The organism is Paraburkholderia caballeronis (assembly GCF_900104845.1).
Lineage (GTDB): Bacteria > Pseudomonadota > Gammaproteobacteria > Burkholderiales > Burkholderiaceae > Paraburkholderia > Paraburkholderia caballeronis.
The window spans coordinates 2,454,536-2,569,878 of the sequence record NZ_FNSR01000001.1; the positions used below are offsets into that span (position 1 = coordinate 2,454,536).

General features: G+C 67.5%; 96 protein-coding genes and 3 pseudogenes (2 of these 99 running past the window's edge). 36 read left to right on the plus strand and 63 right to left on the minus strand.

The annotated features are described in order from the left end of the window. Positions 1–101 carry the end of a hypothetical protein gene (locus BLV92_RS10930; protein ID WP_090544770.1) on the plus strand. The gene continues 121 nt to the left of window position 1, outside the view, so only the last 101 of its 222 coding nucleotides appear in the window; its start codon lies off the left edge, out of view; the stop codon is at positions 99–101. A 147-nt stretch (positions 102–248) separates the two neighbouring features. Here the strand turns inward: BLV92_RS10930 and BLV92_RS10935 are convergent, their stop codons facing one another. From BLV92_RS10935 to BLV92_RS10975, 9 genes are all read right to left on the minus strand, one after another. Further along, positions 249–587 carry a type II toxin-antitoxin system PemK/MazF family toxin gene (locus BLV92_RS10935; protein ID WP_090544772.1) on the minus strand — a complete coding sequence of 113 codons (339 nt, stop codon included), beginning with the start codon at positions 585–587 and terminating at the stop codon, positions 249–251. After that, positions 588–881, minus strand: coding sequence for an AbrB/MazE/SpoVT family DNA-binding domain-containing protein (locus BLV92_RS10940; protein WP_090544774.1), 294 nt, complete (start codon positions 879–881; stop codon positions 588–590). It lies immediately after the preceding gene. A 553-nt stretch (positions 882–1,434) separates the two neighbouring features. Beyond that, positions 1,435–2,826, minus strand: a complete 1,392-nt coding sequence (gene pntB, locus BLV92_RS10945) for a Re/Si-specific NAD(P)(+) transhydrogenase subunit beta (protein ID WP_090544776.1) — start codon at positions 2,824–2,826, stop codon at positions 1,435–1,437. 16 nt (positions 2,827–2,842) lie between these two features. Then, positions 2,843–4,414 carry a Re/Si-specific NAD(P)(+) transhydrogenase subunit alpha gene (locus BLV92_RS10950; RefSeq protein WP_090544777.1) on the minus strand — a complete coding sequence of 524 codons (1,572 nt, stop codon included), beginning with the start codon at positions 4,412–4,414 and terminating at the stop codon, positions 2,843–2,845. Positions 4,415–4,916: 502 nt separating this feature from the next. Then, positions 4,917–5,165 (minus strand): hypothetical protein, encoded by a 249-nt coding sequence (locus BLV92_RS10955; protein WP_090544779.1) that lies wholly within the window; start codon positions 5,163–5,165, stop codon positions 4,917–4,919. 19 nt (positions 5,166–5,184) lie between these two features. Then, entirely contained in the window at positions 5,185–5,610 is a 426-nt protein-coding gene (locus tag BLV92_RS10960) for a PAS domain-containing protein (protein WP_090544780.1), read from the minus strand. An 82-nt stretch (positions 5,611–5,692) separates the two neighbouring features. Beyond that, positions 5,693–6,961, minus strand: coding sequence for a formyl-CoA transferase (gene frc, locus BLV92_RS10965; RefSeq protein ID WP_090544782.1), 1,269 nt, complete (start codon positions 6,959–6,961; stop codon positions 5,693–5,695). Between the two features lie 138 nt (positions 6,962–7,099). Further along, on the minus strand, positions 7,100–8,851 hold the full coding sequence (gene oxc / locus BLV92_RS10970; protein ID WP_090544784.1) for an oxalyl-CoA decarboxylase: 1,752 nt from the start codon (positions 8,849–8,851) through the stop codon (positions 7,100–7,102). A gap of 384 nt (positions 8,852–9,235) precedes the next feature. Further along, positions 9,236–9,955, minus strand: coding sequence for a GntR family transcriptional regulator (locus BLV92_RS10975; protein WP_090544786.1), 720 nt, complete (start codon positions 9,953–9,955; stop codon positions 9,236–9,238). Between the two features lie 254 nt (positions 9,956–10,209). On the opposite strand from BLV92_RS10975, the gene BLV92_RS32330 reads away from it, so the two are divergent. Next, positions 10,210–10,593: a hypothetical protein gene (locus BLV92_RS32330; RefSeq protein ID WP_177197925.1), complete on the plus strand. Its 384-nt coding sequence runs from the start codon at positions 10,210–10,212 to the stop codon at positions 10,591–10,593. 121 nt (positions 10,594–10,714) lie between these two features. Here BLV92_RS32330 and BLV92_RS10985 read toward each other — a convergent pair whose 3' ends face one another. The 3 genes from BLV92_RS10985 to BLV92_RS10995 form a co-directional block, all read right to left on the minus strand. Beyond that, entirely contained in the window at positions 10,715–10,930 is a 216-nt protein-coding gene (locus tag BLV92_RS10985; protein ID WP_090544788.1) for a hypothetical protein, read from the minus strand. Between the two features lie 74 nt (positions 10,931–11,004). Then, positions 11,005–12,717 (minus strand): long-chain fatty acid--CoA ligase, encoded by a 1,713-nt coding sequence (locus BLV92_RS10990; protein WP_090544790.1) that lies wholly within the window; start codon positions 12,715–12,717, stop codon positions 11,005–11,007. 83 nt (positions 12,718–12,800) lie between these two features. Further along, the gene (locus BLV92_RS10995) at positions 12,801–13,574 is read right to left on the minus strand and encodes an SDR family oxidoreductase (RefSeq protein WP_090544792.1); all 774 of its coding nucleotides are present in this window, start codon (positions 13,572–13,574) and stop codon (positions 12,801–12,803) included. Positions 13,575–13,813: 239 nt separating this feature from the next. Here BLV92_RS10995 and BLV92_RS11000 point away from each other — a divergent pair, with 239 nt between their 5' ends. Further along, positions 13,814–14,266, plus strand: a complete 453-nt coding sequence (locus BLV92_RS11000; protein ID WP_090544794.1) for a PaaI family thioesterase — start codon at positions 13,814–13,816, stop codon at positions 14,264–14,266. A 147-nt stretch (positions 14,267–14,413) separates the two neighbouring features. Here BLV92_RS11000 and BLV92_RS11005 read toward each other — a convergent pair whose 3' ends face one another. Beyond that, on the minus strand, positions 14,414–15,817 hold the full coding sequence (locus tag BLV92_RS11005) for an MFS transporter (RefSeq protein ID WP_256216095.1): 1,404 nt from the start codon (positions 15,815–15,817) through the stop codon (positions 14,414–14,416). A 179-nt stretch (positions 15,818–15,996) separates the two neighbouring features. Here BLV92_RS11005 and BLV92_RS11010 point away from each other — a divergent pair, with 179 nt between their 5' ends. The 3 genes from BLV92_RS11010 (at position 15,997) to BLV92_RS11020 (ending at position 19,977) form a co-directional block, all read left to right on the plus strand. Next, positions 15,997–17,184: a porin gene (locus tag BLV92_RS11010; RefSeq protein WP_090544796.1), complete on the plus strand. Its 1,188-nt coding sequence runs from the start codon at positions 15,997–15,999 to the stop codon at positions 17,182–17,184. Between the two features lie 342 nt (positions 17,185–17,526). Beyond that, complete coding sequence (locus BLV92_RS11015) at positions 17,527–18,747, plus strand: MFS transporter (protein WP_090544798.1); 1,221 nt, start codon at positions 17,527–17,529, stop codon at positions 18,745–18,747. Positions 18,748–18,981: 234 nt separating this feature from the next. Continuing rightward, entirely contained in the window at positions 18,982–19,977 is a 996-nt protein-coding gene (locus tag BLV92_RS11020) for a DUF1571 domain-containing protein (protein WP_090544800.1), read from the plus strand. Positions 19,978–19,998: 21 nt separating this feature from the next. On the opposite strand, the gene BLV92_RS11025 is transcribed toward BLV92_RS11020, so the two are convergent. The 5 genes from BLV92_RS11025 to BLV92_RS32895 all read right to left on the minus strand — a co-directional run bounded on the left by BLV92_RS11025 (position 19,999) and on the right by BLV92_RS32895 (position 23,869). Beyond that, a complete protein-coding gene (locus BLV92_RS11025; RefSeq protein ID WP_090544802.1) occupies positions 19,999–20,370 on the minus strand; it encodes a hypothetical protein in 372 nt (123 codons plus the stop codon). 25 nt (positions 20,371–20,395) lie between these two features. Continuing rightward, positions 20,396–21,973 (minus strand): FAD-binding oxidoreductase, encoded by a 1,578-nt coding sequence (locus tag BLV92_RS11030; RefSeq protein ID WP_090546996.1) that lies wholly within the window; start codon positions 21,971–21,973, stop codon positions 20,396–20,398. 104 nt (positions 21,974–22,077) lie between these two features. Continuing rightward, positions 22,078–22,989, minus strand: coding sequence for an anti-sigma factor family protein (locus tag BLV92_RS11035; protein WP_244283777.1), 912 nt, complete (start codon positions 22,987–22,989; stop codon positions 22,078–22,080). A gap of 197 nt (positions 22,990–23,186) precedes the next feature. Further along, positions 23,187–23,726, minus strand: coding sequence for a sigma-70 family RNA polymerase sigma factor (locus tag BLV92_RS11040; RefSeq protein WP_090544804.1), 540 nt, complete (start codon positions 23,724–23,726; stop codon positions 23,187–23,189). A gap of 11 nt (positions 23,727–23,737) precedes the next feature. Then, positions 23,738–23,869: a hypothetical protein gene (locus BLV92_RS32895; protein ID WP_256216096.1), complete on the minus strand. Its 132-nt coding sequence runs from the start codon at positions 23,867–23,869 to the stop codon at positions 23,738–23,740. Between the two features lie 647 nt (positions 23,870–24,516). Between BLV92_RS32895 and hfq the strand changes: the two genes are divergently transcribed. Beyond that, positions 24,517–24,987: an RNA chaperone Hfq gene (gene hfq / locus BLV92_RS11045; RefSeq protein ID WP_090544806.1), complete on the plus strand. Its 471-nt coding sequence runs from the start codon at positions 24,517–24,519 to the stop codon at positions 24,985–24,987. A gap of 198 nt (positions 24,988–25,185) precedes the next feature. Beyond that, complete coding sequence (locus BLV92_RS11050) at positions 25,186–25,374, plus strand: hypothetical protein (protein WP_110332472.1); 189 nt, start codon at positions 25,186–25,188, stop codon at positions 25,372–25,374. A 334-nt stretch (positions 25,375–25,708) separates the two neighbouring features. Here the strand turns inward: BLV92_RS11050 and BLV92_RS11055 are convergent, their stop codons facing one another. After that, a complete protein-coding gene (locus BLV92_RS11055; protein ID WP_090544810.1) occupies positions 25,709–26,449 on the minus strand; it encodes a DUF2968 domain-containing protein in 741 nt (246 codons plus the stop codon). A gap of 327 nt (positions 26,450–26,776) precedes the next feature. Between BLV92_RS11055 and BLV92_RS11060 the strand changes: the two genes are divergently transcribed. Next, positions 26,777–27,262 (plus strand): DUF2147 domain-containing protein, encoded by a 486-nt coding sequence (locus BLV92_RS11060; RefSeq protein ID WP_090544812.1) that lies wholly within the window; start codon positions 26,777–26,779, stop codon positions 27,260–27,262. Between the two features lie 118 nt (positions 27,263–27,380). On the opposite strand, the gene BLV92_RS11065 is transcribed toward BLV92_RS11060, so the two are convergent. The 6 genes from BLV92_RS11065 to typA form a co-directional block, all read right to left on the minus strand. Further along, positions 27,381–27,824, minus strand: a complete 444-nt coding sequence (locus BLV92_RS11065; protein WP_166676586.1) for a transposase — start codon at positions 27,822–27,824, stop codon at positions 27,381–27,383. A 138-nt stretch (positions 27,825–27,962) separates the two neighbouring features. Then, complete coding sequence (zapE, locus tag BLV92_RS11070) at positions 27,963–29,060, minus strand: cell division protein ZapE (protein WP_090546999.1); 1,098 nt, start codon at positions 29,058–29,060, stop codon at positions 27,963–27,965. 129 nt (positions 29,061–29,189) lie between these two features. Beyond that, entirely contained in the window at positions 29,190–30,620 is a 1,431-nt protein-coding gene (lpdA, locus tag BLV92_RS11075; RefSeq protein ID WP_090544816.1) for a dihydrolipoyl dehydrogenase, read from the minus strand. 92 nt (positions 30,621–30,712) lie between these two features. Beyond that, positions 30,713–31,987, minus strand: coding sequence for a 2-oxoglutarate dehydrogenase complex dihydrolipoyllysine-residue succinyltransferase (gene odhB / locus BLV92_RS11080; protein WP_090544818.1), 1,275 nt, complete (start codon positions 31,985–31,987; stop codon positions 30,713–30,715). A gap of 96 nt (positions 31,988–32,083) precedes the next feature. Then, positions 32,084–34,948 carry a 2-oxoglutarate dehydrogenase E1 component gene (locus tag BLV92_RS11085; protein WP_090544820.1) on the minus strand — a complete coding sequence of 955 codons (2,865 nt, stop codon included), beginning with the start codon at positions 34,946–34,948 and terminating at the stop codon, positions 32,084–32,086. Between the two features lie 359 nt (positions 34,949–35,307). Next, a complete protein-coding gene (gene typA / locus BLV92_RS11090) occupies positions 35,308–37,134 on the minus strand; it encodes a translational GTPase TypA (RefSeq protein ID WP_090544822.1) in 1,827 nt (608 codons plus the stop codon). A 348-nt stretch (positions 37,135–37,482) separates the two neighbouring features. Between typA and BLV92_RS11095 the strand changes: the two genes are divergently transcribed. The 4 genes from BLV92_RS11095 (at position 37,483) to BLV92_RS11110 (ending at position 42,481) form a co-directional block, all read left to right on the plus strand. Continuing rightward, the gene (locus tag BLV92_RS11095) at positions 37,483–37,992 is read left to right on the plus strand and encodes a MarR family winged helix-turn-helix transcriptional regulator (protein WP_090544824.1); all 510 of its coding nucleotides are present in this window, start codon (positions 37,483–37,485) and stop codon (positions 37,990–37,992) included. An 88-nt stretch (positions 37,993–38,080) separates the two neighbouring features. Beyond that, positions 38,081–39,601 (plus strand): efflux transporter outer membrane subunit, encoded by a 1,521-nt coding sequence (locus tag BLV92_RS11100; RefSeq protein WP_090544825.1) that lies wholly within the window; start codon positions 38,081–38,083, stop codon positions 39,599–39,601. A 65-nt stretch (positions 39,602–39,666) separates the two neighbouring features. After that, positions 39,667–40,890: an EmrA/EmrK family multidrug efflux transporter periplasmic adaptor subunit gene (locus BLV92_RS11105; RefSeq protein ID WP_090544827.1), complete on the plus strand. Its 1,224-nt coding sequence runs from the start codon at positions 39,667–39,669 to the stop codon at positions 40,888–40,890. 28 nt (positions 40,891–40,918) lie between these two features. Continuing rightward, the gene (locus tag BLV92_RS11110; protein WP_090544831.1) at positions 40,919–42,481 is read left to right on the plus strand and encodes a DHA2 family efflux MFS transporter permease subunit; all 1,563 of its coding nucleotides are present in this window, start codon (positions 40,919–40,921) and stop codon (positions 42,479–42,481) included. A gap of 66 nt (positions 42,482–42,547) precedes the next feature. Here the strand turns inward: BLV92_RS11110 and BLV92_RS11115 are convergent, their stop codons facing one another. After that, positions 42,548–43,195: a cation efflux transmembrane domain-containing protein gene (locus BLV92_RS11115; protein ID WP_090544832.1), complete on the minus strand. Its 648-nt coding sequence runs from the start codon at positions 43,193–43,195 to the stop codon at positions 42,548–42,550. 64 nt (positions 43,196–43,259) lie between these two features. Between BLV92_RS11115 and BLV92_RS11120 the strand changes: the two genes are divergently transcribed. Further along, positions 43,260–43,667 carry a MerR family transcriptional regulator gene (locus tag BLV92_RS11120; RefSeq protein ID WP_090544834.1) on the plus strand — a complete coding sequence of 136 codons (408 nt, stop codon included), beginning with the start codon at positions 43,260–43,262 and terminating at the stop codon, positions 43,665–43,667. Between the two features lie 29 nt (positions 43,668–43,696). On the opposite strand, the gene truB is transcribed toward BLV92_RS11120, so the two are convergent. The 9 genes from truB to BLV92_RS11165 all read right to left on the minus strand — a co-directional run bounded on the left by truB (position 43,697) and on the right by BLV92_RS11165 (position 56,235). Further along, positions 43,697–44,644: a tRNA pseudouridine(55) synthase TruB gene (truB, locus tag BLV92_RS11125; RefSeq protein ID WP_090544836.1), complete on the minus strand. Its 948-nt coding sequence runs from the start codon at positions 44,642–44,644 to the stop codon at positions 43,697–43,699. 118 nt (positions 44,645–44,762) lie between these two features. Then, complete coding sequence (gene rbfA / locus BLV92_RS11130; RefSeq protein WP_090544838.1) at positions 44,763–45,131, minus strand: 30S ribosome-binding factor RbfA; 369 nt, start codon at positions 45,129–45,131, stop codon at positions 44,763–44,765. Between the two features lie 120 nt (positions 45,132–45,251). Next, on the minus strand, positions 45,252–48,176 hold the full coding sequence (gene infB / locus BLV92_RS11135) for a translation initiation factor IF-2 (RefSeq protein ID WP_090544840.1): 2,925 nt from the start codon (positions 48,174–48,176) through the stop codon (positions 45,252–45,254). A 134-nt stretch (positions 48,177–48,310) separates the two neighbouring features. Further along, positions 48,311–49,786: a transcription termination factor NusA gene (gene nusA / locus BLV92_RS11140; RefSeq protein WP_090544842.1), complete on the minus strand. Its 1,476-nt coding sequence runs from the start codon at positions 49,784–49,786 to the stop codon at positions 48,311–48,313. Beyond that, complete coding sequence (rimP, locus tag BLV92_RS11145; protein ID WP_090544844.1) at positions 49,783–50,241, minus strand: ribosome maturation factor RimP; 459 nt, start codon at positions 50,239–50,241, stop codon at positions 49,783–49,785. Before rimP ends, nusA begins: the two co-directional genes overlap by 4 nt. Positions 50,242–50,706: 465 nt before the next feature. Continuing rightward, entirely contained in the window at positions 50,707–52,431 is a 1,725-nt protein-coding gene (gene rluB / locus BLV92_RS11150) for a 23S rRNA pseudouridine(2605) synthase RluB (RefSeq protein ID WP_090544846.1), read from the minus strand. A gap of 61 nt (positions 52,432–52,492) precedes the next feature. Next, complete coding sequence (scpB, locus tag BLV92_RS32550; protein WP_244283778.1) at positions 52,493–53,575, minus strand: SMC-Scp complex subunit ScpB; 1,083 nt, start codon at positions 53,573–53,575, stop codon at positions 52,493–52,495. A gap of 376 nt (positions 53,576–53,951) precedes the next feature. After that, on the minus strand, positions 53,952–55,160 hold the full coding sequence (locus BLV92_RS11160; RefSeq protein WP_090544849.1) for a pyridoxal phosphate-dependent aminotransferase: 1,209 nt from the start codon (positions 55,158–55,160) through the stop codon (positions 53,952–53,954). Between the two features lie 172 nt (positions 55,161–55,332). Continuing rightward, complete coding sequence (locus BLV92_RS11165; RefSeq protein ID WP_090544851.1) at positions 55,333–56,235, minus strand: LysR family transcriptional regulator; 903 nt, start codon at positions 56,233–56,235, stop codon at positions 55,333–55,335. 418 nt (positions 56,236–56,653) lie between these two features. Here BLV92_RS11165 and BLV92_RS11170 point away from each other — a divergent pair. Continuing rightward, a pseudogene (locus BLV92_RS11170) lies at positions 56,654–57,049 on the plus strand (transposase); the annotation flags it as partial. A gap of 277 nt (positions 57,050–57,326) precedes the next feature. Next, a complete protein-coding gene (locus BLV92_RS11175) occupies positions 57,327–57,581 on the plus strand; it encodes a hypothetical protein (RefSeq protein ID WP_243842685.1) in 255 nt (84 codons plus the stop codon). Positions 57,582–57,788: 207 nt separating this feature from the next. Here BLV92_RS11175 and BLV92_RS11180 read toward each other — a convergent pair whose 3' ends face one another. Beyond that, positions 57,789–58,106 carry a hypothetical protein gene (locus BLV92_RS11180; RefSeq protein WP_090544856.1) on the minus strand — a complete coding sequence of 106 codons (318 nt, stop codon included), beginning with the start codon at positions 58,104–58,106 and terminating at the stop codon, positions 57,789–57,791. Between the two features lie 259 nt (positions 58,107–58,365). Between BLV92_RS11180 and BLV92_RS11185 the strand changes: the two genes are divergently transcribed. The 3 genes from BLV92_RS11185 (at position 58,366) to BLV92_RS11195 (ending at position 59,951) form a co-directional block, all read left to right on the plus strand. Further along, positions 58,366–59,106 carry a YdcF family protein gene (locus tag BLV92_RS11185; RefSeq protein WP_090544858.1) on the plus strand — a complete coding sequence of 247 codons (741 nt, stop codon included), beginning with the start codon at positions 58,366–58,368 and terminating at the stop codon, positions 59,104–59,106. Positions 59,107–59,268: 162 nt separating this feature from the next. Then, the gene (locus BLV92_RS11190; protein ID WP_090547001.1) at positions 59,269–59,487 is read left to right on the plus strand and encodes a hypothetical protein; all 219 of its coding nucleotides are present in this window, start codon (positions 59,269–59,271) and stop codon (positions 59,485–59,487) included. Between the two features lie 206 nt (positions 59,488–59,693). Further along, the gene (locus tag BLV92_RS11195) at positions 59,694–59,951 is read left to right on the plus strand and encodes a DNA-binding protein (RefSeq protein WP_090544860.1); all 258 of its coding nucleotides are present in this window, start codon (positions 59,694–59,696) and stop codon (positions 59,949–59,951) included. A gap of 132 nt (positions 59,952–60,083) precedes the next feature. On the opposite strand, the gene BLV92_RS11200 is transcribed toward BLV92_RS11195, so the two are convergent. After that, a complete protein-coding gene (locus BLV92_RS11200) occupies positions 60,084–60,374 on the minus strand; it encodes a putative quinol monooxygenase (RefSeq protein WP_090544862.1) in 291 nt (96 codons plus the stop codon). A gap of 234 nt (positions 60,375–60,608) precedes the next feature. On the opposite strand from BLV92_RS11200, the gene BLV92_RS11205 reads away from it, so the two are divergent. Next, a complete protein-coding gene (locus BLV92_RS11205; protein ID WP_090544864.1) occupies positions 60,609–61,886 on the plus strand; it encodes a sensor domain-containing phosphodiesterase in 1,278 nt (425 codons plus the stop codon). Positions 61,887–61,899: 13 nt separating this feature from the next. Here the strand turns inward: BLV92_RS11205 and arfB are convergent, their stop codons facing one another. Continuing rightward, positions 61,900–62,304 carry an alternative ribosome rescue aminoacyl-tRNA hydrolase ArfB gene (gene arfB / locus BLV92_RS11210; protein ID WP_090544866.1) on the minus strand — a complete coding sequence of 135 codons (405 nt, stop codon included), beginning with the start codon at positions 62,302–62,304 and terminating at the stop codon, positions 61,900–61,902. Between the two features lie 247 nt (positions 62,305–62,551). Here arfB and BLV92_RS11215 point away from each other — a divergent pair, with 247 nt between their 5' ends. Further along, complete coding sequence (locus BLV92_RS11215) at positions 62,552–63,193, plus strand: VC0807 family protein (protein ID WP_090544868.1); 642 nt, start codon at positions 62,552–62,554, stop codon at positions 63,191–63,193. A 274-nt stretch (positions 63,194–63,467) separates the two neighbouring features. After that, positions 63,468–66,017: an FUSC family protein gene (locus tag BLV92_RS11220; RefSeq protein ID WP_090544870.1), complete on the plus strand. Its 2,550-nt coding sequence runs from the start codon at positions 63,468–63,470 to the stop codon at positions 66,015–66,017. 70 nt (positions 66,018–66,087) lie between these two features. On the opposite strand, the gene BLV92_RS11225 is transcribed toward BLV92_RS11220, so the two are convergent. The 5 genes from BLV92_RS11225 to BLV92_RS11250 form a co-directional block, all read right to left on the minus strand. Next, positions 66,088–66,282, minus strand: a complete 195-nt coding sequence (locus tag BLV92_RS11225; protein ID WP_090544872.1) for a hypothetical protein — start codon at positions 66,280–66,282, stop codon at positions 66,088–66,090. A gap of 182 nt (positions 66,283–66,464) precedes the next feature. Further along, complete coding sequence (locus BLV92_RS11230; RefSeq protein ID WP_090544874.1) at positions 66,465–66,740, minus strand: hypothetical protein; 276 nt, start codon at positions 66,738–66,740, stop codon at positions 66,465–66,467. Positions 66,741–67,197: 457 nt separating this feature from the next. Then, positions 67,198–67,842, minus strand: a complete 645-nt coding sequence (locus tag BLV92_RS11240; RefSeq protein WP_090544878.1) for an NAD(P)-dependent oxidoreductase — start codon at positions 67,840–67,842, stop codon at positions 67,198–67,200. A 114-nt stretch (positions 67,843–67,956) separates the two neighbouring features. Then, positions 67,957–68,424 carry an Rrf2 family transcriptional regulator gene (locus tag BLV92_RS11245; RefSeq protein ID WP_090544884.1) on the minus strand — a complete coding sequence of 156 codons (468 nt, stop codon included), beginning with the start codon at positions 68,422–68,424 and terminating at the stop codon, positions 67,957–67,959. Positions 68,425–68,491: 67 nt separating this feature from the next. After that, complete coding sequence (locus BLV92_RS11250; protein ID WP_243842686.1) at positions 68,492–68,959, minus strand: BCAL1086 family glycoprotein; 468 nt, start codon at positions 68,957–68,959, stop codon at positions 68,492–68,494. A gap of 201 nt (positions 68,960–69,160) precedes the next feature. Here BLV92_RS11250 and BLV92_RS11255 point away from each other — a divergent pair, with 201 nt between their 5' ends. Continuing rightward, positions 69,161–69,742: a DJ-1/PfpI family protein gene (locus tag BLV92_RS11255; RefSeq protein ID WP_090544888.1), complete on the plus strand. Its 582-nt coding sequence runs from the start codon at positions 69,161–69,163 to the stop codon at positions 69,740–69,742. 132 nt (positions 69,743–69,874) lie between these two features. After that, positions 69,875–70,204: a hypothetical protein gene (locus tag BLV92_RS11260; protein WP_090544890.1), complete on the plus strand. Its 330-nt coding sequence runs from the start codon at positions 69,875–69,877 to the stop codon at positions 70,202–70,204. 51 nt (positions 70,205–70,255) lie between these two features. On the opposite strand, the gene BLV92_RS11265 is transcribed toward BLV92_RS11260, so the two are convergent. Further along, the gene (locus BLV92_RS11265; protein WP_090544892.1) at positions 70,256–71,938 is read right to left on the minus strand and encodes a sensor histidine kinase; all 1,683 of its coding nucleotides are present in this window, start codon (positions 71,936–71,938) and stop codon (positions 70,256–70,258) included. Positions 71,939–72,336: 398 nt separating this feature from the next. On the opposite strand from BLV92_RS11265, the gene BLV92_RS11270 reads away from it, so the two are divergent. Next, complete coding sequence (locus tag BLV92_RS11270) at positions 72,337–73,539, plus strand: ammonium transporter (RefSeq protein WP_090544894.1); 1,203 nt, start codon at positions 72,337–72,339, stop codon at positions 73,537–73,539. A 15-nt stretch (positions 73,540–73,554) separates the two neighbouring features. On the opposite strand, the gene BLV92_RS11275 is transcribed toward BLV92_RS11270, so the two are convergent. Next, on the minus strand, positions 73,555–74,304 hold the full coding sequence (locus BLV92_RS11275) for an SDR family oxidoreductase (protein ID WP_090544896.1): 750 nt from the start codon (positions 74,302–74,304) through the stop codon (positions 73,555–73,557). A gap of 115 nt (positions 74,305–74,419) precedes the next feature. Then, the gene (locus BLV92_RS11280) at positions 74,420–75,349 is read right to left on the minus strand and encodes a LysR family transcriptional regulator (protein ID WP_090544898.1); all 930 of its coding nucleotides are present in this window, start codon (positions 75,347–75,349) and stop codon (positions 74,420–74,422) included. A 764-nt stretch (positions 75,350–76,113) separates the two neighbouring features. Between BLV92_RS11280 and BLV92_RS11285 the strand changes: the two genes are divergently transcribed. The 3 genes from BLV92_RS11285 to BLV92_RS11295 are packed head-to-tail and all read left to right on the plus strand — an operon-like array spanning position 76,114 to position 83,944. Next, the gene (locus tag BLV92_RS11285; RefSeq protein WP_090544899.1) at positions 76,114–77,493 is read left to right on the plus strand and encodes an MdtA/MuxA family multidrug efflux RND transporter periplasmic adaptor subunit; all 1,380 of its coding nucleotides are present in this window, start codon (positions 76,114–76,116) and stop codon (positions 77,491–77,493) included. A gap of 6 nt (positions 77,494–77,499) precedes the next feature. Then, positions 77,500–80,634 (plus strand): MdtB/MuxB family multidrug efflux RND transporter permease subunit, encoded by a 3,135-nt coding sequence (locus BLV92_RS11290; RefSeq protein ID WP_090544901.1) that lies wholly within the window; start codon positions 77,500–77,502, stop codon positions 80,632–80,634. A gap of 4 nt (positions 80,635–80,638) precedes the next feature. Beyond that, positions 80,639–83,944 carry an efflux RND transporter permease subunit gene (locus tag BLV92_RS11295; protein ID WP_090544903.1) on the plus strand — a complete coding sequence of 1,102 codons (3,306 nt, stop codon included), beginning with the start codon at positions 80,639–80,641 and terminating at the stop codon, positions 83,942–83,944. Between the two features lie 84 nt (positions 83,945–84,028). Here the strand turns inward: BLV92_RS11295 and BLV92_RS11300 are convergent, their stop codons facing one another. From BLV92_RS11300 to BLV92_RS11310, 3 genes are all read right to left on the minus strand, one after another. Beyond that, a complete protein-coding gene (locus BLV92_RS11300) occupies positions 84,029–84,493 on the minus strand; it encodes a hypothetical protein (RefSeq protein WP_090544905.1) in 465 nt (154 codons plus the stop codon). Positions 84,494–84,662: 169 nt separating this feature from the next. Then, the gene (locus BLV92_RS11305; RefSeq protein ID WP_090547002.1) at positions 84,663–85,217 is read right to left on the minus strand and encodes a peroxiredoxin; all 555 of its coding nucleotides are present in this window, start codon (positions 85,215–85,217) and stop codon (positions 84,663–84,665) included. Positions 85,218–85,392: 175 nt separating this feature from the next. Next, complete coding sequence (locus tag BLV92_RS11310) at positions 85,393–86,727, minus strand: EAL and HDOD domain-containing protein (protein WP_090544907.1); 1,335 nt, start codon at positions 86,725–86,727, stop codon at positions 85,393–85,395. A 324-nt stretch (positions 86,728–87,051) separates the two neighbouring features. Here BLV92_RS11310 and BLV92_RS11315 point away from each other — a divergent pair, with 324 nt between their 5' ends. Beyond that, positions 87,052–88,941, plus strand: coding sequence for a putative bifunctional diguanylate cyclase/phosphodiesterase (locus BLV92_RS11315; RefSeq protein WP_090547004.1), 1,890 nt, complete (start codon positions 87,052–87,054; stop codon positions 88,939–88,941). A 70-nt stretch (positions 88,942–89,011) separates the two neighbouring features. Continuing rightward, complete coding sequence (locus BLV92_RS11320; protein ID WP_090544909.1) at positions 89,012–90,460, plus strand: HDOD domain-containing protein; 1,449 nt, start codon at positions 89,012–89,014, stop codon at positions 90,458–90,460. A gap of 50 nt (positions 90,461–90,510) precedes the next feature. Here the strand turns inward: BLV92_RS11320 and BLV92_RS11325 are convergent. Beyond that, a pseudogene (locus BLV92_RS11325) lies at positions 90,511–90,750 on the minus strand (ABC transporter substrate-binding protein); the annotation flags it as partial. 72 nt (positions 90,751–90,822) lie between these two features. Then, positions 90,823–91,314: a VOC family protein gene (locus BLV92_RS11330; RefSeq protein ID WP_090544913.1), complete on the minus strand. Its 492-nt coding sequence runs from the start codon at positions 91,312–91,314 to the stop codon at positions 90,823–90,825. Positions 91,315–91,627: 313 nt separating this feature from the next. Here BLV92_RS11330 and BLV92_RS11335 point away from each other — a divergent pair, with 313 nt between their 5' ends. The 4 genes from BLV92_RS11335 to BLV92_RS11350 all read left to right on the plus strand — a co-directional run bounded on the left by BLV92_RS11335 (position 91,628) and on the right by BLV92_RS11350 (position 93,191). After that, positions 91,628–91,882, plus strand: a complete 255-nt coding sequence (locus BLV92_RS11335) for a hypothetical protein (protein ID WP_090544915.1) — start codon at positions 91,628–91,630, stop codon at positions 91,880–91,882. Between the two features lie 263 nt (positions 91,883–92,145). Next, a complete protein-coding gene (locus BLV92_RS33075; protein WP_373681816.1) occupies positions 92,146–92,595 on the plus strand; it encodes a hypothetical protein in 450 nt (149 codons plus the stop codon). Positions 92,596–92,674: 79 nt separating this feature from the next. Next, entirely contained in the window at positions 92,675–92,914 is a 240-nt protein-coding gene (locus BLV92_RS11345) for a hypothetical protein (protein ID WP_090544919.1), read from the plus strand. Between the two features lie 61 nt (positions 92,915–92,975). Beyond that, positions 92,976–93,191, plus strand: a complete 216-nt coding sequence (locus tag BLV92_RS11350) for a hypothetical protein (RefSeq protein ID WP_090544921.1) — start codon at positions 92,976–92,978, stop codon at positions 93,189–93,191. A gap of 88 nt (positions 93,192–93,279) precedes the next feature. Here the strand turns inward: BLV92_RS11350 and BLV92_RS11355 are convergent, their stop codons facing one another. Beyond that, complete coding sequence (locus tag BLV92_RS11355) at positions 93,280–93,504, minus strand: hypothetical protein (protein ID WP_090544923.1); 225 nt, start codon at positions 93,502–93,504, stop codon at positions 93,280–93,282. A 652-nt stretch (positions 93,505–94,156) separates the two neighbouring features. On the opposite strand from BLV92_RS11355, the gene rpsU reads away from it, so the two are divergent. Continuing rightward, on the plus strand, positions 94,157–94,369 hold the full coding sequence (gene rpsU / locus BLV92_RS11360; protein WP_090544925.1) for a 30S ribosomal protein S21: 213 nt from the start codon (positions 94,157–94,159) through the stop codon (positions 94,367–94,369). Between the two features lie 326 nt (positions 94,370–94,695). Here the strand turns inward: rpsU and BLV92_RS11365 are convergent, their stop codons facing one another. Continuing rightward, complete coding sequence (locus BLV92_RS11365; protein WP_090544927.1) at positions 94,696–95,625, minus strand: LysR family transcriptional regulator; 930 nt, start codon at positions 95,623–95,625, stop codon at positions 94,696–94,698. Between the two features lie 144 nt (positions 95,626–95,769). Here BLV92_RS11365 and BLV92_RS11370 point away from each other — a divergent pair, with 144 nt between their 5' ends. Beyond that, entirely contained in the window at positions 95,770–96,474 is a 705-nt protein-coding gene (locus BLV92_RS11370) for an SDR family NAD(P)-dependent oxidoreductase (RefSeq protein WP_090544929.1), read from the plus strand. A gap of 37 nt (positions 96,475–96,511) precedes the next feature. Here the strand turns inward: BLV92_RS11370 and astE are convergent, their stop codons facing one another. From astE to BLV92_RS11420, 10 genes and pseudogenes are all read right to left on the minus strand, one after another. Then, positions 96,512–97,561, minus strand: a complete 1,050-nt coding sequence (gene astE / locus BLV92_RS11375) for a succinylglutamate desuccinylase (RefSeq protein ID WP_090544931.1) — start codon at positions 97,559–97,561, stop codon at positions 96,512–96,514. Then, on the minus strand, positions 97,545–98,888 hold the full coding sequence (astB, locus tag BLV92_RS11380; RefSeq protein WP_090544933.1) for an N-succinylarginine dihydrolase: 1,344 nt from the start codon (positions 98,886–98,888) through the stop codon (positions 97,545–97,547). The genes astE and astB overlap by 17 nt, the downstream gene beginning before the upstream one ends. 9 nt (positions 98,889–98,897) lie before the next feature. After that, the gene (astD, locus tag BLV92_RS11385; RefSeq protein WP_090544935.1) at positions 98,898–100,361 is read right to left on the minus strand and encodes a succinylglutamate-semialdehyde dehydrogenase; all 1,464 of its coding nucleotides are present in this window, start codon (positions 100,359–100,361) and stop codon (positions 98,898–98,900) included. Next, positions 100,358–101,407: an arginine N-succinyltransferase gene (gene astA / locus BLV92_RS11390; RefSeq protein ID WP_090544938.1), complete on the minus strand. Its 1,050-nt coding sequence runs from the start codon at positions 101,405–101,407 to the stop codon at positions 100,358–100,360. Before astA ends, astD begins: the two co-directional genes overlap by 4 nt. Further along, positions 101,404–102,534: an arginine/ornithine succinyltransferase subunit alpha gene (gene aruF / locus BLV92_RS11395; RefSeq protein WP_090544940.1), complete on the minus strand. Its 1,131-nt coding sequence runs from the start codon at positions 102,532–102,534 to the stop codon at positions 101,404–101,406. The genes astA and aruF overlap by 4 nt, the downstream gene beginning before the upstream one ends. Positions 102,535–102,573: 39 nt before the next feature. Next, on the minus strand, positions 102,574–103,794 hold the full coding sequence (locus BLV92_RS11400; protein ID WP_090544942.1) for an aspartate aminotransferase family protein: 1,221 nt from the start codon (positions 103,792–103,794) through the stop codon (positions 102,574–102,576). A 202-nt stretch (positions 103,795–103,996) separates the two neighbouring features. Further along, entirely contained in the window at positions 103,997–105,037 is a 1,041-nt protein-coding gene (locus BLV92_RS11405; protein ID WP_090544944.1) for a GlxA family transcriptional regulator, read from the minus strand. A gap of 70 nt (positions 105,038–105,107) precedes the next feature. Further along, positions 105,108–105,899 carry an ABC transporter ATP-binding protein gene (locus BLV92_RS11410; protein WP_090544946.1) on the minus strand — a complete coding sequence of 264 codons (792 nt, stop codon included), beginning with the start codon at positions 105,897–105,899 and terminating at the stop codon, positions 105,108–105,110. A 61-nt stretch (positions 105,900–105,960) separates the two neighbouring features. Continuing rightward, positions 105,961–106,146, minus strand: a pseudogene (locus BLV92_RS32555) (amino acid ABC transporter permease); the annotation flags it as partial. A gap of 375 nt (positions 106,147–106,521) precedes the next feature. Continuing rightward, a protein-coding gene (locus BLV92_RS11420; protein ID WP_167627023.1) for an Ig-like domain-containing protein crosses the window boundary here: on the minus strand, positions 106,522–115,343 show its 3' portion. It continues 799 nt past the right edge of the window; the window shows 8,822 of its 9,621 coding nt (coding positions 800–9,621); the start codon falls outside the window, past its right edge — the gene reads right to left on this strand; it ends in the stop codon at positions 106,522–106,524.

Consider the following 115,343-nt stretch of genomic DNA (forward strand, 5'->3'; position numbering starts at 1 on the left):
GCTACCTGATCGACGCGCCGGACGGCCACAAGCTGGAACCGCTGTGCGCCTCGCTTGCCGTGCAACGTGAAATGGGCACCGACGTGAAGTTGAGAGGGTAACGACGTGCTGATAAGCGCTTCCGGTAGCGGTGCCCTGTTTCAAACCGGTTCGTACTGCATTGAACTCAATGACTTGAATAGCGGCACCAGCACGCTTGTCTCGAAGCGGTACCCGATAGCAAAGAAGATCCTTTCGAGCCGCCTTGTTTATAGCTGGAGGAAGCCTCTGATCGCGAACTTCGCCAGTTCAAGCTCTTCGGGCGTCACCCGCTCGCCGCAGTAGCTTATTTCCCTCTCCGTGAAGCTCCAGCTACGAATCTGATCGACGAGGGCCACTCCCGGCCGCGCCAGACTGGCAAGCGGAACTTCCGTCTCCCATCCTCGCACGGTACCGGTGACGGGCACGCCGGTGAAACGGCTGGTAATTTCGTTCATCACGTCATCGGAGATAACGAGGACAGCCCGGAAGCCGTCCTGCTCATTGCCTTTAGACGGCCCGACGTAGAGCCGCACGATGTCGCCGGCTTCCGGTATCCCTTCACGCATTTACCTGTTCCACTCGTCGTTTCGGGTCGGGTCGGCGGGGCCACCCAGTTCGCTGCCGACCGGATCGCCAAAGTCGATCGCCTCGTGCCGCGCGAGTTTGCCTTCCCGGAACTGCTGGACCAGGCGCTCACGCGAAAACCGGCGGACCGTGGTATGCGGCCGCACCGAAATGCGGCCATCAATGACCTCCACGTCCACTTCTTGCCCCTCAACCAGCGCCGCTTCGGCAGCAAGGTTCGACGGGATACGCACGGCCAGGCTGTTACCCCACCGCTTTACGGTTTGAATCGCCATATCGCACTCCATTGCTTGGCGTATAAACATGTTGCTACGCTCTTAGCATAGATGCGGCACCACGACGTGTCAACGTGTTGATACATCCCTGTCCGGGAAATCGTCAAATCCCGGCCGTTCGTCAGCGAGCAATACGCGCTGGCCGCCCACCTTCTCTTTCCACGCGAGGTCAATAGCTATCGGAGATCCTCTACCCGAACTCGCTCACCGGCGGTACTCGCCGCAACAATGAACGTCCTGATGGGCGCCAGCATTCACCGCCAGACCACCCAGGACATGGCCATGAACGGTGTAGCGGGATTGTTTTTGGGGAGAGACGCTGGAGAACTGTTTCGGAGAGCGTTATGACAGGCATGTCGAGGCGAAACTGGCACAAACACAAAATGCTTCGGCTTTGTCAGCGTCGCCTTTTCCTGTTTAACCTGATGCTTTCGCGGAACCAGCGCCGATCGTGCCGATGGCGATCGAGCCGATGGCGGTACGCACGAACGTCGAATGAATCCCACGCGGCGCGCGGACCACAACCACCGCGCGCCGCATGTCTACCGCAGTGTCAAGCCGCTTCGAGATGCTTCAGCAACGCATCGACGCTGCCCTTCGCATCGCCAAACAGCATCCGCGTGTTCTCCTTGTAGAACAGCGGATTCTCGACGCCCGCGTAACCGGTCGCCATGCTGCGCTTCGACACGACGACCGTGCGCGCCTTCCACACCTCCAGCACCGGCATCCCGGCGATCGGGCTCGACGCGTCTTCGAGCGCGCCCGGATTCACGATGTCGTTCGCGCCAATCACGAGCACGACGTCGGTGTTCGAGAAGTCGTCGTTGATCTCGTCCATCTCCAGCACGATGTCGTAGGGCACTTTCGCTTCCGCGAGCAGCACGTTCATATGGCCCGGCAAGCGGCCCGCGACCGGATGGATGCCGAAGCGCACCCGCACGCCCAATGCGCCGAGCCGGCGCGTGATCTCGCTGATCGTGCTCTGCGCCTGCGCGACCGCCATCCCGTAACCCGGCACGATCACGACTTCGGCCGCGTCGCGCAGCAGCGCGCCCACCTCGTCGACGCTCGTCGGCACCACCTCGCCCTCGACCGCCGCGCCGCTGCTCGCGGCCGCCGTGCCGAAACCGCCGAAGATCACCGACAGGAAACTGCGGTTCATCGCGCGGCACATGATGTAGCTGAGGATCGCGCCGCTCGACCCGACCAGCGCGCCGGTCGTGATGAGCAGGTCGTTGTCGAGCATGAAGCCGGTCGCGGCCGCTGCCCAGCCCGAGTAGCTGTTCAGCATCGACACGACGACCGGCATGTCCGCGCCGCCGATCGCCATCACCAGATGCACGCCGAGCGCCGCCGCGATCGCGCACATCGCAAGCAGCGCGACGACCCCGTCGGGGCCGGCCGGCACGCTGACGAAACGCACGCCGAGCGCGATGCAGACGAGCAGCGCCGCGAGGTTCAGCAGATGCCGCGCGGGCAGCACGAGCGGCTTGCCGCTGACGGTGCCCTGCAGCTTCAGGAACGCGACGATCGAACCGGTGAACGTGACGGTGCCGATGAACGCGCCGATATAGATCTCGGTCTGGTGGATCGTCCGCTGCACGCCTTCGTGCGCGGCCGGCGACAGATAGTTCGTGAAGCCGATCAAGACCGCCGCGAGGCCGACGAAGCTATGCAGCACCGCGACGAGTTGCGGCATCTGCGTCATCTCCACGCGCCGCGCGAGCACCGCGCCGACGCCGCCACCGATCAGCGCGGCCGCGAGCGCGATCTGCATCCCCTCGCCCCCGGTGATCAGCAGCGTCGCGAGCACCGCGATCACCATGCCGGTCACGCCGTACAGGTTGCCGCGCCGCGCGCTCGACGGATGACTGAGGCCGCGCAGGCTCAGGATGAACAGCGTCGCCGCGCCGAGGTATGAAATATTGCCGATTCCGTTCAGCATGTCGTGGTCTCCCCGGTCAAGTGCGCTGGAACATCTTCAGCATCCGCTGGGTCACGAGGAACCCGCCGGCGATGTTGATCGTCGCGACCAGCAGCGCGACGCCCGCGAGCACGCTGACGAGCGTCTCGGTGCTGCCCGGCCGCAGCAGCGCGCCGATCACGATGATCCCGCTGATCGCATTGGTCACGCTCATCAGCGGCGTGTGCAGCGCGGGCGTCACGTTCCACACGACCTGGTAGCCGACGAATACCGCTAGCACGAACACCGTCAGGTGCGCGACGAACGACGGCGGCGCGACCGCGCCGAGCGCGAGCAGCCCGACCGCCGCGACCGCGAGCGCGACGAGCGAGAACGCGCCGCGCCGCCGCGCGCGCGCGGCGGCGTCCAGCGGCGACCCGGCGGCGGCGATCGCCGGGGGCTGCGCTTCGGCAGCCGGCTTCGCGGGCGTCGGCTGCGGCGCGGGCTGCGCGGGCGGCCAGCACAGCGCGCCGCGCTGCACGACGGTCGTGCCGCGCTGCACGACGTCGTCCATGTCGAGCTTCAGTTCGCCGTCCTTCGCGGGCGTCAGGTCGGTCAGCAGATGGCGCACGTTCGTCGCGTAGAGCTGACTCGACTGCGTCGCCATCCGGCTCGGCAGATCCGTGTAGCCGACCACCGTCACGCCGCCCACGTTGACCACCTCGTTCGCGCGCGTCAGTTCGCAGTTGCCGCCCTGCTCGGCGGCCATGTCGACGATCACGCTGCCCGCGCGCATCAACGCGGCGGTCTGCGCGGTGATCAGGCGCGGCGCGGGTTTGCCCGGAATCAGCGCGGTCGTGATGATGATGTCCACGTCCCTTGCCTGCGCCTCGAACAGCGCCATCTCGGCCTCGATGAACTTCGCGCTCATCTGCTTCGCGTAACCGCCCGCGCCGCCGCCCTCCTCGTCGGCGTCGACCTGCAGGAATTCCGCGCCCATGCTCTCGACCTGCTGCGCCACTTCGGGCCGCGTGTCGAACGCGCGCACGATCGCGCCGAGCCCGCGCGCCGCGCCGATCGCCGCGAGCCCGGCAACGCCCGCGCCGATCACCAGCACCTTCGCGGGCGGCATCTTGCCGGCCGCGGTGATCTGACCGGTGAACAGGCGGCCGAAGTGCTGCGCGGCCTCGATCACCGCGCGATAACCGGCCATGTTCGCCATCGAACTCAACGCATCGAGCTTCTGCGCCCGCGAGATGCGCGGCACGCAGTCCATCGCGAGCGCCGTCGCGTTGCGCGCGGCGAACGCTTCGAGCAGCGCGGGATTCTGCGCGGGCCACACGAAGCCGATCAGCGTCGCGCCGGGTTTCAGCCGTTGTGCTTCTTCGAGCGACGGCGGACGCACCTTGATTACGACGTCGGCGTTCGACCACAGCGCGTGCGTGTCGCTGACGACCGTCGCGCCGGCCGCGCGATACGCGTTGTCGTCGAATGACGCGAGCGCGCCCGCGCCGGTTTCGATCTCGACCGCGTAGCCGAGCTTGAGCAACTGCGCGACGGTGTCCGGCGTCGCGGCGACCCGCCGCTCGCCGGGATGGGTCTCGCGCGGAACGGCAATCGTCATCGCCATCCCGCACCTCCGCGCACATGGGCGGCGCGTGCATTCACGCACGCGCCGGACGGCCTGCCGGTCCCGCCGGCGTGCCTCTGGCATATCCACGACTTCATCGTTTGTCTCCTGTCGATCGGAGTTAGCGCTTTAGCGCTTGCTCTGGTCCCATGCAAAGCTGTCGACCAGAGTTAGCGCTTTAGCGCTTACTCTGGTCCCATGCAAAGCTGTCGATCGGAGTTAGCGCTTTAGCGCTTATTCCGATCCCATGCAAAGCTGTCGACCAGAGTTAGCGCTTTAGCGCTTACTCCGGTCCCATGCAGAGCTGTCGATCGGAGTCAGCGCTTCAGCGCTTATTCCGATCCCATGCAAAGCTGTCGATCGGAGTTAGCGCTTCAACGCTTACTCCGATCCCATGCAAGATGGTTGCCGCCGATGTTGAAATGGTGCGAGCCGCCGCTGGCGTCAGCGCGCGAGCACCGCGTTTTCGCGGCGGTCCGCGCGACGCGCTCGACGAGAACCGCTAGGCGTGCAGGTTGCCCGAGCGCAGGAACGCGAGCGCGACGCGACGCGCGCCGGCGATCGCCGCCTCCTCGCTTTCGAAGACCGTCTCGTCGACGACCTGCTGGGTCGGAAAAATGGCGCGGTGCGCATCGCATGCGTCTTCGTCCGGCACTTCATGGATCGTGGCGAACGCCGCCCAGCCGCCGTGATCGATGATCTGCCGCGCGGACAGTTCGACCTGGTAGTGTCCGAGCACTTCGGTATACATCGCGATCTCCTTGCAGGAATCAGGACTGCGCTTCGAGTTCGGCGACGCGCTTGCGCAGCGCGCGCTCCTCCTGGAAGCGGGCGGTTTCGTCGCGGATCACCGCGACGATGCCGGTCACGCGACCGTCCGGCGCGGTGAGCAGCGCGACCGTGAATGCGATCGACAGCGAACGGCCGTCCTTGTGCACGGCGGGCACCCGCAGCACGTCGTTGCCGTAGCGGGTCTGGCCGGTGTCCATCGTCTTGTGATAACCGTCCCAGTGACGGCCGCGCAGGCGCTCCGGGATGATCAGGTCCAGCGTGTCGCCGAGCGCCTCGTCGCGCGTGAAGCCGAACATCCGCTCGGCCGCCGGGTTCCACAGCGTGATGTGGCCGGTCGCGTCCGAGATCACGATCGCGTCGCCGATCGCGTTCACGAGTTGCTCGTGATCGATGGCTGTCTGCATGGCGTCTGTCTCCGGGGGTTTATGTCGTTTTCAGGTATCGGCGCGGCGCGCGCCATGCAGCGCGCCGCGCCCTTTGCGACGATCAGACCGCGCGGATTTCGCGCAGCTCCGCGATCTGCTGCGGCGTGTAGCCGAGGCCGGCCAGCACCTCGTCGGTGTGCTCGCCGAGCAGCGGCGACGCGCTCACTTCCGGCTTCAGGTCCGAGAACTTGATCGGGCTGCCGATGGTGTAGTAGCTGCCGCGCACCTTGTGCGGCACTTCGACGATGGAACCGCTCTTGCGCAGCGACTCGTCATGCAGCAGTTCCTTCATCGACAGCACCGGCGCGCACGGAATGTCGTACTTGCGGAAGATGTCGACCGCTTCGAACTTGGTCTTGTCCTTGATGAAGTCCTCGATCGTGGCGAAGATCTCGTCGATGTGCGGCTGACGCGCCTTCGCGGTCGTGTAGGCCGGATCGGTCTTCCACTCCGGCCTGCCGAGCGCGTCGCAGATCGGGTCCCACGCGTGCCCCTGGACCGTGAAGTAGATGTACGCGTTCGGATCGGTTTCCCAGCCCTTGCACTTCAGGATCCAGCCCGGCTGGCCGCCGCCGCCGGCGTTGCCGCCGCGCGGCACCACCTTGTCTTCGAAGTACTGCATCTCGTGCGGGTACTGCGGGTACTCTTCGAGATACCCGACGCGATCGAGGCGCAGCTGGTCGCGCATCTTCACGCGGCACAGGTTGAGCACGGCGTCCTGCATCGACACGGCGACCTTCTGCCCCTTGCCGGTTTTCAGGCGGCCGACGTACGCGGTGAGGATGCCGATCGCGAGGTGCATGCCGGTATTCGAGTCGCCGAGCGCGGCGGCCGAAATCGTCGGGCCGGAATTCTCGCCTTTCCACCAGCCGGTGGTCGACGCCGCGCCGCCCGCGCATTGCGCGACGTTCTCGTAGACCTTGAGGTCCTCGAAATGGTGGCCTTCGGAGAAACCCTTCACCGATGCGAGGATCATGCCCGGGTTGAGTTCCTGGATGCGCGCCCACGTGAAGCCCATGCGGTCGAGCGCGCCGGGACCGAAGTTCTCGACCATCACGTCCGATTCGCGGATCAGCTTCTCCAGCACTTCCTTGCCTTGCTGCGTCTTCGTGTCGAGCGTCAGCGAACGCTTGTTGCTGTTGAGCATGGTGAAGTACAGCGCGTCGGCGTCGGGGATGTCGCGCAACTGGCTGCGCGTCACGTCGCCTGCGCCGGGACGCTCGACCTTGATCACGTCCGCGCCGAACCAGGCGAGCAGTTGCGTGCAGGCGGGACCGGCTTGCACATGCGTGAAGTCGATGATCTTGATGCCTTCGAGGGGTTTGCTCATTGCCTATCTCCTGTGTGTCGATCGGAGTTAGCGCTTCAGCGCTTACTCCGATCCCATAATTGGTTTCCGGGTTAGCGCTTCAGCGCTTACTCCGATCCCATTCAAGACGGTTGATGTTCTCGATCGGGTCGGTCGGGTTTATTTCTTCATCGCCGCGCTTTGCGGATTCAGGTTCGTCAGACGGCCGCTTTCGGTGCCGGCTGCTTCGTCGATCGCGGCGTTGATCAGCGTGGGCTTGCCCGATGCGATCGCCTCCTTCAGCGCCTTCGTCAGTTCCTCCGGCGTCGTCGCGTGATAACCGACGCCGCCGAACGCCTCGATCATCCTGTCGTAGCGCGCGTTCTTCACGAACACGGTCGGCGCGACGTCCGCGCCGCCGGTCGGGTTCACATCGGTGCCGCGATAGACGCCGTTGTTGTTGAACACGATCGTGCAGACCGGCAGGTTGTAGCGGCAGATCGTTTCCAGCTCCATGCCGCTGAAGCCGAACGCGCTGTCACCTTCGATCGCGACGACCTGCTTGCCGCTCGTCACCGCCGCGCCGACCGAGAAACCCATGCCGATGCCCATGATTCCCCACGTGCCGGAGTCGAAACGCTTGCGCGGCAGGTACATGTCGATCACCGCGCGCGCATAGTCGAGCGTGTTCGCGCCTTCGTTCACGACGTTGATGTCCGGATGCTCTTTCAGCACGTCGCGGATCGCGCGCAGCGCGCTATGGAAGTTCATCGGCGACGGGTTCTTCGCGAGCGTCGCGGCCATCTTTTCGAGGTTCCTGTTCTTGCGCTCCGCGATCGCGCCGAGCCATTCCGACGACGGCTTCGGGAAACTCGCGTCGATGCCGTCGAGCAGCGAGCCGACGCACGAGCCGATGTCGCCGATCACCGGCGCGGCGATCGCGACGTTGCTGTCGATCTCGGTCGGCGCGATGTCGATCTGCACGAACTGCTTCGGCCCGTTCGCCGCGCCCCACGTCTTGCCCTTGCCGTGCGACAGCAGCCAGTTCAGGCGCGCGCCGATCAGCACGACGACGTCCGCCTCCGCGAGCACGAACGAGCGCGCGGCCGACGCGGACTGCTCGTGCGTGTCGGGCAGCAGGCCCTTCGCCATCGACATCGGCAGATACGGAATGCCGGTGCGCTCGACCAGCTCGCGGATCTCGCGGTCGGCCTGCGCATAGGCAGCGCCCTTGCCGAGCAGGATCAGCGGACGCTTCGCGCCCTTCAGCACGTCGAGCGCGCGCTTCACCGCGTCGGGCGCGGGAATCTGGCGCGGCGCGGCGTCGATCACCTTCACGAGCGACTGCTGGCCTTTCACCGCGTCGATCGTCTGCGCGAGCAGCTTCGCGGGCAGGTCCAGATACACGCCGCCCGGACGGCCGGACACCGCCGCACGGATCGCACGCGCGATGCCGATGCCGATGTCCTCCGCGTGCAGCACGCGATACGCGGCCTTCGCATACGGCCTGGCGGCGTTCAGCTGATCCATCTCTTCGTAGTCGCCCTGCTGCAGGTCGACGATCTCGCGCTCGCTGGAGCCGCTGATGAGGATCATCGGGAAACAGTTGGTCGTCGCGTTCGCGAGCGCGGTCAAGCCGTTCAGGAAACCCGGCGCGGATACAGTGAGACAGATGCCGGGTTTCTTCGTCATGTACCCGGCAATGGCCGCGGCGTTGCCGGCGTTCTGCTCGTGCCGGAAGCCGATGAAGCGCAGGCCTTCCGCCTGCGCGAGGCGGGCGAGATCGGTGATGGGGATACCGACCAGACCGTAGATCGTGTCGATATCGTTCAGTTTCAGCGCGTCGATGACCAGGTGAAAGCCGTCGGTCGTCGGCTGTGCTTCGGGCGCAGGGCTGAGCTGCGGTTCGATGATCCCAACTACTTCTGCCATGACGTCTCCTCTTTGGCGGGGCGTTTGTGAGTCGTGATATACAATATTCCACACACAATATTAGTCAAGACGTTTTTTTACGGAGGACTCAGTTGTTGCGCTGCGATGTGGCCGGGGCCTTTACCGCGCAACACGGGTCGCTCGCGCTTGCTGCGATACACCCGTCACGACGGGCTTCGAACCACTGAAACACGTCGCGAAACGCAGCACCTTCTTCGCCTTGAGGCAGTCTCCGAAACGACGCGTCGTGCCGATGAAAAGCGCGACGTCGCCCCTGGCGGCCGCGCGGGCGGCGCCATTCGTTCCGGTGGCTGCTTCGTTACCTTTATCGGCTTGCCGCTCGTGCGCCGCGTCGAAAGTCCGCTGACGCGTCGCGCCGTCCAGTCAATCCAGAAAATCGCAATTCGCTTCGACGAACAGCGCGAGGTCGATCGAGTGCTGCCGCACGAGACGCTCGACGAGTTCGGTGTCGCGCTGCTCCAGCGCGTCGATGATCCGCATGTGATCGACGATCGAGCGCGCCGCGCGATCGCTCTGCGCGATCGTCATCCGGCGGATCGCGCGCACGTGCATGAAGATGTTCTTGATCGTGTCGATGATGATCGGCGACTTCGACAGTTCGACCAGCGCCTGATGAAACGTGATGTTCGCGGCGGAATACTCTTCGATGTGGTCGGCGGGCGTCGCGTCGCCGAAGTGCGCGAACATGCGCCGGAGTCTCGCGATGTCGTCGTCGGACGCGCGCTGCGTCGCGAGCCGCGCGGCGATGCTTTCGAGCGCGGCCCACATGTAGATCATCTCGACGATCTCCTTCCTCGTCTTACGCAGGATGTAGACGCCGCGCCGCGGCACCGTGCGCAGGAAACCTTCCTGTTCGAGCAGCGTCATCGCCTCGCGGATCGGCGTGCGGCTCACGCCGAGCGCCTCGGTCAGTTCCTTCTCGTCGAGGCGGATCTCGTCGCGCGACCGGTAGATGTCGGTCTGCGCGATCGCCTGCTTCAGCTTCGCATACGCCTGGTCGCGCAGCGACACCGACGCGTTGATCGGTTCGAGCGCCAGCGTCAGCGGCGCGCTCACCGCACTGTCTTGTATATCGGCGGACATCGGTCGTTCGTCTCCCAACGTTCTGATTGGCCCGGCTCTTCAACAAGAATTAAATATTTTCAATACAATATATCAGTGACGCGCAAATACCTATGCGGGGTTTACACCGAGCGCCCCGCTTCCGCCGCATCGAAGAAAAGCCGGGCGGGCAATCCATTCACGATTGCCTATGCTGATTCGAAAAAACTTTAACTATCGCTTATCCGAGCGGACTCCTACTCTTGGTTCCATTCAACCGAACCGAGGAGCCGATCATGAGCCACGCCCACGCCGACCGTCTCGCCAACGAAACGGACCGCCATCTGCATACGCAACTGTGCGCATACAACAGCGCGTTCGCCGAACTCGGCCTGCGCTTTCGCTGGGACGCGCAGACGGTCCACGCGCTCGCGCCGATCGACGGCGACGAAGCGCGCCTCGCGACGTACATCGAGACGCATCATCCGCATCTGCTGAAGGCGTATAGCTGCGACTTCCTGTGCAAGGCGATTCTGGAACGCAAGAACGCGCAGGCGCCGGGCGCGCTGATCGTCGATCGCGGTTTCGCGCCGGCCGATCGGCGCGCGCAGCCGGACACGCCGGCCGGCATGCTGCGCGAATGGAACGAAGCGGGATTGCCCGCGCTTGCGGGCGCGTGAACGCGCGAGACGTTAGCGCGGCGCGTGGGCGATGCGGCGGCCGGCGAAGCCGGCGCCGCATCGTTAGCGTCATGCGCGCATCAGCGTCAGGAAGGAAGCCGCGGTGCGCGGCGAAGACGCGTTACGTCTTCAATAGCGGACACGTCGATCCGGCGACGCTGTTGAGCGCCTCGTCGTCTGGAGCCGTCGCGGCGACCTTGCAGTAATCCCAGGGTTTCTTCGACTCGGCTGGCGTCTTCTTCTGCATCAGATACCTGTCGTGCACCATCAGGCCGTCTTCGCGCACGTCACCCTTCGCGTACAGGTCGTCGATCTTCGTGGACTTCCGCGTCGCCATCAAACTCGGGCTGCAACACGGCCGCGACCCGGCGGATCGCGTCGGTCACGCAGAAGAATTCGCTTGCGGCCTCGTCAGCCGCGCGTGCCGGCTCCGCCGTCATGCGCGTGCGCCTCTTCTTCCTGAAGTTTGCGCCACAGGATCTTGCCGCTGCCCGACTTCGGCAGCGTATCGACGAACTCGACGATCCGCGGCGCCTTGTAGGCGGCCATGTTGTCGTGTGCCCACGCGACGACGTCCTCCTCGCGAACCTCGGCCGTGCGGTTCGGATCGAGCACGACGACCGCCTTCACCGTCTCGCCGCGCCGCGCGTCATGCGCGCCGATCACGCACACTTCCTTGATCGCCGGATGGCGGTACATCAGCGCCTCGACCTCCGCCGGCCACACCTTGTAGCCCGACGCGTTGATCATCCGCTTCAGCCGGTCGGTCATGAAGTAATACCCTTCGTCGTCGCAGCGCACGAGGTCGCCGGTGCGCAGGAAGCGCCTGCCGTCGCGCTCGACGAACGCGTCGCGCGTCGCCTTGGGATCGCGCCAGTAACCCTGCATCACCTGCGGCGCGTGCATGACGAGTTCGCCGGTTTCGCCGGGCGCCACCTCTTCGAGCGTGACCGGATCGATCACGCGCGCATCGACGTCGAACACCGGAATGCCGAGGCACTGCGGCTTCGGACGCTGCGGCGGATTGATGTGCGTGCCGGCCATCGTCTCCGACATCCCGTAGCCTTCGACGAACTCCAGCCCGGTCAGATCGCGCAGCTTCTTCACGACCGCGTCCGGCATCGTCGCGCCGCCGCCGCGCACCCATGCGAGGCTCGACAGGTCGTAGTCGCCGAGCCGCGGATTCGACACGAAGTCCACGACCATCGTCGAGATCGCCTGCCAGCCGTTGATCCGGTAATGCCCGATCGCGCGCGCGGCCGCGTCGCGGTCCCAGCGCGGCAGCAGCACGATCGTCGAGCCGCTGAAAAGCGGCCCGTTCATGCCGCCCTGCATGCCGGTCACGTGAAAGAGCGGCAGCACCGACAACTGGATCGAGTCCTGGCAGCCGGAGAACCAGTTCACGCCGCCGACCGCCGTGCTCATCACGCTGCGATGCGTGTGCATGCAGCCCTTCGGCTTGCCGGTCGTGCCGGACGTGTACGGCATCACGCACAGGTCGTCCGGGCCGGCCGTCAGCGGCCCCGGCGCGTGCCGCGCGGCGAGCGCGTCGGCCCAGTGCAGCACGCCCGGCCCGTCGACGTGGCGCGGCGCGCTGACGAACTCCGGCGGCGCGAGGTGCGGCGTGGTCTTCAGATAATCGCTATAGGTCGCGACGATCAGATGGCGCAGACCGGCCCCTTCTTCGCTGCCGCCGACGAGCGGCGCGATGCGCGGATACAGGTCCTGCGCGACGAACGCGGTCGTCGCGCCGCTGTCCTCGACGTAATGCGCGAGTTCGTCGGTCAGGTTCATCGGGTTCACCGGCACGACGACCGCGTTCGCGCGCAGGATCCCGTAATAGGCGATCACCCATTGCGGGCTGTTCTGCATGTACAGCAGCACGCGGTCGCCGGCCTGCACGCCGCACTCGTGTTGCAGAAAACCCGCGATGCGCTCGGCCTCGTCCTTGAACTCCGCGAACGACACCGGCGTGTCGTAGAACACGATGAACGGCTTGTCGGGATAACGGACCGCCGACACCTCGGCGTTGTAGAACAGGTTGGTTTCGGGCAGCGTCAGATGCGACGCGAGATGGCGGGGCCAGTGAGGCGACTGCGGACGGCGTTCGGCGGTCGTGGGCATGGAGCGTTCGATCCGGTTGAGAGGGAGTGCGCGGCGCGGACCGCGCGGCGGCGACGTGCACGCCGCGCGCGTTCCGGCCGGAATCAGACGATGCTGGCGCCGCCGTCCACCGCGAGATACTGGCCGGTCACGTGGCGCGACGCTTCGCTCGCGAGATAGACGATCGCGCCCTTCAGGTCCTCGTCGCCGCCGAGCCGATGCAGCGGCGCCTGCTCGACGATCGTCTGCTCCAGTTTTTCGAGCAGGCCCGCGGACATCTTCGACGGGAAAAAACCCGGACAGATCGCGTTCACGTTGATCCCGTAACGGCCCCACTCGGATGCGAGCGCGCGCGTGAAGTTGATCGCGGCGGCCTTCGACGTGTTGTACGCGATCGTCTGCATACCGGCGGGCGAGCCCTTCAGCCCCGCGATCGACGCGATGTTCACGATCTTGCCGGTGCGGCGCGCAATCATGCTGCGCTTGCCGACCTCGCGCGCGAGCCGGAACGGCGCGGTGACGTTCAGGTTCATCACCTTGTGCCACGCTTCGTCCGGATAGTCCTCGGCCGGCGCGCCCCACGTCGCGCCCGCGTTGTTCACGAGGATGTCGATCTGGCCATACGCGGCGAGCGCGGCGTCGACGATGTTCGGCACCGCGTCCGCATGCTGAAGGTCGCCGACGATGGTCGTGGCCTCGATGCCGAGCCCGCGCAGATGGCTCGCCGCTTCCGCGAGTTCGTCGGCCTTGCGCGCGGTGATCGCGACGCGCGCGCCCATCTGCCCGAGCGCCTCCGCCATCTGCAGGCCGAGCCCGCGCGAGCCGCCGGTCACGAGCGCGACGCGCCCGCCCAGTTCGAATAATTCCCTTACATGCATGCTTTCGTCTCCTCGATGTCGTCGAGCGTTTCGTGCGCAACAGTCGTGCTGTGCTTCACTGTGCGGCGATTCTAGCGACGGCCGTCCGCTGCTGTAAATAAGGAATAGCACGATCGTTCAATATTTACCCATTTCGCGTATAGTGGCGTGCGGCACCGCAAAAAACGGCTCGAAACGCACAGGCCGCAGATCGCCATGCGGTGCGCATCGCGACGAAGCCCCTCCTCTACGGACCCCGCATGGATCGACCCATCACGTTGTCTGCCGCCGAGGCGGATCGCCCAATCCCGGAAGGGTTCGCGCCGTTGCGGCGCGGCGGCCCGTACTTTCTCGCGCTCGGCGCGCTGTATCACCGCATCGGGACGGACGGCGGTCTCGTGATCGCGCTGCGCGTCACCGACGCGCACGCGAACATGATCGGCATCGCGCACGGCGGCATGCTCGCGACGCTCGCGGACAGCGCGATGGGCGCATGCGTGAGCCTCATGCGGCAGACGGCCGGCGAGTCGCCTGCGATGGTCACCGTGTCGCTGACGAGCGAGTTCCTGTCCGCCGCGCGCGTCGGCGACTGGCTGGAAGCGCATGCGCGGGTGCGCAAGCCGGGAAGGCGCGTCGTGTTTGCGGAATGCACGCTGCGCGCGGGCGGGCGCGACGTGCTGCATGCGAGCGGGGTGTTCGTGCCGGCTTCGTGAAGCCGTGAAGAACGGATGCTTGACGAGCGCCTGACGTTGGGTGCGGCAATGCGCGATCGCTTCGCGCCGCGTGCAACCCGTCCGACGATGTGAGGTGCTATCTGCGTCGATGCGATGCGCCGATGCGGGCGCAACGCGCCGGCCTGATTACGCCGCGCTGCGTTTCGCGCCCGAGATCCCCTCGCCCGCATCGGCGGACAGCCGCGCGAACATCGGCCACGACACGAGCACGACCACGGCCGTCACGAGAAACGCGCACGAAAAATCGACGTGGGTCGCCTGCACGCGGCCGCCGGCCAGCATCGTCAGTTGCATCGACCCGGCCGCGATCGCGACGCCGACCGCCTTCATCATCTGCTGCGCGGTCCCCTGGAACGACGTCGCCGCCGACAGCCGCTCCTGCGGCACATCCGCGAACGCGAGCGCGCCCATCGACGCGAACGACAGCGACCGGCTCAAGCCGCCCGCGAGCAGCAGCGCGAAGATCGCCATGTCGGGCCATGCGGGCGACAGCAGCGTGCACGCGGACAGCATCGCCGCGAACGAGATGCTGCCGCCGATCAGCACCGCGCGCACCGAGAACCGGCGCAGCGCGAAACGCGTCATCGGCCGCATGCAGAACGAGCCGAGCGCGCTCGCGAGCGAGATCAGCCCGCTCGTCGACGCGCTGAGGCCGAAACCGACCTGCAACGTCAGCGGCACCAGAAACGGCAGCGCGCCCGCGCCGGCGCGAAACAGGCTGCCGGCGATCGTCGCCGCATGGAAGGTCGGAATGCGCAGCAGCGAGAAGTCGATCGCCGGATGACGCGCGCGGCGGCAATGGCGGACCGTCAGCCAGAACAGCGCGAGCCCCGCTGCGATGCACGCGATCGGCGCCGCGGCGGGCAGCACGCCGCGCCCGAGCGTCTCGACGCCGACCATCAGCGCGGTCAGCGAAGCGCCGATCAGCGCCATGCCCGGCAGGTCCGGCGCGGGCGGCCGCTCGCCGTCGGACGGCGGGATCAGCCACGCGCACAGCAGCATGCCGACCGCGCCGACCGGCACGTTGACCCAGAACACGCTGCGCCACGACAGCGCGTCGGTCAGGAAGCCGCCGAGCGGCGGCCCGAGCACCGGCCCGACGAGCGCCGGCATCGTGAGCCACGTGGTCGCCGCGAGCAGTTCCTCGCGCTGCACGCGGCGAAACAGGATCAGCCGCCCGACCGGCACCATCATCGCGCCGCCGACGCCCTGCAACACCCGCGCGGCGATCAGTTCGGGCAGGCCGCGCGACAGCGCGCAGGCGACCGACGCGAGCGTGAACGTCGCGATCGCCGCGAGGAACACGCGCTTCGCGCCGAAGCGGTCCGCGATCCAGCCGCTCACCGGAATGAACACGGTCAGCGCGATCAGATACGACGTGATCGCGCTGCTCAGATGCACGGGGTTGACGTTCAGATCGCGCGCCATGCTGGGCAGCGCGGTGGCCACGACGGTCGCGTCGATGTTCTGCATGAACAGCGCGCTCGCGACCACGGCCGCGATCACGCGGAAATTGTTGTGGCTATTCACGGGACGGGGCGAAAACGGCGGAGCGGTCGATTATACGGCGGCCGTCGCTGCGCACCCGGATGCGCCCCGAGGCCCGCGCTGCCCGCATCGACCGTTGCAATCGCGCGACAGCCGGCCTTTTTGCCGGCGAACCCGCGGGTCTATCATCGCGGCACCGCGGGCCACCCGCTTGCGGACCCATGCCGCGCCGCACACAAGACGGCGTCACGACAACACGCCAATACCAACAGGGACTCCACGTGAGACACATCAAGATCGCATCCGCCATCGGCGGCATCGCACTCGCGCTGGCGGGCCAGCACGCGTTCGCACAAAGCTCGGTCACGCTGTACGGCGTCGCGGACGTCGGCATCCGCTACCTGACCAACTCGAACGCGCAGAACGACGGCAAGCTGTTCATGACGAACGGCGCCATCACGAACAGCCGCTTCGGCGTGCGCGGCACCGAGGACCTCGGCGGCGGCCTGAAGGCGATCTTCGATCTCGAAAGCGGGATCAACCTGCAGGACGGCTCGTTCGCGGACAGCCACCGGCTCTTCAACCGCAACGCGTACGTCGGCCTCGACAGCCGCTACGGCACGCTGACCCTCGGCCGCCAGAAGACGCCGCTGTTCGATCAGCTCGCCAACACGTACGACCCGCTGACGGTCGGCAACTACCTCGAAAACGCCTGGCTGCCGGTCGCGCTCGGCGCGGGCCTGTATGCGGACAACGCGGTCAAGTACAACGGCACGTTCGCCGGCCTGAACGTCGAGGCGATGTACTCGTTCGGCACGGACTCCACGGTGACGGGCGACAACGGCTTCTCGGGCCAGCTTCCGGGCCACCTCGGCGCGGGCAACATGTACGGCTTCACCGCGTCGTACACGACCGGCCCGATCAGCATCATGGCCGGCGTGCAGCAGAACAGCGACAACTCGAACAACAAGCAGACCATCTACAACGCCAACCTCGTGTACGCGTTCAGCACCGCGAAGATCTACGTCGGTTATCTGCGCTCGCAGGACGACACCGGTTTCGTCGACAGCCTGCTCGCGCAACGTCCGTACCCGACCGGCACGTCGCTGAAGAACACGAACCGCATCGACGACGGCCCGTTCGCCGGCGTGAGCTGGCAGATCACGCCGCCGCTGACGCTGACCGGCGCGTTCTATTACGACCACATGCGCAACGCGACGACCGGGGACGGCACGCTCGGCAGCGGCAACCGCTACGCGATCGTCGCGATCGCCGAGTACGCGCTGTCGAAGCGCACCGAGGTCTACGGCACCGTCGATTTCAACAAGGTGAGCGGCGCGGCGACCGTGCAGCTGCCGGGCCGCAGCAACCAGACCGGCATCTCGATCGGCCTGCGCAACATCTTCTGACGGGTCGTCCGACGATCGGCTTCCAGCAGGCGCCGCATGGCGCCTGCTGCCCCCCTTTCTCCGTGCCTTTCCGCTTCATTCCCGCAACATCGATTCACATCCGCCGCACTCCCCATCCGCATTAATCTTTCTTTATTGATTCAATTAATTTACGTTTAACTTACCAATAAGCGGATTTCTTTCGCCGGTGATTAATTCCAGGGATTAGCACGGGTTGCGCTGGATATTCATGCAAATGTTTAATCCGGGGCGTACACTCGCACGAAGCCCGCAGCGGGGCGTACCAGGCACACCGACTGCACGCCGTTCGCGGCGAAGCAGGAATGACAGGAGAACAATTCAATGAGCTGGACGCGAGACCAGAAAAACGTCACCATCGCCGCCTATCTCGGGTGGACACTCGACGCGTTCGATTTCTTTCTGACCGTTTTCGTGCTGAAAGACATCGCCGCCGAATTCAACGTGAAAATCCCCGCGGTCGCATTCGCGATCACGCTGACGCTCGCCATGCGCCCGCTCGGCGCGCTGATCTTCGGCCGTCTCGCGGACAAGTACGGCCGCCGTCCGACGCTGATGCTCAACATCGCGTGTTACTCGCTGCTCGAACTGCTGTCCGGCTTCTCGCCGAACCTCGCGACGTTCATCACGCTGCGCGCGCTGTTCGGCATCGCGATGGGCGGCGAATGGGGCGTCGGCGGCGCGCTGACGATGGAGACGATTCCGCCGAAGTCGCGCGGCATCGTGTCGGGCCTGCTGCAAGCCGGTTATCCGAGCGGCTACCTGCTCGCATCGATCGTGTTCGGCGTGCTGTTCCAGTACATCGGCTGGCGCGGGATGTTCTTCGTCGGCGTGCTGCCGGCGCTGCTCGTGCTGTACGTGCGCTCGCACGTGCCGGAATCGCCGGCATGGAAGGCGATGGAAAAGCGCACGCGCCCGTCGCTGCTGACGACGCTCAAGCACAACCTGAACCTGTCGATCTACGCGATCGTGCTGATGACCGCGTTCAACTTCTTCTCGCACGGCACGCAGGATCTGTATCCGACGTTCCTGCGCGAACAGCATCACTTCGATCCGCATACGGTGTCGCTGATCACGATCGTGCTGAACATCGGCGCGATGGCCGGCGGCCTGTTCTTCGGCGCGATGTCCGAGCGGATCGGCCGCCGCCGCGCGATCTTCATCGCGGCGCTGATCGCATTGCCGGTGCTGCCGCTGTGGGCGTTTTCGACCGGCCCGGTGCTGCTCGCGCTCGGCGCGTTCCTGATGCAGATCTCGGTGCAGGGCGCATGGGGCGTGATCCCGGTGCACCTGAACGAAATCTCGCCGGACGAAATCCGCGCGACGTTCCCGGGCCTCGTGTACCAGCTCGGCAACCTGTTCGCGTCGGTGAACGCGACGTTGCAGGCATCGCTCGCGGAATCGCGCGGCGGCGACTACGCGAGCGCGATGGCGATCGTCGCCGGGACCGTCGCGGTCGTGATCGCGGTGCTGATCCTGTTCAGCCGCGAACGCCGCGGCATCGACATGACGCAGTCCGCGAAGCAGGTCGCGTCGAACGCCTGACGGTTCCCGGGAACGGCGCTTCGTCAATGACGCCCGGTTGAGAATCGCAGTTGCAGGCAAGGCCGCGCCGGAGCGATCCGGCGCGGCTTTTTCTTTACACGCTTCGATGCGCATTGCGCACGCTGAATCGAGCGACGCGGAACTACGGAACAAAACGCCGGCCTGACTCGTTTATGCAGTATCGGCGCGATGTCCCGCGCCGGGTCACTGCCGACGAACCGTGGGAGAGCGTCGATGGCATCCCGCACACCGACCGTATCGACCGTATCGCTTCGCACTGCGCTGCATCTGTGCGCGTGCGCGGCGCTGTTCGCCGCCGCGCCGCCGCCGGCCCGCGCGCAGCACGACGCCCGCGCCGGCACCGAGCTCGCGGCCGCGCGCTTCGACTATTCGACCATCCCCCTCCCCCGTTTCGACGCGCACGTCCGGCCGATGACCGCGGCCGCGCCGGCGAACACGTCGCCGGTCGGCGCATTGCCGCTCGACGCGCAGGTCGCGTGGCTGCAACGCGCGGCGCAGCACGGCGACCTGGAACGGCTCGACGACGCGCAACTGATCGCGCTCTTTTCTTCGCTCGATCCGCTCGCGGTGCCGCGCTACATCGCGGCCGGACCGAACGGCTACGACTCGTACGAGTTCACGATGCGCCGGCGCGAGCGCATCCACGGGCAATGGCCGGCGCGGCCCGATCACATGCTGGTGCGGGTCTCGCACGATCCGCTGCGGATCTACGCGAAGTGGCTGCCGGACGGCGCGCATGCGGGGCAGGAAGTGATGTACGACGCGACCACTCGCGGCGACGCCGTGTACGGCCACCTCGGCGGCCTGCTGCGGGCGGTGTCGATCTGGACGAGCGTCGACGGTTTTCTCGCGCGCACGCAGTCGCGCCACCGCGTGACGGATCTTGGCACCGAATACATCGCGCGGCGCTTTCTCGCCGAAGGGGAACGCTTCGCGCAGGCGGGCGTCGCCGAGCCGCCGCGAATTGGCGTCGAGACGGTCGACGGCGTGCGCGTCGTCACGTTCACGTACACCGCGCCGACCGGATCGACCGGCTTTTATGCGGACAAGGAAACGCTCGGCCTCGATCTGCGGCATCCGTGGTTTCGCGTCGCGCGCTCGTATGACGGCGACGGCCGGCTGTTCGAGGACGTCGTGTTCGAGCAGGTCGAGCCGAAGACGTTCGACGCGCTGACGTTCGATCCGAAGAACCCCGCTTACCGGTTCTAGGCGGCTTATTGCGGCACGGCGTTATGCGTCGATCAGCGTGCAGTCGAGCGTCGCCGCGAGACGCGCGAGCACGAACGCATCGGCGGGACGCAGCGCGACGCGCAGCGATGCGCCGCGTTCGACGCACGGCGCGAGTTGCGTGTGCCATAACAAGCCGATGTCCGCGTGTTCGTCGAGCGCGAACGCGTGTTGGGCGAAACGCGCGGCGTCGTGCGCGAGCCGGCGTCCCGCTTCGAGCGACGGATCGAATACCGCGATGCCCGTCAACGGCTCCGGGTCCGCCCCCGCCGCCGCCGTGCCACGCGCCTCCGCGCACGACGCAAGGGTCATCGGCCAGCCCACCGCCAGCAGCACTACGCCGCCGGCATCCCGAATGAACCCGCGCCTGTCCATCGCCTGCCTCCTGCGTCGCCGCCGGTCATGTATAACCACGCTGGTCGCGCCACGCGGCCGGCCAGATGCCCTGCTTGCCCGGCGACAGCACGCCATGCGGGTCGAGCGCGTCCTTCAGCGTCTCGGCCAGCCGCAGCAACGCGCCGTCGTTGAAACCGTACTGCGCGGCCGCGTAGTCCATGTAGAGCAGATGCGACCGGTACACGCCATAACCCGCCGCGCGCGCATCGCTCATCAGCGCGCGCAGCAGGTCGCCGGCGCGCGCGGCGTCGGCGCGGTTCTCGCGCGCAAAGATCGCCGCGAACACGTGATGCAGATGACGCCCCGCCGCCGTGAAGCCGCCGTAATAGTCGAACCCGTACTCCGCCGCGCGCGTTTTGACGAGATGGTACTGACGCAGCGCGTCGGCGCCGGTCGCCGGACATAGCGGCGAAAAATCGACGTGCGCGCCGGGGCCGCTCAGCCAGTCGAGCATCCGGAACGCGGTCATCGCCGGAATGCCGGCCAGGTTGCGGTCGCCGCCGCCCTGCGGCTGCGCGTCCCCCGCGTACTGCTTGGCCGCGAAGCGCACGCCGCGCACCGGCGCGAACGCGCGCTCGACGATCCGGCGCTGGGCGTCGATCACCGACGGCTCGCCGTACAGCGCGTAATGCAGGTTCCAGCGGCCGACGCCGAGGTCGCGCTGGATCGCGGCGACGACGTCCTCGGGCAGCGGCCCCGCGCCGTCGTACCAGCGCGCACGCGGCGCGATGCTCGCCGCGCGACGGATCGCGCCTTCGATCACCGCGTGATGGCGGATCGTCCCGTCGAGTTGCAGCGCGCGCAGCGTATCGACCAGCACGCCAAGATCGTCGTCGCGCTCGAACTGGATCTCGCCGAGCAGATACGCGGGCGGCGCGGGCATCAGCCATACACCCATCTTCGTGACGATCCCGTAGTTCGACTGCATGAACATCGGGTCGAACGACGGGCCGTAACCCGGACGGAACAGTTGCCACGCGGTGCCGGTCTCGATCGCGCCCATGCCGGTGCGGACCACGTCGCCGTTCGCGAGCACGACTTCCATCCCGCACTGCGTCGCCGCGTGATCGCCGTACGGCGTATAACCGAAGCCGCGTTCGAGCGCGTTGCCGACGACGCTGCCCCAGCCGGCCGCGGGCGGATCGACCCACAGCTTCGAGCCGCTGCTGCGCAGATGCGCGTACAGGTCGTAATAGCTGACGCCCGGCTCGACGAGCGCATACGCGAGCGACTCGTTCACTTCGAGCACGCGGTTCATCCGTTGCAGGTCGAGCACGACCGAGCCGGCGAGTCGCGGCGCGGCGCCGCCGTACGCGAAGTTGCGGCCGGTCGAGACGGTCCACAGCGGCAGGCGCGCGTCGTTCGCGACGCGCAGGATCGCGCGGATTTCGTCGACATTTGCCGGCAACAGCGCCGCCGACGCCGCGAAGAGGCGCGGGTCGGCGGCCGGCATGAACGGGTCGTCGTAGCTGTCCGCCGCCGCGCCGGACCGCACGTTGTCCGCGCCGACGATCGCCGCGAATTGGGCCATCGCCTGTTCGAAGCGGGCCGGCGAAAAACCCGGCGGCAGCGGGCGCGGCAGGACGGACGGATCGGCGTCGCTCGACCCAGCGGACTTGCTTTCGCCGCTGGCCGAACCATCCGGCGGCGAAGGCGATCCGGCCGCGCCCGGACGCCCGGCGGGCTTCACCATCGCGCGGGATCGCCGCCGAGCGCGCTGCATACGTCGGCCGCGATCGTGCGCAGTTTGCCCTCGGAGATCGTGCCGGACAACGCGTAACCGGTGCGGCCCGTCACCCAGTAGAAGGTGCGGCGTTCGCCGTCGCGCAGCGAGCCGTACGACGCGCTGTCGCGCTTCGCCGCGCTCACGTACAGCGTGAGCCGCTCGCCCGCATCGTTTTCGTACATCAGCTGCGCGGCCGGCCCCGACGCGCCGGGCAGCAGACGGCCGCCGACCAGCCCGTAGCCGTACTCCTGAAGCGACGGCACCGACAGCGTGCGGCCGAGCCGCTTCGAGAGCCACGCGACCAGATGCGCTTCGTCGGCCGCGCCGACTTCGACCGGATGCCGCCGCTCGGGCGAATACACCGCATACGCGACGTCCGCGCGGCGCGCGAACGCAGCGCCGTCGTCCGCGAAGAACAGGCCGCCGCCGTCTCCGCGCGGGATCAACGTGCTCGCCGCGAATGCGATGCCGATGCCGGCCGACACCCAGCCCGCCGCGATGCCCGCGCGCCACCACCACGGCTCGCGCGGACGCAGCACGATACAGGTCGGCCCGGCCGACGACAGGCCGTCGCCGGCGGTCAGGTCGGCCAGCGCCCGCAACGCCGCTTTCTGCGAGCGATACGCGGAGGCGCGGCCCGCGGCGAGCGGATCGCCGGCGATGCGCTCGCGAACCGCCGCGGCGTCGGCCAACGGCAGTTCGCCGTCGATGAACGCGGACAGGGCTTCTAGCACGTCGTCCGCGAGCGGTTCGCCGCTCGCCCCGCTGTTGCGCGCATCGGTGCTGGTTGTCCCGGCGGCTCGATGCGCGCCGCCCGGCACGCTGTCGGCGCCCGGCGCGGCGGCGTCGGGATGCGAAGCGGACTGGCCCATTCCATGTGAAGCCTCCCCGGACCGCAAAGCGGATTCGTTGACGGCATCCGGAACCGCTTCGGAACGCGAAGCAGTGTCGCTGCCGTTATCCGCGGACGCGCGCGCGGACTGCGCGTCGCCCGCTGCCGGCGGCACGTTCTCGCCCGCGCGGCCATCGCCGCGCGCAGCGTCATCATGACGATCGATGTCGTCGTGGCTCATCGTGCCGTCCCCACTACCTTGAGCGTCGCGGTTCTCCGCGCCGGATCCTGACCGAGCAACACCCGCAGATGCTCGCGCGCACGCGACAGCCGCGACATCACGGTGCCGCACGGTACGCCGAGCACCGCCGAAGCCTCCTCATAGCTCAATTCCTCGACGCACACCAGCAGCAGCACTTCGCGCTGTCCCGCCGGCAACTGGTAAAGCGCGCGCTGCAGATCGCGCAGCACGAGTCCGTCGACCTCGCCGCGCGGCGCTTCGAGGGTGCGCCACGGCGCGCTTTCGTCGTCGACGGCGATCTCGCGGCGGCCGCGCAGCTGATCGATATACAGATGCCGCAGGATCGTCAGCAGCCATGCGCGCAGATTGCTCTGCGGACGGAACGACGCCGAGCGCGACAACGCGCGCTCGGCCGCGTCCTGCACGAGATCGTCCGCCCACGCGGCGTCGCCGGTGAGCGTGCGGGCATAACGGCGCAACTGCGGCAACTGCGCGACGACCTGGGCCTCGAACTCCGGCGACGGATTGCGGAACACGCCCCCGCCCGTCAGTAGCCGCCGCCGCTCGAACTGCCGCTGCTCGACGATCCACCCGAATTCATGTCACCGCACGCGGACACCGACGTTGCCGTCACGGCCGTGAGCACCAGCCACGCAAGAAACATGCAAAACCGTTTCATGATCTGCTCCTGCAAGAAAAGAACGACCGACTGCCGTTTACCTGGGACACCTCGCGACACACGAAACGCAGCGCAAGGCGGCCGGCGCGCGGCAGCGTCGCCGCGTCGTCGTACCGGGAATAAACGGACGGTGCGAACGCTTTATTCCGTACGGGGCAAAATCGGTGAATGGTGCTATTGGCCGGAGCGGATGCCGCATGGGTGGTGCAGCGGATGCACCCAGCGTGGGCCGTCGAACGGAACGCCTGTACACAACGCGCGAAGATGAACGGGAATCAGCGGCCCGATGTCCGATTGCCCGATTGCCCGATGCGTCGCGATGCGCGCAAAATCGGCCCGCATGCATCGTCGGTTTGGTCTACGCTGTGAAATCAGCGGCGCGCGATTGTGCGCCGCGGCCAGGGCCGATCCGGCACGTCACGGGTATCGCTGCGAAACAGCAACCGAACAGCAGCTGAACCCGATCCCCATCAACATCGGGACGCAACAATGCGTTACAACCACCGCGCTGCCGACCTGGCCGCGAGCCGTTATAGTGTTAGGGTTTATGCCCATTCACGCGCGCTTCTCCCACACAGGGTAGAATCCGGGCGAGCAAACGTTACCAACTGAACGCGGCTCCGTGCCGCCAGGCCAAAATTTCGTCCATGCCTTCCGCAGAATCGCATCCGCAAAACGACTTCATGAACGCCGCGCGAAAAGAAAGAAAGCGCGTCGAGATTTATCTGGTCAACGGCATTCGCCTGACCGGATGCATCGAGTCGTTCGATCAGTACCTGGTGATGCTGCGCACGCCTGTCGGCCTGCAAGGCATCTACAAGCGCGCCATTTCCACGATCCAGCTCGACACCGGCACGCGTCCGGGTCCGCGCACCAGCCGCCCGTCGCACGGCGAACACACGAGCCGCGGTCCGCATGGCGGACATGGTCCGCGCGAACAGCGTGAACCCCGCGAGCCGAGAGAACCGCGGGAGCCGCGCGAATCGTATCCGTCGTCGGGAACGGGCTCCGACCGGCCGTCGTCGTCGGACGGTCCGGTCGTCGTGACGCGCCGGCGCCGCCTGTATGGTTCGGTGAACGGCGGCAACAACGGCGGCGGCGAAGGATCGAACAACTGACGACGCCGGTTGCGTCATCGTCGCGTCATCCAGGGCGGACTTCGTGTCCGCCTTTGCACATCATCGCGTCGGACTTTGGAAATGTTGCGGCGGCGTCGCTGCGATTCAGGTCGCGAGAAGGTTCGACTGACGAGCGCCCTTCGCGGGCCGCATCTTTGCGTTATGCTGACGGGGATGTCCCATCCCACGGAGAAAGACATGAGCGCCAGCACGCCGAAGCCCCCCGCCGAACCGCTTGACGAGCAACTCGACGAGGCGCTTGAAGAAACCTTCCCGGCAAGCGACCCGATCGCGGTCGATCCGCCCGAGTCGAAACCCCAGCCCCCGCACGACGAAAAGAAAACCGGCGACACGCACGGTCACGGTCACAGTCGCGACAAACATTGAGCCCGGACCGCGTCGGTCGCAGTGGATGGGCGGCGATGCGGCACCACGCGCGCGGCGCCTGTCGGCAGATGACAACGAGTCGGGAATCGACTGGGGACCACGCCTGATTTCCCGCCCGCTTTATTGATGAACTCCGCTCATCGGTATTGACGGCCCATGCGTCGACCGATTGCACGAGCCGGCGTCGCGCACTCGCTCCGCCGTTTGTTCGACTGCGAAGACGACCATCGACACGAACGGGCGGACAATCCGCCCGTTCGCTACGTGCATACCGAACACGAACAGCAGAAGCCGCGGAAGCTCGCGGCAGGCCGTCAGCGGCCTGCCCGCGCGCTCAGCGAACCGCCAGCCCGCTCTCGACCTGGCGTTGCAGTTCGCGAACCTGGCGCTGCATCGAGCGCAACTGGTTCTGCGCCGCGGCCTTCTGGGTCTGCAGCGAGTTAGCCTCGTCGCGCGTCTGCTTCTGCTGATCCGCGACCACCGCCTGCTGCTGCCGCGCGATCGTCAGGTCGGCCTGCAGCCGGTTCGCGTGATCCTGCGACAGCGCGATCATCCGCTCGGTGAACGCCTTCTGCGCTTCGAGACGGGTACGGCGAATCTCGATGTCCGATAGATGGAAGGTCTGCCGCACGAAGTCGCGATAGATCGCCTCGGCACGCACTTCGTCGGTACTCTTGATCACGCGCCAGAACGTCCCCTGCTGGGACAGCGTGACGTAGTAGACCATTTCCTTGCCGTAGAACAGCAGGCTCGCACTGTAGCTGCCGTTGGACGTCTTGCGCAGCTCGGCGAGGTCCGGACTATTGATCATCTGCTGGAGTTCCGCGACGTTGCCGGTCGCGCTCTGCTTCGCCTCGTCGGGCGTGAGCGCGGCGGTCTGATCGGCCGCTGCCGCCGCCGACGCCTGAAGCGTCGGCACCTGCGCGAGCGCGGTCACGGTCGGCTGACTGTCGGCCGCCGGTGCAGCGGTATTCCCCGAATTGTCTGTCAAAGCCTGTGCGCAACCGGCTTCTGCGCCCCCGATCAATATCAGCGCTGCGAGCGCGATCTGTCGAACTTTCGACTTGTGGTCCATGTAGTTCCTGCTTGAACAGTTTTACTTTTTTGACAAACCGGCCTAATTATTACTCACTTTTTTTGGTTTTCGGACTCTTCCTGGAAATTTTGGCGTATGCGCAACTTTTCGGTTGCGCCAGACGCCGACAGCCTGATAGCCCGAAGCTTCGCGCCAAGGCTAGAGGCGCCCCTCTCAAACGGCGCACACGCTTTCGCGTATGCTGCCCGTCAGCGTCCAGATGGGCCGCCAGGCGGCGCGCGGCGGCCCCACCGACACGCTACGCCCCACGCGGGTCAACCCTGTGGCGGCCACCGACAACAATGACGGACATCAAGGAGGAAGACAATGCATCACCTGACCGGACGCCGCGTCGCGTCCGCCTTCCGCACGGCCCGCCGGGCCGTTTTCGCCGGGCTGCTGCTCGGCAGCGCCCTCACCGCGTTCGCGCAGACGGCCACGCCGGTCGGCGTCTGGCAGACCGTGGACGACCATACGGGCCAGCCGAAGGCGCTGGTGCAGATCACCGAGGGCAGCGACGGCACGCTGAGCGGCAAGGTCATCAAGGGGCTCGGCCCGACCGACCAGCCCGGCCGCCGCTGCACCGCGTGCACGGACGAGCGCAAGGATCAGCCGATCCTCGGCATGACGATCATCGACGGAATGAAGAAAACGGACGACGGCTGGGACGGCGGACACATCCTCGATCCGGAGAACGGCAAGACGTACCGCTGCAAGATGCACGTCGAGGACGGCGGGCAGAAGCTGGTGGTGCGGGGGTACATCGGTGTATCGCTGCTCGGGCGTTCGCAGACCTGGAGCCGGCAGCAGTAAATCAGCGGTGTTCGGTCGCACATCGCGCCGCGCGATGAACCGGCAGTCGCCAACCGGGGACGAGCCGGCGTCCTGGATCGGCCGCGCGCACGTTGCGCGGGCCGACCCGCGAATTCACCTACGCCGGCTGGCGCAGCAACACGCGATAGCCGAGCGACGGCGGCGCATTCGGCGCCGTCGGAGCGAAAGGCGCAGCCGGCGCGAGCGCCGCTTCCTTCAGCCGCGCCGCCTTTTCTTCCGCGCTGGCGTGCTTGCGCATCCGCGCCTCGATCGTGTTGCACAGCGCGACGCCTTCGTCGCCGAACAGTTCGGCCATCACGCGCTTCAGCACCCCTTCGTCGTACCATGCCTTGAAGCGGCGATGACACGTCTGATACGACGGGTAGCGGCGCGGCATCGCGGACCACGTCGCGCCGCTATACATCACCCACAGCACGCCGTTCAGCACCGCCCGCGTATTCGCAAGCGGCCGCCCGCGCAGTTCCGAGCGCGGGCGCAGCTCGGGCAGCAGGGGCATCACGCGTTGCCACTCTTCCTCGGTAATGTCGCGCCACGGTTTCACGGTCTTCTCCTTCGTCAGCATCTGTGTACTGACAAACGATATCGACCCACCCCGCATGCGAATATCGGATGAATCCGAATCTGACAGACCACCGCGCTGCGACACCCCCTCACGAAGCCGCGACGGTTCGCGCCCTGTTCAGGTCAGCGACGCCTGCACGTCGCGGCGCGGCGCTTCCAGATACTCCTTCGACTGCATTTCGACGATCCGCGACACGGTCCGCGTGAACTCGTTCGCCATCGGCCCGTCCGGATACAACTGGTCGGGCGGCACCGCCGCCGACATCAGCAGCTTCACCTTGTGGTCGTAGAACACGTCGATCAGCCACGTGAAGCGGCGCGCCTCGGATGCCATCCGCGGCGTCATCTGCGGCACGTCCGACAGGATCACCGCATGGAAGCGGCTCGCAAGCTCCAGATAGTCGTTCTGCGAGCGCGGCCCGCCGCACAGCGTCGCGAAGTCGAACCAGACGACGCCGTCCGCGCGGCGCAGCGCCTTGATCTCGCGCTTCTCGATGTGCAGGATCGGGCTTTCGTCCGGCACCGCCGCCAGCTGCGCGAACGAGTGGCGCAACGCGCGGTCCGCCTGCGCGCCGAGCGGCGTGTGATACACCTCGACCTGCGCGAGCGTGCGCTGCCGGTAATCGACGCCCGCATCCACGTTGATCACGTCGAGCTTGTCCTTCAGCAGCGCGATCGCGGGCAGCATCCGGTCGCGATGCAGCCCATCCGGGTACAGCAGGTCCGGATCGTAGTTGGACGTCATCACGAACTGCACGCCGTTCGTGAACAGCCGGTCGAGCAGCCGATACAGAATCATCGCGTCCGCGATGTCGGACACGTGGAACTCGTCGAAGCAGATGAGCCGGTAGCGCTTCGCGATCAGCCGCGCGAGTTCGTCGAGCGGATCCGCGCGCCCCTTCAGTTCCTCCAGCTCGCGATGCACCTCGCGCATGAATTCGTGGAAATGCAGGCGCGTCTTGCGCTGCACCGGCACGACCGCATAGAAGCTGTCCATCAGAAAACTCTTGCCGCGCCCGACGCCGCCCCACATGTACACGCCGCGCGGCAGGTCCGGATGGATGATCCACTTGCGCAGCGCGTTCGAGCGCCGCGCCTTGTACGCAACCCATTCGTCGTAGCACCGCTGCAGACGGTCGACCGCCGCGCGCTGCGCCGGGTCCGACTGATAGCCCCGCGTCTGCAGTTCTTTTTCGTAGTATTCGGTGACGTTCATCTGTTCTTCGGCCTGCATGCGTGGCGGCCGCCAATGAGAAAGGCGGGCGGGATCGACCCCGCCCGCCTCTCGTGATGATGCCGGTCGCTGCAACACCGGACGGCGCGCCACCGTCCGGCCTGCGGCGCGTTACATGTTGAGCGCGCGCTTGTCGACGGCGAGCGCCGCTTCGCGCATCACTTCGGACAGCGACGGGTGCGGATGGCAGATCCGGCCGATGTCTTCCGACGCGGCCTTGAATTCCATCGCGACCACCGCTTCCGCGATCAGGTCCGAAGCGTTCGCCGAGATGATGTGCACGCCGAGCAGTTCGTCGGTCTTGGCGTCCGCGATCATCTTCACGAAGCCGTCGGCCTTGCCGATGCCGAGCGCACGGCCGTTCGCGAGGAACGGGAACTGGCCGGTCTTGATCTCGCGGCCTTCGGCCTTCAGCGCCTGCTCCGTCTTGCCGACCCATGCGATTTCCGGTTCGGTGTAAATCACCCACGGAATGCAGTTGTAGTCGATATGCGGCTTCTGGCCGTCGATCACTTCCGCGACCAGCACGCCTTCGTCTTCCGCCTTGTGCGCGAGCATCGGGCCGCGCACCACGTCGCCGATCGCGTACACGTTCGGCAGCGACGTGCGGCAGTGGTCGTCGACGTCGATGAAGCCGCGCTCGTTCGCCTTCAGACCGATTGCTTCGAGACCGAGGTTGTCGGTGTTCGGCACGCGGCCGACCGACACGATCAGGCGATCCGCTTCGAGCGTCTGCGCGTTGCCGTCCTTGTCGGTGTAAGCGATCGTCACGTTCTTCGCGGTCGCCTTCACTTCGCCGACCTTCACGCCGACGTGGATGTCGAGGCCCTGCTTCTTGAACAGCTTCGCGGCTTCCTTCGACAGCGCCTGGTCGGCGGCGCCGAGGAATTCCGGCAACGCTTCGAGCACGGTGACTTCCGCGCCGAGACGACGCCACACCGAGCCGAGTTCGAGGCCGATCACGCCCGCGCCGATCACGGCGAGCTTCTTCGGCACGGCGTCGAACGACAGCGCGCCTTCGTTGTCCGCGACGATCTTGTTGTCGACCGGGATGCCCGGCAGATGGCGCGCCTTCGAGCCCGTCGCGATGATCACGTTCTTCGCGGTGACGACTTCGGTTTCGCCTTCGCCGCTCACTTCGATCTGCACGCCGGCGTCGTTCTTGCCGGTGAACTTGCCGTGACCCTTCAGCCACGTGATCTTGTTCTTGCGGAACAGGAACTCGATGCCCTTCGTCATCTTTTCGACGACGCCTTCCTTGCGGGCCATCATCTTCGTGACGTCGATCTTCACGTCGCCGACGGTGATGCCGTGGTCGGCCAGATGATGCTGGGCGTTCTCGAATTCTTCCGACGACGCGAGCAGCGCCTTCGACGGGATGCAGCCGACATTCAGGCAGGTGCCGCCGAGCTTCAGCGCGCCGGCCGGGTTCTTCCACTTTTCGATCACGGCAACGGTCTTGCCGAGCTGCGCAGCGCGGATCGCCGCGATGTAGCCGCCGGGACCGGCGCCGATCACGACGACGTCAAATTCCTTGGACATGGTAATCCTTTCGATGCGGAACGCGGCGCGCGCGAGGCGCTATGGCCTCGCGACGCGCGGCGCTCCCGGTGAACCAGATGCGGGAGTACGGCTTACAGGTCGAGCAGCAGGCGCGCCGGATCTTCCAGCGCATCCTTCATCGCGACGAGCGACAGCACCGCTTCGCGGCCGTCGATGATCCGGTGATCGTACGACAGCGCGAGGTAGTTCATCGGACGGATCACGATCTGGCCGTTCTCGACGACCGGACGGTCCTTCGTCGCGTGCACGCCGAGGATCGCCGACTGCGGCGGGTTGATGATCGGCGTCGACAGCATCGAGCCGAACACGCCGCCGTTCGAGATCGAGAACGTGCCGCCCGTCATCTCGTCGATCGACAGCTTGCCGTCACGCGCCTTCGCGCCGAATTCCGCGATCTTCTTCTCGATCTCGGCGAGGCTCAGCTGATCCGCGTTGCGCAGGATCGGCACCACCAGACCGCGCGGCGAACCGACGGCGATACCGATGTCGAAGTAGCCGTGATAGACGATGTCGTTGCCGTCGATCGACGCGTTGACGAGCGGGAACTTCTTCAGCGCGTGAACCGCCGCCTTCACGAAGAACGACATGAAGCCGAGCTTCACGCCGTGTTCCTTCTCGAACTTGTCCTTGTACTTGTTGCGCAGATCCATGACCGGCGCCATGTTCACTTCGTTGAACGTCGTGAGGATGGCGTTGGTCTGTTGCGATTCGAGCAGACGTTCGGCGATCCGCGCACGCAGGCGCGACATCGGCACGCGCTGTTCCGGACGGTCGTTGAGCCACGTCGCGGCGGACGCCGGCGCCTTCACGTCCGGCAGCGCCGGACGCGCGGCAGCGGGCTTCGCGGCCGGCGCGGCAGCCGGTGCGGCCTTCGGCGCGCCGGCGGCGAGCGCGTCGCCCTTCGTGACGCGGCCGTCGCGGCCCGAGCCTGCGACGTCCGACGCCGACAGGCCCTTCTCGGCCAGCAGCTTCGCGGCGGCCGGCGATGCGGTCGTGCTCGCGCCGGCGGCAGCGGCCGGTTGCGCGGCGGGTGCGGCGACAGCCGCGGCCGGAGCGGCGGCGGGCGCAGCGGCGGCGGCCGGGGCGGCAGCGGCGCCGGCCTTCGCTTCGGTGTCGATCTTCGCGATCAGTTCTTCGGCGACGACGGTGTCACCGTCGTTCCGGACGATTTCCGACAGCACGCCAGCAGCGGGCGCCGGCACTTCGAGCACGACCTTGTCGGTTTCCAGCTCGATGAGGATTTCGTCCTGGGCGACAGCCTCGCCCGGCTTTTTCTTCCATTGCAGCATCGTGGCTTCCGAGACCGACTCCGAAAGCTGCGGGACCTTGACTTCAACAATAGCCATGTGATTTTCCTGAATACGTATCTGGGACGAACCGTTGCGCGCATAAAGGCGCGGGAAAGCGCGGCGCTGCGCGCCTTCCCGGTTCGAATATGCTCGTTACTTCGTGACGGTTGCGCCCTTCAGGCGGCCGAACGCGCCTTCGATCAGCGCCTTCTGCTGCTCGTAATGCTTCGCGTAGTAGCCGACCGCCGGAGAAGCCGAAGCCGGACGGCCGCTGTACGCCAGCTTCTGCCCTTCCTTCATGCCTTCCTTCAGGTGGTGCTCGATGTAGAACCACGGACCCTGGTTTTGCGGCTCGTCCTGCACCCACACCACTTCGGTCGCGTTGTCGTACTTCTTCAGCTCCGTCTCGAACTGCTTGTGGCCGAACGGATACAGCTGCTCGATACGGACGATCGCGACGTCGTTCGCCTTCGCTTCGCGGCGATGCGCGACGAGGTCGTAGTACACGCGGCCCGAGCACGCGACCACGCGCTTCACCTTCTTCGCGTCGATCGACTCGTCGACTTCGCCGATCACGGTCTGGAACGAGCCCTTCGCGAGCTCGGACAGGTCCGACACGGCTTCCTTGTGACGCAGCAGCGACTTCGGCGTGAAGACGATCAGCGGCTTGCGGAACAGGCGGATCATCTGGCGACGCAGCAGGTGGAAGATCTGCGCCGGCGTCGTCGGCTGGACGACCTGCATGTTGTGGTCTGCGCAAAGCTGCAGGTAGCGTTCGATGCGCGCGGACGAGTGCTCCGGACCCTGGCCTTCATAACCGTGCGGCAGCAGCATCGTCAGGCCCGACACGCGGCCCCACTTCACTTCGCCCGACGAGATGAACTGGTCGATCACGACCTGCGCGCCGTTCGCGAAGTCGCCGAACTGGCCTTCCCACAGCACGAGCGTGTTCGGTTCGGCGGTCGAGTAGCCGTACTCGAAACCGAGCACCGCTTCCTCGGACAGCACCGAGTCGATCACCGTGAACTTCGCCTGGCTTTCAGCGACGTTCTGCAGCGGGATGTACGTGCCGTCGTTCCAGCGCTCGCGGTTCTGGTCGTGCAGCACCGCGTGACGGTGCGTGAACGTGCCGCGACCCGAGTCCTGGCCCGTGAGGCGCACCGTGTAGCCGGACGCGACCAGCGACGCGAACGCGAGGTGCTCGCCCATGCCCCAGTCGAGCTTCGCTTCGCCCTTGCCCATCGCGCGGCGGTCGTTGATCACGCGCTCGACGAGCGGGTGAACCTTGAAGTTCTCCGGGATCGTCGTGATGCGTTCGGCGAGGCGCTTCAGTTCCGCGAGCGGCACGGCCGTATCGGCGGCGTCGGTCCACTTGCGGTTCAGGAACGGCACCCAGTCCACCGCGTACTTGCTCTTGAAGTTCGACAGCACCGGATCGATCGTGTGATTGCCTTCGTCCATCGCGGCGCGGTACGCCTTCACGAAGCCATCGCCTTCTTCGGCGGTGATCACACCCTGCTGCACGAGCTTTTCCGCGTACAGCGCACGGGTGCCCGGGTGCTGCGCGATTTTCTTGTACATCAGCGGCTGCGTGAGCGCCGGCGTGTCCTGCTCGTTGTGGCCGAGCTTGCGGAAGCAGACGATGTCGACGACGACGTCCTTGTGGAACTGCATCCGGAAGTCGACGGCCAGCTGCGTCGCGAGCACGACGGCTTCGGGATCGTCGCCGTTCACGTGCAGCACCGGCGCTTCGATCATCTTGACCACGTCGGTGCAGTACAGCGTCGAGCGCGCATCGCGCGGGTCCGACGTCGTGAAGCCGATCTGGTTGTTGATGACGATGTGCAGCGTGCCGTGCGTGCCGTAACCGCGCGTCTGCGCGAGGTTCAGCGTTTCCATCACGACGCCCTGGCCTGCGAAGGCCGCGTCGCCGTGGATCTGCACCGGCAGCACCTGCAGGCCGTTTTCGTCGCCGCGGCGGTCCATCCGGGCCTTCGCGGAACCTTCGACCACCGGATTCACGATTTCGAGGTGCGACGGGTTGAACGCGAGCGACAGGTGGACCGGGCCGCCTTCGGTCGGGACGTCCGACGAGAAGCCCTTGTGGTACTTCACGTCGCCGGCCGGCAGGTCGTCGACGTGCTTGCCTTCGAATTCGGCGAACAGGTCGGCCGGCATCTTGCCGAGCGTGTTGACGAGCACGTTCAGACGGCCTCGGTGGGCCATGCCGATCACGATTTCCTGCACGCCCTTCGCGCCCGCGTGGCGGACGACTTCGTCCATCGACGCGATGAAGCTCTCGCCGCCTTCGAGCGAGAAACGCTTCTGGCCGACGTACTTGGTGTGCAGGAAGCGCTCCAGGCCTTCGGCGGCCGTCAGGCGCTGCAGGATGTGCTTCTTCTTGTCAGCGGTGAAGTTCGGCGTCGAGCGGATCGATTCGAGCTTCTCCTTCCACCAGCGCTTCTGCTCCGGATCGCTGATGTACATGTATTCCGCGCCGATCGTGCCGCAGTACGTGTCGCGCAGCGCCTTCACGATGTCGCGCAGCGACGCGCGCTCAAACCCGAAGTACAGGTTGTTCGCGCTGAACGTCTGGTCCATGTCGGCTTCGGTGAAGTCGTAGAACGCAGGTTCGAGTTCGGGGATGTTCGGGCGCTCGCGGCGCTTCAGCGGATCGAGGTTGGCCCATTGCGAGCCGAGGAAGCGGTATGCGCCGATCAGGGACTGGACGTAAACCTGCTTGCGGGACGCGGCGAGATCCTCGCCGCCGCCGCGGGGAACGAATGCGTTGGCTTTCGCGCGTTGAGCAAACGATTCGACGATCGGGCCGTGAGCGACGTCACTGGCAGCCGACCCATCCGACGACGGCACATTTTGCAGTGCGTCAAAGTATTCGCGCCAGTTGTCGGGGACGGACGCCGGGTTGTCAAGGTATGCTTCGTATAGCTCTTCGACATACGGAGCGTTACCGCCGAACAGATACGAGTTCAGCTGGAACTGCTTCATTGTTTCTGACATTTACGCTCACCTTTCTTCGAGTTTCTCGAGAAATAGCGGGTTACTCAACCTTCCGCGACACGGCCTGACCGTTTAGCGGATTGCGCGAATCAAGTCTGCTTGGAAGGACCTAAAACTGGCATCGCGCAGCATAGCACAGAAGCGGTAACCCCCCTACATCCTATATGCGCATCGAAGCCCGCCGCAGCGGCATTTGCGCGGATTGTGGCGCCCGTTTGCAACGTTCATTTCCGGAATGAGTGCCTAATCGACTCGAAGCCGCCGTAAATGCAAATAAAAAGCCGCCCATGGAGGCGGCTTTTTATTTGAAGGCGATCTGTAAAACACAGCGACCGCCATTGCGATTTTTATCGCGGCACTTAATCCACCGCGACTTCGCGGCTCGCGCGACGGCGCTCATGCTCCTTCAGATGGCGCTTGCGCAGACGGATCGACTGCGGCGTCACCTCGACCAGTTCGTCGTCGTCGATGAATTCGACCGCGTATTCGAGCGACATCTGGATCGGCGGCACGAGACGCACCGCTTCGTCGGTGCCCGACGCACGGACGTTCGTCAACTGCTTGCCCTTGATCGGGTTCACGACGAGGTCGTTGTCGCGGCTGTGAATGCCGATGATCATCCCCTCGTACAGCGCGTCGCCCGGCTTCACGAACATGCGGCCGCGGTCCTGCAGCTTCCACAGCGCATACGCGACCGCCGCGCCGTCGTCCTGCGAGATCAGCACGCCGTTGCGGCGCTCGCCGACCGAACCTTCCCTCACCGGCGCGTATTCGTCGAACACGTGGCTCATCAGGCCGGTGCCGCGCGTCAGCGTCATGAATTCGCTCTGGAAGCCGATCAGCCCGCGCGCCGGAATCCGGTATTCGAGGCGGGTGCGGCCGCGGCCGTCCGACGCCATGTCGAGCATTTCACCCTTGCGGCGCCCCAGTTCTTCCATCACGCCGCCCTGGTGGCCGTCCTCGACGTCCACCGTCAGCAGCTCGTACGGCTCGTGGCGCACGCCGTCCACCTCGTGCATCACGACGCGCGGACGCGACACCGCCAGCTCATAACCCTCGCGGCGCATGTTCTCGATCAGGATCGTCAGGTGCAGTTCGCCGCGGCCCGACACTTCGAACACGGTTTCGTCGCCGGTGTCCTTCACGCGCAGCGCGACGTTGTGGTTCAGCTCCTTCGTCAGACGGTCGCGGATCTGGCGGCTCGTGACGAATTTGCCTTCCTTGCCCGCGAGCGGCGACGAATTGACGAGGAAGTTCATCGTCAGCGTCGGCTCGTCGACGGTAATCATCGGCAGCGCTTCCGGCGCGTCGATCGCGCAGATCGTCGCGCCGATGCCGATGTCCTCGATGCCGTTGATCAGCACGATGTCGCCGGCTTCGGCCGACTCGACCTGCACGCGCTCCAGCCCGTGGAACGACAGCACCTGGTTGATCTTGCGGTTCATCACGTCGCCTTCCGGGCCGAAGCGCAGCGCGACCTGCTGGCCGGGCTTGATGCGGCCGCGGCTGATGCGGCCGACGCCGATCCGGCCGACGTAGGTCGAATAGTCGAGCGACGTGATCTGCAGTTGCAGCGGCGCATCCGGGTCGGCCGGGCGCACCGGCACGTGCTGGAGAATCGCCTCGAACAGCGGGCGCATGTCGCCTTCGCGCGCATCCGGGCTGAGCGACGCGTAGCCGTTCAGGCCCGACGCGTAGACGATCGGGAAGTCCAGTTGCTCTTCGGTCGCGCCGAGCTTGTCGAACAGGTCGAACGTCTGGTTGATCACCCAGTCGATGCGCGCGCCCGGCCGGTCGATCTTGTTGACGACGACGATCGGCTTCAGGCCGAGCGCGAGCGCCTTCTTCGTGACGAAGCGGGTCTGCGGCATCGGGCCCTCGACCGCGTCGACGAGCAGCAGCACCGAGTCGACCATCGACAGCACGCGCTCCACCTCGCCGCCGAAGTCCGCGTGTCCCGGCGTATCGACGATGTTGATGTGGGTGCCTTCGTACTCGACCGCGCAGTTCTTCGCGAGAATCGTGATGCCCCGCTCCTTTTCGATGTCGTTCGAGTCCATGACTCGCTCGGCGATCTGCTGGTTCTCGCGGAACGTGCCGGACTGACGCAGCAGTTGGTCGACGAGCGTGGTCTTGCCGTGGTCGACGTGGGCAATGATGGCAATGTTGCGAAGGGCGCGGGACATAGGAACCTGGAACAGTTGGGTGCGCGAGGATGCCCGACAGGCGCGGCGCCGCCAGGCCGTGTCGGCCGGGCCGTCCGCCGCATATCCGATGCGCGGACTGTCGCAACCCTCGATGACGCACTTTTGGGAACCAAACATTATAGCACGTGAGGATGAACCCATCGTTCGCGTTTCGTGGGCCGAACGGCAACGACGCCGGCGGACGCGCATTCTGCCACGCCGCCCACCCCGGGATTACCCCGTCGGCCCGGAAGAGATCGTTGGAAATTACGAGATAAAACACTTGCTGCGGCAAGTAAGCCTACCTATAATCCGTGCCTGGTCAACCATTGCAGTCGCATCCGAATCATGACCGATCCGACATCCACGCCGCCCCCGGACCTGCGCGACTACGCGTTCGGCGAGAGCGTCGGCTACCTGATCTCGCGCGCGAAATCGACCATCTCGAACATGGTCACGCAGCGCACGCTCGCGGAACTGGGCGTCACGAGCCAGCAGGCGAGCGTGCTGTTCATGGTCGCAAGCGGCAAGTGCCTGCTCGCCGCCGAACTCGCGCGCGAGTATGGGATCGACGCGAGCGCGGTCACGCGGCTCGTCGACCGGCTCGAAAAACGCGGCCTGCTCCAGCGCGTGCGCAGCTCGGAAGACCGCCGCGCGGTACGTCTCGCGCTCACGCCCGAAGGCGAGGCGATCGCCGCCCGGATGCCGCCCATCTTCACCGGCGTCATCGACAGCCTGACGAACGGCTTCACGCCGGAAGAGATCGGCTTCCTGAAAAGCATGCTGCGGCGGATCCTCGCGAACAGCGGCAGCTGCTGCGACACGGGCGACAGCGGCACCCCGCCCGCCAATCCGTGACCGGGCATCAGTCCCGAAAATCATTGTGACCGACAAAAAAACGGCATCGTCCAGCATCACCTCTTACTCTCACGCAACGAGACGAGCAATGAACTCCCAGACCCTGTCCACGCCGGCGCTGTCGTGCCGGGCCGCCGTCGCCGCCGCGCTGACGGCGCTCGCCCTGTCCGGGTGCGTGAACTACCTCGGCATCAGGAGCGATAAGGCCATCGCGCCGCCGGCGCAGTTCGAGACCGCGCAGAGCATCCCCGCGCAGGGCGGCCAGTGGCCGACGCTCGACTGGGCGAACCAGTTCGGCGACCCGCAACTGCCGAAGCTGATCGACGAGGCGCTCGAAGGCAGCCCCACGATCGCGCAGGCGCAGGCGCGGCTCGCGAAGGCATCGGCATACATCGAAACGTCGCGCTCGGCGCTGTTCCCGAAGGTCGGCGCGCAGTATTCGTGGAGCCGCGAACTGTATTCGGGCAACGGCCTGTTCCCGCCGCCGTACGGCGGCTCGTGGTTCAGCGAGAACAACGCGCTCGCGAGCGCGTCGTGGGAACTGGACCTGTGGGGCAAGAACCGCCAGCGGCTCGCCGAGGCGGTGTCGCAGCAGCGCGCGGCCGACGCGGACGTGCAGCAGGCGCGCGTGACGCTCGCGTCGTCGGTCGCCCGCACCTACAACCAGCTTGCTCAGCTCTACGCGCTGCGCGACATCGCCGCGCACGAAATCGACAACCGCCGCACGATCGGCTCCATCACGAACGGCCGCGTGACCGCCGGCCTCGACACGAACGTCGAGAAGCAGACCGCGAGCGGCAACCTCGCGACGAGCCAGGCGAACCTGTCGCAGATCGACGGCCAGATCCAGACCGTCCGCTATCAGCTGGGCGCGCTGCTCGGCAAGGGGCCGGACCGCGGCCTGCAGATCGCGCAGCCGGTGCTGAACCCGGTCGCCGACGTCACGCTGCCGGACAATCTGCCGGCCGACCTCGTCGCGCGCCGCCCGGACATCGTCGCCGCGCGCTGGCAGGTCGAAGCCGCGATGCACGGCGTGAAGGAGGCGAAGGCCGAGTTCTATCCGGACGTGAACCTCGCGGCCGGCTTCGGCTTCGACGCGTTCGGCTGGGGCCGCTTCCTGAACTACGCGAGCCGCCAGGCGAACATCGGCCCGGCGATCCATCTGCCGATCTTCGACGCGGGCGAACTGCGCGCGCAGTTGAAGGGCCGTTATGCCGACTTCGACCTCGACGTCGCGAACTACAACCAGACGCTGATCAACGCGTTCAACGACGTCGCGACACAGGTGTCGTCGATCCGCTCGGCCGACCGCCAGCTGGTCGACGCCGACCGCGCGCTCGAAGCGTCGACGAACGCGTGGCATCTGGCGGTGATCCGCTACCGCGCGGGTCTGTCCGAGCAGTTGCAGGTGCTGACGGCCGACCAGAACCGCCTCGCGGCCGAACAGACCGTGACGAACCTGCGGATGCAGCGCCGCGACATGCAGCTGGCGCTGATCAAGTCGCTCGGCGGCGGCTTCGACGCGACGCAGGCGGGCCTCGTGCCGCCGGCCGAGGTCGGCTCCGACGCCGCGAGCCGCACGGTCGCGACCCGCGACGCGTCGAACTGACCAGCACGGCCGCACTAAAAACGAACGAAACGAACACGCCAGAAAGAACCCGGAGATCCTTTCCCATGAGCACCCCCCAGCAGCCTGCCGGCACCCCGCAGCCGAACGCGAGCAACGGCAAGCGCCGCCGCATGATGACGCTGCTCGTCCTTGTGATCGTGATTGCCGCGATCGCGTACGGGCTCTACTACTTCCTCGTCGCGCGCTTCACCGAGAGCACCGACGACGCGTACGTGAACGGCAACGTCGTGCAGATCACGCCGCAGGTCAGCGGCACCGTGATCTCGGTGAAGGCCGACGACACGCAGACCGTCAAGACCGGCGACCCGCTCGTGCTGCTCGACCCGGCCGACGCGCGCGTTGCGCTCGAACAGACCGAGGCGACGCTCGCGCAGACCGTGCGCCAGGTGCGCGGCCTGTTCGCCGACGACAGCCAGTACCAGGCGCAGGTCGCGATTCGCCAGTCCGACCTGTCGCGCGCCCAGGACGACCTGCGCCGCCGCATGCTGGTCGCGCAGACCGGCGCCGTGTCGCAGGAAGAAATCTCGCACGCGCGCGACGCCGTGCGCAGCGCGGAAGCCGCGCTCGACGCTGCGCAGCAGCAGCTCGCCGCGAACCGTGCCCTGATCGCGAACACGACGATCGCGAACCACCCGAACGTCGAAGCCATCGCCGCGAAGGTCCGCGACGCGTATCTCGCGAATGCGCGCAACACGCTGCCCGCGCCGGTCACCGGCTACGTCGCGAAACGCTCGGTGCAGGTCGGCCAGCGCGTGTCGCCGGGCACGCCGCTGATGTCGGTCGTGCCGCTGAACTCGCTGTGGGTCGACGCGAACTTCAAGGAAGTGCAGCTGAAGCACATGCGCATCGGCCAGCCGGTCGAGATGACCGCCGACGTGTACGGCTCGTCGGTCGTCTATCACGGCAAGGTGGTCGGCTTCTCCGCCGGCACCGGCTCCGCGTTCTCGCTGTTGCCCGCGCAGAACGCGACCGGCAACTGGATCAAGGTGGTCCAGCGCCTGCCGGTGCGGATCTCGCTCGATCCGGCCGACCTCGAAAAGCACCCGCTGCGCATCGGCCTGTCGATCCAGGCGGACGTGAACATCCGCGACGACGCGGGCAGCCAGCTCGGCAACGCACAGAACACCGTGCTCGAAACCGACGTGTTCGCGAAATACGGCGCCGAAGCCGACGCGGAAATCGCGCGGATCATCGCGGAAAACGCCGGCCCGAACGGCGGCAAGGCGACCGTGTCTTCGCCGGCCCCGCGCACGTCGAAGCCGATGTAAGCGGCCCCGACCGTACCGACCTGTTTCCATGGCACAACAACAAGCTGTCGTCCATCCGCCGCTGCAAGGCGCGCAACTCGTGATCGGCACCATCGCGGTGTCGCTCGCGGTGTTCATGAACGTACTCGACACGTCGATCGCGAACGTGTCGATCCCGTCGATCTCCGGCGACCTCGGCGTGTCGTCCGACCAGGGCACATGGGTCATCACGTCGTTCGCGGTCGCGAACGCGATCTCGGTGCCGCTGACCGGCTGGCTCACCGACCGCATCGGCCAGGTGCGCCTCTTCATGGCGTCGATCATCCTGTTCGTGATCTCGTCGTGGATGTGCGGCCTCGCGCCGACGCTGCCGTTCCTGCTCGCGTCGCGCGTGCTGCAGGGCGCGGTCGCCGGCCCGATGATCCCGCTGTCGCAGACGCTGCTGCTCGCGAGTTATCCGCGCGCGAAAGCGCCGGTCGCGCTGTCGATGTGGTCGATGACGACGCTGATCGCGCCGGTCGCCGGTCCGATCCTCGGCGGCTGGATCTCCGACAACATCTCGTGGCCGTGGATCTTCTACGTGAACATCCCGGTCGGCATCGTCGCGGCGCTCGCGACGTGGGCGATCTTCCGCAACCGCGACTCGGTCGTGAAGAAGGCGCCGATCGACGGCGTCGGCCTCGGGCTGCTGATCGTCTGGGTCGGCTCGCTGCAGGTCATGCTCGACAAGGGCAAGGACCTCGACTGGTTCTCGTCGACGACGATCGTCGCGCTCGCGCTGATCGCGGTGATCGCGTTCGCGTTCTTCGTCGTGTGGGAGCTGACCGAGGCGCACCCGGTCGTCGATCTGTCGCTGTTCGCGCGGCGCAACTTCACCGGCGGCACGATCGCGCTGTCGATCGGCTACGGGCTCTACTTCGGCAACCTCGTGCTGCTGCCGCTGTGGCTGCAGACCGACATCGGCTACACGGCGACCGACGCCGGCCTCGTGATGGCGCCGGTCGGCGTGTTCGCGGTGCTGCTGTCGCCGCTGACCGGCCGCATCCTGCCGCGCACCGATCCGCGCTACATCGCGACGGTCGCGTTCCTCGTGTTCGCGCTGTGCTTCTGGATGCGTTCGCGCTACACGACCGACGTCGACACGTGGTCGCTCGCGCTGCCGACGCTCGTGCAAGGCGTCGGGATGGCGGGGTTCTTCATCCCGCTCGTGTCGATCACGCTGTCGGGGCTGCCGGGCCACCGGATTCCGGCCGCGTCGGGCCTGTCGAACTTCGTGCGGATCATGTGCGGCGGGATCGGCACGTCGATCTTCCAGACCGCGTGGGACCACCGGACGATCATGCACCACGCGCAGCTGACCGAGCAGGCGAACTCGGGCAACCCGACGTTCGCGCAGTCGATCCAGCAGATGCAGAACGTGGCGGGCCTGAACGAATCGCAGGCGCATGGGCTGTTCAATTCGATGGTCACGCAGCAGGCTGCACAGCTCGGCGTGAACGATCTGTTCTACATCTCGGCCGGTATCTTCGTGCTGCTGATCGGGCTGATCTGGATCACGCGGCCCGAGCGGGCGAATGCCGATGCGGGGGCGGCGGCTTCGGCCGCGCACTGAGTCGCGGCTTCTTCGCTGACTGTCCGATGCAACACCGGCCGCTCGTCATGAGCGGCCGGTGTGCGTTTACGACCTTGCCGCGATCTGCTGCCCGCCCGTCCCTTCGCGCAGTTCGGCACCGGACTGGCGAAGAATGTGCGCGGCGGACGTCAACGCGAGCGACGCCATGATCGCCGCGACGACGAGGTCCGGCCACGCGGAACGCGTGCCGAACACGCCGAGCGCGGCGAGCAGCACCGCGACGTTGCCGAGCACGTCGTTGCGCGTGCAGAGCCACACGCTGCGCATGTTGCTGTCGCCGTCGCGGTAGCTCAACAGCAGCGCCGCGACGACGCCGTTCGCGAGCAGCGCGGCGGTGCCGACCGCGCCCATGGTCGGCGCGCCCGGCACGCGCCCCGTGTGCAGATGCCATCCGGCGACGCCGAGCACCCACGCGCCGAACACGATCATCGACACGGCCTTGAGCCGCGACGCGCGCGCCCGGGCGGTCAGGCTCAATCCCAGCACGAGAAGGCTGATGCCGTAATTCGCGGCATCGCCGAGAAAATCGACGGAATCGGCGAGCAGCGACACCGATCCGCTGCGCAGCCCCGACACGATCTCGACCGCGAACATCGCGACGTTGATCGCGAGCGCGGCCCACAACAACCGGCGATAACGCGACTGACGCAGACTCGCTGCATCGTCGCAGTGGTGACAACAGGCTCCCGACATCGCTTCGCTCCAGATGGATCCAAAGCGGGTATCGTGGACCCTGTAGCCACTACAGGGTCAAGCGATGACCAACCCCTATTCGATCGGCGACCTGAGCCGGCTCTCCGGCGTCAACGTCGAAACCATCCGGTATTACGAAAAAGTCGGTCTGCTGCCGGCGGCGAAACGCGCCGGCAACGGCTACCGGCAATACGACGACGCGTCGCTCGACCGCCTCGCGTTCGTGCGGCGCGGCCGCGAACTCGGCTTCACGATCGACGAGATACGCGAGTTGCTCGGCCTCGCGGATCATCCCGACCGCCCGTGCGCGGACGCGGACCGGATGACGCGGGCGCATCTCGACGACATCGAGGGAAAGATTCGCGACCTCCAGCGGATGCGGCACGCGCTGATCGAAGTAGCGAATTGCGACAGCCGCACGGCCGCGCATTGCCAGTTGCTGCAGGCGCTCGCGCGGCCCGGTCTGAACTGAAGAGCGCCAGGCAGGCGCTGGTCCGGCTCTTACTGCTCGCCGCTCACGACGAGACGCTCCGGCGCGAGCACGCCGTCCGCCGCCTTCGCGACGCCGAGCAGCCGGCCGTCGTCGCCGTACACGCGCACGCGCGGCACAGCGCCGTTCGATCCGTCGAACGACGCGATCTCGTCCAGCCGCAGCCGCTGCCCGTGCATGAAGCGGCGCGTCGCGTCCGCGCCCAGCTCGACGCGCGGAAACGTCGATAGCAGCGCATCGACCGGTTGCAGCCACGCGTCGCGCACGGCGTCATCCGCCTCGGACAGCGCGTCGAGCGTCACCGCGTGATCGAGCGTCAGCGCGCCGACGCCGATGCGCCGCAGCGCGACCAGATGCGCGCCGCAGCCCAGCGCCTCGCCGATGTCCTCGGCGAGCGTGCGCACATAAGTCCCCTTGCTGCACGTCACGCGGAACGTCACGTCCGGCAGCGCGCACGCGAGCAGTTCGAGCGCATGGATCGTCACCGCGCGCCCTTCCCGCTCGACGGTCTGCCCGGCGCGCGCGTATTCGTACAACGGCTTGCCGTCGCGCTTCAGCGCCGAATACATCGGCGGCACCTGCACGATGTCGCCGCGAAACGCGTCGAGCGACGCGCGCACCGCGGCTTCGTCGCACGACACCGGGCGCGTGTCGATCACGTCGCCTTCGGCGTCGCCGCTCGCGGTGCGGATGCCGAGCCGCATCGTCGCGTCGTAGGTCTTGTCCGCTTCGAGCAGATCCTGCGAGAACTTCGTCGCCTCCCCGAAACACAGCGGCAGCAGACCCGACGCGAGCGGATCGAGCGTGCCGGTATGCCCGGCCTTCTTCGCGCGATAGAGACGCTTCGCGCGGATCAGCGCATCGTTGCTGGAGAGGCCGACCGGCTTGTCGAGCAGCAGCACGCCGTCGAGCAGTCGGCGCGGCACCTTCGGCCGCGCGGGTTGGGAGGATGCAGTCATGTCAGGCGGGGTAGGCGGCGAGGCAACGCACGGGGAAACAGCGCAAAACGCGGCGCAGCGCGACGACACGCAACGCTCGCGCGTTACGCCGCCGCACGTTTTACGCCGCCGGTGAGGCTCAGTCGTCCTTCGCGCGGGTCGCGTTCGCTTCGTCGATCAGGCGCGACATCTCGACCGCTTTTTCGATCGTCTTGTCGTAGTGGAAATGCAGCGTCGGCACCGTATGGATGTGCAGCCGCTTGAACAGCAGGTTGTGCAGATGGCCGGCCGCGTGGTTCAGCGCCTCCTGGGTCTGCAGCGGATCGCCGGTCAACGTCGTGAAATAGACCTTCGCGTGCGCATAATCCGGCGTCAGCTCGACGCTCTGGATCGTGACGAGGCCGATCCGCGGGTCCTTGACCTCGCGCGCCACCAGTTCCGACAGATCGCGCTGGATCTGGTCGGCAATCTGCACGTTGCGATTCGGAGAGGAACGTCTCTTGTTCATGATGGGTCCAGCGCCGGGTGACCGGCGAAACGGCGGGCGTCCGCGAACGCGGCCCCGCCCAAAAAACAACGGGCGGAGCCGGCCAGCGCCCGCCCCGCCCGCATGCGTCGCGCCGACTGCTTACAGCGTACGCGCGACTTCGGTGATCTCGAACACCTCGAACTGATCGCCTTCGACGATGTCGTTGAAGTTCTTGATCGACATACCGCACTCGAAGCCCTGCTTCACTTCCTTCACATCGTCCTTGAAGCGCTTCAGCGAATCCAGCTCGCCGGTGTGGATCACCACGTTGTTGCGCAGCACGCGCACCGACGACGAACGCTTGACGATGCCGTCCGTGACCATACAGCCGGCCACCGCGCCGACCTTCGGCACCTTGAACACCTGGCGTACCTCGACCATGCCGGTCACGACCTCGCGCTTCTCCGGCGCGAGCATGCCCGACATCGCCGCCTTCACTTCATCCACTGCGTCGTAGATGATGTTGTAGTAGCGGATGTCGACGCCGTTCGCCTCGGCCAGCTTGCGCGCCTGCGCATCCGCACGCGTGTTGAAGCCGATGATGACCGCCTTCGACGCCGTCGCGAGGTTGACGTCGTTCTCGCTGATGCCGCCGACCGCGCCGTGCACGATCTGCACGCGCACTTCGTCGGTGGACAGCTTGAGCAGCGCGTGAACCAGCGCTTCCTGCGAGCCCTGCACGTCCGCCTTGACGATGAGCGGCAGGTACTGCACTTCGCCTTCGCCCATCTGCTCCAGCATGTTCTCCAGCTTCGCGGCCTGCTGCTTCGCCAGCTTCACGTCGCGGAACTTGCCCTGGCGGAACAGCGCGATTTCGCGCGCCTTGCGCTCGTCCGGCAGCACGATCACTTCCTCGCCGGCCGCCGGCACTTCGGACAGACCCTGGATCTCGACCGGAATCGACGGGCCGGCTTCCTTCGTCGGCTTGCCGGTTTCGTCGAGCATTGCGCGCACGCGGCCGTAAGCGGAACCCGCGAGCACCATGTCGCCGCGGTTGAGCGTGCCGGACTGCACGAGCACCGTCGCGACCGGACCCTTGCCCTTGTCGAGCTTCGCTTCGATCACGAGGCCCTTCGCCGGCGCTTCGACCGGCGCCGTCAGTTCGAGCACTTCGGCTTGCAGCAGCACGTTTTCGAGCAGTTCGTCGATGCCCGCGCCGGTCTTCGCCGACACCGACACGAACGGCGAGTCGCCGCCGTACTCTTCCGGCACGACGCCTTCCGCGACGAGTTCCTGCTTCACGCGATCCGGATTCGCATCCGGCTTGTCGATCTTGTTGATCGCGACGACGAGCGGCACGCCGCCCGCCTTCGCGTGCGCGATCGCTTCCTTCGTCTGCGGCATCACGCCGTCGTCGGCCGCGACCACCAGAATCACGATGTCGGTCGCCTTCGCGCCGCGCGCCCGCATCGCGGTGAACGCCTCGTGGCCCGGCGTGTCGAGGAACGTGATCACGCCGCGCGGCGTTTCCACGTGGTACGCGCCGATGTGCTGCGTAATCCCGCCCGCTTCGCCTGCCGCCACCTTCGCGCGGCGGATGTAGTCGAGCAGCGAGGTCTTGCCGTGGTCGACGTGACCCATCACGGTGACGACCGGCGGACGCGGCAGTTGCTCCGCATCCGTCGTGGTTTCCTGACCTTCGATCAGCAGCGCTTCCGGATCGTCGAGCTTCGCGGCGACCGCACGGTGACCGAGTTCCTCGACGATGATCATCGCCGTTTCCTGGTCGAGCATCTGGTTGATCGTGACCATCTGGCCGAGCTTCATCATCACCTTGATGACTTCCGAAGCCTTCACCGACATCTTGTGCGCGAGATCGGCGACGGTGATCGTCTCCGGCACGTGCACTTCGCGCACGATCGGCTCGGTCGGCGCCTGGAACGACGAACCCGCGTCCTGATGCTTGCCGCGTCCCTTCGGACCGCCGCGCCAGCCGCGATCGACGCCGCCGCTCGAATCGCCGCGGGTCTTGATGCCGCGACGCTTCGCGGCGTCGTCCTGCCAGCCGCTCTTGCCGGTGCCCGGCTTCTTGTTGCGGTCGCCGGCGGTCGTCGATGCCGGCGCCGACGACGGCGCGGCGGCAGCCGGCTTCTTCGCGGCGGCGGCCGGACGCGCGCCCGCTTCGCCAGCCGGACGGGCCGGCTTGTGCAGCGTGCCCTTCGCTTCCGCGGGCTTCGGCGGCTCGACCGGTTTCGGCGGTTCGGGCGCCTTCACCTGCGCCTTGCGCGGCGTGTTCATCATTTCGCGGATCGCGCGCGCTTCGGCTTCCGCCGCCGCGCGACGACGGGCGATTTCTTCCTGTTCGAGACGCGCCTTTTCGACGGCCTCGCGCGCGGCGTCCTCGGCCTTCTTCGCGGCTTCGCGCTGCGCGGCGCGCTCGGCGGCCGCGCGCTGCTCGTCCTGCTCCGCGTTCGCGGCCGGCGCGGCGCGCTGCGCCTCGACGGCCTGCGCGGCGAGTTCGCGGGCGGCGGCTTCGGCAGCGGCCTTCTTCTTGCCCGCTTCCTCTTCCGCGCGACGCCGCTCGGCTTCGGCGGCTTCTTCGCGTGCACGACGCTCCGCCTCTTCGAGCGCGAGGCGCTCCTGGCGTTCCTTCAGTTCCTGAGCCTGACGTTCGAGCAACTCGGCTTCGCGGCGCGCTTCTTCCTCGCGGCGCTGAAGCTCGACATCCTCGGCGGCAACGGCCTCGGCTGCGTGATCCGATGTCTCCGCCTGATCGGCGGACTCGTCGCGGCGGACGAACGTGCGCTTCTTGCGCACCTCGACCTGAATGGTGCGAGCCTTGCCCGTCGCGTCGGACTGCTTGATCTCCGACGTATGCCGGCGCGTCAGCGTGATCTTGCGCTTGTCCGCGTCGTTCGAACCGTGCGACTTGCGCAAGTGATCGAGCAGGCGCGCCTTGTCGGTCTCAGACAGCGCGTCGTCCTCGCTCGCCTTCTGGACGCCCGCCGCCTGCAACTGCTCAAGCAGCACGCCTGCAGGCATTTTCAGTTCCGCGGCAAATTGGGCTACGTTGTTACTCGCCATTCATTCCTCTTAGTGCAAGGACACGTTCCTTGCGGTTGACATCGGATCGTGCGGCCCTGGTGGCTTTAACGCATCGAAGCGTCGAAACCGGCCGCGTTCAGTTCAGTGGGTCATGGTCGTTTCCTGCTCGTCGCTCACTGGAACCAGTGTTCACGTGCTTTCATGATCAACGCCTTCGCGGCGTCCTCTTCCATTCCCGTCATTTCAACCAGCTCGTCCACGGCCAGCTCCGCGAGTTCGTCGCGCGTATGGATCTCGTGCTGCGCGAGCTTGCCGAGCAGTTCCTGATCCATGCCGTCGAGGCTCTTCAGATCCAGAGCGGCGCTTTCGACTTTCTCCTCGTTCGCGATCGCCATCGTCAGCAACGCATCGCGCGCGCGGTTGCGCAGTTCGTGCACGGTGTCCTCGTCGAACGCCTCGATTTCCAGCATTTCGTTGAGCGGCACGTACGCGATCTCTTCGAGGCTCGTGAAACCCTCGTCGATCAGGATGTCGGCGACTTCCTCGTCGACGTCGAGACGCGCCATGAACAGGTCGCGCAGCACCGTGCGCTCCTGGTTCTGCTTCTGCGCGGATTCGTCCGGCGTCATGATGTTGATCTGCCAGCCGGTCAGCTCGCTGGCGAGACGCACGTTCTGGCCGCTGCGGCCGATCGCGACCGCCAGCTCGCTTTCGTCCACGACGACGTCCATCGAATGCTTTTCTTCATCGACGACGATCGACTGGACGGCTGCCGGCGCGAGTGCGCCGATCACGAACTGGGCGGGATCTTCCGACCATAGCACGATGTCGACGTTCTCGCCACCGAGCTCGTTTCGCACCGCCTGCACGCGCGAACCGCGGATGCCGACGCAGGTGCCGATCGGGTCGATCCGCTTGTCGTACGCGACGACGCCGATCTTCGCGCGCACGCCCGGATCGCGCGCGGCCGCCTTGATTTCGAGGAGGCCCTGCTCGATTTCCGGCACTTCCATCTCGAACAACTTCATCAGGAATTCCGGCGCGGTGCGCGACAGCTCGATCTGCGGGCCGCGCGCGGTGCGATCGACCTTGCCGATCCACGCGCGCACACGGTCGCCGACCCGCAGGTTTTCCTTCGGGATCAACTGGTCGCGGCGCAGCAACGCCTCGACGCGGCCCGATTCGACGATGAAGTTGCCCTTGTCGAGCCGCTTCACCGTGCCGGTCATGATGCTTTCGCCGCGTTCGAGGAAATCATTCAGGATCTGCTCGCGCTCCGCGTCGCGGACCTTCTGCAGGATCACCTGCTTCGCGGCCTGTGCGCCGATGCGGCCGAACTCGATCGACGGCACCGGCTCTTCGATGTAGTCGTCGAGCTGCGCGTCGGGCTTCTGCTCGCGCGCTTCGAACAGCAGGATTTCCTGATCCGGCTCCTGCAGGCCCGCCTCGTCCGGCACGACGCGCCAGCGGCGATACGTTTCGTGCTCGCCGCTCTCGCGGTCGATATGGACGCGAATGTCCGCATCCTCGTCGAAGAGTTTCTTGGAGGCCGATGCAAGCGCCGCTTCAAGGGCGGCAAAAACCACGTCCTTGTCGACATTCTTCTCGCGTGCCAGCGCATCCACCAGCATCAACACTTCGCGACTCATTGTTTGCGGCTCCTAAAGTCAACTTTCGGGACAAGGCGTGCGCGATCGATGTCCGCGAGCGTGAAATCCAGCATCGCGGCCCCTGCCTTCCCTTCGAATTCCAGACCGATGGTGTCGCCTTGCGGAGCATGCAGGATGCCCCGGTACGATTTCCGTCCGTCCAATGGCTTTTTCAATGTGATGACCGCCTCGCTGCCTGCGAAGCGCTCGAAGTCCGCGAGTTTCTTCAGCGGGCGGTCGAGACCGGGCGACGAGACTTCCAGCCGCTCGTAGTCGATGTTCTCGACCGTCAGAACGTGCTGCAGCTGACGCGTGACCTTCTCGCAATCCTCGATCGCGATGCCCGCGGGCTGATCGATGTACACGGCCAGCATCCCGCGCCCGGTGCGTTCGAGGTCGACAAGCTCGTAACCGAGCCCGGTCACGGTGGTTTCAATCAGTTCCGTCAGTTGCACAGTGCCCACTCCAGATGTTTGCGCGTCGAGCCTGCGCCACATCCCGCGGGCCGCGCGCTGGTTGAGCGCGCGCTCCTTGCACAGATTGCGATGCCCACGGGTGACGACCACGAACCGGTCAACCAAAAAAAAATGGGCGAAACGCCCATCTTCTTCTAACTCTTGCAACCGGTGGTCGTACCTGAGCAGCAAATGAAAAAAGCCGCACGCCCAGCGACTTTGTGATTCTAGCCTTTTTTTGACACCAACGCAAACCGGAGAGGCCGGCTGGAGCGTTGTCGGGGCGGATCGAACCCGTGTCGGATCGCGGTTTTTCCGGGCTTTTGCACAGCATTCACGACCCATGCAGGTTGCATCGGAATGTGCCGCGGATCGCTTGTTGCGCGCACCCCGGACAGCGCCGGCCACGCGCATCGAAACCGGGCGATGACATCAAGTTTCGCCCGCCTCCTTGCAGCCTCCGGCTCAGTGACCGCGCGTGCGGTTGCGCGGCGCGCCGCGCTGCCTGGTGCCGGCAGGGCTGTTGCCCGCAGGACGGCCGCCGTTCGCGCTGTTGCCCGCGGGCCGGCGATTGCCGTTCGCGTTGCCCGGCGCCGACGCGCGCTTGCCCGACGTCGCTCCACGGTTGCCGGCCGCCGGCGCACGATTGCCGTCGACCTCGCGGCCGCGGTTGCCCGCATTGCCGCCGCGATTGCCGTAGCCGGTACCAAGGCCGCCGCCCGCGCCGCCGCCGAACCCGGACGCCGCGCCGCGCCGACCCTGGCGCTGCTGGTTCAGATTGCTGTGCGCGGTCAGCACCGGCTCGCGGTTGATGAAGCCCATCGACGTCTGCATCGGGTCCGGCTGGCGACGCTCCTGCGTGCCGTTGCGCCCCCCCTTCTCCTCGGCCGGCGCCTTCAGCCCGACCGACGACAGCAGGCTGCGCACCTGGTTGTCCTCCAGCTCTTCCCAGCGGCCGCGCTTGAGGCCGCGCGGCAGCGAGATCGGGCCGTGCCGCGTGCGGATCAGGCGGCTCACCATCAGGCCGACCGCTTCGAACATCCGCCGCACTTCGCGGTTGCGCCCTTCGGCGAGCGCGACGTGGTACCAGTGATTCGTGCCTTCGCCGCCGCCGTCGCGAATGCGCAGAAAATTCGCCGGGCCGTCGTCGAGTTCGACGCCGTGCAGCAGTTTCTGCCGGTTGCCCTCGGACAGTTCGCCGACGACGCGCACCGCGTATTCACGCTCGACGCTGTAGCGCGGATGCATGAACCGGTTCGCGAGGTCGCCCGACGTCGTCAGCATCAGCAGACCTTCGGTGTTGAAGTCGAGCCGGCCGACCGCGAGCCACTTCGCGGTCTTCATCGGCGGCAGCTTGTCGAACACCGACGGACGGCCTTCCGGATCCGCATGACTGACGATCTCGCCGGTCGGCTTGTGATACAGCAGCACGCGCGGCGGCTTGTTCTGCAGCTTGCGCTTGACCGGCTTGCCGTTGATCCGCACCTGGTCGGTCGGCATGATCCGCTGGCCGATGTGCGCCGGCTCGCCGTTCACCGACACGCGGCCGGCGACGATCAGCTCTTCCATCTCGCGACGGGAGCCCATGCCCGCTTCGGCGAGCACCTTGTGCAGCTTCGGCGCGTCGTCGTCCGGGCTCAGCACGCGCTTCGGCTGCTGCGGGCGGCCGCCGCGGCGCAGCATCGGCGCGCGCACGCCGGCACCGGCGCCCGCGCCGTTGTCGGCGTCGAACGCCGGCGACGTCACGTACAGGAACAGATCGTCCTGGGCGGTCTCGCCGGTCGCGGCCGGCGCGTCGCCGCCGCGGCTCTTCTGGCGCTTGCCGGCCTGCTGCGGCTTGTCCGCGCCGCCCGCGTTGTTGCGGCGGCCCGGCTGTTTCTTCGCACCGGCGTCCTTGCGCGGCATCCGCACCTGCGCGACGACGACGCCGTCCGGCGGCGTCTCGGTGACGGCGGCGGGCGCCGGAGCGGCATCGGCCGGCGCGGCGTCCTTCGCCTTCGCGCCCGCACGGCGGCGCGCGATCAGGCTGCGGGGACCCCGGCGCAGGCCGCGGCGCGGACGTTCGTCGCCGTCCGGGCGCGAGTTCTCGCCATCGGCCTGGCCGGCACGCGGTTCATCGGCACGCGCGGCGGACGCAACACGCGCGGAGTCCGGCGCGTCGCTCGAATCGGTGTCGTGGATATCTGTCAAAACAACCTCGAATGTCAGGTCGCGCGCCCCGTTGCGGGGCGCGTCAAAAGTGCTTGTTGCGTCAGACGCCGCGCGTGGCGGCTTCGTCGCCGGTCAGGACGCGGTCGTCGGAGACCGTGCCGCGGCTCGTTTCTGCTTCGTGATCCGCCGGTCCGGCGGCCTGCTCGCCGGGCGCGTTCCCGCGCGCCGGCCCGTTTTCCTGTGCGGACCCGTCGTCCGCGTGCGCCGGAGCGCCTGCGCTCCCGGCGTCCGCTGCCGCGTCGTCCTCTGCGGGCGATGCGGCGCTGCCAACGTTTGCGTCGCCGGTCGAATCCTCGTCGGACCAAACCGCGGACGTGGCGTCGTGTTCGTCGCCAGCCGTCTGCGCCAGCGCGTCTTCCGGTTGCGCAGATACCGCGCCTGCTCCCGGCGTTTGCTGCACGTCAACATCCGGCGGTGCGTCCACTGGCGCCTGTTCTTCGCCGGTTTCCGTCTGCGCGGCGGTTGCGCTGGCTTCCACGAACTGCGCTTCCCCAGCGTCGTTCGCCTGCGCCGTGTCGCCGCCTGCGGACTCCGTCGCGACCGGTTGCGCCGCGTCGCTGTCCGCAAACTCGATCGCGTGTTGCGCAAGCAACTGCTCACGCAGTTGCCCGGACGGATCGTCGAGCGGCGGCAGTTCGTCCAGCGCCTTCAGCCCGAGGTCGTCGAGGAACTGGCGCGTCGTCGCGTACAGCGCGGGACGGCCCGGCACGTCGCGATGACCGATCACCTCGATCCAGCCGCGATCCTCCAGCTGCTTGACGACCTGCGTGTTGACCGTCACGCCGCGAATCTCCTCGATATCGCCGCGCGTGACCGGCTGCCGGTACGCGATGATCGCCAGCGTCTCCAGCACCGCGCGCGAATAACGCGGCGGCTTTTCCGGATGCAGCCGTTCGAGATACGGCCTCATCGACGGCTTGCTCTGGAACCGCCAGCCCGATGCGAGCCCCACCAGCTCCACGCCGCGCCCGGACCATTCGCGTCTCAAATCGTCGAGCAGCGTGCGCACGGTGTCGGCCGACACGTCATCCGCGAACAGCTTGCGCAGGTCGCCGAGCTTGAGCGGCTCCTGAGCGCAGATCAATGCAGTCTCGAGGACGATCTTCGCCTCTTGGGTATTCATGCAGCCAGGTCAGACCTTAAGTCAGGTTCAAGGAACCGGATCAGACGGAACGGATTGGAACTGGAGACGCGCTCGCCCGATTCTGATCGGTCATATTGATGGGAGCACGCGCCGGGGGGTCGCAATGCAGGCACTAGAGCCTGACCCAGCCAGACGGAGCAGCGAAATTCCCGTGAGGAATCGCGTGACTGAGCGCCATCTTACGCAAAAACGCCGGGGGCGTAAAGAAGCCTTGCGCAAGCCGTGCGGCATGCATCGGGCCGTGGCGGCGACGTCCCATCGCGGCGTGCCGCCGGCCGTACGCATCGCGCGCGGCGTCCGACAGTTTCATCCGACGAACGCGCTGCGCGATTTCGCCCACCCTGTCGCCCATCCGTCAGCGCGCCGCGTGCTGCCGCAGATAGGACGCGAGCCGCTCGACGCCCTGGTCGAGCCGCGCCGGATCGCACGCGTAACACCAGCGCACGAAACCCTCGCCTTCGGGGCCGAACGCGCTGCCCGGCGCGAGTCCGAGGCCCGCTTCGCGCACCAGCGCCTTGCACAGGTCGAGGCTCTTCTGCGCACCCGGCAGCGAGAAAAACAGGTACATCGCGCCGTGCGGCGCCTTCACGTCGACGCCCGGCAGCGCGGACAACGCCGCCGCGAGGTGGTCGCGCGACGCGCGCAGGTCGGCGACCAGCCGGCGCGTGTACGGCTCGCCCTGCTCGACCGCCGCGATGCCCGCCTGCTGCACGAATGCCGGCGCGCACGACGTGTTGTATTCGACCAGCTTGCCGAGATCGTCCATCAGGTCGCGCGGCGCGACCATCCAGCCGAGCCGCCAACCGGTCATCAGCCACGCCTTCGAGAACGAGTTCACGCAGATCAGCCGCTCGTCGCGCGACGCGAGGTCGAGGAACGACGGCGCGGTGCGGGCGTCGGTGTCGCCGTAGTACAGCCGCTCGTACACCTCGTCGGCGACGATCCAGATGCCGTGCCGCCGGCAATGGTCGAGCACCGCCTGCTGCTCCGCGCGCGTCATCACCCAGCCGGTCGGATTGTTCGGCGAGTTGATCATCAGCAGCTTTGTGCCCGGCGTCAGCGCGGCCAGCAACCGGTCGAGATCGAGCGCCCAGCCGTTCGCGCCATAGCCGAGCGCGACCGTCTCGACCGACGCGCCCAGAATCTTCGGGATCTCGACGAGGTTCGGCCACAGCGGCGTCACCGCGACCACCCGGTCGCCCGCGCCGACGACGAGCTGCGCTGCCAGCATCAGCGCGTTCACGCCGGCGCTCGTCACCGCGATGTTGGCGGCCGGCGTGTCGCCGTGCAGCGCGCTCACATAGCGCGACAGCGCGTCGCGCAGCGGCGCGATCCCGAGATTGTGCGTATAGAAGGTATCGCCGCGCGCGAGCGCCGCCGCGGCGGCGTCGCGGATGAACTGCGGCGTCACGCGGTCGGACTCGCCGAACCAGAACGGCAGCACGTCGGCGACGCCGAAACCGGCGTTCGCGACTTCGCGGATCTGCGACGCTCGCAGCGCGCGCACCGCGTCGCGCGCATTCGGGATGACAGGGGCGGAAAGGGGCAGATCGAGGTCGCTCATCGGGACGTCCGGCAAATCGGGGAATCGGGGGAAAGCGGAAAAACCCGCAGTTTAGCGTGCAGCCGGCGCGATCTGCCCGCTCGCCGGTAGATTGCCGCGGCGTTCGCGCCGCACGCGATGCGATTCGCATCGCCGCCCGGTCACCGGCACCCGATCGGTCGGCCGTGCGACGTCAGCGCAGATCCTCCGTGCGTCTCGGCAACTGCCGGATCAACGCCCACACCGCCTCCGCGGCCGGCGACAGCGACCGGTCGCGCCGCCGCACCAGTTCGACCGTGCGTTCCGCGCGCGGCACGAGCGGCCGCGCGACCAGCGACGAGCCGGCCGGCAGCGGCAGCGCGAGCCACGGCAGCACGCTGATCCCGACGCCCGCCTCGACGAGCCCGTAAACGGTCGCCGGGTGCCCAAGCTCCTGAACCACGCGCGCGTGCACGCCCTGCTCGGTCATCACCGCGTCGATCAGCGGACGGCTGCCGGACGCGTGATCGAGCATCACCAGTTGCTCGCCGTCGAGATCCGTCCACGCGGCGTGTTCGCGCCCGGCAAGCGGATGGTCCGCGCGCACCACGACGCAAAACGAGTCCGACATCAGCGTCTCGGCCGCCAGGTCGTCGTCCACGAACGGGCCGATGATCACGCCGAAATCGACCTCGCCCGACCGGATCTTGCGGACGACGTCGCTCTGCACGTCGTCGCGCAGCCCGAGCGTCACATACGGAAACTGCCGCCCGCATTCGGCGACCACCTCCGGCATCAGCCGGCACGCGACGGTCGGGCTCGCCGCGACGACCACCCGGCCGCGCCGCTGCTCGCCGATCTCGCGCACTTCGCGCAGCGCATCGTCGAGGTCGGTCAGCAGACGCGTGAGCGTCGCGACCAGATTCGACCCCACATCGGTCAACTGAACCTCGCGCGTCGTCCGGTCGATCAGCTTGACCCCGATTTCCGTTTCCAGCTCGCGCACACACCGGCTGACCGCCGACTGCGTGAGCCCGATCTCGTCGCCCGCGCGGCTGAAGCTCTGCCGCCGCGCGACTTCGATGAACACCCGCAGTTGCCGCAACGTCACATTCATCCGCCGCCCTCATCAATAGCCCGTTTTGATGCAATTTTAAGACAACGTTTCAAGTCGACGGGGCCGTCCGGCGATTGTTCTCCGCCGTGCAGCAATCCTGCGCGAACGCACGGTCGGCGGGCCTGATTGCACAAGATTGGTGATTCACCCGATTTCCGCGAAACGCTTTTTCGAGTCTCATACGCCCCTGGCAAGAACCCGTGCGAGCTTGGTGCCAAGCGGCTTCGAGGGGATTGTGTGCGGGATGGCACACTTTCTGCATAGAGGTGAGCACAGGATCGACGCGACCGGTTCCGGACGGCATTCCGACCGGCAGTCCGATCCCGCCTGGCACCCACGACCATCCCGGCCGTGAGTGCGTGAAGAGTGCGCGGCGCGGGGCAGCGCACCGGAGTTAGCTTCGCTGAGGTGAAACATGATGCTGTTCGACGATTTGAGAGACAACGAGTGGGCGCTGGTCGAAGCGTTGTTCTGCGCGGAACCCGCGCGGAGCGAACGGCGCGGACGGCCTCGCGTCGAAGCGCGCGCGGTGGTCAACGCGGTACTCTGGGTGCTGTCGACCGGTGAAGGCTGGTCGAAGCTGCCCGGCCGGTATCCGTCGCCGCCGACCTGCCGGCGTCGGTTCGACGAATGGCAGGCGGATGGCACGCTTGCCGAAATAGTCAAACGCCTCAGTTCCAGCGGCCGCGAGATTTCGCTGCGCGGGCGCATCGGCGCGACCGCCACGAAGCCGCCGGCGCCGCCGAGCCGCGATCGTCTGCGCGGCGCGTTCTGGACCAATCCGGAGTCGTGGCGCGCGCCGGTCAAGATGGCCTGAGCGCACCGCGTCCGAACCGCATCGAGCCGGGCGCGCGCGCCGCGCCCGGTCTTTTCCTTCCGGATCGCTCTTCAGTCGATCCCGTTCTTCCGCCCCTCCGGTCCGGCTTGCCGCTGGTTCGGCGCAGCAGATTCCCTTCCGCCCCTCGCCCGCCTGCGGCGAAACATCTCTTTACCAATACTTACAGCGAAGCGTTCGCGTGCCGCGTTAACGTCGAACCATGTTCATTACAGTCAACGACCCGGCTTGACGGGAGGCCGCCGCCATGAAATCCATGAAACTGCTCGTGTGCGGCGTCATGGTTTCATTGACCGCTGTCGCCGCCTTCGGTCAGTCACCCTCGCCTCAGACGCCCAGCTGGCACACGAACGGTCCCGGCCGGCCGCTGTGGCCGCCCGCCGCCGGCCCGCATCCGCAGCCCGGCGCGAACGAAGCCGCGCCGAGAGGCGACCTGCGCGGCGACATCGCGAGCAATGCACGCACGCGCAATGCGCCGCCGCGCCAGGACAACGCGCCGAGACGGCGCTGAAACGATCCATTGAAATCGGCGGGAACCCGCGCCCTTCGAACCGGTCTACCCGAGTGCCATAGCACAGCGTGGCAAGAGTAATTCCGGTATGCCCGTATCCACCCGATACGGGCTTTTTTTGTGCCGCCCGAAACGACGCCGCCGCGCGACGCCGCCGCGAATCACGATGGGCGATCGGCGATGGGCGGCGCCGGACGTGCAATCAGGTCAGGGGCGAGCTTCGAGATCGGGCTGGCGGCTGACGCCGTCGGCCACATAATCGGCCACGCGGTGAGCGGACCATTGAAGCGAGCGTTCGTCGCGCTCCAGACGCGCGAGTTCGGCGCGGCCGCGCTCGGTCAGCACGGCGATATCGACCGGCGCATGAAAACCGGGCGCCGGCGCGACCGTGCGTTGCCGCACGGTGTCCATCAAACCGAGGCCACGCAGATATTCGAACACTCCGGGACGTCGCGCCCACGGGACCTGCCGATAGTGAACGCGTCGCAACGCTTCGAGTACCGCTTCGTTGGAATACGTGGTCATCTCACTTCTTTCTTAAAGCGCAGCCCTGCGACAATCCTGCCTGCGGCGGCACGTTGCCGGGGCGGCGGGAAGCCCGACCGATGGCCGGGGATCGCGCACCGTGCGACGCCCGCCGACGCGCGGCAGGGACTGCAGGTTGTTCCGGGCCCCGTGAAAACAGGCGGTGCCGTTTTCTCCACAGACGACGCGGCACCACGATTGCAGCGCAATGGGCGACGGCTGCTTTCACCGGAAAAACTGATACGTTACCCCATCTAAATTGATTCTATTCACTTTATTTGTGCTTTTTTTGGCGGTGTTCGCGTTATGGCGCCGCGGCCGCGCATTTGTCGCAGCATTGGCATTAGGGCTTTTCTGGCTGCTTTCTTCAGGATGGCTGACAGGCTTACTGCTCGATCTCGCCCAGCCCGATATCTATCGCAGTCCGTATGATCCGGCGAAACCTGCGCCGACGAACTTCGCTCCCCACACGACGATCGTGCTGCTCGGCGGCGGCACCACGTACGACGATGCAGGCCGGCTCGTGCCGAAGCGCGACGTGTACCCGCGCCTGTCCGCCACCGCTGCGCTGTACGCGCAATGCAGGCGGCAGAACGCGGAGTGCCGCGTGATCGTCAGCGGCGGCAATCCGCAACGGCACGAGGCGACCGAGGCCGATACGTACTTGCCTTATCTGCTGCGCAACCACCTCGCGCAGCGGGACCTCGTGCTCGAAAACAAAAGCCTGACCACCTACGAGAACGCGCGCAACGTTGCGCACATTATCGGCGGCTCATATGACGGCACGATGCTGCTCGTGACTTCCTCGTATCACCTGCGGCGCGCCATGCTCGACTTCCACCGCTTCGGCCTCGACCCGACGCCGGTCGTCGCCGCGGTACGCCACCCGGAGCGCGGATTGCTGCCACGCATGCAGAACCTCGCCTCCGCCGAACTCGCGCTGCACGAGTTGATCGGAATCGCACAATTTTATGTCTATCGCATGATCGGCTGGTTCTGAACGCGATACACCAGGCAATCAGATGTAACTAAAGGTAACTTGTCGCATTCTCCGTTATCCGATGTCATCTGGCGCGTATATTTGATCGTTAAAATGACTCGTGTCCTTACCGGTCGGAAAGGCACCGGCTGGGTCCATAAACCACTCCCGATGGAGGTCGTGATGAAAAAAATATCCCTGGCAGTCCTGGTTATGCTTTCCGCGCTGACGGGCGCCGCCTATGCGCAGACGGATGATTCGTCCGGCATCCGGATGAGCACCGATCCGCAGGTCGCCGCGAGCATCGAGCAGCATGCTCAGGACCTGCAGTCGCAACAACAGGAAGCTCCCACGCAGCAGCCGATGCATCGCGGCATGCATCACAGGAAGCACGCGAAGTAAGCCGGCGCGTCTCGCGCCTGCGCGTGAAAGAGCCGCCGCCGGGCGCACCGGCGGCGGCTCTTTTGTTTTGACGCGCCGCTTTCGCATCACACACCGCCGCCCGAAATGCGCCGGCCGGCAGCCATCGGCCGGCACACGCGGTATGCTAAAGTCGCGCACCTCGAAACGACCACCTACAGTGCGCCCTCGCGCGGAGAACAAACAGCATGAGCAACATCCAGCTCGACATCGAATGGACCGAAGCGGCATCCCGCAAGATCGAAAAGCTGATGCCGCGCGGCGGCCAGGACGCGTTCCTCGCGCTGCCGCCGGTCGAATGCCTGCCGATGGAAGGCGACGTGCTGTTCCTCGGGCCGGCCGGCAAGCAGCAGCCGTTCATCGTCGCGGAGCGCCAGTACCATCACGACGGCGACGCGGACTGGACGATCATCCTGATCCTCGACGTGCCCGACACGACTCATTAAGCCGGTTCATCGGGTCACCCCTTTAGGCCGACCCAGCAGCTCGACCCGGCAGGTCGAGCCGCCGATGCTGCCGCAACCAACCCGCACGCGTTCTCCCCGGCAGCGCAAAACCGCCGGAGAACACCAACGCGGTCAGGCGATCTTCCGCAGCACGCGGATCTCCGAATGCTCGACCAGTTCGATCGAGTACGCGCGCCACGTCGCGATATGCTCGGAGCGTGCATGCGCGGCAAGCGCCTCCTCGCTCTCCCACCGCTCGACGAACACGAACCGGCGCGGCTCGGCCAGATCGTGATGCAGCTCGTACTGCAGCACGCCCGACTCGCGCCGCGTCGGCTCGATCAGCGCCTGAAGCGCCTGCTGCAACTGCGCCTCGCAACCCGGCTTCGCCACCGAAATCGCCACCACCGCCACTTCCGCCATGCCGTCACTCCGTTCGTCTGATCTAAACGGACGAGCATAGCCGTGCCGCGCCGATCGTGCACGCGCTCATTCGAGCCGGACGAGCAGCGCCCCGCGATTGCCCTTACACTCTGACGGAAGGCGACGTGCGAACGCGCTCGACAGCCGCCTGACGCCGCCCGTCCGTTTCGTCTGTTCCGACCGTTCGTTCCTGCATGTCCGCGCCGCGTGTCGCGCGGGCGTCCGACCGCCGCCATGTCCACTGCCCACGCAGGCCCGCCTGCCGACCTGTTGCAGCATCTCGAACAGCACCCCGGCGGCTGGCGGGCGCGCTGGCGCGGCCATACGCTGTACAGCGCGTTCCAGCCGGTGCTGTCGATCACGCATCAACGCATCGTCGGTTACGAGGCGCTGCTGCGCGCGACCGATTCGAACGGCGCGAACGTCGGCCCCTCGACGCTGTTCGACCTCGTGCCGCACACCGACACCGCGCCGCTCGACCTGCTCGCACGCTGCCTGCACATGGCAAACTTCGTCGAACAGCGGATCGACACCGGCTGGCTATTCCTCAACACGCTGCCGCGGATGGTCGACGGCAGCTACGTGAACCGGGACGCGACCGAGGCGCTGTGCGCGCATTTCGGCTTTCCACCCGGCCGCGTCGTGATCGAGGTACTGGAGCAGCGCGCGGGCGGCGAGCAGCCGTCGTTCATGGAAGCGCGCCCGGCACAGGGCTCGCGTCCGTTCCTCGTTGCGCTCGACGACTTCGGCGCCGGCTTCTCGAACTTCGACCGCGTGTGGCGCTACCGGCCGGACATCGTGAAGCTCGACCGCTCGCTCGTGCAGCGCGCAGCCGGTCCGCATACCGCGGCGTCGTTCATCACGAACCTCGTGTCGATCCTTCATCACGCGGGGACGATGGTGCTCGCGGAAGGCGTCGAGACCGAGCACGAACTGATGGTGCTGATGCAGGCCGACGTCGATCTGGTGCAGGGTTTCTGGTTCGGGCTGCCGGACCCGTCGGTGCAGGACGCGAGCGCCGGCGTGCCCGCGCTCGTGCGTACGATGTGGCGGCGCTTCGCGTCGTACGTGAGCGAGACGCAACAGCGCGAGCAACTGGACATCGGCGACCTGACGCGGGCGATGCTCGACGGCGCGCACGTGCTCGCGTCGACCGGCAGCGTCGGACAGGCCGCGCAGGCGCTGTTCCGGACGACCCGCTCGCTGCGCGTGTTCGCCACCGACGAGCACGGCGAGCAATACGAGCCGTCGGTCGCCGCGCCGCATACGCACACCCCGCCGCGCCTCGCGCCGCTGTTCCCGGACGTCCACTGCAACTGGTCGCGCCGCGAATATTTCCTGCGCGCGATTTCAGCGCCGGGCCGCGTGTCGGTGACAGGCCCGCACTACTCGATGACCGACGGCAAGCTGTGCTACACGGCCGCGATCGCGATCGACACCGCGGACGGCATGAAGGTGCTGTGCGCGGACTTCCCGTTCGGCGCCGGACCCGCGACGACGCCGTCCGCGTGAGCGCCGCGCGCGCTCATTCGACGACCCGGCCGCGCCCCGCCTTCACGTCGGCGCGCCGCGTTTTCGTGTCGAGCCGCCGCAGGTTCGACGCGCGTGTCGGCCGCGTCGGCACCCGCGCCTTGCGCGTGACGCTCACGCTGTCGATCAGTTCGTCGAGCCGTGCAAGCGCCGCCGCGCGGTTCTGCTCCTGGGTCCGGTATTCCTGCGACTTGATGACGACGACGCCCTCGCGCGTCACGCGCCGGTCGTGCAGCGCGAGCAACCGCTTCTTCAGCACGTCGGGCAGCGACGACGCGTGAATGTCGAAGCGCAGATGGATCGCGCTCGACACCTTGTTCACGTTCTGCCCGCCCGCGCCCTGCGCGCGGACGGCGGAGAGTTCGATTTCGTGCGGAGGAATCGGATAACGGTCGGTCATGGCGCAAATGGCGCAAGGTCAGGCTCGGAAGCCGAGAGTGTCGCACGGACCGCGCGGCCGGTCACGATGGCCGTCCGGCCGACGTTCCGCGCGCCGCGCAGCCGCCCGTTACGATGCGTCGGGCATGCGCCGTGCTGATGCCCGAAGGCGGCGCGCCGCGGGCAAATGCGTTGGCCATCCGGCCAGTTTGCCGATCCGCGGGGCATCGACGATACTTCGAACAAACCTCTGTGGAGCGCACCAGAACATGAAACTGCGTCCGGCGTTCATAGCGGAACTCGCGGTCAACCTGCTGCTGCCGTGGGTCGCGTACCGTCTCGCGCTGCCGCGCTGGGGCGACGGCGGCGGGCTGATCGCATCGGCCGTGCCGCCGGCCGTCTGGAGCATCGTGGGGCTGGTGCGCTTTCGCCGCGTCGACGCGCTCAGCGCGACCGTGCTGCTCGGCATCGCGCTGTCGCTCGGCGCGATGGCGTTCGGCGGCGGCCCGCGCGTGCTGCTGATGCGCGAATCGCTCGCGTCGGGCGTGATCGGCGTCGTGTTCCTGCTGTCGCTCGTCACGAAGCGGCCGCTGGTGTTCTACCTCGCGCGGGCGACCGTCGCGCGCGAAACCCCCGAAGGCGTCGCGCGCTTCGAACTGCTGTGGCAGGAGCGGCGCGAGTTCGCATCCGCGATGCGGGTGCTGACCGCCGTCTGGGGCATCGGGCTCGTCGGCGAAACCGCGGTACGCGGCTGGCTCGCGACGACGTGGCCGGTCGAGCGTTTCCTCGTCGTGTCGCCGCTGCTCGGCTACGGCCTGTTCGGCGCGCTGATGGCATGGACGCTGTGGTATCGCACGCGGATACGGCGCATCGGCGGCACGCACGGATTGCTCGGCGACGCGACGATCTGACCGGTTCATACACGGCCTCGCGCGGCGGGCATGACAGGCCGCGCGAGGCCGCCCACGTCGCTCGACGCGGCATCTGTTCAGGACAGCGATCGTCACCGCGCATCGCCTTTCGATGCGCACTCGCACCCGCGCCGCACGGCGACAGGCGCGCTGTTCCGCGATCCCATCGCTTACCCTGATCCGCCGGCGCCGACGCCCGGAGCGCGCGCAAAATCAGTTAGACTCACCGGCAATCTGCGGCGCCCCGCCCGTTTCCGAACCACTCCGGCAGTCGATGCGCTATTCGGTCGAAATCAGGAAATTCCTCTATAGCCAGTACTTCTACGGCGGCCTGCGCATAGCAGTCGGCATCTCGCTACCCGCCGTGTTGTGCCTGTTCGTGTTCGATCGCACCGAACTCGCGTTCACGATCTCGACCGGCGCGCTCGGCGCATGCGCGGTGGACATGCCCGGCCCGCTGAAGTACAAGCGCAACGAAATGCTCGCGTGCGCGGTGATCGGCTTCCTGTCCGCGTTCGCGACCGGACTCGCGACGGTCAACGCGTTCACGCTGTGGTGCGCGGTCGTGCCGCTGACGTTCGTGCTGTCGCTGATCGTCGTGTACGGCAACCGCTGGCCGCAGATCAGCTTCGCGACGCTGTTCATGATGGTGATGACGCTCGAAGAGCACTTCACGCCAATGGAGGCGCTCGTCAACGCGGCGTGGATCCTCGTCGGCGGGCTGTGGTACGCGGGCTGGTCCACGTTCGTGAGCCGCCTGATGGTGAACCGCATCGAGCAGCAGGCGCTCGCCGAGAGCGTGTTCGCGTGCGCCGACTATCTGCTCGCGCGCGCGCAGTTCTTCGACCTCGACAACGACCTCGACGACTGTTATCGCAATCTGGTCGCGAAGCAGATCGCGGCAGTCGAGCGCCAGGACGCCGCGCGCGACATCGTGCTGCGCAACCTGCCGAGGCTGCGCCGCGACCATCCCGACTCGCGCCGCGCGATGCACTTCAACCTGTTCATCAACACGGTCGATCTGCACGAGCTGTTCGTCGGCGCGCACACCGACTATCCGCTGGTGCGCAACACGTTCGGCGGCTCGGACCTGCTGGTGTTCTATCGCGACCTGATCCGCAAGGCGGCCGCCGACCTGGAGGACATCGGCCTCGCGGTGCTGCAGAACCGCGCGCCGCGCGCGAGCGTGAACGTGAAGGCCGAGCTGCGCGCGATCGAATACGAACTGGAACTGCTGCGCGCGAACGGGCTGCCGCAGAAGGACCCCGAAGCGTATGCGGCGATCTCGGCGTCGTTCCGGCGCATCTGGAGCGCGACGCGGCTGATCGAGAAGATGCGCCGCAGCCTCGCGACCGAAACGCCGACGACCGAAACCGAACTGCGCATCGACGAGGCGCTGCAGCGTTTCGTGTCGAGCCGGCGCGTGCCGTTCATGCAGATCTTCTCGAACCTGACGATGGCGTCGCCGAGCTTCCGCCACGCGCTGCGCGTGACGATCGCGGTCGCGGTCGGCTTCTGGCTCGGGCGGCTGCTGCCGCTGACGAACGCATACTGGATCGTGATGACCAGCGTCATCATCCTGAAGCCCGGTTATTCGCTGACGCGCCAGCGCAACGCGCAGCGGATCGTCGGCACGATGATCGGCTGCGCGGCGAGCATCGCGCTGATCCTGTTCGTGAAGCACCCGCTGATCCTGATCGTGTCGATGTTCGCCGCGATGGTGATGAGCTACAGCCTGCTGCTGTTCAACTACACCGCGAGCGTCGTGTTCACGTCTGCCTACGTGCTGATCATGTTCCACCTGCTCGCGCCGGGCAGCATGCGGATCATCGGCGAACGGGCGATCGACACGGTGATCGGCTGCATGATCGCGATCGGCGCGAGCCATCTGTTCCCGTACTGGGAATACCGGCTGATGGGCAAGCTGGTGCAGAACATGATCGCGGCGACCCGGCAGTATCTGGAAGCGAGCTGGAACTGGGGCGCGCGCACGGCCGCAAGCAGCGCCGCCGTCGCGAGCCGGCTCGTCACCGAGGCCGGCGCGCGCGTGCCGGCGGTCGCGATGGCGACGTCCGCGCCTTCGGGCGGCGGTGCTGCGGCCGCGCGCGGCGACGCATCGGCGGCGGCCGGCCCGCGCGGCGCGGCGGTGCCGCCGCCGCGCACCGCCGCCACCGCTGCCGTTACCAATGCCGATGCAAGCGGCACGGAAGCCTCGGTCGCCGAAGCGCCGGCCCCGTCGCCTGCCCCGCCCGGCCCCGCCGCGACGCCGGTGGCGACGGGCCAGCCGGTCGCGGCGGTCGGCGCGAAAACGACCGCGCAGTCGAACCCGGCACTCGATCGCGACTTCCGCTACCGGCTCGCGCGCAAGAACGTGCACGTCGCATTCGCGAATCTCGGCCAGGCGTTCCAGCGGATGATGCTGGAGCCGAAGTCCGCGCAGAAGTTCGTACCGGAGCTGAACGACCTGCTGATCCGCAGCCACGTGCTCGCGTCGCAGATCACCGCCGCCGCGCCGCTGCTGCGCGGCCCGGTGCGCCAGGAAAACGGGCTGTCGCTCGACGCGCTGGAGCGCGCACTGTCATGCGTGCGCGAGAACCTGACGGCCGCCGAAGCCGGCACGCCCGCGCCCGCGGACCACGCGGAGATCACGAAGAAGCTGACGCGTGATCTCGACACGATGGTCGTCGAGGCGGAGCGTACGCTCGGACCGGCCGCCGAAGCCGCGCAGGACCTGAAGCTGCTCGCGCATCAATGCAAGCAGATGCTGACCGCGTCGTGGTTGATCCGCAAGGACGCGGGCATCATCCGGCTGCCCGACGAATAAGCGTGGAGTCAGCGCGCTCACGCGTGCATCGCATGTAATACGCGAGGCCGCCGTCGAATAACCGTTGAATCTATTGCGCGGCGCTCGCGCCCGACGGACTCGTCGCGCTCGCGGCCGCTGCGCTCGCGGCGGCCGCATTCGTCTGGTCGTATTCGCGTTTGTCGCGAATCGCATTGAACAGCACCGTGCCGATCACGAGCAGCACGGCTACCACGATGAACACGCCGACGCCGAACGTGGGGTCCTTCCTGCGAGGTTCGTTCATGGATCAGGCCTGGTGTCGAAGAAGGACGGGCGAAGCGGGCATTCTACGCCCGGGTGGCTTGCATACGGCTAACACGGCTGCGGGTTGCAGTGCGATTCGCGATGGACGATTTACGCGAGCCGCCCACGCAGCGGCAGCGCATTCGTGCTGCGTCGCCATACACCAACCCCGCTCCGATGCCCTCACGCAACCGGCGCGCCGCCCGCCGTCTGATACAGTTCGTTGCCGGCCGCGCGCAGGCGGCCGGCCCAGTAATGCAGCGGACTGCCGCCGCGCCTCGCGCTGACCTCGATCGACGCGAGGCCCGACGCGATCGCGCCCAGCAGCCCCGATGCACCCGCCGCGCCAGCCGTGGCCGACGCCGGAAGCGGCGCGGCCCGCTGCGACGTCGAGCGCAGCCTCTTCAACGGCGACACGAGCGCATTGCGTTGACGGGTGTTGTCGAGCGTCGCGATCACGCTGTCGAGCGCGCGAATTCGGCGTCGCTCGCGGGCGACGGCGCGGACGCTGGTTCGGAAGCCGAAGCATTCGACTCGGGAGCCGGCACACCGGTAGTCAGGCTCTGCGACGCCAGCAGCACCGGCGCGCTGTTGTCCGACGCGGCACGCGGCCAGCAGGCCGCGCAGAACACGAACAGAAAACAGACGCACGACGCGAGCGGGACACACCACGACTGCAACGACTACCGCAACCGCAGCGATCCGCGCGGGGACCGGCTGCGTGTCGCGCTTGCTGGCCGCATGCCCGCGTCGTCCCATTACGAATGGGCCAGTTCAGCTTGCGCTCCAGTGTAGCCGCTGTCCGCTGCCCGAGCACGCGCCGTTGCGCAACAGAATGTCAACGGATCGGATCATGTCGCGCGGCATCCCGCGCCGCGCCTCGCGACGATCGTCGTGTGCCGCATCGCGTCGCGCATCAGTACGCGACGGTCGCAAGCTGGCGAACGAAGCGGCCCTGCTCCAGTTCGTCGACGAACGCGATCGCGTAGTCTTCGGCCGAGATGCGGCTGTCGCCGTTCGCATCGGCGAGCAACGCGTTCGCGCCGGTGCGGAACTGGCCGGTGCGCTCGCCCGGCGCGATGATCGCGGCCGGCGCGAAAACGGTCCAGTCGAGATCGTCGACCGTGCGGATGGAGCGGAACGCCTCGCGATGCGCAAGCGCAGTCGGCTTGTACGCGTCCGGGAATCCGTCGGTATCCACCAGTTGTTTGCCCGGCGCGACTTCGAGCGACCCCGCGCCGCCGACCGTGACGACGCGCTTCAACCCCGCCGCGCGCACACCGTCGAGGAGCGCACGGGTTGCGACGTCGAGATCCGCGAGCCGATCCTGCGGCGGCGCATACGCGCTCGCCACCACGTCGTGCCCGCGCACCGCGTCCGCGACGCCCTTCGCGTCGAGCAGGTCGGCCTTCGCCGCGCGAACCTTCGCCGCAGCGGCGACGCGCTCCGGATGGCGGACGAGCGCCGTGACCTCGTGGCCGCGCCGCGCGGCTTCCGCGGCGATCCGCGAACCGATCATGCCGGTCGCGCCAAACAGGGCGATTTTCAGTGCGTTGCTCATAACGTGACTCCTGTTTCGTTTTATGTAACCAATTCAGTTACATATTAGGGGAAAGAAAACGGGGCAATCGATACCCCGTCGCTATAGGTGCGCCGCTCTGGGTGCGCCGTAACGTCAGCCGCGCTTCGCTTCGCGCGCGTGACGACCGCGTTCGCGCCTGCGTTCGGTGCGCACGACGTCGTCGGTCACGCCGGCCAGCGTGCGCGCGGCCAGCGACGCTTCCATCGCCTGCTGCGCGTCGTCGATCACGCCGCGCAACACGCTCTGGATGTTGCGTCCGACCATGCACGCCGGGTTCGGTTCCTCGCGATGCAGCGCGAAAAGCCGCGCGTCATCCACGGCCCGATAGACGTCGAGCAGCGTGATCGCGGCCGGCTCGCGCGCCAGCAGCGCACCGCCGCCCGCGCCGAGCTGCGACGTCGTGAGGCCCGCATCCGCGAGCATCGACAGCAGGCGGCGAATCAATGCGGGATTCGTGTTCACGCTGCCCGCGATGACGTCCGACGACAGCGGCACGCCGTCCTGCTGCGACAGCAGCGCCAGCACGTGAACCGCAAACGCAAACCGGCTACTCGTATTCACTGCCGCACCCGTGCACCCGAAAGTGTAATCATCTTAGTTACATTAATCGCGACCGTCAACATGGGGGTCACTCGCCATTGCCGGAAGCCGCCGGCGCGGACGCCGCCGCGGTGCCGCTCGCCCATTGCTGCAACGCGCGGCCGGCGGCCTGCAAGCCGGTGCCGGTCGTCGCGGCCGCGTGGCCGAGCAGCGCGTTCGCCGAGCTTGCCGCGTCGCGCCACTGCCCTTTCGCGGCCGACGCGAGTTCGGCCGCCGACGCGCCCGCCGGCTGCGACGCCGCGTTGTCGAGATGGCGTTGCGCGCCCGCGCGCGCCGCATCGACCTGCTGGTTCACGAAGCTCGCCGCCTGGTCGAGCTTCTGCGTTGCCTGCTGCGTGGCGCGCTGCGCTGCGTCCTGCGCGGCCTGACGGAGCGCGTCGGCGGACTGCCGCGCCGCATCGGCGGGCGGCGTGTCGTGCTTCTCGCAGCCGGCGACGAGCGCCGCGCACACGAGCAACGGCAGCACGCCGCGCGAGAGTCGGACATTCTGAAACATGGTCATTCTCCAGGAGGGACCGCGATGCGCACGGCCCGCACGAACGAAAACGCCGCCATGATACGCGGCGGCGTGCGGCCGGCGCAGCTACCTGTCCGTGTCGTCCGTCGTTTCGGCGCGCCGTTGCAGAACCGTCAACGGGACGGAGTAGACTGCGTGAGCATCCGACGTGTGTTCCCTTTCCCCTCCTGGAGACTCGCAATGGCTGTCAAGAAGATCCTGTTTCTGACCGGCGACTTCGCCGAAGACTACGAAACGATGGTGCCGTTCCAGGCGCTGCAGGCGGTCGGCCATCGGGTCGACGCGGTCTGTCCGGGCAAGAAGGCCGGCGAGCGCATAAAGACCGCGATCCACGACTTCGAGGGCGACCAGACCTATAGCGAAAAACCCGGCCACCAGTTCACGCTGAACGCGACGTTCGACGACATCGACCCGGCCAGCTACGACGCGCTCGCGATCGCGGGCGGCCGCGCGCCCGAATATCTGCGGCTCGATCCGAAGGTGATCGAACTGGTCCGCTACTTCGCGAACGCGCGGAAGCCGATCGCCGCGATCTGCCATGCGGCGCAACTGCTCGCGGCGGCCGAGGTGATCCGCGGCAAGCGCATCTCCGCATATCCGGCGTGCGCGCCCGAAGTGCGGCTCGCGGGCGGCGAATACGCGGACATCGCGATCGACGACGCGGTGACCGACGCGCCGTTCGTGACCGCGCCCGCATGGCCCGCGCATCCGGCGTGGCTGAAGCAGTTCCTCGCCTTGCTCGGCACGCGCATCGAGCCGTGATCCATCGCGCCACGCGCGCCCACGTACTTTCCGGAAGCCGGTGCAAGACCCGCACCGGTTTCGGAATCCTCTGATTCAGTCTCCGTCGCCGCATTCCTAAAGTTGCGCATTCGCCTTATGGAGTGCGTGTCGATGGAGTTGACTGACTGGATCATCGTTCTCGCGATCGCGTTGATATTGGTCGCGTTCTTCTGTACCCGCCATACGGCCAGCCGCTCGCTGACGGACCGCGCGCGCCATGCGCGCGGCACGCGTCTGCTCGTGCAGGCGACCATCGCGTTATGGGCCGCGCTGATGACCGTCGAGCGCAGCCTCACGTCGCCGGGCGGCGTGCCGTTCGGGCTGAACCTGCGGCCGCACGTGGCGCTCGCGGCCGCCGCGCTGTTCGCGTGCGCGGGTTGCCTGTGGTCGATCCGCGGCCGTCAGTTGCTCAAGCAACGGCGCATGTTCGGCACGTGGTAGCCGCGCTTCTTTCACACACTTCTTCCACGCGCTTCTTTCATGCCGTCTGCTTCATTCGCGCCCGACACGCATGTCGTCGTCCGACGGTCCCGGCCGTTGCGCAGTGCCGGACACATTGTTGACCGTATCGCCGTCCGCGCCGGTTAACACCACTGCCGCCATCTCCGGCAGCGTCAGATAAAACGTCGATCCGACGCCTTCGGCCGACTCTACCCACACGCGGCCGCCGTGCCGCTCGACCACGCGCCGCACCAGCGCGAGCCCGATGCCCTCGCCCGGCGCGATGTCGCCGTGCATCCGCTGGAACGCATGAAAGAGCCGCGGCAACGCCACGTGCGGAATGCCGAGGCCATTGTCGGCGACGAAGAACGTCCGCAGCGGCTCGCCGGGCGACGCGGGCCGCACGCCGACTTCCACGTGGCCGTTGCGCGCCGGGTCCAGATAGTTGAGCGCGTTGCCGATCAGATTCGCGAACACCTGTTCGAGCGCGGTCGGATCGCCCCACACCGCTGGCAGCGTGCCGACGACCAGATGCGCGCGCCGCGCGCGAACCGTCGCGTGCATCGCGTCGATCACCCGCTGCACGAGTTCCTGCACGTCCACGCGCTGATGCCGGTATTCGACGCGGCCGACGCGCGCGAGCCGCAGCAGCGCGTCGATGATGTGCGACGCGCGCAGCACCGCGCTTTGCAGATAACGCAGCGCCTCGGCAATGTCGTCGTTGATCAGCCGCTCGATGCGCGAGCGCGCATCCGGCGCGAGCGACGAATGCGCGACGAGCGAACGCAGGTCCGCGCAAGCGTGCGTCAGTTCCTTCGAAAAACCCTGTAGCGTGACGAGCGGCGAGCGCAGATCGTGCGACACGCTATGCACGAACATCTCGTTCTCCTGCGTCTGCTGGCGCAGCGTCTCGTTGGTGCGCGCGAGTTGTTCCGCGCGCCGCGCGAGATCGGTTTCGTAGCCGACCCGCATCCGGTCCGCCTCGATCAGCCGCCGGCTGGTCTCGTGCAGCGTGCGGTCCAGTTCCGCGATTTCGTCCGCGCCGCCGACGAGCGGCGTCAGCGGTTCGTTGCCCGCGAGCCGCGCCGCGTTGTCCGACAGCAGCGCGAGCCGCCCGCGCACGCCGCGAATGAACAGCGACACGAGCAGCACGACCAGCACGATCGAGCCGACCACGGCGATCACGATCAGCGCGCGCTGCCGCGTGCGCGCGGCCTCGGCGGCGGCGGTGCGCAGCACGTCGAGCCGCCGCTCCTCGACCTGAAACGCCGTGACTTGCGCGCGCACGCGGTCGAGCACGTCGTAGTCGGATAGTTCGCGGAAGCGGTCGAGCACGTCGTCGCGCCGGCCCGCATGCAGCAGCGTCTCGATCTGCCCGGCCCATGCGCGGTAGCCCTGCACCGCCGTGCGGATCTGGCCGGCGCGCTCGACCTGGCCGGGATTGTCGGCCACCAGTTCGACCAGGTGGTCGATCCGCCGGTCGGCGTCGGTCCATGTGGACGGCGGCGTCGAGAAACGCGTGTCGTTCGACGCGACCGCGCCGCGCAGCCGCACTGCGTTGACCAGCACCGGGTCGAGCACCAGCGCGACCTGCGCGAGCACGTTCTGGCTATGCTGCGCCCAGCGCTGCGCATCCTCCGCGTCGGCCTGCGCCTTCACGATGCCCGACAGCAGCGTCAGTTCGAACACCGCGGGAATCGCGATCAGCAACAGCCCTTTGGTCGTGAGTCGCATGCGTGGGGATCGTCGCGGCAGGGGGTCGGAAGGTCCGGACATTATGTCGGCGTTTGCGGCGCGCGTGTTCGCAGACGTTCGCGTGGCGCGGGGGCGGTCCGGAGGCCGACGCTGACTTGGGATTTACGCCGTCAGGCTGGATCGAAAGCAAATCACAGGATTACGCCCTTAATTGGCGCAACAAATCACCGATAAAGAGCGTTCGCACCTCGGATGTGCTTTTACCTCCCCACTCAGCTACGCCACACCGGTTCACAAATTGGGTGTCAAAACCCATCCAAGTGCATTCACGCACCGTCCGGACGCCTGTCCGACCGACATTTTCACCGGGTTGGCGCATCGCTGGCCCGCATTTTGCTCCTCATGCGCCTTTTTTGAGCAAACGGCAGGACGCAAGGATGGACACTCTCAAGACCGGCACCGACACGTTTTTTCTGCTGCTCGGCGCGGCGATGGTGCTCGCGATGCACGCGGGTTTCGCGTTCCTCGAACTCGGGACCGTGCGCAAGAAGAATCAGGTCAACGCGCTCGTGAAGATCCTCGTGGACTTCTCCGTGTCGACGATCGCGTATTTCTTCATCGGCTACACGATCGCGTACGGCGTGCAGTTCTTCTCGACCGCCGACGTGCTGGCCGAGCACAACGGCTACGCGCTGGTCCGCTTCTTCTTCCTGCTGACGTTCGCGGCGGCGATCCCGGCGATCGTGTCGGGCGGCATCGCCGAGCGCTCGAAGTTCAACCCGCAACTGTTCGCGACGTTCGTGATCGTCGGCTTCATCTATCCGTTCTTCGAGGGCATCGTGTGGAACGGCCGGTTCGGCGTGCAGGCGACGCTCACGCAATGGTTCGGCGTGCCGTTCCACGACTTCGCGGGTTCGGTCGTCGTGCACGCGTTCGGCGGCTGGATCGCGCTGCCGGCGGTGCTGCTGCTCGGCGCGCGCCACGGCCGCTACACGCGCGACGGCCGGGTCGCCGCGCACCCGCCGTCGAACATCCCGTTCCTCGCGCTCGGCGCATGGGTGCTCGCGGTCGGCTGGTTCGGCTTCAACGTGATGAGCGCGCAGACCATCGACAAGGTCAGCGGCCTCGTCGCGGTGAACTCGCTGATGGCGATGGTCGGCGGCACGCTCGCCGCGTGGCTCGCGGGCCGCAACGACCCGGGCTTCACGTACAACGGGCCGCTCGCGGGCCTGGTGGCCGTATGCGCGGGCTCCGACGTGATGCACCCGCTCGGCGCGCTCGTGACCGGCGCGGTCGCCGGCGTGCTGTTCGTCTACATGTTCACCTGCGTGCAGAACCGCTGGCGCATCGACGACGTGCTCGGCGTATGGCCGCTGCACGGCCTGTGCGGCGCGTGGGGCGGCCTCGCGGCCGGCATCTTCGGCATCCGCGCGCTCGGCGGGCTCGGCGGCGTGTCGTTCGGCGCGCAGGTGATCGGCACGGTCGGCGGCATCGCGATCGCGACGCTCGGCGGCACGATCGTCTACGGCGCGCTGCGCGCGACGGTCGGGCTGCGAATCGACCAGGAGCGCGAGTACAACGGCGCGGACCTGTCGATCCACAAGATCACCGCGACGCCGGAGCGCGAAACCGCGGTGTGACGGAAGCCGGGCCGCTCAGAGCTGGCTCATCCCGCCGTCGACGATCACCTCCGAGCCGACGATGAACGCCGACTCGGCCGCGCTCAGGTGCAGCACCGTCGATGCGATCTCGTCCGGCGTGCCGAAACGGCCAAGCGGCACCTGGCTGCGGATCTGCGCGGCGGTTGCGTCGAGCGTGGCGGCATCGAGGCCGAGTTTGCCGTACAACGGCGTCTCGACCGGCCCGGGGCTGATGACGTTGACGCGCACGCCGCGCGGCAGCAGTTCGGCCGACAGCGTTTTCGCGAGCGAGATCAGCGCGGCCTTGCTCGCCGCGTACACCGACGACGCCGGCATCCCGATATGCGCGTTGATCGACCCATTGATCACGATCGACGCGCCGCGGTTCAGCAACGGCAGCAGCGCCTGAATCTGGAAGCACGCGCCCTTCACGTTCGTATTGAAGCTCAGGTCCCACAGCGCCTCGTCCACCGCTTCGAACGGCGCGAGTTTCGCGACGCCCGCGTTGATGAACACGGCGTCGAGCCGCAGGCCGGCCGCGCCGATTTCAGCGGCGAGTTCGCGGGCCGCCGCGACCGTGCCCGTGTCGTTGCGCAGCGCGAGCGCGTGCGCGCCGAACTGGGCGCGCACGGCGTCGAGCGCGCCGGGATCGCGGCCGGTGACGACGACCCGCGCGCCCTCGGCGGCGAACGCGCGAGCGGCCGCGAGCCCGATGCCGCTCGTGCCGCCGGTGACCAGAACAGTTTTGCCTTCGAAGCGATTCATGACGTTCTCCAGATGGACCCGGTGAAATGACCGTGACGTCATGGTGCCGCGCGACCACGCGCTTGCCGTACGAGGAACGCGATGCAAACGTTCGAATCGGTCGAACATGTTTCCGTCACCGGCCGCCGCGGCGCTCGACCGGCAGTCCCCGCACCAGCCGTTTCGCGAGTCGTGGCTCGCGCAGCCGGTCGATCCACCACTGCAACGCGCGCCCCGCACGATCGCCGCGCCATGCGACATACAGCACGTTCGGCTCGCGCGGATCGGCGGTCGGCCGCTCGACCAGTTCGCCGCGCGCAAGCAGCCCACGCGCCCGCTCGCGCGGCACCCAGCCGACGCCGAGCCCGTCCGCCTGCGCGAGCATTTTCGCGCGCATCGTCGGGACCGCGAGCACCGGCTGGCCGCCGAGCAGGCCATACGCGCGGCCGGCGCCGACCCGCGCCGAATCCGCGACCGCGACGCCGCGCTGCGCGATGATCTGTTCGCGGCGCAACGGCGCGTTTTCGCGCGCGAGCGGATGGCGCGGCGACATCGCGAACACCCAGTCCATCACGCCGAGTTCGAACCACTGGAGCCCCGGAATCGCCGGCGGCTCGTTGGTCGCGCCGACGATCAGGTCCGCGCGGCCGTCGCGCAGCGCCTCCCACGTGCCGCCGAGCACCTCGTGCGTGAAACGCAGCCGCACGCCCGATTCGAGCGCGTCGAACGCGCGGATCACCGGGCTCAGCAGCTCGAACTCCAGCACCTCGTCGGTGACGATCCACAGGCGCTCTTCCCAGCCGTTCGCGACCTGCCGCACGCGCTGCGTCATCCGCGCGACGTCCTGCATCAGCCTGCCGGCCTCGTTTGCGAGCAGCTGGCCAGCCGGCGTCAGTTGCAACCGGTAGCGGCGGCGGTCGAACAGCAGCGCGTCGAAACGCGCTTCGAGCTGCCGCGCCGCATGCGAGAGAGTCGACGGCGCCTTGCCGAGCCGCGCGGCCGCGCGCGACAGGCTGCCGGTCTCGCGAATCGCGTCGAGCAGCGCCAGTTCCTCTTCGGACAGCATGTTCGTCCCCTTCGAACGATGAATGTCCCGATGGTACGGCGCAACGCGCAGCCAGGAGGGAACGATGGCGGAAAGGAAGGCAAAAAAAAGCGTCACGCGGAAAGCGTGACGCCTTAAAAGTTCTAGCGATTCCGAGGGCCGTGCTAGAACCTGAGAGTCGGCATCCGGCCGGACGGCGGGCCGCCGCAGTATGCGAATCGCATAACGGCAGCCGTATAAAAACCCCGCTTCAAACGACTGTTGCAGGGCTCCGGCTCGAAAGTGCGGCCATTCTTCATGGCATCCCTGACCAAGTCAAGAAAATTTTCGCCAGCGGACGATCAGGCTCACGGCCGGGTGTAGACCGCTCCTGCCGCCCCGTCCGCCCGAAGCTGAGTGTGCCGGCAACGTTCCGCTACAATCGTCTGCGTTTTTGGCGGGCAGCGCCGCCGTACGCCGTCTGTAACCGTCGTAACAGGCTGAAAGAAAGCTGGGTGGACTGTAACGAAGGCTGCAACGTAGCATCGTGGTTTCCTGCGGCGCAGCACGGCCGGCGGCGGCGCGGGCCGGCCGTTTGCCAGGCCGGACCGCTACGCCGTCGTTGCACCGTGTTCGCGGGCGCGGTTCGCCGGCGACATCACTTTTGCCCCTACGTCGCGTAGCATCGACGGACTGCGGCGGCGGCGCACCCGGCGCAGCCGGCCGGATGCCTTCGCCGGGCGTCCCGAACCGCGCGCCGCACCCCGAATCCGACAAGCTCGACCACCCCGATATCGACCTGACCGATGGATCAACAAGAAAAGCACCCGGACTCCTCCCAACCGCCCACGCCGCCCGGCGGTCCGGCGCCGCGCCGCCGCCGCGGCAGGCTGATCGCGCTGGCGATCCTGATCGCGGTCGTCGCGATCGTGCTGCTGCGCTGGCATCCGTGGAACAGGACGCCGGCCGGCGCGCCGGGCGCGCAGTCGGCCAGCGGCGCGAGCGGCGCCGGCGGCGGCCGGATGCGGCGCGGCGGAGCGGCGGCGATGGCGAACCTCGCGCAGCCGGTCAGCGTCGCGACCGTATCGACCGGCGACATGCCGATCGTGATTACCGCGCTCGGCACCGTCACGCCGCTCGCGGCGGTGACGGTCCGCACGCAGTTGTCGGGCACGCTGCAGGACGTGTACTTCAAGGAAGGCCAGATGGTGAAGAAGGGCGACGTGCTCGCGCAGATCGACCCGCGCCCGTACGAGATCTCGCTGCGCAACGCGCAAGGTCAGCTCGCGCGCGACGAGGCGCTGCTCGCGACCGCCCGCCTCGACCTGAAACGCTACCAGACGCTGCTCGCGCAGGACTCGATCGCGAGCCAGCAGGTGGACACCCAGGCGTCGCTCGTGCAGCAGTACGAAGGCGCGGTGAAGTCCGATCAGGCGAACGTCGACACCTTCAAGCTCGATCTGATCTACGCGCGGATCACCGCGCCGGTGTCGGGCCGCGTCGGCCTGCGCCAGGTCGATCCGGGCAACTACGTGACGCCCGGCGACACCAATGGCCTCGTCGTGCTCACGCAGCTTGAGCCGATCAGCGTGATCTTCACGACGTCCGAGGACAACCTGCCGTCGATCATGAAGCAGATGCGCGCCGGCACGAAAATGTCGGTCGCCGCGTACGACCGCAGCAACACGACGCTGCTCGAAAACGGTTACCTGCAGACGCTCGACAACCAGATCGACACGACGACCGGCACCGTGCGGCTGCGCGCGAGCTTCGACAACCCGGACCAGGGCCTGTTTCCGAACCAGTTCGTGAACGCGCGCCTGCTCGTCGACACGATCCACGGCGCGGTGATCGTGCCGACGTCCGCGGTGCTGAACGGCTCGCAGGGGCAGTTCGTCTACGTGGTGAAACCGGACAACACCGTGACCGTGCGGCTCATCAAGGTCGGCCCGGTCGACGGCGAGCGCACCAGCATCGCGTCCGGCCTCGCGGCGGGCGAGCGCGTCGTCACCGACGGCTCGGACCGGCTGCGCGAAGGCGCGAAGATCACGATTCCGGCCGAACGGCCGCGGCACGCATCCGGCGCGGCCGGCGCATCGAACGCTTCGGACGCGTCAGGCGCCGCCGCGGCGTCCGGCGCGCATCGCGGGCATCGCCGTCACGCCTCGCAGGCCGCGGCCCAGTAAGCCAGCATGAATCCATCCCGCGCCTTTATCCTGCGCCCGGTCGGCACCGCCCTGCTGATGGCGGCGATCATGCTGGTCGGCCTCGTCGCGCTGCGTTTCCTGCCACTGTCCGCGCTGCCCGAGGTCGATTACCCGACCATCCAGGTGCAGACCTTCTACCCGGGCGCGAGCCCGGACGTGATGACGTCGTCGGTCACCGCGCCGCTGGAGCGGCAGTTCGGCCAGATGCCGTCGCTGAACCAGATGTCGTCGCAAAGCTCGGCCGGCTCGTCGGTCATCACGCTGCAGTTCAGCCTCGACCTGCCGCTCGACGTCGCCGAGCAGGAAGTGCAGGCCGCGATCAACGCGGCCGGCAACCTGCTGCCGTCCGACCTGCCCGCGCCGCCGATCTACGCGAAGGTGAATCCGGCCGACGCGCCGATCCTCACGCTCGCGATCACGTCGAAAACGCTGCCGCTCACGCAGTTGCAGGACCTGTCGGACACGCGCCTCGCGCAAAAGATCTCGCAGGTGGCCGGCGTCGGCCTCGTGAGCCTCGCGGGCGGCAACCGGCCCGCGATCCGCATCCAGGCCGACCCGCGCAAGCTCGCCGCATACGGGCTGAATCTCGACGACCTGCGCACGAACGTCGCGAACCTGAACGTGAACACGCCGAAGGGCAACTTCGACGGCCCGACGCGCGCGTACACGATCAACTCGAACGACCAGCTGACCGACGCGGACGAATACCAGAAGGCGGTGATCGCGTATCGCAACGGCCGCCCGGTGATGCTGACCGACGTCGCGAGCATCGTGCCGGGGCCGGAAAACACGAAGCTCGGCGCATGGGTGGACGGCACGCCGGCGATCATCGTGAACGTGCAGCGCCAGCCGGGCGCGAACGTGATCCAGGTGGTGGACAGCATCAAGCAGTTGCTGCCGCAGTTGCAGGAGTCGCTGCCGGCCGCGCTCGACGTGCAGATCGTCACCGACCGCACGACGACGATCCGCGCGTCGGTGCGCGACGTGCAGTTCGAGCTGCTGATGTCGGTCGTGCTGGTCGTGCTGGTGATGTACCTGTTCCTCGCGAACGTCTACGCGACGATCATCCCGAGCCTGTCGGTGCCGCTGTCGCTGATCGGCACGCTCGCGGTGATGTACCTGATGGGCTTCTCGCTCGACAACCTGTCGCTGATGGCGCTGACGATCGCGACCGGCTTCGTCGTCGACGACGCGATCGTGATGATCGAGAACATCGCGCGCTACGTCGAGGAAGGCGACCCGCCGCTCGAAGCTGCGCTGAAGGGATCGAAGCAGATCGGCTTCACGATCATCTCGCTGACGGTGTCGCTGATCGCGGTGCTGATCCCGCTGCTGTTCATGGGCGACGTGGTCGGCCGCCTGTTCCACGAATTCGCGATCACGCTCGCGGTGACGATCGTGATTTCCGCGATCGTGTCGCTGACGCTCGTGCCGATGATGTGCGCGAAGATGCTGCGCCACACGCCGCCGAAGGGGAGCCACCGCTTCGAGGCGCGCGTGCACCAGTTCATCGACTACGTGATCGCGCGTTACGCGGTCGCGCTCGAATGGGTGCTGAATCACCAGCGCTCGACGCTCGTCGTCGCGGTGCTGACGCTCGCGCTGACCGCGCTCCTCTACATCGTCGTGCCGAAGGGCTTCTTCCCGGTGCAGGACACCGGCGTGATCCAGGCGATCACGCAGGCGCCGCAGTCGGTGTCCTACGCGTCGATGGCCGAGCGCCAGCAGGAACTCGCGGCCGAGGTGCTGAAAAATCCGGACGTCGACAGCCTCACGTCGTTCATCGGCGTGGACGGCACCAACATCACGCTGAACAGCGGCCGCATGCTGATCAACCTGAAGCCGCGCGACGACCGCAGCCACACCGCGAGCGAGGTGATCCGCGAGATCCAGAAGAGCGTCGCGCACATTCCAGGCGCGGCGCTCTTCATGCAGCCGGTGCAGGACCTGACGATCGACTCGACGGTCAGCCCGACGCAGTACCAGTTCATGCTGACGACGCCGAACATCGACGACTTCACGACGTGGGTGCCGAAGCTCGTGCGGCGGCTGCGCGACGCGCCGGAACTCGCGGACGTCGCGACCGACCTGCAGAACAATGGCCAGTCGGTGTTCATCGAGATCGACCGCGCGAGCGCCGCGCGCTACGGCATCACGCCGGCGACCGTCGACAACGCGCTGTACGACGCGTTCGGCCAGCGGATCATCTCGACGATCTTCACGCAGTCGAACCAGTACCGCGTGATCCTCGAAGCGGAGCCGCGCATCCAGCACTACACCGACTCGCTGAACTCGATCTACCTGCCGTCGTCCACGTCGACGTTCGGCCAGGTGCCGCTGTCCGCGATCGCGAAGTTCCATGAGCGCCCTTCCCCGCTCCTCGTCACGCATCTGAGCCAGTTCCCGGCGACGACCGTGTCGTTCAACCTCGCGCCGGGCTCGTCGCTCGGCGCGGCAGTGCGCGCAATCGAGCAGGCCGAAAAGGACGTCGGGCTGCCCGGCTCGTTCCAGACGCGCTTCCAGGGCGCGGCGCTCGCGTTCCAGGCGTCGCTCGCGAACGAACTGTTCCTGATCCTCGCGGCGATCGTCACGATGTACATCGTGCTCGGGGTGCTGTACGAGAGCTTCGTGCATCCGATCACGATCCTGTCCACGCTGCCGTCGGCCGGCATCGGCGCGCTGCTCGCGCTGATCGTGACCGGCCACGACCTCGACATCATCGGGATCATCGGCATCGTGCTGCTGATCGGCATCGTGAAGAAAAACGCGATCATGATGATCGACTTCGCGCTCGACGCGGAGCGCCACCAGGGCAAGCCGCCGCGCGAGGCGATCTATCAGGCGTGCCTGCTGCGCTTCCGGCCGATCATGATGACGACGATGGCCGCGCTGCTCGGCGCGCTGCCGCTGATGCTCGGCACCGGCGCGGGCTCCGAGCTGCGCCGGCCGCTCGGCATCGCGATCGCGGGCGGCCTGATCGTGAGCCAGGCGCTGACGCTGTTCACGACGCCGGTGATCTACCTCGCGTTCGATTCGATCGCGCAGCGGCTGCGCCGCCGCTTCGGCCGCGGCGACCATGCCGCGCCGCCCGCGCCGCCCGCGACAACGCCGGAGAACTGATGCGATGAACCTGTCGCGCCCGTTCATTTCCCGCCCCGTCGCGACGACGCTGCTCGCGATCGGCATCGCGCTCGCCGGCGCGTTCGCCTTCGTGAAGCTGCCGGTCGCGCCGCTGCCGCAGGTCGATTTCCCGACCATCTCGGTGCAGGCGTCGCTGCCGGGCGCGAGCCCGGAGACCGTCGCCACCAGCGTCGCGAGTCCGCTCGAACGCCATCTCGGCTCGATCGCGGACGTCAGCGAGATGACGTCCACGAGTGCGGTCGGCAGCGCGCGGATCACGCTGCAATTCGGGCTGAACCGCGACATCGACGGCGCGGCCCGCGACGTGCAGGCGGCGATCAACGCCGCGCGCGCGGACCTGCCCGCGAGCCTGCGGCAGAACCCGACGTACCACAAGGTCAATCCGGCCGACGCGCCGATCCTGATCCTCGCGCTCACGTCGCCGACGCTGACCGCCGGCCAGTTGTACGACTCGGCCGCGACCGTGCTGCAACAGTCGCTGTCGCAGGTGGACGGGATCGGCGAGGTCGACGTCAGCGGCTCCGCGAACCCGGCCGTGCGCGTCGAGTTGCAGCCGCACGCGCTGTTCCACTACGGGATCGGCCTCGAAGACGTGCGCGCGGCGCTCGCGTCCGCCAACGCGAACAGCCCGAAGGGCGACATCGAGTTCGGCCCGAACCGCTTCCAGCTCTACACGAACGACCAGGCGAAACAGGCGAGCCAGTACAAGGACCTCGTGATCGCGTACCGCAACGGCGCGGGCGTGCACCTGTCGGACGTCGGCGAGGTGGTCGATTCGGTCGAGGACCTGCGCAACCTCGGCCTCGCGAACGGCAAGCGTTCGGTGCTCGTGATCCTGTACCGGCAGCCGGGCGCGAACATCATCGAGACCGTCGACCGCGTGATCGCGATGCTGCCGCAGTTGCAGGCGTCGCTGCCGGCGGACGTGGCCATCACGCCGGCCGTGGACCGCTCGACGACGATCCGCGCGTCGCTGAAGGACACCGAGCGCACGCTGATGATCGCGGTCGCGCTCGTCGTGATGGTCGTGTTCCTGTTCCTGCGCAACTGGCGCGCGACGCTGATCCCGAGCGTCGCGGTGCCGATCTCGATCATCGGCACGTTCGCGGCGATGTACCTGATGGGCTTCTCGATCGACAACCTGTCGCTGATGGCGCTGACGATCGCGACCGGCTTCGTCGTGGACGACGCGATCGTCGTGCTCGAAAACATCTCGCGGCACATCGAGAACGGCGTGCCGCGCATGCAGGCCGCCCTCCTCGGCGCGCGCGAGGTCGGCTTCACGGTGCTGTCGATCAGCGTGTCGCTCGTCGCGGTGTTCCTGCCGATCCTGCTGATGGGCGGCATCGTCGGGCGGCTGTTCCGCGAGTTCGCGCTGACGCTGTCGCTCGCCATCGCCGTGTCGCTGCTGGTGTCGCTGACGCTCACGCCGATGATGTGCTCGCGCCTGCTCGAAGAGCCGCGCGAACTGCGCCGCGAAGGCCGCGTCGGCCAGTGGCTCGAACGCCAGTTCACGCGGCTGCAGAACGGCTACGAGCACACGCTCGGCTGGGCGCTCGGACGGCCGCTGCTGATCCTCGCGATCCTGATCGCGACGGTCGCGCTGAACGTCGTGCTGTACGTAATCGTGCCGAAGGGCTTTTTCCCGCAGCAGGACACCGGGCGGCTCGTCGGCGGCATCCAGGCGGACCAGTCCACGTCGTTCCAGGCGATGAAGGTCAAGTTCTCCGAGATGATGCGGATCGTCCAGCAGAACCCGGCCGTCGATCAGGTGGTGGGCTTCACCGGCGGGCGGCAGACCAACTCGGGTTTCATGTTCGTGTCGCTGAAGCCGAAGAGCGAGCGCAAGCTGTCGGCCGACCAGGTGATCGCGCAGTTGCGCGGGCCGCTGTCGTCGGTCGCGGGCGCGCGCACCTTTTTGCAGTCGGTGCAGGACATCCGCGTGGGCGGCCGGCAGTCGAACGCGCAGTACCAGTTCACGCTGCTGTCGGACAACACGGCCGACCTGTACACGTGGGGGCCGAAGCTGACCGAGGCGTTGCAGGCGCGCCCCGAACTGACCGACGTGAACTCGGACCAGCAGCAAGGCGGCCTCGAAGCGATGGTCACGATCAACCGGCAGACCGCCGCGCGGCTGAACATCACGCCGTCGCAGGTGGACAACACGCTGTACGACGCGTTCGGCCAGCGCCAGGTGTCGACGATCTACAACCCGCTGAACCAGTACCACGTCGTGATGGAAGTCGCGCCGCAATACTGGCAGAACCCGTCGACGCTGAACGAACTGTGGATCAGCACGTCCGGCGGCAGCGCGACCGGCGCGCAGACGACGAATGCGAGCGCCGGCACCGTCAGCGGGCCGACCGCGGCCGCGAGCGGCGGCGGGGGCGACGGCACGACCGCGCAGAGCGCGGCGTCGATCGCGCTCGATTCCGCGCGCAACCTCGCGATCAACTCGATCGCGGCGAGCGGCAAGTCGAGCGCGTCGGCCGGCGCGGCGGTGTCGACCTCGAAGGAAACGATGGTGCCGCTGTCCGCGCTCGCGTCGTTCGGGCCGGGCAGCACGCCGCTGTCGGTGAACCACCAGAGCCAGTTCGTCGCGTCGACGATCTCGTTCAACCTGCCGCCCGGCCGCTCGCTGTCCGACGCGACCGCGGCGATCTACGAGACGATGGCGCAGATCGGCATGCCGGCGACGATCCACGGCAGCTTCCAGGGCACCGCGCAGGCGTTCCAGCAGTCGCTGAACGACCAGCCGCTCCTGATCCTCGCGGCGCTCGCGGCGGTCTACATCGTGCTCGGGATGCTGTACGAGAGCTACATCCACCCGCTGACGATCCTGTCCACGCTGCCGTCGGCCGGCGTCGGCGCGCTGCTCGCGCTGCTGCTGTTCAACACCGAGTTCAGCATCATCGCGCTGATCGGCGTGATCCTGCTGATCGGCATCGTGAAGAAAAACGCGATCATGATGGTGGACTTCGCGATCGAGGCGTCGCGCCAGGGCCTGAATTCGCGCGACGCGATCTTCCAGGCGTGCCTGCTGCGCTTCCGGCCGATCATGATGACGACGTTCGCGGCGCTGCTCGGCGCGCTGCCGCTCGCGTTCGGGCGCGGCGAGGGCTCGGAGCTGCGCGCGCCGCTCGGCATCGCAATCGTCGGCGGGCTGATCGTCAGCCAGATGCTGACGCTGTACACGACGCCGGTCGTTTATCTGTACATGGACCGGATGCGCGTGTGGTGGGACAAGCGGCGCGGACGGCCCGCGCAACCGGCGCCAGCGGCGGATTGAGCGGCGCATGAAACGAAAAAAAAGGCAGCCTTCGCGGGCTGCCTTTTTCGTCATGGCCTCGTTGCAGGCTCGTTGCGGGTTTCGTTACAGCCGCTGCGCGATCGCGAGCGTCAGGATGCGCGCCCAGCGTTTCGCCTCGCGCTCGCCGCGCACCGGCAGCAGCCACAGCGGATGCGCGCCGTCGGACACGTGCAGCGCGACGCGCCAGCCGTCCGGCTCGCGATGCGGCTGCGCGCGTTGCAGGTCCGCGAAGATGTACGAGCCGCTCGCCGCGCCGACGCGCACGTCGCACAGCCGCTTGCCGGCCGCGAGCCGCACTTCGCCCCAGTCGCCGGACAGGCCGTGGGTCCAGTCGCCGTCGCGCAGGTTCGCGGCGATGTCGCGCCGCCGTTGCAGCAGGTAGCCGATCGCGACCGCGATGAGCGCGATCACGAGCGCCGCGACGCCGATTGCGACGTCGCTGCCGTAGCGGAGCGTGATCGCGTCGAACGCGCGGACCGCGCCGTACACGAGCGCGATCAACGCGAACAGCAGGACGAAGATGGGCATGCGGGAAAAGTCGAAACGGAGGTCGCGGGTATGCGGTCAATCGCGGTCAAGCGGCGGGCAGGCGGCGGTCAGTCCGGCGCATCCGGCGCGCCGCCGCAAGCCCAGCCGTTCATCGGCACGCAAGCAATGCGAAGGCGCGACGTCAAACCGTCCGCGCGATCGCCACGCGTTACTGCTGCTTATGCTGCGCGGCCCATTCCTTCAGCGCGTTCAGCGTGTTCTCGACGTGCTTGTCAGGCGACAGGCTCGTGTACTCATAGAGGATCGTGCCGTCCGGCGCGATCACGTACGACACGCGGTTCGCCATCGCCTCGTGCATCGGCATCGACGCGTCGTATGCCTTGATGATCCGGCTGTCCTCGTCGGCCGCGACCGGGAACTTGCTGCGGCACTCGCTGACCGAGAACTTCGTCAGCGTCGCGATGTTGTCGTGCGACACGCCGATCACGGTCGCGCCGTATTTGCGGTATTCGTCGACCGCCTCCGCGAATTCGTGCGCCTCGATCGTGCAGCCCTTCGTGAACGCGGCCGGATAGAAGTAGACGACGACCGGCCCCTTCTTCAGTTCGTTCGCGAGCGCATACGTGTAGGTCTTGCCGCCGAGCGACGCCTTGGTCGTGAAGTCCGGCGCGTGGTCGCCGGGCTTCAGCGTGGCCTGCGCGGTCAGCGCGAAGAGCGAAAGGCCGGCGCAGGCAAGCGCCGCCGCGAACAAGCTGCGTTTCATGTCGGTATCCTCCATGTCGGTATCGTCGCCGCGCACGCGCGATCGCATCACGACCACGCGGCTGCCGCGGCAACGTCGGCCGCCCGGCTCCCGCGTATTGGAGCACATAATCCGGACGCTCGCAGCACCGCTACGCGAGCCGCCGGCCGTGTCTCGGCGCCGCGCCAGCCGCGAATCAACCGTGCGAATGCGCGCTGAACCACGACGCCGCCCACAGGTTCAGCTCGCCGATCAGCGACGGCGTCAGCGCCGTGAAGCGGCCGCCCTGCTCTTCGACGATCGCCTGCATCGCGTCGTAGTCGCCGAGTTCGGCCGCCTTCGCGATCCGCAGCAGCGCGCCCAGCTCGCCATGCTGACGGTCGATCGCGTCGCTGATCGGGCGTGCGAGCCCGAGCCGCTCCATCCGCCGCGCGGGCGTCACGCCGATCATCACGTGCAGCAGCGAAAAGATGCCGGTCATGAACGCGGCGTCGGCGAACGGCTGGTCGTGCGGATGCACGCTGCGCGCGGCCAGCTCCATGAAGTGCGAGCGCGTGCCGGCCAGTTGCACGAGCGGATCGGAACTCCACGGCAGGTCGCGCCCGGTCGCGTACAGCAGCAGTTGCGCCCAGCGCGCGATCTGCCGCGTGCCGACCGCAAGCACCGCCTCGCGCAGCGACGCGATCGGCCGCGCGAAGCCATACGCGGTCGAGTTCACGAGCCGCAGCAACTGCGCGATCACGCCCGGATGGCGGCGCAGTTCCGCTTCGAGTTCCGGCACGCCGACGTCGCGCGCGACGAGCGCGATCAGCCGCAGCAGCGCCGCGCGCGAGGACCGTGCGCGCCGCGTGCGCAGCATCTGCGGCCTGGCGAAGAAGTACCCCTGGAACAGATCGAAGCCGAGCCCGCGCGCGAGGCGGAAGTCCTCCTGGGTCTCGACCTTCTCCGCGACGAGCGTCTTGCCGGCCGCGCGGATCGCCGCCGCGAGCGCCGGCAGTTCCGCGCGGTCGGTCAGCATCATGTCGACCTTCACGATGTCCACGTAAGGCAGCGCCGCGAGCAGGTTCTCCGAGCGTTCGGCCACGTCGTCGAGCGCGATCCGGAAACCCGCGCGCCGCAGCGTCGCGATCCGCTCCAGCGCGGGTGCGTCGAGCCGCACGTGCTCCAGCACTTCGAGCACGAAACGCTCGGGCGACAGCAGATGAACGACGTCGTCGAACAACAGTTCGCGGCCGATGTTCACGTAACCGCGATGCGCGCCGAGCACCGCCTGCACGCCGATCTGGCCGATCGTCCGGGCGACGACCTGCGCGGTCGCGGACGCCTCGTCGGTGATCTCCGCGCGGTTGCGGGTGCCGCCGCGGAACAGCAGTTCGTACGCGTCGAGCGCCCCGCTGCGATCGAGAATCGGCTGGCGGCCAAGATACGCAAACGGCGACGCGACCGGCGCGCGAACGACCGCACGCTGGCCCGCGTCGCCCGGCTCGGCCGCCGTGTTCGGCTGGACGGATGCTGACGACGATTCGGACATGACGGATGAACTCAGGGAGCACGCGGCTCCCGACGCCGAAACCGGTTTCGGCCGGTCCGGCGCGCCGCGCGCGGGCTCGCCGGCCGACGTAAAATGGCGTCCGGCCGGCGAGAACCGGCCCCACTTTAACCGAAATCCGCGCCCGCCCGCATCCTTTCGCTCTTTTCGAGACGCAGATTAAAAATCTTCTAAAGATTTTGTCCGGCGAGTCGATATCTTCCTCTGATGGGCGGCTTCAGCCGTCCGCAGAGGCGGCCGGAAGGCCGCGGCGGGCCGGCGTACCGGGACTGGCCGCACCAGAGCAAACGTTCGTCAGCGACATACATGGAAGCAAACAGGATCACCGCGCCCCGCCAGCGCCCGCTGCGCGCCGCCGCCGACTGGCTGCGCGCGCTGTGGCCCCGTCGCGGCGACGATGCCCCGGTGCTGTCACCGCCGCTGACGGTCCCGCCCGCCGACGCGGGCGGGGGCGCCGGCGTCAACGCGCCGGCCAGCGTGCAGCCGGCCGAATCCACCGCCGGCGCCGTCGATCTCCTCGTGCACGTGGACCTGAATCTGCGGTTCCTGTACGTGTCCGACGCGAGCCTGCGTTTCGCCGGCTACCACCGCGAATTCCTGTTCGGCGCGACGCTGCACGACCTCGTCGCGCCGTCCGACGTCGCCCGCGTCGACGCGCTGTTCGCGCGCGCGGCCGACAGCGGCGAAGTCGAGAAGGACACCGTCGAGCTGCTGAAGTCGCTGACCTACCCGGTCGCGGTCGAGCTGCGCGTGCAGCGCGCGCCGTATGCGGGCAGCGACGGCTTCGCGGTCGCCGGCTTCGACGTGTCCGCGTGGCAGGACGGCGAGGCGCGGCTCACGCACGCGCTGCACCACGACAAGCTGACCGGGCTGCCGAACCAGCTCGCGCTCGCGGACGAACTCGCGCGCGCGCAGGCGAGCGCGGACACCCACGGCACCCCGATCGCACTGCTGCTGCTCGACCTCGACGACTATCAGCGCGTGAACCGCGCGCTCGGCTACGACGCCGGCGACGAACTGCTGCGCGAGACCGCGCGCCGGCTGTCGCATCTGGCGTTGCAGGACGAGCGGATCGCGCGCACCGGCAGCGACGAGTTCGCGGTGCTGATTACGCCGCAGCCGCACGCGACGCCCGCCGACGTGCGCGCCGACACCGAGGCGCTCGCGCGCCGGCTGCTGACCGCGATCCTGCAGCCGTACAGCTTCGACAACCATCCGGTGCACCTGTCCGCGAGCATCGGCATCGCGTTCTATCCGGACCAGCGCCACTCGGCCGACGAGTCGCGCGGCCACGGCGACGCAAGCCCGGTGCTGCGCTGGGCCGACCAGGCGTTGCAGCAGGCGAAGGAAGCCGGCGGCAACCGGCTGATGCTGCATGTGCCGGACGACGGCACGAACGATGCGCAACGGCTGAAACTCGAATCGGACCTGTACGACGGCGTGCGCAACGGTGAGTTCTCGCTGCACTTCCAGCCGATCACGAGCAGCGCGACCGGCGGCGTGGTCGGCGTCGAGGCGCTGATCCGCTGGCAACATCCATTGCACGGACTCGTGCCGCCATCAACATTTATTCCTCTTGCGGAATCCGTCGGGTTAATCAATTATCTCGGCAACTGGGTTTTGAAGGCCGCCTGCATGCAACTGACGCAATGGGACGCACAGGGCATACCGCTGCAATACGTGGCGGTGAACGTGTCTCCGCAGCAGTTCCGCAATCCGCGTTTCAAGGAAAGCGTGCAGGAGGCGCTGGAGCTGGCCGGCGTCGATCCGCGCCGGCTCGTGTTCGAGATCACCGAAAGCCTGCTGATGCACGATCCGGCGCATGCGAAGGTGCTGCTCGAAGACCTCGCCGCGCTCGGCATCAGCTTCGCGGTCGACGACTTCGGCACCGGCTATTCGAGCCTCGCGTACCTGCAACGCTTCCCGCTGTCGAAGCTGAAGATCGACCGCAGTTTCGTCGAGAACCTGCTCACGTCGCACAACGACCAGGCGATCGTCAGCGCGGTCGTCGGGCTGGCGCGCACGCTCGGCCTCGAACTCGTCGCGGAGGGCGTCGAAACCCAGGCGCAGCGCGAGCTGCTGAAGAAGATGGGCTGTCACCACATCCAGGGCTGGCTCGTGTGCAAGGCGCTGCCTTCCGAGGAACTCGCGCAGCGCTTCGAGTCGCGCTCGCTGCATCTGCACGAGGCGCACTGATGACGGCCCTCGGCACCCCGGGCTGGGCGGCATCTCATGACGCAGGGTTTTCGGATTTAACAGGGTTCAGATGGTAAAGGCAGTCCTGCTCGAACGGCTGTGGACGCGGATGAACGAGCGCGGCGACTTTCCGCTGCTGTCGCAGTCGCTGCGCGCGACGGTCGCCGCGATGGGCAACGACGACCTCGATTTCGGCGCGCTCGTGCAGGTCGTGCTGTCGGACTTCGCGCTCACGCAGAAGGTGTTGCGGCTCGCGAACTCCGCGATGTACATGGCGTTCGGCGGCAACATCACGACCGTCACGCGCGCGCTGATGGTGCTCGGGATGGACGCCGTCGGCCACCTGGTCGTCGGCCTGAAGATCGTCGATCACTTTCATCAAAGCGCGCCGCGCCGCATCGACGCCAAGCTCGAACTGAACCGGACGATGCTGTCCGGCTTCGTCGCGCGCAAGCTGACCGAGGGCGGCGACGTACGCGCCGGCGAGGAAGCCGTGGTCTGCACGCTGATGCGCCAGGTCGGCAAGCTGCTCGTCGTGTTCTACCTCGATTCGGAATGGGACGAGATCCGCGTGCATCTCGAACTGGGCGCGACCGAGGACGAGGCGTGCAACCAGGTGCTCGGCGTCACCTACGACGAACTGGGCCGCGAGGCCGCGACGCGCTGGCGCCTGCCGGACACGATCCGGACCGGCATGAGCCGCTACGATCCGGCCGACGACGACGGCCAGCCGCAGCAATGGCTGCGCGCGATCACGAACTATTCGACCGAGGTCGCGAAGGTATTGACGTCGCCGGAACTGACCGACGACGCGCGCGCTGCGCAGGTCGCCGACCTTGCGCGCGGCTACAGCCGCGTGCTCGCCACCGATGCGGACGCGCTCGTGCAGATGAGCCTCGCGATCGCGCGCGAGGAAGCCGACGACGGCGTGATGCGCGAGATCGTCGAACTGCACGCGGACGCCGACGCGATCGCGCGCAGCGAGAGACTCGACCCCGAGGCGAGGATCGCGGCCGGCATCGCCGACCTGCGCGCGCTGCCGTCGGACAGCCCGTTTTCGACCGCGCTGACGCTCGTGTCCGAGACCGTGCTCGCGAGCCTCGGTTTCGCGCGGACCATCGTGTTCGTGCGGCGCGGCTCGAACGTGTTCGAAGCGCGGCTCGGCTTCGGGCCGGGCGTCGACGACGCGATGCCGAACCTCACGTTCAACGCCGCGTTCCAGCCCGACGTGTTCCACCTCGCGATCGCGAACTCGGTCGGCATCTTCATCGAGAACGCACGCGATCCGAAGATGATCGCGCGCCAGCCCGCATGGTTCCGCGCGAGCTTCAGCGACGTGCGCGCGTTCGTGCTGCTGCCGTCCGTGCCGCAGCGCGGCGCGCCGATCGCGCTCGTGTACGGCGACTGGCTGACCTCGCAGGAGCCGCGCCGGATCTCGCAGCGCGAGATGAGCGCGCTCAACGAACTCGCGCGCGAACTGGCGCGGTTCTTCTCGCCGGCGTCGATCGAGGCCGCCTGATACGAAAAAGCCGCGTAAAACGCGGTTTTTTGTTGGCGGACGCGCGGCGCTCAGTCCTGCACGACCTTCACGTCGAAATACTTCGCGGCGAGCTTGTCGAGCGTGCCGTCCGCTTTCGGTTGCTTCAGCGCGTCGCTCAGCGCCGCCTTCCACGCGGCGTCGTTGTTGCGCACGCCGAAACCGACGCCGACGCCAAGCAGTTTCCCGTCGCTCACCACGGGCCCCGCGAACGCGAAACCCGCGCCCTGCGGCAGGTTCAGGAAACCCTTCGACGCCGCCGCGCACGTCTGTTGAAGACGCTGAACGAAGGAGTCGTGCCGCCGGTCGACTGGGCGTTCGCGAACGCTATTGCCGGGATCGCGTCACGGCTGGCTGTGTCCGCGCCGCGCCGCTTCGATCGCGGCGATGTCGATCTTCGTCATGGTCATCATCGCGTCGAACGCGCGCTTCGCCGCGGCGCGGTCGGAACCGGTGACCGCCGCCAGCAATGCGCGCGGGGTGATCTGCCACGAGATGCCCCACTTGTCCTTGCACCAGCCGCACGCGTTTTCCTGGCCGCCGTTGCCGACGATCGCGCTCCACAGGCGATCGGTTTCGGCCTGGTCGTCCGTCGCGACCTGGAACGAGAAAGACTCGTTGTGCGTGAAATGCGGGCCGCCGTTCAGGCCGACGCACGGAATGCCGATGACGGTGAATTCGACCATCAGCACGTCGCCTTGCTGGCCGTCCGGGTAGTCGCCCGGGGCCTGGTGAACCGCGCCGACGGCGCTGTCGGGGAAGGTCGCGGCGTAAAACCCGGCTGCTTCGAGCGCGCCGCCTTCGTACCAGAGGCAGATCGTGTTCTTGCTGGGCATGGAGGTCTCCTCAAAGGGAGTCGGTGAGGGCCGGGACTTCATGCTAACGCCGCGAGCATGCGGCGGCTGTTGGGGATTCGCCTGGCATCGCGAACTGTTTCCGGCCATGGCAGCGACCCTATAAACGACCGCCCGGGAATGCGCGCCGAAACCCGGCGGCTCGTTGGCCCTTCCGACGCGGGCGGGCCGCCCGATCGCCGTCAACGGGGCCAGCGGCGGGTATCGCCGCCTTGCGCGTACAATGGCGAACACCCCATCCTTCGCCTGCTCCCGACAGGAGGCGCGTGGGTTCGTCAACCAGACGGAGCGCCTCATGTACCGGATGATCCCGTATCGGGGTTTCGAGATCCATGTCGAACTGAAATCCTCGGCGGAGGATCTTTACGACGTCAGTTTCCAGATAAAAGGCAGTCAGAATCTCATGCTCATCGGCGACCGCAGCGGTCGCATTCCGCTGCGCAACGGCCCGTATACCCGACGCTGGGCGTACCTCATCGCCGAAGTGGCGGGACAGGCGGCGATCGACGTGCTGCTCGGGACACTCGTCGACGATCGCCCTGCCGCCTGATCCGCGGCGCGGTTCGCCCCGCGCCTGAACCGGCGTGACCGCGACGCGCCGCGAATCATCCGGCGGCCGCACGCGCAGGAGCTTCCAACCCGCATGCCACGGCATCAGCATCGGATTGCGAGCGTCGTATCAGCGCATTCAGCCCTCCTTCGCAGTTCATCCATACCGAAGCGGTACTGTGCGCGCGCTGCATTTCCCGCGACGCTGGAAGCAGGTGTTTTCGCTGTACAAACCCATCAAAGGGCGTAGCATGAAATGGTCGAATGGACTGCAACCGTTCCCTGCGCCCGGCAGTCGCCAGTTCCAACGAGACCGGGTTCTCATTTCACCGAAGGCCGCGCGACGCGGCCGATTGCGTGAGTGCTGCGACGCAGTCGCTCACCTCCCTCGCTCCCCTCTCGCCGCACCACGATGTGGCTCAAAGGCTCGCCATGACAACCGGTTTCCGCCTCTACCACGGGCTGGAAGTTTATCCGCTCGTTTATCCGCACCGCGCCACCGCGCCGGGAAGCGGACACAACTACGACGAAGGATTCGATGCCGCAGTCCGCATCCAGGAGCCGGGCGGCGCATCGCGCAGCCGGGTTTTCAGGCTCCAGGTGAACCGGCCGTTCGAAAATGCGGGCGACGCGCGTCGCGCGTCCACGGCGTACGCGGAACGCCTCATCGACGCGCAGCCTCACGCCGCGAACGTCCTCGACCCGGAGTCCTGATTCAGGCCCGTTCCGCACCGGCGGCCGTCGGCATGCCCACGGCACGAACCGGCAGAAACGGCGGCCTGGGAGGTTCGATATGAACAGGAGTGACCTGCTGAAACGGATCCGGCTCAACGGCTCCGGCGTCGTCGACCAGTTTTTGCCGTCCGGAGCGGGGGCCGAACTGGAGCGTGTCATCCGTGACCATCGTCACGAGGTGGATTCCGACGCGTTTCTGATGTTCGTGTCCATTCGCGCGCTGCTGCGTAAAGACGGCATGGCGAGCTGCGAGTCGGATAACGAAGCCGGACAGATCATGGCGATGCTGAATGTCTGATTCGCTCCGGCAGCGCCTGCACGAGAGTGGCAGGCGAGTGACAAACTGAAAAGGAAATCGAATGCGCTTCAATTCGACCCGAATCGTCATCGACCCGACGCCGCGCCGGGCCGACGGCGAATACATGGCCCATGCGCGCATCAGCACGAACCGCCCGGACGGGACCGAGTACGACATTCATCTGAGCGGCGACCTGCCCGGCTTCGACGCGCGCGAAGATGCGATCGCGTATGCAAAGCACTGGGCGCAGGAATGGCTGGACGCGCGCTTCGGCTGAGCGGCGTTCGGTATCGCGGTGCCGGGAAAAATGTCGTCGGCGCGCGGGCCGTTCGGATCGCCGGATACCGGCATGCAACTCGCGAAGTTCAGCCGCGCGTGTCGATCCAGTCGCGCGCCCAGCGGTCCGAATAACCGAGTGCGTCTGCTTCGCTGTCGAAGTACCCGAGCGAGTAGAACTCGTAATGCGTGGGTCCGGTGCGGACATCGGAGCGCCGCAGCGTCAGATTTGAAGAGAAGGAGCCGTCAGGCAGGCAATGCGCCGACGGCCGGACTGCATAACCGCGGTATTGCGTGTTGGAAATGATTTGCATCGTTACGGGTGAACCTGAATATGAATATGAGACTCCGTAGTTCCGCGAGGGAACGCTGATTCGTTCTGAAAACGAAAACGGGCCTGTGGAAATACAGCGCGACGCGCACCGGCTGACGACGAATGCCGGCCGGTACGACAAGGATGCTGCGAGAGTATGCCGGGACGCCCGGGGCCAGTACGGCGCCGGACCTTGAGGACGGGTTACAGCGGCTTGATTAGCGGCCGACAATACGCGGATAGTCGTCCACGGTCAACCGAATTCTGCTCCACGAGCGCAATAGCATGAACCGCCCGGAATTCGCGGGTAATTGAGCGAGAAGTACCGGTACGGCGCGAGTCGCGACGCGTATAGTGGGCGCGTGGCCGGCTGCGAACAGCGGCGGCCGGCCAGGCGCGACCGGTTCGAGTGCGGTTCGAGTCGCCTTCGGCGCACACGATGTCATATCATGCGCTTCCCGCGCGAAAGTATCATGAACACCGGGTGCGCGCCGCGACCTCGCATCGCGTCGGCAAACGCCATTCAGTCTCGACGGAACGAAATCGTGCACACCGTCGAAGACATCAAGACGATCCACCGTGCCAGCGGCAAGCCGCAGATGCGCTTGATACCGCATCAGCGACGACCGCCCGGATCATAACCAGGAAATGCATTGACTACCGTCACTCCCAAACTCAACGAACCCGTGGAAGTCGCTCTGCGCCGTTTTCGTCGCTCGATCGAGAATACCGGTTTGTTGAAGGAACTGCGCGCCAGAATGGCCTACGAAACGCCGACCGCGAAGAGAAAAAGGAAAAAAGCGGCCGCCGTGTCGAGATTGCGCAAGCAGATCAGACGGTCGTTGCCGCCCAAGAAGCTGTACTGATCCTCGACGGCAGACAGACGCGCACGCGCAGTTGCGCTGACGGGAGAGCCGCATGGCACTTCCGGCGTCGGCGCTGCCGGCAAGGGTGTGTCGGGGATGCAAGGTCGCGAAGCCGAACGGCGCGCGACGACGGCATCTCCGAACAGGGCGACTGACGGCGCCTGCGGCAAATCCAGGCGTTGACAACGATCGTTTGTCAGCGGGGAGTGCCGTTGCGACGCCGTCGCCCCATGACGGCGGCTGTGATCCGCGCATACCGACCTGCCCGAACGAGGTTCGACCGGGGTTCGGCCCACCGCGCGTTTCGATCTTCCCTCGCCGCCGCGTCAAACCGACGTCTCCCGACGACACACCGCCAGCACGATCGTCCGAAGCCACCGATGCGCCGGATCGGCATCCATCCGCGGATGCCACATCTGCGACACGGTGATCCGCGCGGTCTGCACGGGAAGCTCGAAAGCCCGTATAGCGGCGGAACCCGACTGCCCGCAGCGGCCAGCCTCGCCGTCAATGAACGACGCCGGCACCAACGCCACGAGATCGGAAGCCAGAGCGACGACCAGCGCCGCACGAAACCCCGGAACGACAGCGACGATCTTCCGCTTCAGCCCCAACGCGGCCAATGCGTCATCGACCGGGCCGCCCGTTCGTCCCCGGCGCGAAGCAACGACATGGCTCAACGCCGCGTACCGTTCGGCCGTGATCTCCGGCTCAAGCTCGACCGGATGCCCTGTCCTGACCGCCCCGACAAAACGGTCGCGGAAAAGCGCCTGCACCCGCACCTCCGGACCCATCTCCCCCAGCACGCCGATCTCAAGATCCACGCTGCCGTCCCGCAGAAACGCCGATGTCTTTTCTGGCTTCGGCGCAAAACGCAGGCACACCTGCGGCGCGTCGGCCGTCGCCGCCGCGATCAACGACGCAGCAAATGCTTCGATAAAACCGTCGTTGGCGCGAATCGTAAAGGTTCGCCGCAGCGTAGACAGATCCAGCGCGGCCGCCGATGGACTCAGCACCGCCCGCGCCTCCTGAACCGCGTTCGTCGTGCGCGCGCGAATCTCCTGCGCATACGGCGTCAGCACCATTCGACGCCCCGCCCGCACCAGCAGCGGATCGCCCGTCGCGGTGCGAAGACGCGTCAGCGTTCGACTCATCGCCGACGCGCTCAACCCGAGGCGCCGAGCGGCGCCGGCCACGCTTTCTTCGGCAAGCAGCGCATCGAGCGCGATCAGAAGATTCAGGTCTGCTTCGGACATCGGCCGATCGTAGCATGCGTCAACACGACAACCAGACAGCGCGCCGGATGCAGGTATGAGCTGCATCCGGCGCGCCTTCCGCAGCCGCTCACGCGTCGATATATTGCGGGAACCGGCTCATTCAGGAGCCCTCGGGAGGATCGAATGCAAACCGTATCGTCGCGAAAGACCGCCCTTCTCGTCGGCGCGTCGCGTGGCCTCGGGCTGGCGATGGCCGAAGAATTCCTCAAGCGGGGCTGGCAGGTGATCGCCACTTGCCGGGCTACGTCGATGGACAATCTCCGGCGCGTCTTGACTTCGTTTCCGGACGCGCTCGAAATCGAGACGGTGGACATCACGCTGGCGGACCAGGTCGCCGGTTTACGCGCGCGCCTGCAACACCGACGGCTCGACCTGCTGTTCGTCAATGCGGGCGTCAAGAACGACGACAACGAGACGATCGCGGATGTCTCCACCGACGAATTCGTCCGCGTGATGGTGACGAATGCGCTGAGTCCGATGCGGGTCGTCGAGGCGTTTGAGGCTCTGGTGCCCGAAACCGGCACGATCGGCGTGATGTCGTCGGGCCAGGGCAGCGTCGCGAACAACACGAACGGGAATTACGAGGTCTATCGCGGCAGCAAGGCCGCGCTCAACATGTTCATGCGCAGCTTCGCGGCCCGCCACGCCGACGACCCGCGCACGTTGCTGCTGACCGCGCCCGGCTGGGTCCGCACGGACATGGGCGGCCCTCATGCCCGCCTCGGCATCGACGAGAGCATTCCGGCGCTGGTGAACACGATCGAGGCGCACGCGGGGCGGCCGGGATTGCATTACGTCGATTACCTCGGACGGGTCGTGCCGTGGTGACGGCTGACGGGCAAAAACCCGTCCGCATCGGCCGCCGCTACGCCGACGCGCCCACGCCCTCCGCCGTGGTCTCCACCACCACCAGCCCCGCCCGCAACCCGATCTTCACCTTCGGATTCGGAAACACGATCCGCTCTTCCTCGTGCCCGACGACATACCGGTAGTCGCCGTCCCGCGCGAGCAACGTCCCGCGCCGGAACGGCGTGAAGTTCGGCACGTCGGCCGCGACGAGCAATTCGAACGCGTCGCTTTGTTTCGTGATCTGCGCGGCCACCGTAAACACGCGCGGCAGCGGCGCATCGCGATCCGCGTCCGCGTCGGCGACGAGCCGGCGCACTGCCGCATCCGCGGCTGCAAACCGCGCCAGGTCGTTCTGCCCGAACGGCCGCACCTTGCCCAGTTCGAGCGTGCATGCGAGCGCGCCGCAGGCCTCCGCCGTGAACTGCGAATACGTCGCGCCCTTCTCCGTATGGATCAGCACCGCCGCGAGCCGCGCGTCCGCGAGCCGCGCGAACAGCGCGCGCGACGGCTTCGCGCCGGTGAACGGCAGCAGCGCGAACTGCTCGAACGCGGACGCGCGGATCGCAGTGTGCAGGTCCCAATGCCAGCGCGCGAGCGGCGCACCGGATGCCTCCGCGAAGAAGTCGCGCGCCGCGCGTTCCAGCGCGGCCGCGCGCGGCGCTTCGCGGCTCGCCGGTTGCTGCGCGTGACGACCGCCGAACAGCCGGTTCAGATCGTCGTCCAGATAACGGTCGGCGGCCCGCATCGCGCCGACGTTGCCGAGCACGACCAGCAGCCGGCACGCGAGCCCGGCGCGACCATCCGCGAGATCCGCGACGAGCCGCGACAGCATCTCGATCGGCGCGGTCTCGTCGCCGTGCACGCCGGCGGACAGCAGCACGCTTTTCGTGTCGCCGGTCATCGATACAGGCTCCAGCGTCAGCACGCCTTCATCGAGCCATTGCCAGCGCACGCCGCCGTTCGCGCAAACGCCGCGCGCCGCCGCGTCGGACGCCGGCCGCCACCCCGCCAGCGTATGACCGAGCCAGTCGCGCAGCGGCGACGCCGGATCAACGCTGGAAGTCATACAGCGACCCGAGCCCGAGAATCTGCGTCAACTCGTCGAGCGCGGTGCGCGACTCGTCGAGCAGTGCCGGATCGGCCAGATCGGCGGGCGCGAGCCGGTCGCGATAGTGCCGCTCGATCCACGCGTCGAGCCGTTCGAACAGCTTGTCGTCGATCCACACGCCCGGCGCGACGGCCGCGCGCTCCGCGTCGTTCAGCACGACCCGCAGCCGCAGGCACGCGGGGCCGCCGCCGTTTTTCATGCTCTCGCGCAGGTCGAACGCAAGCACCTCGCCGATCGGCCCAGGCTTCGCGACCAGATCGTCCAGATAAATCGCGACCCACGGATTCTCGCGGCATTCCTGCGGCACGACCAGCACCTGCGAGCCTTCCGCGCGGCTCAGCAACTGGCTGTTGAACAGATACGACGACACCGCGTCCGCGACGCTCACCTGCGCGTCCGGCACCTCGATCACGTCGAACGGCGCATCGCGCGCCGCGAGTTTCGCGCGCAGTTCGTCGTACACGGTCTGCGCGCCGACGAACGCGCGCTCGTGGCAGAACAGCGTGCCGCGGTTGCCGACCGCGATCACGTCGTTGTGGAACACGCCCGCGTCGATCACGTCCGGATTCTGCTGCGCGAATACGGTCGCGTCGTCGGCCAGCCCGTGGCGCTGCGCGACCGCGCGGCTCGCCTCGAACGTCTGCCGCGCCGGATACCGTTTCGGCTCCGGCCCGCGCCGGAACTCGCTGCGCCCGTACACGAAGAACTCGACGCCCGGCGCGCCGTATTGCGCGCAGAAACGCGTATGGTTCGCCGCGCCTTCGTCGCCCAGCGCGGGCGTGCCGGGCAGCGCGTCGTGCACGACGAAACGCGCCGGGTCCGCGAAGATCGCGGTCAGCGTGCGGCGCGTCGCCTCGTGCTCGATCGCGCGATGCAGCTTGCTGCACAGGTTCGCGGGCGTGAAGTGCACGCGCGCGTCCGGCGTGTCCGCGGACGGGCTCACCGTCGCCGCGTTCGCGGTCCACATCGCGGACGCGGAACTCGCCGCTGCGAGCAGTTCGGGCGCTTCCTTCGCGGCTTTCGCGATCGCGGCCGCGTCGTTGCCGCCGAAGCCGAGTTCGCGCAGCAGCCGGATCGACGGCCGCTCCTGCGGCGGCAGCACGCCCTGCGCAAAACCGAGGTCCGCGAGCCGCTTCATCTTGCGCAGCCCCTGGCGCGCGGCGGCCTTCGGGTTCGCGACGGAGTTCTCGTTGTTCTGCGACGCGACGTTGCCGAACGACAGCCCCGCGTAGTTGTGCGTCGGGCCGACGAGGCCGTCGAAATTCGCTTCAAGGGTTCGTTGCATCGTCGATCCTCAGAAATGAAGGCCCGGCGAAACGCTCGCCGGCATCAACAGCCGCTCGCTCTCGACCGACGCCATCGGATACGCGCAGTAGTCGGCCGCGTAATATGCGCTCGGCCGGTGGTTGCCCGAGCGGCCCGCGCCGCCGAACGGCGCGGCGCTCGACGCGCCGTTGGTCGGCCGGTTCCAGTTCACGATGCCCGCGCGGATCTCGCGGCGGAACTGCGTCCATCGCGTTTCGTCGTCCGCGAGCAGGCCGGCGGACAGCCCATATGCGGTGTCGTTCGCGCGCGCGATCGCGTCGTCGAACGTCGTGTAGCGGATCACCTGCGCGAGCGGGCCGAAGTGCTCTTCGTCCGGCAGGTCCGCGACGCCGGTCACGTCGAGCACGGCCGGGCTCACGAACCCGAGCGACGGCTCGCGCTGCTCCATCGCGAGCAACGCGCGCGCGCCGCGTTCGATCAACTGCCGCTGCGCGTCGACCAGCTTCGCGGCCGCGCGCGCGGAGATCACCGCGCCCATGAACGGCTGCGGCTCGGCGTCGTACGCGCCAACCGCGATCCGCGACGTCACGTCGACGAACCGCTCGACGAAGCGGTCGCCGAACGCATCATTCGGCACCAGAATCCGCCGCGCGCACGTGCAACGCTGCCCGGCCGACAGGAACGCGGACTGGATCGTGTGATGGACGGCCGCGTCGAGATCTTCGACCGGCGCGACGACGAGCGGATTGTTGCCGCCCATCTCCAGCGCGAGCACGATCTCGGGCCGGCCGCCGAACTGCCGGTGCAGCGTCGTGCCGGTGTTCGAACTGCCGGTGAAGAACAGCCCGTCGATCTGCCGGTGCGACGCGAGCGCGACGCCGGTGTCGCGTTCGCCCTGCACGAGGTTCAGCACGCCATCGGGCAGCCCCGCGTCGCGCCAGATTTCGACGGTGACGCGCGCGACGTCCGGCGCGAGTTCGGACGGCTTGAACACGACCGTGTTGCCCGCGATCAGCGCCGGCACGATATGCCCGTTCGGCAGATGGCCCGGAAAGTTGTACGGCCCGAACACCGCGACGACGCCATGCGGACGATGCCGCAGCACCGCGACGCCGTCGGCCATCGCGGCGCGTTTTTCGCCGGTGCGCTCCGCGTACGCCTGAATCGAGATCTCGACCTTCGCGGCCATCGACGCCGCTTCGGTGCGCGCTTCCCACAGCGGCTTGCCGGTTTCGCGGCCGATCGCGACGGCGAGTCTCTCCTTGCGTTCGTTCACGAGCGCCGCGAAACGGCGCACGATGTCGCAGCGCGTGTCGAGCGGCAGTTGCGACCAGCCGCCAAACGCGCGGCGCGCGGCGTGGACCGCGCGGTCCACGTCGCCGGCGCTGGCCGCATGGCCGCTCCACACCGTGTCGCCGCTGCCGGGGTTGCGCGAGACGAACGGCGCGCCGGATGCGGCGCGCCATTGCCCGTCGATGAAAAGCTCGTTCATGTCGATCCCTGTTGAGTCTTTTGCGCGGGGCCGAGCACGCGCACCGGCTCGCCCGCCGCGACGTCCAGCGCCGCCGCTTCCTGCGCGCTCAGCACGAACGCGCCGTCGCGCACGACACCCGCCGCGAAACCGACGCGGAAGTCGTCCGCCGACGTATTCGCCACCAGCGAGCGCAGGCCCGCGGTTACGTCGTCCGCCGCGTGCGCGCCGATTTCCACCGGCACGACCACGCTCTCGCGCACCGTGCGCAGATCGGCGATGTGGCATTCGAGCACCGGCCCCGCATCGAAGATATCGACGTGGTTCTCGTAGCGCAGCCCTTCCGCTTCGAGCATCCGGCGCGCGGGAATCGTGTCCGCGTGCGTGAGGCCGACGCACTGCTGCGCGTCGTCGGGCAGCAGTTCGACGTACACCGGAAAACGCGGCATCAACTCCGCGAGAAACGCCTTGCGGCCGTGCGAACTCAGATAGTCGGCCGCGTTGAAGTCGATCTGGTAGAAGTGCGAGCCGACCGCGCGCCAGAACGGCGACGTGCCGTCCGCGTCGAAGTGGCCGCGCAGTTCCGCGCAGATCCGCTGCGGAAAACGCTCGCGAAACTGCGCGATGAACATGAAGCGCGAACGCGACAGCAGACTGCCGACGCCGCCGGTCCGGTAGCGCGGCGACAGGAACAGCGAACACACTTCCGCGTACCCGGTCAGGTCGTGCGAGATGTTCAGCGCGCGCATGCACGTCCAGATGCCGAGGTCCTGGCTCGCGTGGACGACGGTGCTCACCCGGTAGTTGTAGAACGGCTGTTGCAGGCCGACCGACGTTTCGATCCCGCAGACGCCGGCGACGTCGCCGGTCGCGGTGTCCTCCATCACGAAGAAATAACCGGCCTCGTGCGGCGCGGCGACGCCGTCGAGCGTGCGGCGCGTGCGTTCGATCCGCGCGGCGAGCGCGTCGCGGTCCGGCTTGAACGTGGTGAGGCCGGGGCCGGTCTCCTGCGCGAGTCCGACGAGCGCGTCGAGGTCGCCCGTCTGCACGACACGTACGACGATCATGACGCGTCTCCCATCGAATCGTCCTCGGTCTGCGGTTCGTCGCGGTAGAGCGGCACGCAGCGCACCGCGTCGCCGTCCTGCACGCCGAGCGCCGCGCGCGCGGCCGCGTCGAGCGGCGCGGCCGCGCGCGCACGGCCACGCTGCGCGGGCGAGGCCGATCGAGATGACGCGAGCGGCGGCAAGGTCGCCATCACGCAGCGGAACTCGCCCGCGCGGTCGCTCGCGACCAGATGCGCTGCGCCGTCCGCGCCGTCCGTACCGTCCGTACGATTGGCGTCGCCGGCCGCCTCGCGCACGATGCGCGCCTCGCTGGCGGCCACCGACGTCGTGCGGTCCACCTGCGCGGTCAGCACCGGGCCGGCGTCGAAGATATCGACGTAGCGGTCCGGCTCGAAACCCTCTTCCAGATGGATCTCATACGCGAGCAATGCGCGCGGGTCCGGCTCGCCGAGCACGCGCTGCGCGGACTCCGGCAGCAGCGGCACGTAAAGCGGATACGCGGGCATCACTTCCGCGATGAACGTGCGGCTCCGCCCGCCGGACGCGACTTCGATCTCGCGAAAATCGCGGCCGAAGAACTTGCGGCCGACCGCCTCCCAGAACGGCGACACGCCGGACTCGTCGGTCACGCCGAGCAGCAGCGAGAACACTTCGGGCGTGAAGCGGCGGCGGTTCATCGCGACGTACACCATCCGCGCGCGCGAGATCAGATGCGCGGCCGCGTCGCCGCGCAGCGACGGATCGATGTAGAACCCCGCGAGCCGGCTCATGCCGGTCAGTTCGTGCGACATCGTCAGCGCGTGAATCTTGCGGTTCACGTGGAGCTCGCGCGACGCGTGGATCAGCGCGTCGTTGCGGAACGCGTAGAACGGCTCCGAATAACCGGCCGCCGCGACGACACTCGACGTGCCGAGCAGCCGGCCGGTATCGCCGTCCTCCAGCACGAACAGATAAAACTCCTCGCCCGGAAAATCGACGTCCGCGCGAAACGAGTCCTCGGACAACGCGATCCGCGCTTCGAGCGCGTCGCGGTCGTGCGGCAGCGAATGCAGCACCGGCTGCGCGGTGCGCGCCATCTGCGCGATCGCATCGAGGTCGGCCAGCCTGGCAGGGCGTACGAACAGCATCGTCGTTCTCGGTGGAAGGTCGGAGTCGAAGGTCGGGGTTCAGCGCGCGGCGCCCGCGACGTCCTCGAACGCGCGTTCGAGCCGGGCGAAACCGTCGTTCAGATCGGCGGCCGGCATCACGAGCGACGGCGCGAAGCGCAGCACGTCCGGTCCCGCGATCAGCATCATCACGCCGCGATTCGCGGCGGCCGCGAGGAAGTCCTTCGCGCGGCCGCGATAACGCTCGTTCAGTTCCGCGCCGATCAACAGGCCCTTGCCGCGCACTTCGGCGAACACGTCGAAGCGTTCGTGCAGCTTCGCGAGCTTATCCTTGATCGTGTCGCTGCGCGAGCGCACGCCCGCGAGCAGCGCCGGGTCGCTGATCAGCTCGACGACCTTGTCCGCGATCGCCGCCGCGAGCGGATTGCCCCCATAGGTGGTGCCGTGCACGCCGACCTTGAAGTGCGCGGCGAGATCGGCAGTCGTCAGCATCGCGCCGATCGGGAAACCGTTGCCGAGCGCCTTCGCGGTGGTCAGGATGTCCGGCGTCACGTCGGTGTCCTGATAGGCATACAGGTGGCCGGTGCGGCCGACGCCGGTCTGCACTTCGTCGAAGATCAGCAGCGCGCCATGCGCGTCGCACGCCTCGCGCAGCGCGCGCAGGAACGCGGGATCGGCCGGGATCACGCCGCCCTCGCCCTGCACCGGCTCGACGATCACCGCGCAGGTCTGTTTGCCGATCGCGCGGCGCGCGGCGTCGATGTCGTTGAACGGCAGATGCACGATCCCCTGCGGCACCGGCCCGAACCCTTCCGAATACTTCGGCTGCCCGCCGACGCTGACCGTGAAGAACGTGCGGCCATGGAACGACTGCGTGAACGACACGATTTCGAACTTGTCCGCGCCGTGCCGCTCGAACGCGACGCGACGCGCGAGCTTCAGCGCCGCCTCGTTCGCTTCCGCGCCGGAGTTCGCGAAGAACGCGCGGTCCGCGAAGGTCAGCGCTTCGAGCCGGCGCGCGAGCCGCAGCACCGGCTCGTTCGTGTAGCCATTGCCGATGTGCCATAGCTTCGCGCCCTGGTCGTGCAGCACCTTCAGCAGTTCCGGATGCGCGTGGCCGAGCGCGGTCACCGCGATGCCGCCCGCGAAGTCCACGTAGTCGCGGCCGTTGGCGTCCCATACGCGCGAGCCTTCGCCGCGCACCGGCACGAACGGCGCGGGCGAGAACACCGGCACCATCACTTCGTCGAACGTCTGGCGGGTCACAGTCTGGTCGGTCATGGCTTTTCCTTCGGCGGTTCGTGGCGGTGCGTGGCGGTTCGTTGCGGTTTCGTGACGGTTCCCGACTGCGGGCCGCCGCCGCGGGCGCGTCGCACGGGACGCAGCCAATGCGGCGACGATAACAGGTTCAGTGTAGGCAACGGCGCAACCATCGTCTTGCCTGTACGCGACGTGTTCTGTCGTGGCCGCACCGCGGCCGCGTTCATCGCGGATCGTCCGGCCGCTCGACCAGCGCGCCCGCGCGCGGCTCCGCGCTCGCGCCGCCGTGCTGCTTCTCGATCCAGTTGCGGCGGTCCTCGCGCGGCGTCACGCCGAACCGCTCGCGATACGCATTCGAAAAATGCGCGGCCGACGAAAACCCGCACGCAAGGCTGATCTGCACGACCGACTTGCTCGTGCGCTGCAACTGCGAGCGCGCCTTCGCGAGCCGCAGCCCGAGGTAATACTTCGACGGCATCGCGCCGAGATACTGCCGGAACAGCCGTTCGAGCTGACGCCGCGACAGGCCGACAAAACCCGCGATCTCGTCGGTCGTCAGCGGGTCCTCGATGTTCGCCTCCATCAGCAGCAGCGCATCGTTCAGGCGCGGATGGCGCTCGCCCGGCGCGGTCACGAACGGGATGCGCTGCCGCTCGTCGCCACTGCGCAGCGTGCTCGCCCCGAGCGCGTCCGCGATGCGTTCCGCGAGTTCCGGTCCGTGCTCGCGCGCGATCATCGCGAGCATGAAGTCGAGCGTCGCCTGGCCGCCCGCGCAGGTCGCGCGATCGCGGTCGATCTCGTAGAGGTGCTGCGTGACGATCGTCCGTTCGAACTGCTCCGCGAACTGCTGGTACGTCTCCCAGTTCGCCGCGACGCGATAGCCGGACAGTTGCCCCGCCATCGCGAGCCACCAGATGCCGTGGTGGATGCCGGTGACGAGCGGCGTGCGCTGGCCGACCCGCGCGAGGCTCGCGAGAAAGAGCCGGTAATCCGCGAACTGCTGGTAACGCTCGGTCACGACGATCAGCCAGTCGCACGCGACGCCGTCGCCGAACGCGGCGTCCGCCGGCCACTGCGCGCCGCCCGCGAGCGGCACCGGGCGGCCGTTCCACGAGTACATCTGAGCGCGGTACAGCGCGCGGCCGTCGATCTCGTTCGCGAGATTCAGCGCATCGACGACCGGGCCGACGCCGGACATCGACACCGGCGGCAACGCGACGATCGCGACCTGGGTCGTGCGGGCCGGGCTGGACGGACGGGTCATGGTGCGCGTGCTGAGAGCGGTTACGAGCGAACGACTTGCCGCATCATGCGACTGCGCGAAACGGCGCGCATCACTTCAGGCTGCCGGACAGGAACTGCCGCAGCCGTTCGCTCTTCGGCGCGCCGAGCACGTCCGCGGGCGTGCCCTCTTCCTCGGTGCGGCCTTGATGCAGGAACATCACGTGATTCGACACGTTGCGCGCGAAGCCCATCTCGTGCGTGACGACGATCATCGTGCGGCCTTCTTCCGCGAGCTTCTGCATCACCTTCAGCACCTCGCCGACCAGTTCCGGGTCGAGCGCCGACGTCGGTTCGTCGAACAGCATCACGTCCGGATGCATCGCGAGCGCGCGCGCAATCGCGACGCGCTGCTGCTGGCCGCCCGACAGATGCGACGGATACTGCTTCTCGACGCGCGGCGCGAGCCCGACCTTCTCCAGATACGCGCGCGCACGATCCTCGGCCTCGCGGCGCGGCACGCCGAGCACGTGCCGCGGCGCCTCCATCACGTTTTCGAGCACCGTCATGTGCGACCACAGGTTGAAGTGCTGGAACACCATCGCGAGTTTCGTGCGGATCCGCTGAAGCTGCCTGGGGTCCGCGACTTCGAGGTCGCCGTGGCGGCCGGCGCGCGTGCGCACCGTTTCGCCGTCGACGACGATCTGTCCGGCGTTCGGCCGTTCGAGGAAGTTGATGCAGCGCAGGAACGTGCTCTTGCCCGACCCGCTCGCGCCGATGATGCTGATCACGTCGCCCTTCTTCGCGTCGAGCGACACGCCCTTCAGCACTTCGTTGTCGCCGTAGCGTTTGTGGATGTCGCGCGCGACGAGCTTGCTGTCGCCGGTTTCGGTCGTGTGGGGCAAAAGGCTCTCCCGGTTGATTCAGTCAGGACGTTCGGCGGTCGCTTCGAAACGCGGCGCACATTCAGCGCGCACGCACCGCGAGATGCCCGGGCCAGCGCCGCTCCGCGCGGCGGAGCGCGGCCACCAGCACGAACGATACCGCACAGTCGATCCGCGCCGCGAGGCCGGACGATTCGAACGACCGGGGCGTCGCCGGGCTCGCGTCGCGCGCAACCTTCAGGATGTCCGGCGCGGCCGCGCGCGCCGCCGTCGCCGGAAGTCGCGCGGATGATCGCAGCGGACGCCAAAACACTCAACGGCGCGCGGCGCGGATATTGCGATGCAACATCGCGGCCGCGATGGCGGAACAAGCGGCCCGAGCCGGCGATATCGAGTACCGCCGGGATGCCGCGCGACGTTCGGCCCACGTCGGCGCGTGGCGCGTTTTCGCAAGTTTGCCGTCGCTTTTTCGATAGGCCGGCGTTCGGCACGATGCGGCCGACGTGCGCAAAAGGCACGCGAAAAGGCGCTTCCCCCGAAAGCGCGCATAAAAAAACGGCGGAACCCGCTGCCGGGCTCCGCCGTTACCCACTCCCCTCTCTCCGAACGATATGCCGTCGCCTCTAGCGGGCTCCGGTCATGCTCAGATCACCAGCTGATGGTTCTGCAGCAACGTCAGCAGATCGGTCTGCACGTTCACGAGCGTCACCACCGCGGTCGATGTGTACTGGCCACCGGCGCCGTCGCGGTCCACGCTGACCACCGTGTCGTTGCCGACTACCTCGACCTTCAGGTAGTCCTGCAACCCCTGCGACGCGGCGTCGAGCTTCACCTCGCCGCCGTCGGTCCGCAGGCTCGTCGTGCCGCCGTAGCCGGACAGCAGGCCGCTCAGCTTCAGCACGTCCGCGTTGGCGTTCGTCAGCGTGTCGCCCACCGTGAAGCCGTACACGGTGTCGTGACCGTTACCGCCGGTCGCGTCGGCGTTTTTCAGCACGTTGAACTGCACCGTGTCGTTGCCGCCGTTGGTCAGATAGAACACGTCGTTGCCCGCGCCGCCGCGCAGCGTGTTGTTCGCCGCGTTGTCGGTGATCGAGTTGCCGTAGTTGCCGCCGATCACGGTCTCGATGCCGATCAACGTGTCGTTGCCCATGCCGGTTGCGACGCCGGTCATCAGGTTCACGTTCATCATCCCGGTTGCGTTGCTGTAGTCGATCAGATCGCCGCCCTGGGTTTCGCTCCACACGCGGCTGCCGTCCATCAGCGTGTTCCAGCCGCCGCCGCCGTTGATCACGTCGTCGCCGAGCGTGCCGTAGAACGCGTCGTTGTAGCCGGTGCCGACGATGCCCGCGGCGGTCGTGTCGTTGACCGCGTTGGTCGCCTCGGCGGTCAGCACGTAGACGTTCGTCGCGTCGCCCGGATAGACGTTCCAGAAGCTGTTGACGGTGCCGTTCGCGTAACTCTGGTTGTACGCGCTGCCGCCGACGTGGTTGATCGAACCGTTGTCGTTGCGCAGCAACTGCACCGAGTACGTGTCGTGCGGATCGAGCCCGTAGAAGTGCAGCAGGCCCGAACTGTCCGTCGTCACCGACGACTGCGCGTTGATCACCTGCGTCGCCACGAGGTCGCCGGCGGAGTTGTACAGCTTCACCGTGTTGCCGAAGAAGCTGTTCACGCCGTTCTGGTCGAGGATCTTGAACGTCAGGCTCGTGCCGTAGGCGACCGCGTTGTCGTTGTGGATCAGCACGGCCGGCGCGGTGTTCGAGTTGACGCCGGCGGTCGTGCTGCCCGCGCGGTACATCACCAGATCGACCGCGCCGTCCCAGTCGTAATCGACCGCGACCGCGCCGGTGATGTCGTCGTACAGCGTCGTGCCGAGCGCCTTGCCGGTGCCGGTCCACACGTTCGTGCCGCTGTTCAGGTACACCATCGGTGCTGTGGGCGCGTTGATCGGGTAGTTCGCGATGTTCTGCCGCGGCACCTCGATCACGTCCATCTTGCCGTCGTGGTTCCAGTCCACCGCGAGCGACGCGCCGCCGTCGAAGTGATTGCTCGCGGTTCCGGCCAGCGTGTCGTCGAAATACAGCGGGTTCGCGCTCATCCCGAGCCAGTTGCCGTTCGCATCGTTGCCCTGGTTCAGGTAGATGCGGCTTTCGTCGCTGTTGCCGGTGGTCGTCGGCGACTGGTAACCCCGGTTCAGATACAGGTCGAGATAACCGTCGCCGTTGAAATCGGCCCACGTCATCGAGTACGCGGTGTTCGCGTTGAAATACGCGCCATCGCCACGGAACACGCCGTTGTACATCTTGTCCGCGCCGATGCTGCCGTCCGCGTTGAACAACTGGATGTCGAGCGCGCGGCCGCTGTCCTGATCGGAACGGCCCGCGAGATCGACCGTGCCGTTGTTGTTCACGTCCACGCCGCTGACCTCAGTCTGGAACCAGCGGAAGCCATTCTGGCCCGCGTCCGCGCTCAGCACGCCGTTGTTGTTGCTGATGTACGTGTACGACTGGTCCGATTGCCACGAGAGCCCCGCGCCGCTGTACGTGACGACGAAGTCCGAGTAACCGTCGCCATACCGGTCCCACGCGATCACCGAGCCGGCCGCGCCGAACGTGTTCTGTTGGTCGAGCGGGTTCCACCACGCGGGGGTCGGGAACGTGAACGAGCTGGCGGTGTAGCTGCCGTCCGCATTCTTCGTCCACAGCGCCACCGCGGCGGAGTCCTGGCTGACCTTGCCTAACACGTCCATGTAGCCGTCGCGGTTCACGTCGACGAACACGCCCTGACGGATCACGTGGCCATAGTCGTCGCCGTTCGTCGGCGCGTTCGCGACCGCCGACGACTCCGGCAGATAGGTCGCCGAATAGCCGTTCGGCGTCACGTCGAACACCCAGCCCGAATAGGCGGCCGCGCCCGACTTCGTGCCGATCGAACTCTGGAAGAACGCCCAGTTGCCGTTCTCGTCGATCGTCGCCGCGCCCGCGCCCAGCCCCCAGTCGCCCCCCGTGGCGGTGCCGCCCCAGCCGGTCGAACTGGTGCTGCTGCCGACCGTGTTCGTCAGCGTGCCGGTGCTGGTCATCACGAGCGGGCCGAAACCCGACGCGTTGCCGGCCGCGTCCCACACCATGAAGCCGACGCTATGCAGCCCCTTGCCGAGCGACGCGTTGAAGCTCCAGTCGCCGTTCTGGTCCGCGCTCGCGTAACCGGTGATCCGGTCGATGCCCTCCTCGTAGGTGCCGTCGCGGTTCACGTCGTCCACCAGCGCGACCAGCGAGCCCGCCGCCACCTTGTTGTACAGGCTCGACGAGAACGCATACGCGGCGCCGGTGTCGGTGATCGCCGCGAGCGTCGGCGCAAGCGCGATCTTGTCCGGCGCGTCGAGATCGACCACCACCGAGTAGTGGTCGAAGTTCGTGCCGGTCGCGACCACGCCGGACGCGCTGACCACCTGCAGCCGCACGTCGAGCGTCTGGCTCGCCGTCAGCGGATCGGCGCTGTACGTCCACAGCACGCCGCTATGCGACAGCACCGTGATCCAGTTCTCGCCGCCGTCGAGCGACAGTTGCAGGTACTGGTTCGTGGCGAGCGCCTTGTTCAGCGTGCCGGAGAACGTCAGCGACTCGTCGCGGGTCACGAGGTCCGCGTTCGTCGCGGTCTGCGCGGTGCTGAACGCGCCGGACACGCCGACCGACGTGTCGCCGTTCAGCGCGAGCGTCGATGTAATGCCGCCCGCGTCCACCGGCTGCGTGTCGATCTGCAACTGCTGCGTGGAGATCGTGCCGAGGTTGCCGGCCGCGTCCTGCACGCGCGCCTGCAGCACGTAGCTGCCGTCCGCGAGCGTTTGCCCGGTCAGGTCGAGCGTCCAGTTCGTGCCGTCGAACGTGGTCGCCGGCTGCCAGCTATTGCCGCCGTCGATGCTGACGAGCACCGACGAACCGTCGTCGACTGGCTGGTTGACCTGGCCGTTGATGACCGGCCGGTTGTCGCTCGTGATGAAGTCCGAACTGCTCGCGCCGAGATCCTGCGTGACCGACACGATCTGCGCGAGCGCCGCCGGCGGCGTCATGTCGAACACGATGTCCTGGCCGGTCGTGCTGACCACGTCGCCGGACGGCCCGAGCACGCGCACGTCGTAGTGGACGGTCGAACTCGTGTGCTGCGCCGGGTCCGCGTAGATCCAGTTCGTGTCGGTCGTCGCGACGTCGGCCCACGTGTTGCCGCCGTCGGTCGACACCTGCACCTTCCCGCCGCCCGGCAGCGGCCGGCTCAGCGTGCCGGAAACGGTGATCTGGCCGGCGTTCGTGATGAAGTCGCCGACGACGCCGCTATCGGGCGTGATGCCGGTGATCTGCACGTCCATGCTGATGCCGGTATCGACGATCACGACCTGCGACGCGGTGCTGCCGACGTTGCCGGCCGCGTCGATCACGCGCACCTGATAGGTCTGGTCGCCGTCGGGCAGCGCGCGCGGATCGACGTAGGTCCAGCTCGTGCCGGCCACCGACGTCGCGTTGACCCACGTCGCACCGCCGTCGGTCGACACCTGCACCGATTCGTTCGCGCCGAGCGCCTGCGACAGCGTGCCGGACACGGACAGGTTCGTCGCGGACGTGATGAAGTCGCCCGGCGTGCCGGTGTCCGGATTGATCGCCGTGATCGCGACGAGCGCGACCGGCGCGGTCGTGTCGACGTTGATCGCGAACGGTGGGCTCTTCGCGCTCTCGTTGCCGGCCGGATCGACCTCGCTGACGCTCAGGTTGTGCGCGCCTTCCGCGAGCGGCGTGGTCGGCGTGTAGCTCCACGTGCCGTCCGGCGCGACGGTCGCGCTGCCGATCGGCGTGCCGTTGTCGTACACCTTGATCGTGTCGCCCGGCGTCGCGCCGCTGCCCGCGAGGGTCGGCGTCGTATCGTCGGTGTAGCCGTTCTGCGCGAGGTCGCCCTGATACAGGCCGACGTCGTCGCCGACCGTCACCGCGCCGAGGTCCGGCACCGCCGGCACCGTCAGGTCGAGGTTCAGCGTGAAACTCGCATCGCTCTGCGCGCCCGCGCCGTTCGACGCGGTTGCCGTGTACGTATGCGCGCCTTCGGTCTGCGCGGGCAGCGTGAGGCTCCAGTTGCCCGATGCGTCGGCGGTCACGCTGCCGAGCACCGTCGTCCCTTCCTTGACCGTCACGACCGCGCCGGCCGTCGCGGTGCCGACCAGCGTCGGCGTCGGATCGTCGGTGAGGCCGTTGTTCGCGACGTCGCCCTGGAGGTTGCCGACGTTGTCGGTCGCCTTGACGATGCTGACCACCGTCGGATCAGGATCGACGGTGAAGTTCAGCGCGGGACTCGCGCCGCTCGTGTTGCCCGCGTGATCGGTCAGCGTGACCGAGACCGCGTGGCTGCCGCTCGCGAGCGGATCGACCGGCGTGAAGCTCCAGTTGCCGTTCTGATCGACGGTCGTCGTGCCGAGCGCCTTGCCGCCGTCGTACACGGTGACGGTCGCGCCCGGCTCCGCGCCGCTGCCGCTGAAGTCGGGCTGCGTGTCGTCGGTCACGCCGCCTGCCGCGATCGGCCCCTTCACGCTGCCGACGTCGTCGGTCGCGGTGACGACGCCCGGCGCCGTCGGCGCGGTCGTGTCGAGCACGATCGGATAACCGCCGGTCATCGGGCTCAACTGGCCCGCGACGTCGCTCGCCTGCGCAGTGATCGTCTTCTGGCCGTCGCCGGTCAGCGCCGGCGTGGTGACGCTCCAGTTGCCGTCGTTGTCCACGGTGGCCGAACCGACCGCCGTGCCGTCGACGAACACCGTGACGGTCGTGCCGACCGTGCCGGTGCCGCTGATCGTCGGCGTGCGGTCGTCGGTCGTGTCGCCCTTCTGCAGCGGGCCGGTGACCGGGCCCGCATCGTCCGTGACCAGCGTGATCGCCGGCGCGGCCGGCGCGGGACCGGCCATCGTGAAGCTCCATGCGGGCGTCAGCGGTCCTTCGTTGCCGGCCGCATCGACCGGCGCGGCCTGGAAGCTGTGCGAACCGGCTTCGAGCGGCAGATCCGGCTCGAAGCTCCAGTTGCCGGACGCATCGACCGCGGCGCTGCCGATCAGCGCGCCATTGTCGTACACGTTGACCGTCGCGACGTCGCCGGCGGGCGCACGGCCGCCGAACGTCGGACGCGCGTCGTCGGTCGCGCTGCCGCGCGCGATCGGGCCGGTGATCGTGCCGACGTCGTCGGTCAGCGTCAGGCTGCTGCCGTCCAGCGGACCAGGCGGCGTCGTGTCGACGACGACCGCGAACGGCGCGCTCTGCGCGCTCTCGTTGCCGGCCGGATCGACCTGGCTGACGGTCAGGTTGTGCTGGCCTTCCGCGAGCGGCGTGGTCGGCGTGTAGTTCCAGTTGCCGTCCGGGCCGACCGTCGCGCTGCCGACCAGCGTGCCGTTGTCGTACACGTTGATCGTGTCGCCCGGCGTCGCGCCGCTGCCCGCGAGCGTCGGCGTCGTGTCGTCGATCGAGCCGTTCTGCGGCACCGATCCCTGATACACGCCGACGTCGTCGGTCACCGTCACCGAGCCGATGCCCGGCGCCGCCGGTGCGCTCAAGTCGAGATTCAGCGTGAAGCTCGCGGTGCTGCCCGAACCCGCGCCGTTCGATGTCGCGGTGTACGTATGCGCGCCTTCGGTCTGCGCGGGCAGCGTAAGGCTCCAGTTGCCCGACGCGTCGGCGGTCACGCTGCCGAGCACCGTCGCGCCTTCGCTGACCGTCACGACCGCGCCGGCCGTCGCGGTGCCGACCAGCGTCGGCGTCGGATCGTCGGTGAGGCCGTTGTTCGCGACGTCGCCCTGGATCGGGCCGACGTCATCGACGGCCTTGACGATGCTGACCACCGTCGTGTCCGGATTGATCGTGAAGTTCAAAGCGGGGCTGGCCGCGCTCGTGTTGCCCGCGTGGTCGGTCAGCGTGACCGAGATCGCGTGGCTGCCGTTCGCGAGCACGCCGGCCGGCGTGAACGCCCAGTTGCCCGACGCATCGACGGTCGTCGTGCCAAGCACGGTGCTGCCGTCGTACACGGTGACGGTCGCGCCCGGCTCCGCGCCGCTGCCGCTGAAGCCGGGCTGCGTGTCGTCGGTCACGCCGCCTGCCGCGATCGGCCCCTTCACGCTGCCGACGTCGTCGGTCGCGGTGACGACGCCCGGCGCCGTCGGCGCGGTCGTGTCGAGCACGATCGGATACCCGCCGGTCATCGGGCTCTGCCGGCCCGCGCCGTCGCTCGCCTGCGCGGTGATCGTCTTCTGGCCGTCGCCGGTCAACGCCGGCACCGTGACGCTCCAGTTGCCGTCGTCGTCCACCACCTGCGAGCCGACCGCGGTGCCGTTGACGAAGATCGTGACGGTCGTGCCGGCCGTGCCGGTGCCGCTGATCGTCGGCGTGCGGTCGTCGGTCGTGTCGCCCTTCTGCAGCGGCCCGGTGACCGGGCCCGCGTCGTCCGTCACCAGCGTGATCGCCGGCGCGGCCGGCGCGGACGCCGCGTCCGTCACGACCGTGAAGCTCCAGTCGGCGGTTTTCGGGCCTACGTTGCCGGCCGCATCGACCGGCGCGGCCTGGAAGTCGTGCGCGCCGTCGGCCAGCGGTTCGGCCGGCTCGAAGCTCCAGTTGCCGGACGCATCGACCGCCGCGCTGCCGATCAGCGTGCCGTTGTCGTACACGTTGACGGTCGCGACGTCGCCGCTCGCGTGGCCGCTGAACGTCGGCTTCGGATCGTCGGTCGAGCCGCCGCGCGCGATCGTGCCGGTGACCGGGCCGACGTCGTCCACGAGGTTCACGCTGCCGAGGTCGGTCGAGACCGGCGGCACGAGGTCGCTCGGACCGGTGGTCGTGCCGTCGCTGACGTTGCCGGCCGGATCGGTTTCGGTCACGGTGCCGCTGCCGCCGTCGGGCAGCGGGTTCGGCGCGATTTCCCAGTGGCCGTTGTCATCGACGGTCGTCGTCACCGTGCTGCCGTCCGGGCGCTCGACCGTGATCGTGTCGCCCGGCTCGCCGGTGCCGCCGAGGCCGTTGCCGTTGTTCTGCTCGACGTTCGGCGCGGGCGGCGCTGTCTGGTCGCTCGGGCCAGTCGTGATGCCGCCGGTCGAGTTGCCCGCCGGGTCCGTTTCGGTCACCGTGCCGGTGCCGCCATCGGGCAGCGGGTTCGGCGTGATCTCCCAATGGCCGTTTTCATCGACGGTCGTCGTTACCGTCGTGCCGTCCGGGCGTTCGACCGTGATCGTGTCGCCCGGCGTGCCGGTGCCGCCGAGGCCGTGGCCGTTGTTCTCATCAACGGTCAGTTGCGACTCGTCCGGCGGCGTCTGGTCGCTCGGGCCAGTCGTGATGCCGCCGGTCGAGTTGCCGGCCGGGTCCGTTTCCGTCACCGTGCCGGTGCCGCCATCGGGCAGCGGATTCGGCGTGATCTCCCAATGACCGTTTTCATCGACGGTCGTCGTTACCGTCGTGCCGTCCGGGCGTTCGACCGTGATCGTGTCGCCCGGCGTGCCGGTGCCGCCGAGGCCATGGCCGTTGTTCTCATCGACGCTCAGTTGCGATTCATCCGGCGGCGTCTGGTCGCTCGGGCCGGTCGTGACGCCGCCGGTCGAATTACCGGCCGGGTCGGTTTCCGTCACCGTGCCGGTGCCGCCATCCGGCAGCGGGTTCGGCACGAATTCCCAATGGCCGTTCTCGTCGACGATCGTCGTCACCGTCGTGCCGTCCGGCCGCTCGACGGTGATCGTGTCGCCCGGCGTGCCGGTGCCGCCAAGACCGTGTCCGTTGTTCTCGTCGACGCTCAGTTGCGTGTCATCAGGCGGCGTCTGGTCGCTCGGGCCAGTCGTGATGCCGCCGGTCGAATTACCGGCCGGGTCCGTTTCCGTCACCGTGCCGGTGCCGCCATCGGGCAGCGGGTTCGGCACGAACTCCCAATGGCCGTTCTCGTCGACGATCGTCGTCACCGTCGTGCCGTCCGGCCGCTCGACGGTGATCGTGTCGCCCGGCGTGCCGGTGCCGCCGAGACCGTGTCCGTTGTTCTCGTCGACGCTCAGTTGTGTTTCATCGGGCGGCGTCTGGTCGCTCGGACCGGTCGTGATGCCGCCGGTCGTATTGCCGTTCGGATCGACCTCGGTGATGGTGCCGGTGCCGCCTTCCGGCAGCGGATTCGGCACGAACTCCCAATGGCCGTTTTCATCGACGATCGTCGTCACCGTCGTGCCGTCCGGCAGCGTCAGGATGATCGTGTCGCCCGGCGTGCCGGTGCCCGACAGCCCGTCCTGGTTGTTATGGTCGACGCTCAGCTGCGATTCGTCCGGCGGCGTCCGGTCCGCCGGACCGGTCGTTTCGGGTGCCGAATGATTGCCGGCCGGATCGGTCGCCGTCAGCGTCCCTTCGTCGCCTTCGGCGAGCGGATTCGGGCCGAAGCTCCAGTGGCCGTTGCCGTCGGTCACGGTCGTCACGGTGCTGCCGT

Excerpts from the sequence above, each read along its gene's own strand:
- BLV92_RS10935 (WP_090544772.1), bottom strand. The coding sequence starts at position 587 with ATGCGTGAAGGGATACCGGAAGCCGGCGACATCGTGCGGCTCTACGTC.
- BLV92_RS10940 (WP_090544774.1), bottom strand. The coding sequence starts at position 881 with ATGGCGATTCAAACCGTAAAGCGGTGGGGTAACAGCCTGGCCGTGCGT.
- pntB (WP_090544776.1), bottom strand. The coding sequence starts at position 2,826 with ATGCTGAACGGAATCGGCAATATTTCATACCTCGGCGCGGCGACGCTG.
- BLV92_RS10950 (WP_090544777.1), bottom strand. The coding sequence starts at position 4,414 with ATGGCGATGACGATTGCCGTTCCGCGCGAGACCCATCCCGGCGAGCGG.
- BLV92_RS10955 (WP_090544779.1), bottom strand. The coding sequence starts at position 5,165 with ATGTATACCGAAGTGCTCGGACACTACCAGGTCGAACTGTCCGCGCGG.
- BLV92_RS10960 (WP_090544780.1), bottom strand. The coding sequence starts at position 5,610 with ATGCAGACAGCCATCGATCACGAGCAACTCGTGAACGCGATCGGCGAC.
- frc (WP_090544782.1), bottom strand. The coding sequence starts at position 6,961 with ATGAGCAAACCCCTCGAAGGCATCAAGATCATCGACTTCACGCATGTG.
- oxc (WP_090544784.1), bottom strand. The coding sequence starts at position 8,851 with ATGGCAGAAGTAGTTGGGATCATCGAACCGCAGCTCAGCCCTGCGCCC.
- BLV92_RS10975 (WP_090544786.1), bottom strand. The coding sequence starts at position 9,955 with ATGTCCGCCGATATACAAGACAGTGCGGTGAGCGCGCCGCTGACGCTG.
- BLV92_RS32330 (WP_177197925.1), top strand. The coding sequence starts at position 10,210 with ATGAGCCACGCCCACGCCGACCGTCTCGCCAACGAAACGGACCGCCAT.
- BLV92_RS10985 (WP_090544788.1), bottom strand. The coding sequence starts at position 10,930 with ATGGCGACGCGGAAGTCCACGAAGATCGACGACCTGTACGCGAAGGGT.
- BLV92_RS10990 (WP_090544790.1), bottom strand. The coding sequence starts at position 12,717 with ATGCCCACGACCGCCGAACGCCGTCCGCAGTCGCCTCACTGGCCCCGC.
- BLV92_RS10995 (WP_090544792.1), bottom strand. The coding sequence starts at position 13,574 with ATGCATGTAAGGGAATTATTCGAACTGGGCGGGCGCGTCGCGCTCGTG.
- BLV92_RS11000 (WP_090544794.1), top strand. The coding sequence starts at position 13,814 with ATGGATCGACCCATCACGTTGTCTGCCGCCGAGGCGGATCGCCCAATC.
- BLV92_RS11010 (WP_090544796.1), top strand. The coding sequence starts at position 15,997 with ATGCCGCGCCGCACACAAGACGGCGTCACGACAACACGCCAATACCAA.
- BLV92_RS11015 (WP_090544798.1), top strand. The coding sequence starts at position 17,527 with ATGAGCTGGACGCGAGACCAGAAAAACGTCACCATCGCCGCCTATCTC.
- BLV92_RS11020 (WP_090544800.1), top strand. The coding sequence starts at position 18,982 with ATGGCATCCCGCACACCGACCGTATCGACCGTATCGCTTCGCACTGCG.
- BLV92_RS11025 (WP_090544802.1), bottom strand. The coding sequence starts at position 20,370 with ATGGACAGGCGCGGGTTCATTCGGGATGCCGGCGGCGTAGTGCTGCTG.
- BLV92_RS11035 (WP_244283777.1), bottom strand. The coding sequence starts at position 22,989 with ATGGGCCAGTCCGCTTCGCATCCCGACGCCGCCGCGCCGGGCGCCGAC.
- BLV92_RS32895 (WP_256216096.1), bottom strand. The coding sequence starts at position 23,869 with ATGAAACGGTTTTGCATGTTTCTTGCGTGGCTGGTGCTCACGGCCGTG.
- hfq (WP_090544806.1), top strand. The coding sequence starts at position 24,517 with ATGCCTTCCGCAGAATCGCATCCGCAAAACGACTTCATGAACGCCGCG.
- BLV92_RS11050 (WP_110332472.1), top strand. The coding sequence starts at position 25,186 with ATGAGCGCCAGCACGCCGAAGCCCCCCGCCGAACCGCTTGACGAGCAA.
- BLV92_RS11055 (WP_090544810.1), bottom strand. The coding sequence starts at position 26,449 with ATGGACCACAAGTCGAAAGTTCGACAGATCGCGCTCGCAGCGCTGATA.
- BLV92_RS11060 (WP_090544812.1), top strand. The coding sequence starts at position 26,777 with ATGCATCACCTGACCGGACGCCGCGTCGCGTCCGCCTTCCGCACGGCC.
- zapE (WP_090546999.1), bottom strand. The coding sequence starts at position 29,060 with ATGAACGTCACCGAATACTACGAAAAAGAACTGCAGACGCGGGGCTAT.
- lpdA (WP_090544816.1), bottom strand. The coding sequence starts at position 30,620 with ATGTCCAAGGAATTTGACGTCGTCGTGATCGGCGCCGGTCCCGGCGGC.
- odhB (WP_090544818.1), bottom strand. The coding sequence starts at position 31,987 with ATGGCTATTGTTGAAGTCAAGGTCCCGCAGCTTTCGGAGTCGGTCTCG.
- BLV92_RS11085 (WP_090544820.1), bottom strand. The coding sequence starts at position 34,948 with ATGTCAGAAACAATGAAGCAGTTCCAGCTGAACTCGTATCTGTTCGGC.
- typA (WP_090544822.1), bottom strand. The coding sequence starts at position 37,134 with ATGTCCCGCGCCCTTCGCAACATTGCCATCATTGCCCACGTCGACCAC.
- BLV92_RS11095 (WP_090544824.1), top strand. The coding sequence starts at position 37,483 with ATGACCGATCCGACATCCACGCCGCCCCCGGACCTGCGCGACTACGCG.
- BLV92_RS11100 (WP_090544825.1), top strand. The coding sequence starts at position 38,081 with ATGAACTCCCAGACCCTGTCCACGCCGGCGCTGTCGTGCCGGGCCGCC.
- BLV92_RS11105 (WP_090544827.1), top strand. The coding sequence starts at position 39,667 with ATGAGCACCCCCCAGCAGCCTGCCGGCACCCCGCAGCCGAACGCGAGC.
- BLV92_RS11110 (WP_090544831.1), top strand. The coding sequence starts at position 40,919 with ATGGCACAACAACAAGCTGTCGTCCATCCGCCGCTGCAAGGCGCGCAA.
- BLV92_RS11115 (WP_090544832.1), bottom strand. The coding sequence starts at position 43,195 with ATGTCGGGAGCCTGTTGTCACCACTGCGACGATGCAGCGAGTCTGCGT.
- BLV92_RS11120 (WP_090544834.1), top strand. The coding sequence starts at position 43,260 with ATGACCAACCCCTATTCGATCGGCGACCTGAGCCGGCTCTCCGGCGTC.
- truB (WP_090544836.1), bottom strand. The coding sequence starts at position 44,644 with ATGACTGCATCCTCCCAACCCGCGCGGCCGAAGGTGCCGCGCCGACTG.
- rbfA (WP_090544838.1), bottom strand. The coding sequence starts at position 45,131 with ATGAACAAGAGACGTTCCTCTCCGAATCGCAACGTGCAGATTGCCGAC.
- infB (WP_090544840.1), bottom strand. The coding sequence starts at position 48,176 with ATGGCGAGTAACAACGTAGCCCAATTTGCCGCGGAACTGAAAATGCCT.
- nusA (WP_090544842.1), bottom strand. The coding sequence starts at position 49,786 with ATGAGTCGCGAAGTGTTGATGCTGGTGGATGCGCTGGCACGCGAGAAG.
- scpB (WP_244283778.1), bottom strand. The coding sequence starts at position 53,575 with ATGAATACCCAAGAGGCGAAGATCGTCCTCGAGACTGCATTGATCTGC.
- BLV92_RS11160 (WP_090544849.1), bottom strand. The coding sequence starts at position 55,160 with ATGAGCGACCTCGATCTGCCCCTTTCCGCCCCTGTCATCCCGAATGCG.
- BLV92_RS11165 (WP_090544851.1), bottom strand. The coding sequence starts at position 56,235 with ATGAATGTGACGTTGCGGCAACTGCGGGTGTTCATCGAAGTCGCGCGG.
- BLV92_RS11175 (WP_243842685.1), top strand. The coding sequence starts at position 57,327 with ATGAAACTGCTCGTGTGCGGCGTCATGGTTTCATTGACCGCTGTCGCC.
- BLV92_RS11180 (WP_090544856.1), bottom strand. The coding sequence starts at position 58,106 with ATGACCACGTATTCCAACGAAGCGGTACTCGAAGCGTTGCGACGCGTT.
- BLV92_RS11190 (WP_090547001.1), top strand. The coding sequence starts at position 59,269 with ATGAAAAAAATATCCCTGGCAGTCCTGGTTATGCTTTCCGCGCTGACG.
- BLV92_RS11195 (WP_090544860.1), top strand. The coding sequence starts at position 59,694 with ATGAGCAACATCCAGCTCGACATCGAATGGACCGAAGCGGCATCCCGC.
- BLV92_RS11200 (WP_090544862.1), bottom strand. The coding sequence starts at position 60,374 with ATGGCGGAAGTGGCGGTGGTGGCGATTTCGGTGGCGAAGCCGGGTTGC.
- BLV92_RS11205 (WP_090544864.1), top strand. The coding sequence starts at position 60,609 with ATGTCCACTGCCCACGCAGGCCCGCCTGCCGACCTGTTGCAGCATCTC.
- arfB (WP_090544866.1), bottom strand. The coding sequence starts at position 62,304 with ATGACCGACCGTTATCCGATTCCTCCGCACGAAATCGAACTCTCCGCC.
- BLV92_RS11215 (WP_090544868.1), top strand. The coding sequence starts at position 62,552 with ATGAAACTGCGTCCGGCGTTCATAGCGGAACTCGCGGTCAACCTGCTG.
- BLV92_RS11220 (WP_090544870.1), top strand. The coding sequence starts at position 63,468 with ATGCGCTATTCGGTCGAAATCAGGAAATTCCTCTATAGCCAGTACTTC.
- BLV92_RS11225 (WP_090544872.1), bottom strand. The coding sequence starts at position 66,282 with ATGAACGAACCTCGCAGGAAGGACCCCACGTTCGGCGTCGGCGTGTTC.
- BLV92_RS11240 (WP_090544878.1), bottom strand. The coding sequence starts at position 67,842 with ATGAGCAACGCACTGAAAATCGCCCTGTTTGGCGCGACCGGCATGATC.
- BLV92_RS11250 (WP_243842686.1), bottom strand. The coding sequence starts at position 68,959 with ATGTTTCAGAATGTCCGACTCTCGCGCGGCGTGCTGCCGTTGCTCGTG.
- BLV92_RS11255 (WP_090544888.1), top strand. The coding sequence starts at position 69,161 with ATGGCTGTCAAGAAGATCCTGTTTCTGACCGGCGACTTCGCCGAAGAC.
- BLV92_RS11260 (WP_090544890.1), top strand. The coding sequence starts at position 69,875 with ATGGAGTTGACTGACTGGATCATCGTTCTCGCGATCGCGTTGATATTG.
- BLV92_RS11265 (WP_090544892.1), bottom strand. The coding sequence starts at position 71,938 with ATGCGACTCACGACCAAAGGGCTGTTGCTGATCGCGATTCCCGCGGTG.
- BLV92_RS11270 (WP_090544894.1), top strand. The coding sequence starts at position 72,337 with ATGGACACTCTCAAGACCGGCACCGACACGTTTTTTCTGCTGCTCGGC.
- BLV92_RS11275 (WP_090544896.1), bottom strand. The coding sequence starts at position 74,304 with ATGAATCGCTTCGAAGGCAAAACTGTTCTGGTCACCGGCGGCACGAGC.
- BLV92_RS11280 (WP_090544898.1), bottom strand. The coding sequence starts at position 75,349 with ATGCTGTCCGAAGAGGAACTGGCGCTGCTCGACGCGATTCGCGAGACC.
- BLV92_RS11285 (WP_090544899.1), top strand. The coding sequence starts at position 76,114 with ATGGATCAACAAGAAAAGCACCCGGACTCCTCCCAACCGCCCACGCCG.
- BLV92_RS11290 (WP_090544901.1), top strand. The coding sequence starts at position 77,500 with ATGAATCCATCCCGCGCCTTTATCCTGCGCCCGGTCGGCACCGCCCTG.
- BLV92_RS11295 (WP_090544903.1), top strand. The coding sequence starts at position 80,639 with ATGAACCTGTCGCGCCCGTTCATTTCCCGCCCCGTCGCGACGACGCTG.
- BLV92_RS11300 (WP_090544905.1), bottom strand. The coding sequence starts at position 84,493 with ATGCCCATCTTCGTCCTGCTGTTCGCGTTGATCGCGCTCGTGTACGGC.
- BLV92_RS11305 (WP_090547002.1), bottom strand. The coding sequence starts at position 85,217 with ATGAAACGCAGCTTGTTCGCGGCGGCGCTTGCCTGCGCCGGCCTTTCG.
- BLV92_RS11310 (WP_090544907.1), bottom strand. The coding sequence starts at position 86,727 with ATGTCCGAATCGTCGTCAGCATCCGTCCAGCCGAACACGGCGGCCGAG.
- BLV92_RS11315 (WP_090547004.1), top strand. The coding sequence starts at position 87,052 with ATGGAAGCAAACAGGATCACCGCGCCCCGCCAGCGCCCGCTGCGCGCC.
- BLV92_RS11320 (WP_090544909.1), top strand. The coding sequence starts at position 89,012 with ATGGTAAAGGCAGTCCTGCTCGAACGGCTGTGGACGCGGATGAACGAG.
- BLV92_RS11330 (WP_090544913.1), bottom strand. The coding sequence starts at position 91,314 with ATGCCCAGCAAGAACACGATCTGCCTCTGGTACGAAGGCGGCGCGCTC.
- BLV92_RS11335 (WP_090544915.1), top strand. The coding sequence starts at position 91,628 with ATGTACCGGATGATCCCGTATCGGGGTTTCGAGATCCATGTCGAACTG.
- BLV92_RS33075 (WP_373681816.1), top strand. The coding sequence starts at position 92,146 with ATGGACTGCAACCGTTCCCTGCGCCCGGCAGTCGCCAGTTCCAACGAG.
- BLV92_RS11345 (WP_090544919.1), top strand. The coding sequence starts at position 92,675 with ATGAACAGGAGTGACCTGCTGAAACGGATCCGGCTCAACGGCTCCGGC.
- BLV92_RS11350 (WP_090544921.1), top strand. The coding sequence starts at position 92,976 with ATGCGCTTCAATTCGACCCGAATCGTCATCGACCCGACGCCGCGCCGG.
- BLV92_RS11355 (WP_090544923.1), bottom strand. The coding sequence starts at position 93,504 with ATGCAAATCATTTCCAACACGCAATACCGCGGTTATGCAGTCCGGCCG.
- BLV92_RS11365 (WP_090544927.1), bottom strand. The coding sequence starts at position 95,625 with ATGTCCGAAGCAGACCTGAATCTTCTGATCGCGCTCGATGCGCTGCTT.
- BLV92_RS11370 (WP_090544929.1), top strand. The coding sequence starts at position 95,770 with ATGCAAACCGTATCGTCGCGAAAGACCGCCCTTCTCGTCGGCGCGTCG.
- astE (WP_090544931.1), bottom strand. The coding sequence starts at position 97,561 with ATGACTTCCAGCGTTGATCCGGCGTCGCCGCTGCGCGACTGGCTCGGT.
- astB (WP_090544933.1), bottom strand. The coding sequence starts at position 98,888 with ATGCAACGAACCCTTGAAGCGAATTTCGACGGCCTCGTCGGCCCGACG.
- astD (WP_090544935.1), bottom strand. The coding sequence starts at position 100,361 with ATGAACGAGCTTTTCATCGACGGGCAATGGCGCGCCGCATCCGGCGCG.
- astA (WP_090544938.1), bottom strand. The coding sequence starts at position 101,407 with ATGATCGTCGTACGTGTCGTGCAGACGGGCGACCTCGACGCGCTCGTC.
- aruF (WP_090544940.1), bottom strand. The coding sequence starts at position 102,534 with ATGCTGTTCGTACGCCCTGCCAGGCTGGCCGACCTCGATGCGATCGCG.
- BLV92_RS11400 (WP_090544942.1), bottom strand. The coding sequence starts at position 103,794 with ATGACCGACCAGACTGTGACCCGCCAGACGTTCGACGAAGTGATGGTG.
- BLV92_RS11405 (WP_090544944.1), bottom strand. The coding sequence starts at position 105,037 with ATGACCCGTCCGTCCAGCCCGGCCCGCACGACCCAGGTCGCGATCGTC.